Annotated in this window: 113 protein-coding genes and 2 pseudogenes (2 of these 115 running past the window's edge); 29 read left to right on the forward strand and 86 right to left on the reverse strand. The window is 66.0% G+C overall.

Annotated elements, in window-relative coordinates; all coding sequences use genetic code 11:
* The 5 genes from ASC63_RS14880 to infC all read right to left on the reverse strand — a co-directional run.
* Nucleotides 1-261, reverse strand: the beginning of a protein-coding gene (locus ASC63_RS14880) for an amino acid ABC transporter ATP-binding protein (RefSeq protein ID WP_055816086.1). It extends 525 nt beyond the left edge of the window; 261 of the gene's 786 nt are visible here — the first part of the coding sequence; it begins with the start codon at nt 259-261; the stop codon falls past the left edge of the window.
* Nucleotides 262-350: 89 nt separating this feature from the next.
* Entirely contained in the window at nt 351-1,151 is an 801-nt protein-coding gene (locus ASC63_RS14885; RefSeq protein ID WP_055816090.1) for a TrmH family RNA methyltransferase, read from the reverse strand.
* Nucleotides 1,152-1,256: 105 nt separating this feature from the next.
* Entirely contained in the window at nt 1,257-1,649 is a 393-nt protein-coding gene (gene rplT / locus ASC63_RS14890; protein ID WP_055816093.1) for a 50S ribosomal protein L20, read from the reverse strand.
* A 31-nt stretch (nt 1,650-1,680) separates the two neighbouring features.
* A complete protein-coding gene (gene rpmI, locus ASC63_RS14895) occupies nt 1,681-1,875 on the reverse strand; it encodes a 50S ribosomal protein L35 (RefSeq protein ID WP_055816096.1) in 195 nt (64 codons plus the stop codon).
* A 2-nt stretch (nt 1,876-1,877) separates the two neighbouring features.
* Nucleotides 1,878-2,513 (reverse strand): translation initiation factor IF-3, encoded by a 636-nt coding sequence (infC, locus tag ASC63_RS14900; protein ID WP_082487904.1) that lies wholly within the window; start codon nt 2,511-2,513, stop codon nt 1,878-1,880.
* A gap of 327 nt (nt 2,514-2,840) precedes the next feature.
* On the opposite strand from infC, the gene ASC63_RS14905 reads away from it, so the two are divergent.
* Nucleotides 2,841-3,158: a DUF1844 domain-containing protein gene (locus ASC63_RS14905; protein ID WP_157487750.1), complete on the forward strand. Its 318-nt coding sequence runs from the start codon at nt 2,841-2,843 to the stop codon at nt 3,156-3,158.
* Here ASC63_RS14905 and ASC63_RS14910 read toward each other — a convergent pair.
* The 9 genes from ASC63_RS14910 to ASC63_RS14950 form a co-directional block, all read right to left on the reverse strand.
* The gene (locus tag ASC63_RS14910; protein ID WP_055816102.1) at nt 3,155-3,940 is read right to left on the reverse strand and encodes an amino acid ABC transporter ATP-binding protein; all 786 of its coding nucleotides are present in this window, start codon (nt 3,938-3,940) and stop codon (nt 3,155-3,157) included. The two genes, ASC63_RS14905 and ASC63_RS14910, sit on opposite strands and share 4 nt — an antisense overlap.
* On the reverse strand, nt 3,924-4,613 hold the full coding sequence (locus ASC63_RS14915) for an amino acid ABC transporter permease (RefSeq protein WP_055816105.1): 690 nt from the start codon (nt 4,611-4,613) through the stop codon (nt 3,924-3,926). Before ASC63_RS14915 ends, ASC63_RS14910 begins: the two co-directional genes overlap by 17 nt.
* Before the next feature lie 27 nt (nt 4,614-4,640).
* On the reverse strand, nt 4,641-5,459 hold the full coding sequence (locus ASC63_RS14920; RefSeq protein WP_055816107.1) for an amino acid ABC transporter substrate-binding protein: 819 nt from the start codon (nt 5,457-5,459) through the stop codon (nt 4,641-4,643).
* A 173-nt stretch (nt 5,460-5,632) separates the two neighbouring features.
* Nucleotides 5,633-6,424 (reverse strand): SseB family protein, encoded by a 792-nt coding sequence (locus ASC63_RS14925; RefSeq protein WP_055816110.1) that lies wholly within the window; start codon nt 6,422-6,424, stop codon nt 5,633-5,635.
* 8 nt (nt 6,425-6,432) lie between these two features.
* Nucleotides 6,433-7,179, reverse strand: coding sequence for a bifunctional 1-(5-phosphoribosyl)-5-((5-phosphoribosylamino)methylideneamino)imidazole-4-carboxamide isomerase/phosphoribosylanthranilate isomerase PriA (gene priA, locus ASC63_RS14930; RefSeq protein ID WP_055816113.1), 747 nt, complete (start codon nt 7,177-7,179; stop codon nt 6,433-6,435).
* Between the two features lie 113 nt (nt 7,180-7,292).
* Entirely contained in the window at nt 7,293-7,931 is a 639-nt protein-coding gene (gene hisH, locus ASC63_RS14935; protein WP_055816117.1) for an imidazole glycerol phosphate synthase subunit HisH, read from the reverse strand.
* Nucleotides 7,928-8,536: an imidazoleglycerol-phosphate dehydratase HisB gene (gene hisB, locus ASC63_RS14940; protein WP_055816120.1), complete on the reverse strand. Its 609-nt coding sequence runs from the start codon at nt 8,534-8,536 to the stop codon at nt 7,928-7,930. Before hisB ends, hisH begins: the two co-directional genes overlap by 4 nt.
* A gap of 2 nt (nt 8,537-8,538) precedes the next feature.
* On the reverse strand, nt 8,539-9,648 hold the full coding sequence (locus ASC63_RS14945) for a histidinol-phosphate transaminase (protein ID WP_055816123.1): 1,110 nt from the start codon (nt 9,646-9,648) through the stop codon (nt 8,539-8,541).
* Nucleotides 9,649-9,683: 35 nt separating this feature from the next.
* Complete coding sequence (locus ASC63_RS14950) at nt 9,684-10,085, reverse strand: LysM peptidoglycan-binding domain-containing protein (RefSeq protein WP_082487905.1); 402 nt, start codon at nt 10,083-10,085, stop codon at nt 9,684-9,686.
* 256 nt (nt 10,086-10,341) lie between these two features.
* Between ASC63_RS14950 and lexA the strand changes: the two genes are divergently transcribed.
* The gene (gene lexA, locus ASC63_RS14955; protein ID WP_055816129.1) at nt 10,342-11,028 is read left to right on the forward strand and encodes a transcriptional repressor LexA; all 687 of its coding nucleotides are present in this window, start codon (nt 10,342-10,344) and stop codon (nt 11,026-11,028) included.
* A 121-nt stretch (nt 11,029-11,149) separates the two neighbouring features.
* A complete protein-coding gene (locus ASC63_RS14960) occupies nt 11,150-12,649 on the forward strand; it encodes an aldehyde dehydrogenase family protein (protein ID WP_055816132.1) in 1,500 nt (499 codons plus the stop codon).
* Between the two features lie 72 nt (nt 12,650-12,721).
* Here ASC63_RS14960 and hflX read toward each other — a convergent pair whose 3' ends face one another.
* Nucleotides 12,722-14,314 (reverse strand): GTPase HflX, encoded by a 1,593-nt coding sequence (hflX, locus tag ASC63_RS14965; RefSeq protein WP_082487907.1) that lies wholly within the window; start codon nt 14,312-14,314, stop codon nt 12,722-12,724.
* A 43-nt stretch (nt 14,315-14,357) separates the two neighbouring features.
* Between hflX and ASC63_RS14970 the strand changes: the two genes are divergently transcribed.
* Nucleotides 14,358-14,981, forward strand: a complete 624-nt coding sequence (locus ASC63_RS14970) for a class I SAM-dependent methyltransferase (protein WP_055816135.1) — start codon at nt 14,358-14,360, stop codon at nt 14,979-14,981.
* A gap of 37 nt (nt 14,982-15,018) precedes the next feature.
* Here ASC63_RS14970 and dapF read toward each other — a convergent pair whose 3' ends face one another.
* The 15 genes and pseudogenes from dapF to thyX all read right to left on the reverse strand — a co-directional run bounded on the left by dapF (nt 15,019) and on the right by thyX (nt 30,119).
* Nucleotides 15,019-15,900, reverse strand: coding sequence for a diaminopimelate epimerase (gene dapF / locus ASC63_RS14975; RefSeq protein WP_055816138.1), 882 nt, complete (start codon nt 15,898-15,900; stop codon nt 15,019-15,021).
* Between the two features lie 5 nt (nt 15,901-15,905).
* Nucleotides 15,906-16,853: a tRNA (adenosine(37)-N6)-dimethylallyltransferase MiaA gene (gene miaA / locus ASC63_RS14980; protein ID WP_055816141.1), complete on the reverse strand. Its 948-nt coding sequence runs from the start codon at nt 16,851-16,853 to the stop codon at nt 15,906-15,908.
* Nucleotides 16,840-18,417 (reverse strand): tRNA (N6-isopentenyl adenosine(37)-C2)-methylthiotransferase MiaB, encoded by a 1,578-nt coding sequence (gene miaB / locus ASC63_RS14985; protein WP_055816144.1) that lies wholly within the window; start codon nt 18,415-18,417, stop codon nt 16,840-16,842. The genes miaA and miaB overlap by 14 nt, the downstream gene beginning before the upstream one ends.
* A gap of 51 nt (nt 18,418-18,468) precedes the next feature.
* Nucleotides 18,469-19,137, reverse strand: a complete 669-nt coding sequence (locus ASC63_RS14990) for a regulatory protein RecX (protein WP_055816147.1) — start codon at nt 19,135-19,137, stop codon at nt 18,469-18,471.
* 43 nt (nt 19,138-19,180) lie between these two features.
* Entirely contained in the window at nt 19,181-20,260 is a 1,080-nt protein-coding gene (recA, locus tag ASC63_RS14995) for a recombinase RecA (RefSeq protein ID WP_055816150.1), read from the reverse strand.
* Between the two features lie 224 nt (nt 20,261-20,484).
* On the reverse strand, nt 20,485-20,715 hold the full coding sequence (locus ASC63_RS15000; protein ID WP_055816153.1) for a DUF3046 domain-containing protein: 231 nt from the start codon (nt 20,713-20,715) through the stop codon (nt 20,485-20,487).
* Nucleotides 20,716-20,842: 127 nt separating this feature from the next.
* On the reverse strand, nt 20,843-21,154 hold the full coding sequence (locus ASC63_RS15005; RefSeq protein WP_055816156.1) for a helix-turn-helix domain-containing protein: 312 nt from the start codon (nt 21,152-21,154) through the stop codon (nt 20,843-20,845).
* 144 nt (nt 21,155-21,298) lie between these two features.
* On the reverse strand, nt 21,299-21,811 hold the full coding sequence (locus ASC63_RS15010) for a CinA family protein (RefSeq protein WP_055816159.1): 513 nt from the start codon (nt 21,809-21,811) through the stop codon (nt 21,299-21,301).
* Nucleotides 21,804-22,451: a CDP-diacylglycerol--glycerol-3-phosphate 3-phosphatidyltransferase gene (gene pgsA, locus ASC63_RS15015; protein ID WP_055816162.1), complete on the reverse strand. Its 648-nt coding sequence runs from the start codon at nt 22,449-22,451 to the stop codon at nt 21,804-21,806. The genes ASC63_RS15010 and pgsA overlap by 8 nt, the downstream gene beginning before the upstream one ends.
* Nucleotides 22,452-22,456: 5 nt before the next feature.
* Nucleotides 22,457-25,288 carry an FtsK/SpoIIIE family DNA translocase gene (locus tag ASC63_RS15020; RefSeq protein ID WP_055816165.1) on the reverse strand — a complete coding sequence of 944 codons (2,832 nt, stop codon included), beginning with the start codon at nt 25,286-25,288 and terminating at the stop codon, nt 22,457-22,459.
* Nucleotides 25,289-25,438: 150 nt separating this feature from the next.
* A complete protein-coding gene (locus ASC63_RS15025) occupies nt 25,439-27,115 on the reverse strand; it encodes a ribonuclease J (protein ID WP_055816168.1) in 1,677 nt (558 codons plus the stop codon).
* Nucleotides 27,116-27,162: 47 nt separating this feature from the next.
* Nucleotides 27,163-28,140: a 4-hydroxy-tetrahydrodipicolinate synthase gene (gene dapA, locus ASC63_RS15030; RefSeq protein WP_055816173.1), complete on the reverse strand. Its 978-nt coding sequence runs from the start codon at nt 28,138-28,140 to the stop codon at nt 27,163-27,165.
* 133 nt (nt 28,141-28,273) lie between these two features.
* Nucleotides 28,274-28,639, reverse strand: a complete 366-nt coding sequence (locus ASC63_RS16715; protein WP_235492358.1) for a DUF559 domain-containing protein — start codon at nt 28,637-28,639, stop codon at nt 28,274-28,276.
* A gap of 378 nt (nt 28,640-29,017) precedes the next feature.
* Nucleotides 29,018-29,164 (reverse strand): annotated as a pseudogene (locus ASC63_RS16875) (type IV toxin-antitoxin system AbiEi family antitoxin domain-containing protein); the annotation flags it as partial.
* 244 nt (nt 29,165-29,408) lie between these two features.
* Complete coding sequence (gene thyX, locus ASC63_RS15040) at nt 29,409-30,119, reverse strand: FAD-dependent thymidylate synthase (protein WP_235492378.1); 711 nt, start codon at nt 30,117-30,119, stop codon at nt 29,409-29,411.
* Nucleotides 30,120-30,230: 111 nt separating this feature from the next.
* Here thyX and ASC63_RS15045 point away from each other — a divergent pair, with 111 nt between their 5' ends.
* From ASC63_RS15045 to ASC63_RS15060, 4 genes are all read left to right on the forward strand, one after another.
* The gene (locus ASC63_RS15045; RefSeq protein WP_055816181.1) at nt 30,231-30,731 is read left to right on the forward strand and encodes a TlpA family protein disulfide reductase; all 501 of its coding nucleotides are present in this window, start codon (nt 30,231-30,233) and stop codon (nt 30,729-30,731) included.
* The gene (locus ASC63_RS15050) at nt 30,712-31,221 is read left to right on the forward strand and encodes a DUF4395 domain-containing protein (RefSeq protein WP_055816184.1); all 510 of its coding nucleotides are present in this window, start codon (nt 30,712-30,714) and stop codon (nt 31,219-31,221) included. Before ASC63_RS15045 ends, ASC63_RS15050 begins: the two co-directional genes overlap by 20 nt.
* Before the next feature lie 81 nt (nt 31,222-31,302).
* Nucleotides 31,303-31,728, forward strand: coding sequence for an OsmC family protein (locus ASC63_RS15055; protein WP_055816187.1), 426 nt, complete (start codon nt 31,303-31,305; stop codon nt 31,726-31,728).
* A 45-nt stretch (nt 31,729-31,773) separates the two neighbouring features.
* On the forward strand, nt 31,774-32,655 hold the full coding sequence (locus tag ASC63_RS15060) for a TIGR01777 family oxidoreductase (protein ID WP_327063366.1): 882 nt from the start codon (nt 31,774-31,776) through the stop codon (nt 32,653-32,655).
* Here ASC63_RS15060 and ASC63_RS15065 read toward each other — a convergent pair.
* Together ASC63_RS15065 and dapB are read right to left on the reverse strand one after the other, a co-directional pair.
* Nucleotides 32,625-33,080 (reverse strand): tetratricopeptide repeat protein, encoded by a 456-nt coding sequence (locus ASC63_RS15065; RefSeq protein WP_055816195.1) that lies wholly within the window; start codon nt 33,078-33,080, stop codon nt 32,625-32,627. The two genes, ASC63_RS15060 and ASC63_RS15065, sit on opposite strands and share 31 nt — an antisense overlap.
* Nucleotides 33,077-33,811 (reverse strand): 4-hydroxy-tetrahydrodipicolinate reductase, encoded by a 735-nt coding sequence (gene dapB / locus ASC63_RS15070; protein WP_055816198.1) that lies wholly within the window; start codon nt 33,809-33,811, stop codon nt 33,077-33,079. The genes ASC63_RS15065 and dapB overlap by 4 nt, the downstream gene beginning before the upstream one ends.
* A 124-nt stretch (nt 33,812-33,935) precedes the next feature.
* On the opposite strand from dapB, the gene ASC63_RS15075 reads away from it, so the two are divergent.
* The gene (locus ASC63_RS15075) at nt 33,936-34,421 is read left to right on the forward strand and encodes a GNAT family N-acetyltransferase (RefSeq protein ID WP_055816624.1); all 486 of its coding nucleotides are present in this window, start codon (nt 33,936-33,938) and stop codon (nt 34,419-34,421) included.
* 142 nt (nt 34,422-34,563) lie between these two features.
* Here the strand turns inward: ASC63_RS15075 and ASC63_RS15080 are convergent, their stop codons facing one another.
* Both ASC63_RS15080 and ASC63_RS15085 read right to left on the reverse strand, forming a co-directional pair.
* Nucleotides 34,564-35,166, reverse strand: coding sequence for a histidine phosphatase family protein (locus ASC63_RS15080; RefSeq protein ID WP_055816201.1), 603 nt, complete (start codon nt 35,164-35,166; stop codon nt 34,564-34,566).
* A 44-nt stretch (nt 35,167-35,210) separates the two neighbouring features.
* Nucleotides 35,211-36,587 (reverse strand): M16 family metallopeptidase, encoded by a 1,377-nt coding sequence (locus ASC63_RS15085; protein WP_055816206.1) that lies wholly within the window; start codon nt 36,585-36,587, stop codon nt 35,211-35,213.
* 182 nt (nt 36,588-36,769) lie between these two features.
* Here ASC63_RS15085 and ASC63_RS15090 point away from each other — a divergent pair, with 182 nt between their 5' ends.
* Nucleotides 36,770-37,363 (forward strand): TetR/AcrR family transcriptional regulator, encoded by a 594-nt coding sequence (locus ASC63_RS15090; RefSeq protein WP_055816208.1) that lies wholly within the window; start codon nt 36,770-36,772, stop codon nt 37,361-37,363.
* 72 nt (nt 37,364-37,435) lie between these two features.
* Here the strand turns inward: ASC63_RS15090 and ASC63_RS15095 are convergent, their stop codons facing one another.
* The 6 genes from ASC63_RS15095 to ASC63_RS15120 form a co-directional block, all read right to left on the reverse strand.
* On the reverse strand, nt 37,436-38,485 hold the full coding sequence (locus ASC63_RS15095) for an aldo/keto reductase (RefSeq protein ID WP_082487909.1): 1,050 nt from the start codon (nt 38,483-38,485) through the stop codon (nt 37,436-37,438).
* A 194-nt stretch (nt 38,486-38,679) separates the two neighbouring features.
* Nucleotides 38,680-39,489 carry an HpcH/HpaI aldolase/citrate lyase family protein gene (locus ASC63_RS15100; protein WP_055816211.1) on the reverse strand — a complete coding sequence of 270 codons (810 nt, stop codon included), beginning with the start codon at nt 39,487-39,489 and terminating at the stop codon, nt 38,680-38,682.
* On the reverse strand, nt 39,486-39,992 hold the full coding sequence (locus ASC63_RS15105) for a MaoC family dehydratase (protein WP_055816214.1): 507 nt from the start codon (nt 39,990-39,992) through the stop codon (nt 39,486-39,488). The genes ASC63_RS15100 and ASC63_RS15105 overlap by 4 nt, the downstream gene beginning before the upstream one ends.
* A gap of 33 nt (nt 39,993-40,025) precedes the next feature.
* Nucleotides 40,026-41,219: an acyl-CoA dehydrogenase family protein gene (locus ASC63_RS15110; protein ID WP_055816217.1), complete on the reverse strand. Its 1,194-nt coding sequence runs from the start codon at nt 41,217-41,219 to the stop codon at nt 40,026-40,028.
* The gene (locus ASC63_RS15115) at nt 41,216-43,357 is read right to left on the reverse strand and encodes an acetyl/propionyl/methylcrotonyl-CoA carboxylase subunit alpha (RefSeq protein ID WP_082487935.1); all 2,142 of its coding nucleotides are present in this window, start codon (nt 43,355-43,357) and stop codon (nt 41,216-41,218) included. The genes ASC63_RS15110 and ASC63_RS15115 overlap by 4 nt, the downstream gene beginning before the upstream one ends.
* Before the next feature lie 5 nt (nt 43,358-43,362).
* On the reverse strand, nt 43,363-44,970 hold the full coding sequence (locus tag ASC63_RS15120) for a carboxyl transferase domain-containing protein (RefSeq protein WP_055816220.1): 1,608 nt from the start codon (nt 44,968-44,970) through the stop codon (nt 43,363-43,365).
* 87 nt (nt 44,971-45,057) lie between these two features.
* On the opposite strand from ASC63_RS15120, the gene ASC63_RS15125 reads away from it, so the two are divergent.
* Nucleotides 45,058-45,684 carry a TetR/AcrR family transcriptional regulator gene (locus tag ASC63_RS15125; protein ID WP_055816632.1) on the forward strand — a complete coding sequence of 209 codons (627 nt, stop codon included), beginning with the start codon at nt 45,058-45,060 and terminating at the stop codon, nt 45,682-45,684.
* 15 nt (nt 45,685-45,699) lie between these two features.
* Here ASC63_RS15125 and ASC63_RS15130 read toward each other — a convergent pair whose 3' ends face one another.
* From ASC63_RS15130 to ASC63_RS15155, 6 genes are all read right to left on the reverse strand, one after another.
* Nucleotides 45,700-46,860 (reverse strand): dihydrolipoamide acetyltransferase family protein, encoded by a 1,161-nt coding sequence (locus tag ASC63_RS15130; RefSeq protein ID WP_055816637.1) that lies wholly within the window; start codon nt 46,858-46,860, stop codon nt 45,700-45,702.
* A gap of 1 nt (nt 46,861) precedes the next feature.
* Nucleotides 46,862-47,872 (reverse strand): alpha-ketoacid dehydrogenase subunit beta, encoded by a 1,011-nt coding sequence (locus ASC63_RS15135; protein ID WP_055816223.1) that lies wholly within the window; start codon nt 47,870-47,872, stop codon nt 46,862-46,864.
* Nucleotides 47,869-49,098, reverse strand: a complete 1,230-nt coding sequence (pdhA, locus tag ASC63_RS15140) for a pyruvate dehydrogenase (acetyl-transferring) E1 component subunit alpha (protein WP_082487910.1) — start codon at nt 49,096-49,098, stop codon at nt 47,869-47,871. The genes ASC63_RS15135 and pdhA overlap by 4 nt, the downstream gene beginning before the upstream one ends.
* Before the next feature lie 251 nt (nt 49,099-49,349).
* Nucleotides 49,350-51,650 (reverse strand): polyribonucleotide nucleotidyltransferase, encoded by a 2,301-nt coding sequence (locus tag ASC63_RS15145; protein WP_055816227.1) that lies wholly within the window; start codon nt 51,648-51,650, stop codon nt 49,350-49,352.
* 308 nt (nt 51,651-51,958) lie between these two features.
* The gene (locus ASC63_RS15150) at nt 51,959-52,462 is read right to left on the reverse strand and encodes a VanZ family protein (RefSeq protein WP_157487738.1); all 504 of its coding nucleotides are present in this window, start codon (nt 52,460-52,462) and stop codon (nt 51,959-51,961) included.
* A gap of 62 nt (nt 52,463-52,524) precedes the next feature.
* Nucleotides 52,525-53,718: an acyl-CoA dehydrogenase family protein gene (locus tag ASC63_RS15155; RefSeq protein ID WP_055816233.1), complete on the reverse strand. Its 1,194-nt coding sequence runs from the start codon at nt 53,716-53,718 to the stop codon at nt 52,525-52,527.
* 114 nt (nt 53,719-53,832) lie between these two features.
* Here ASC63_RS15155 and ASC63_RS15160 point away from each other — a divergent pair, with 114 nt between their 5' ends.
* Nucleotides 53,833-54,315, forward strand: coding sequence for a MarR family winged helix-turn-helix transcriptional regulator (locus ASC63_RS15160; RefSeq protein ID WP_055816236.1), 483 nt, complete (start codon nt 53,833-53,835; stop codon nt 54,313-54,315).
* A gap of 6 nt (nt 54,316-54,321) precedes the next feature.
* On the opposite strand, the gene ASC63_RS15165 is transcribed toward ASC63_RS15160, so the two are convergent.
* From ASC63_RS15165 to ASC63_RS15205, 9 genes are all read right to left on the reverse strand, one after another.
* Nucleotides 54,322-55,878, reverse strand: coding sequence for an acyl-CoA synthetase (locus ASC63_RS15165; protein WP_055816239.1), 1,557 nt, complete (start codon nt 55,876-55,878; stop codon nt 54,322-54,324).
* Between the two features lie 163 nt (nt 55,879-56,041).
* The gene (locus ASC63_RS15170) at nt 56,042-56,668 is read right to left on the reverse strand and encodes an FMN reductase (RefSeq protein ID WP_055816242.1); all 627 of its coding nucleotides are present in this window, start codon (nt 56,666-56,668) and stop codon (nt 56,042-56,044) included.
* Nucleotides 56,665-57,834: an LLM class flavin-dependent oxidoreductase gene (locus ASC63_RS15175; protein WP_055816246.1), complete on the reverse strand. Its 1,170-nt coding sequence runs from the start codon at nt 57,832-57,834 to the stop codon at nt 56,665-56,667. The genes ASC63_RS15170 and ASC63_RS15175 overlap by 4 nt, the downstream gene beginning before the upstream one ends.
* An 83-nt stretch (nt 57,835-57,917) precedes the next feature.
* The gene (locus ASC63_RS15180) at nt 57,918-58,610 is read right to left on the reverse strand and encodes a lysoplasmalogenase (RefSeq protein ID WP_055816249.1); all 693 of its coding nucleotides are present in this window, start codon (nt 58,608-58,610) and stop codon (nt 57,918-57,920) included.
* A 173-nt stretch (nt 58,611-58,783) separates the two neighbouring features.
* Complete coding sequence (gene rpsO / locus ASC63_RS15185) at nt 58,784-59,053, reverse strand: 30S ribosomal protein S15 (protein ID WP_055816252.1); 270 nt, start codon at nt 59,051-59,053, stop codon at nt 58,784-58,786.
* Between the two features lie 112 nt (nt 59,054-59,165).
* On the reverse strand, nt 59,166-59,558 hold the full coding sequence (locus ASC63_RS15190) for a type II toxin-antitoxin system VapC family toxin (protein ID WP_055816255.1): 393 nt from the start codon (nt 59,556-59,558) through the stop codon (nt 59,166-59,168).
* A complete protein-coding gene (locus ASC63_RS15195; RefSeq protein ID WP_055816258.1) occupies nt 59,555-59,812 on the reverse strand; it encodes a hypothetical protein in 258 nt (85 codons plus the stop codon). Before ASC63_RS15195 ends, ASC63_RS15190 begins: the two co-directional genes overlap by 4 nt.
* Nucleotides 59,813-59,885: 73 nt before the next feature.
* Entirely contained in the window at nt 59,886-61,280 is a 1,395-nt protein-coding gene (locus ASC63_RS15200) for an HNH endonuclease signature motif containing protein (RefSeq protein ID WP_055816261.1), read from the reverse strand.
* 141 nt (nt 61,281-61,421) lie between these two features.
* Nucleotides 61,422-62,210 carry a nucleotidyltransferase domain-containing protein gene (locus tag ASC63_RS15205; RefSeq protein WP_055816264.1) on the reverse strand — a complete coding sequence of 263 codons (789 nt, stop codon included), beginning with the start codon at nt 62,208-62,210 and terminating at the stop codon, nt 61,422-61,424.
* Nucleotides 62,211-62,662: 452 nt separating this feature from the next.
* Between ASC63_RS15205 and ASC63_RS15210 the strand changes: the two genes are divergently transcribed.
* A complete protein-coding gene (locus tag ASC63_RS15210; protein WP_055816266.1) occupies nt 62,663-62,938 on the forward strand; it encodes a hypothetical protein in 276 nt (91 codons plus the stop codon).
* A gap of 75 nt (nt 62,939-63,013) precedes the next feature.
* Here ASC63_RS15210 and ASC63_RS15215 read toward each other — a convergent pair.
* Nucleotides 63,014-63,295, reverse strand: a pseudogene (locus ASC63_RS15215) (DUF898 family protein); the annotation flags it as partial.
* Between the two features lie 533 nt (nt 63,296-63,828).
* On the opposite strand from ASC63_RS15215, the gene ASC63_RS15220 reads away from it, so the two are divergent.
* Complete coding sequence (locus ASC63_RS15220; protein ID WP_055816269.1) at nt 63,829-65,055, forward strand: cobalamin-independent methionine synthase II family protein; 1,227 nt, start codon at nt 63,829-63,831, stop codon at nt 65,053-65,055.
* Nucleotides 65,056-65,083: 28 nt separating this feature from the next.
* On the opposite strand, the gene ASC63_RS15225 is transcribed toward ASC63_RS15220, so the two are convergent.
* Together ASC63_RS15225 and ASC63_RS15230 are read right to left on the reverse strand one after the other, a co-directional pair.
* The gene (locus ASC63_RS15225) at nt 65,084-65,866 is read right to left on the reverse strand and encodes a VOC family protein (RefSeq protein ID WP_055816273.1); all 783 of its coding nucleotides are present in this window, start codon (nt 65,864-65,866) and stop codon (nt 65,084-65,086) included.
* 173 nt (nt 65,867-66,039) lie between these two features.
* Complete coding sequence (locus tag ASC63_RS15230) at nt 66,040-66,570, reverse strand: adenine phosphoribosyltransferase (RefSeq protein ID WP_055816276.1); 531 nt, start codon at nt 66,568-66,570, stop codon at nt 66,040-66,042.
* A gap of 75 nt (nt 66,571-66,645) precedes the next feature.
* Between ASC63_RS15230 and ASC63_RS15235 the strand changes: the two genes are divergently transcribed.
* Entirely contained in the window at nt 66,646-67,974 is a 1,329-nt protein-coding gene (locus tag ASC63_RS15235; protein WP_235492359.1) for an MFS transporter, read from the forward strand.
* Nucleotides 67,975-68,005: 31 nt separating this feature from the next.
* On the opposite strand, the gene ASC63_RS15240 is transcribed toward ASC63_RS15235, so the two are convergent.
* The 3 genes from ASC63_RS15240 to gdhA form a co-directional block, all read right to left on the reverse strand.
* Nucleotides 68,006-68,377 carry an FKBP-type peptidyl-prolyl cis-trans isomerase gene (locus ASC63_RS15240; protein WP_055816278.1) on the reverse strand — a complete coding sequence of 124 codons (372 nt, stop codon included), beginning with the start codon at nt 68,375-68,377 and terminating at the stop codon, nt 68,006-68,008.
* 289 nt (nt 68,378-68,666) lie between these two features.
* A complete protein-coding gene (locus ASC63_RS15245; RefSeq protein ID WP_442915070.1) occupies nt 68,667-70,067 on the reverse strand; it encodes an FAD-binding oxidoreductase in 1,401 nt (466 codons plus the stop codon).
* A 4-nt stretch (nt 70,068-70,071) separates the two neighbouring features.
* Nucleotides 70,072-71,427, reverse strand: a complete 1,356-nt coding sequence (gene gdhA, locus ASC63_RS15250; RefSeq protein WP_055816284.1) for an NADP-specific glutamate dehydrogenase — start codon at nt 71,425-71,427, stop codon at nt 70,072-70,074.
* 189 nt (nt 71,428-71,616) lie between these two features.
* On the opposite strand from gdhA, the gene ASC63_RS15255 reads away from it, so the two are divergent.
* The gene (locus ASC63_RS15255) at nt 71,617-72,492 is read left to right on the forward strand and encodes a fumarylacetoacetate hydrolase family protein (protein ID WP_055816287.1); all 876 of its coding nucleotides are present in this window, start codon (nt 71,617-71,619) and stop codon (nt 72,490-72,492) included.
* A 21-nt stretch (nt 72,493-72,513) separates the two neighbouring features.
* Here the strand turns inward: ASC63_RS15255 and ASC63_RS15260 are convergent, their stop codons facing one another.
* The 4 genes from ASC63_RS15260 to ASC63_RS15275 all read right to left on the reverse strand — a co-directional run bounded on the left by ASC63_RS15260 (nt 72,514) and on the right by ASC63_RS15275 (nt 77,548).
* On the reverse strand, nt 72,514-74,073 hold the full coding sequence (locus tag ASC63_RS15260) for an aspartate ammonia-lyase (RefSeq protein ID WP_082487912.1): 1,560 nt from the start codon (nt 74,071-74,073) through the stop codon (nt 72,514-72,516).
* 49 nt (nt 74,074-74,122) lie between these two features.
* Nucleotides 74,123-75,505: an aldehyde dehydrogenase family protein gene (locus ASC63_RS15265; protein ID WP_055816288.1), complete on the reverse strand. Its 1,383-nt coding sequence runs from the start codon at nt 75,503-75,505 to the stop codon at nt 74,123-74,125.
* A gap of 133 nt (nt 75,506-75,638) precedes the next feature.
* Complete coding sequence (locus ASC63_RS15270; RefSeq protein WP_055816298.1) at nt 75,639-75,965, reverse strand: DUF4190 domain-containing protein; 327 nt, start codon at nt 75,963-75,965, stop codon at nt 75,639-75,641.
* A 140-nt stretch (nt 75,966-76,105) separates the two neighbouring features.
* The gene (locus tag ASC63_RS15275; protein WP_055816301.1) at nt 76,106-77,548 is read right to left on the reverse strand and encodes an NCS2 family permease; all 1,443 of its coding nucleotides are present in this window, start codon (nt 77,546-77,548) and stop codon (nt 76,106-76,108) included.
* 105 nt (nt 77,549-77,653) lie between these two features.
* On the opposite strand from ASC63_RS15275, the gene ASC63_RS15280 reads away from it, so the two are divergent.
* Nucleotides 77,654-78,931, forward strand: a complete 1,278-nt coding sequence (locus tag ASC63_RS15280; RefSeq protein ID WP_055816304.1) for a uracil-xanthine permease family protein — start codon at nt 77,654-77,656, stop codon at nt 78,929-78,931.
* Between the two features lie 28 nt (nt 78,932-78,959).
* Here ASC63_RS15280 and ASC63_RS15285 read toward each other — a convergent pair whose 3' ends face one another.
* The 3 genes from ASC63_RS15285 to ASC63_RS15295 form a co-directional block, all read right to left on the reverse strand.
* On the reverse strand, nt 78,960-79,292 hold the full coding sequence (locus ASC63_RS15285; RefSeq protein WP_055816307.1) for a hypothetical protein: 333 nt from the start codon (nt 79,290-79,292) through the stop codon (nt 78,960-78,962).
* Nucleotides 79,289-80,590 (reverse strand): inorganic phosphate transporter, encoded by a 1,302-nt coding sequence (locus ASC63_RS15290; protein ID WP_055816310.1) that lies wholly within the window; start codon nt 80,588-80,590, stop codon nt 79,289-79,291. The genes ASC63_RS15285 and ASC63_RS15290 overlap by 4 nt, the downstream gene beginning before the upstream one ends.
* 136 nt (nt 80,591-80,726) lie before the next feature.
* The gene (locus tag ASC63_RS15295) at nt 80,727-82,349 is read right to left on the reverse strand and encodes a carboxylesterase/lipase family protein (protein WP_055816315.1); all 1,623 of its coding nucleotides are present in this window, start codon (nt 82,347-82,349) and stop codon (nt 80,727-80,729) included.
* 132 nt (nt 82,350-82,481) lie between these two features.
* Between ASC63_RS15295 and ASC63_RS15300 the strand changes: the two genes are divergently transcribed.
* A complete protein-coding gene (locus ASC63_RS15300) occupies nt 82,482-83,972 on the forward strand; it encodes an MFS transporter (protein ID WP_082487913.1) in 1,491 nt (496 codons plus the stop codon).
* Between the two features lie 10 nt (nt 83,973-83,982).
* Here ASC63_RS15300 and ASC63_RS15305 read toward each other — a convergent pair whose 3' ends face one another.
* Nucleotides 83,983-86,520: a DEAD/DEAH box helicase gene (locus ASC63_RS15305; RefSeq protein ID WP_200936946.1), complete on the reverse strand. Its 2,538-nt coding sequence runs from the start codon at nt 86,518-86,520 to the stop codon at nt 83,983-83,985.
* A 100-nt stretch (nt 86,521-86,620) separates the two neighbouring features.
* On the opposite strand from ASC63_RS15305, the gene ASC63_RS15310 reads away from it, so the two are divergent.
* The 3 genes from ASC63_RS15310 (at nt 86,621) to ASC63_RS15320 (ending at nt 89,460) form a co-directional block, all read left to right on the forward strand.
* A complete protein-coding gene (locus tag ASC63_RS15310; protein ID WP_055816320.1) occupies nt 86,621-88,168 on the forward strand; it encodes an SDR family oxidoreductase in 1,548 nt (515 codons plus the stop codon).
* A 69-nt stretch (nt 88,169-88,237) separates the two neighbouring features.
* Nucleotides 88,238-88,552 carry a hypothetical protein gene (locus tag ASC63_RS15315; RefSeq protein WP_055816323.1) on the forward strand — a complete coding sequence of 105 codons (315 nt, stop codon included), beginning with the start codon at nt 88,238-88,240 and terminating at the stop codon, nt 88,550-88,552.
* 29 nt (nt 88,553-88,581) lie between these two features.
* Nucleotides 88,582-89,460, forward strand: a complete 879-nt coding sequence (locus tag ASC63_RS15320) for an aminodeoxychorismate lyase (protein ID WP_055816327.1) — start codon at nt 88,582-88,584, stop codon at nt 89,458-89,460.
* On the opposite strand, the gene ASC63_RS15325 is transcribed toward ASC63_RS15320, so the two are convergent.
* From ASC63_RS15325 to ASC63_RS15340, 4 genes are all read right to left on the reverse strand, one after another.
* Nucleotides 89,457-89,837 (reverse strand): cupin domain-containing protein, encoded by a 381-nt coding sequence (locus ASC63_RS15325; protein WP_055816330.1) that lies wholly within the window; start codon nt 89,835-89,837, stop codon nt 89,457-89,459. The genes ASC63_RS15320 and ASC63_RS15325 overlap by 4 nt on opposite strands.
* Nucleotides 89,838-90,019: 182 nt before the next feature.
* Nucleotides 90,020-90,427 carry a hypothetical protein gene (locus ASC63_RS15330; RefSeq protein ID WP_055816332.1) on the reverse strand — a complete coding sequence of 136 codons (408 nt, stop codon included), beginning with the start codon at nt 90,425-90,427 and terminating at the stop codon, nt 90,020-90,022.
* Nucleotides 90,424-92,397, reverse strand: coding sequence for an aconitate hydratase (locus tag ASC63_RS15335; RefSeq protein ID WP_082487914.1), 1,974 nt, complete (start codon nt 92,395-92,397; stop codon nt 90,424-90,426). The genes ASC63_RS15330 and ASC63_RS15335 overlap by 4 nt, the downstream gene beginning before the upstream one ends.
* A 68-nt stretch (nt 92,398-92,465) precedes the next feature.
* The gene (locus ASC63_RS15340; RefSeq protein WP_055816342.1) at nt 92,466-93,383 is read right to left on the reverse strand and encodes an NADP-dependent oxidoreductase; all 918 of its coding nucleotides are present in this window, start codon (nt 93,381-93,383) and stop codon (nt 92,466-92,468) included.
* 130 nt (nt 93,384-93,513) lie between these two features.
* Between ASC63_RS15340 and ASC63_RS15345 the strand changes: the two genes are divergently transcribed.
* Nucleotides 93,514-94,491, forward strand: coding sequence for an aldo/keto reductase (locus ASC63_RS15345; RefSeq protein WP_055816345.1), 978 nt, complete (start codon nt 93,514-93,516; stop codon nt 94,489-94,491).
* Between the two features lie 103 nt (nt 94,492-94,594).
* Here ASC63_RS15345 and ASC63_RS15350 read toward each other — a convergent pair whose 3' ends face one another.
* Nucleotides 94,595-94,963 (reverse strand): VOC family protein, encoded by a 369-nt coding sequence (locus tag ASC63_RS15350; protein ID WP_055816348.1) that lies wholly within the window; start codon nt 94,961-94,963, stop codon nt 94,595-94,597.
* 62 nt (nt 94,964-95,025) lie between these two features.
* On the opposite strand from ASC63_RS15350, the gene ASC63_RS15355 reads away from it, so the two are divergent.
* Entirely contained in the window at nt 95,026-95,472 is a 447-nt protein-coding gene (locus ASC63_RS15355; protein WP_055816351.1) for a MarR family winged helix-turn-helix transcriptional regulator, read from the forward strand.
* Nucleotides 95,473-95,480: 8 nt separating this feature from the next.
* On the opposite strand, the gene zapE is transcribed toward ASC63_RS15355, so the two are convergent.
* The 3 genes from zapE to ASC63_RS15370 form a co-directional block, all read right to left on the reverse strand.
* Entirely contained in the window at nt 95,481-96,512 is a 1,032-nt protein-coding gene (gene zapE / locus ASC63_RS15360) for a cell division protein ZapE (protein ID WP_055816354.1), read from the reverse strand.
* Between the two features lie 6 nt (nt 96,513-96,518).
* Nucleotides 96,519-97,544, reverse strand: coding sequence for a 6-phosphofructokinase (locus ASC63_RS15365; RefSeq protein WP_055816357.1), 1,026 nt, complete (start codon nt 97,542-97,544; stop codon nt 96,519-96,521).
* Between the two features lie 86 nt (nt 97,545-97,630).
* Nucleotides 97,631-98,263, reverse strand: coding sequence for a CYTH domain-containing protein (locus tag ASC63_RS15370; RefSeq protein WP_055816360.1), 633 nt, complete (start codon nt 98,261-98,263; stop codon nt 97,631-97,633).
* 117 nt (nt 98,264-98,380) lie between these two features.
* Here ASC63_RS15370 and ASC63_RS15375 point away from each other — a divergent pair, with 117 nt between their 5' ends.
* Nucleotides 98,381-98,776, forward strand: a complete 396-nt coding sequence (locus tag ASC63_RS15375) for a DUF3224 domain-containing protein (RefSeq protein ID WP_055816363.1) — start codon at nt 98,381-98,383, stop codon at nt 98,774-98,776.
* 91 nt (nt 98,777-98,867) lie between these two features.
* On the opposite strand, the gene ASC63_RS15380 is transcribed toward ASC63_RS15375, so the two are convergent.
* Entirely contained in the window at nt 98,868-100,625 is a 1,758-nt protein-coding gene (locus ASC63_RS15380) for a pyruvate dehydrogenase (protein ID WP_055816367.1), read from the reverse strand.
* A gap of 129 nt (nt 100,626-100,754) precedes the next feature.
* Here ASC63_RS15380 and ASC63_RS15385 point away from each other — a divergent pair, with 129 nt between their 5' ends.
* The gene (locus ASC63_RS15385) at nt 100,755-101,744 is read left to right on the forward strand and encodes a phosphodiesterase (RefSeq protein WP_055816370.1); all 990 of its coding nucleotides are present in this window, start codon (nt 100,755-100,757) and stop codon (nt 101,742-101,744) included.
* On the opposite strand, the gene ASC63_RS15390 is transcribed toward ASC63_RS15385, so the two are convergent.
* On the reverse strand, nt 101,687-103,321 hold the full coding sequence (locus ASC63_RS15390) for a stealth family protein (RefSeq protein WP_082487915.1): 1,635 nt from the start codon (nt 103,319-103,321) through the stop codon (nt 101,687-101,689). The two genes, ASC63_RS15385 and ASC63_RS15390, sit on opposite strands and share 58 nt — an antisense overlap.
* Before the next feature lie 95 nt (nt 103,322-103,416).
* On the opposite strand from ASC63_RS15390, the gene ASC63_RS15395 reads away from it, so the two are divergent.
* On the forward strand, nt 103,417-104,652 hold the full coding sequence (locus ASC63_RS15395) for a sensor histidine kinase (RefSeq protein ID WP_157487739.1): 1,236 nt from the start codon (nt 103,417-103,419) through the stop codon (nt 104,650-104,652).
* Nucleotides 104,649-105,272 carry a response regulator gene (locus ASC63_RS15400; protein WP_055816376.1) on the forward strand — a complete coding sequence of 208 codons (624 nt, stop codon included), beginning with the start codon at nt 104,649-104,651 and terminating at the stop codon, nt 105,270-105,272. Before ASC63_RS15395 ends, ASC63_RS15400 begins: the two co-directional genes overlap by 4 nt.
* A gap of 4 nt (nt 105,273-105,276) precedes the next feature.
* On the opposite strand, the gene ASC63_RS15405 is transcribed toward ASC63_RS15400, so the two are convergent.
* The 6 genes from ASC63_RS15405 to ASC63_RS15430 all read right to left on the reverse strand — a co-directional run bounded on the left by ASC63_RS15405 (nt 105,277) and on the right by ASC63_RS15430 (nt 110,452).
* Nucleotides 105,277-105,657, reverse strand: a complete 381-nt coding sequence (locus ASC63_RS15405) for a PLD nuclease N-terminal domain-containing protein (RefSeq protein ID WP_055816379.1) — start codon at nt 105,655-105,657, stop codon at nt 105,277-105,279.
* Between the two features lie 77 nt (nt 105,658-105,734).
* On the reverse strand, nt 105,735-107,924 hold the full coding sequence (locus ASC63_RS15410) for a DEAD/DEAH box helicase (protein ID WP_055816382.1): 2,190 nt from the start codon (nt 107,922-107,924) through the stop codon (nt 105,735-105,737).
* A 194-nt stretch (nt 107,925-108,118) separates the two neighbouring features.
* Nucleotides 108,119-108,466, reverse strand: a complete 348-nt coding sequence (locus tag ASC63_RS15415) for a DUF488 domain-containing protein (protein WP_055816385.1) — start codon at nt 108,464-108,466, stop codon at nt 108,119-108,121.
* A 39-nt stretch (nt 108,467-108,505) separates the two neighbouring features.
* Nucleotides 108,506-108,853 carry a DUF6804 family protein gene (locus ASC63_RS15420; RefSeq protein ID WP_055816388.1) on the reverse strand — a complete coding sequence of 116 codons (348 nt, stop codon included), beginning with the start codon at nt 108,851-108,853 and terminating at the stop codon, nt 108,506-108,508.
* Between the two features lie 19 nt (nt 108,854-108,872).
* Entirely contained in the window at nt 108,873-109,829 is a 957-nt protein-coding gene (locus ASC63_RS15425) for a ribokinase (protein ID WP_055816390.1), read from the reverse strand.
* A gap of 146 nt (nt 109,830-109,975) precedes the next feature.
* Entirely contained in the window at nt 109,976-110,452 is a 477-nt protein-coding gene (locus ASC63_RS15430) for an RbsD/FucU domain-containing protein (RefSeq protein WP_235492360.1), read from the reverse strand.
* A gap of 176 nt (nt 110,453-110,628) precedes the next feature.
* Between ASC63_RS15430 and ASC63_RS15435 the strand changes: the two genes are divergently transcribed.
* Nucleotides 110,629-110,907: a metal-sensitive transcriptional regulator gene (locus ASC63_RS15435; protein ID WP_055816396.1), complete on the forward strand. Its 279-nt coding sequence runs from the start codon at nt 110,629-110,631 to the stop codon at nt 110,905-110,907.
* Nucleotides 110,908-110,913: 6 nt separating this feature from the next.
* Complete coding sequence (locus ASC63_RS15440; RefSeq protein ID WP_055816400.1) at nt 110,914-111,459, forward strand: O-acetyl-ADP-ribose deacetylase; 546 nt, start codon at nt 110,914-110,916, stop codon at nt 111,457-111,459.
* An 18-nt stretch (nt 111,460-111,477) separates the two neighbouring features.
* Here the strand turns inward: ASC63_RS15440 and ASC63_RS15445 are convergent, their stop codons facing one another.
* Nucleotides 111,478-111,927, reverse strand: the 3' portion of a protein-coding gene (locus tag ASC63_RS15445) for a GDSL-type esterase/lipase family protein (protein ID WP_235492361.1). 132 nt of this gene lie beyond the right edge of the window; only the last 450 of its 582 coding nucleotides appear in the window; its start codon lies off the right edge, out of view; its stop codon occupies nt 111,478-111,480.

Genomic DNA, 111,927 nt, shown 5'->3' on the forward strand with positions numbered 1-111,927 from the left:
TTCCTTGGGCATCACCGCCCCATCGATAGTGATGGTGCCGGAGTCGATCGTCTCGAGACGGTTGATCGCGCGACACAGGGTGGACTTGCCCGACCCGCTGGGCCCGATCACCACGACGACCTCACCGCGTGCCACCGTGGTGTTGATGTCTTTGAGCACATGCAACTCGCCGAAGTGTTTATTTACGTGGTCGATGATGACCAGTGGTTCGCCGACAGCGGTGGCGGCGGATTCAGCGTCCGCCGTGCGGGATGGATCCATTTCCATACCCAATCACACCCCCTTACCGAGGGTCAATTCCCCGGCCAGCTCGTCACCAATCCGTGACCATGCTCATGTGAGCACCGGGATCAGGTGCGTTGGGCGAATGCGCTTTCATACAGGCACACGGATGCCGCCGTCGCGAGATTCATCGACTCGGCGCTGCCGTAGATCGGCACGGTGATGGCCGCATCGGCCAACGCGAGGTCGTCATCGTCCAGCCCGCGAGCCTCGTTACCGAACAGCCAGGCCGTGGGCTTCGCCAGGCGCCCCGAGTTGCGCGCGACCAGGAGATCCTCCCCCTTGACGTCCGCGGCGAGCAGCTGCAGCCCTGCGGCTGCGGCACGCGCACGTACATCCGTCAGCGTCGCCCCCATCGCGATGGGAAGGTGGAAGATCGATCCGGTGGAGGAACGCACGACCTTAGGATTGTACAGGTCCACCGTGCGGCCGGTGAGAATCACGGCATCGGCACCGGCGGAATCCGCGGCCCGGATGATGGTGCCCGCGTTGCCAGGGTCACGCACCTCCTCGAGGATCGCGATGAGCTTCGGCTCGGCGCCGAAAATGTCCTTGACCGACGTCGGGAACTGGTGACAAACGGCGACGAACCCCTGCGGGGTGACCGTGTCGGCCATGGTGTCAAGCACGTGTTCGGTCACGAACTCCACATCGACACCGGCATCGACCGCCGCCTGAGCGAGGTCTGGATAACGCTCGAGAGCCGTCGGCGTGGCATACAGCTCGACAACCAATTCGGCGCGAAACGTCAGAGCCTCCGAAACGGCCTGTGGCCCCTCCAAAAGGAAAAGCCCGGTCTCGGACCGGGCCCCGCGCTTCGCCAGCTTGGCGACGGCTCGAACGCGAGGGGAACGTGGATTGTCCAACATGGGGCGATTCTAACCGGGCGAGACGGCTTTTCCGCGCCGTGACGGGCGCTTTAACGAAGAGTGAGGGAAAGCGCGGTGCGCCTTCCCTCACTCGATACGACTGGATTACGCCGCGGCATCCGCCTTGGGAGCCGACGTATCGGCCGGGAGGGCCTTCTTCGCCGTCTCGACCAGGGCCGAGAAGGTGGCGGGCTCGTTGACGGCAAGCTCGGCGAGCATGCGACGGTCGACCTCGACGCCGGCCAGGGACAGGCCCTGGATCAGGCGGTTGTAGGTGAGGCCGTTCGCGCGGCTCGCCGCGTTGATGCGCTGGATCCACAGGCGACGGAAGTCACCCTTGCGGGCGCGGCGGTCACGGTAGCTGTAGACCAGCGAGTGAGTGACCTGCTCCTTGGCCTTGCGGTACAGGCGCGACCGCTGACCGCGGTAGCCCTCGGCGCGCTCAAGGATGACCCGACGCTTCTTGTGGGCGTTGACGGCCCTCTTTACTCTTGCCATTGTTCTCTAATCCTTACGTCTGGTTGCGGCGTTACTTGCCGAGAAGCTTCTTGATGTTCTTGACATCGGCCGGGGCGATGACCTGCTCCTGGTTCAAGCGACGCTTACGGTCGCTCGACTTGACCTCCAGGTTGTGGCGCATTCCGGACTGCTGCTTCATGATCTTGCCGCTTCCGGTGACCTTGAAGCGCTTCTTGGCCCCGGAGTGGGTCTTCTGCTTGGGCATTGTTATTTCTCCTGTTCGGTGGCGGATGTCGCATCCGTCGCTTCAGCCGGCTTCTCGGCCGCGGGCGTTTCTGCCCCGCGAGCCTTGGAGGCGGCACGTTGTGCGTTGGCCTCGCCCTTGACCTCTGACTTGTTCTTCAGAGGGCCAATGACCATGACCATGTTTCGACCGTCGATGGTCGGAGTCGATTCAACCGAACCGAGTTCCGCCACATCTTCGGCAAACTTCTGCAGCAGGCGCACGCCCTGCTCGGGGCGCGACTGCTCGCGGCCGCGGAACAGGATCATGGCCTTGACCTTGTCTCCGGCCTTGAGGAATCCCTCGGCGCGCTTGCGCTTGGTCTCGTAGTCGTGCTTGTCAATCTTGAGACGGAAACGAACCTCTTTCAGGATCGTGTTCGCCTGGTTGCGCCGGGCCTCTTTGGCCTTCTGCGCAGCCTCGTACTTGAACTTGCCGTAGTCCATGATCTTCGCCACGGGAGGCTTGGAATTGGGAGCGACCTCAACCAAGTCCAGGTCTGCTTCCTGCGCGAGACGAAGGGCGACCTCGATTTTCACGACGCCGACCTGTTCTCCGCCGGGACCGACAAGACGAACTTCGGGGACGCGGATTCGGTCGTTGGTACGGGGATCGCTGATGCGTTTCTCCTCTGCTTAAGCGATGTACTCAGCCACGCCGAACGACGGATGCCGTCTGGCGGCAAAAGAGGAAACTCACGCACCCTGAGTTGCACGCATCACACGCGTCAACCCCGGCACGGCACCCTGTCTACCTTCGCGACTTTCGACGCGACGGCGGAGTGCGAACTACCCGGTAACCTTAGTGAAGCGGTCAAGCGCGGGTGGGAGAATCTCCACTTTCGTACCGAGACATACGTCTCGGAGCCTGAGGAAGTCTAACAGAGGAATGCAGTGAGCGACACATCTCTTGCCGATGGCATCGAGTTCGATGGGTCCGAGGCGGCCATGCGAGACATTGCGGAGGTGCCCGCCGTCGAGATCATCACCACGACAGCCGTGCACCTGATGAGTGCCGCCGCCGTGAAGCTCGGGCTCGGAGACGGCCCGGATGCCGCCGATGAGGTCGACCTCGACGAGGCGCGCAAGCTGATCACCTCACTGGCCGGCCTGGTGACCGCCGCGGCCGCGGAGATCGGCGATCATCACGCCCGGCCGCTGCGCGACGGCCTGCGGTCGCTGCAGCTGGCGTTCCGCGAGGCGTCCTCGATACCGGATGAGATCGGCAAGGGCCCCGGCGAGAAGTACACCGGCCCCGTCAACTAGTCCAGCGGCCGCAGGATGCGGCTGAGGAACTGACGCGTGCGCTCCTCGCGCGGATCGGTGAACAGCGCCTCGGGTGCTCCACGCTCGACGATCTCACCGCCGTCGAGAAAGAGCACCTCGTCGGCGACCTGCCGCGCAAAGGCCAGCTCGTGAGTGACGACGACCATGGTCCAGCCCTCCTTCGCGAGCGCCTGCATGACACCGAGCACGTCGCCGACCAGTTCAGGGTCGAGCGCGGATGTCGGCTCGTCGAAGAGGATCACCCCGGGGCGCAGCGCCAGCGCCCGCGCGATGCCCACTCGTTGCTGCTGGCCGCCGGAGAGTTGAAACGGGTAGATGTCGCGCTTCTCGGCCAGCCCCACCTTGGCCAGCAGTGCCTCGGCATCCGCCCGCGCCTCGGCGAGCGGCCGCTTCTGCACCTGCACCGGGCCCTCGATGAGGTTCTCGATGACCGTCTTGTGCGGAAACAGGTTGTAGTGCTGGAAGACCATGGCCGACTTGCGGCGCAACGCGGCGACCTGCGCCTTGGTGATGGGGCCGCTGAAGTCGAGACTCACGTCGTCGTCGATGCGCAGGATGCCGGCATCCGGCCTCTCAAGCGCGTTCAGGCAGCGCAGCACCGTGGTCTTGCCCGACCCCGAGGGGCCAATGAGCACGATGACCCGGCCGACGCCGACCTCGAAACTGATGTCGCGCAGCACCTCGTGGGCACCGAAGGACTTGCGAAGGCCGTGCACGCTCAGCCGAGGCACGTGCGGGCGATCGTCAAGCGTGGGCGACATAGCGATCCAGTCTCTTTTCGATGACGGACTGCCCGCTGGAGAGCACGAGACAGATCAGCCAGTACACGACGGCGGCCTCGATGTACAGCACCAGGAACTCGCTCGATGCTGCAGCGATCTGCTGCGCCTGCCGAAAGAGCTCGGTCACCAGAATGACGGATGCCAGCGAGGTGTCCTTCACGAGGCTGATGAAGGTGTTCGAGAGCGGCGGCACCGAGACCCGGGCGGCCTGCGGCAGCACGATGCGCCAGAGCGTGAGCGTGTTGCTCATGCCTATCGTGTAGCCGGCCTCCCACTGGCCGCGCGGAACCGCCAGGATCGCGGCCCGAACCACCTCGGAGGCGTATCCGCCGACATTCAGCGACAGCGCGATGATGGCGCTGGGCCACGGATCGAGTGTGATGCCGATCGTCGGCAGCCCGTAGAAGACCACGAACAACTGAACGAGAAGTGGCGTGCCGCGCACGATGGAGACGAATACCCGGGCTACGCCGCGGGCGAGGCGACTGCCCGACAGCCGCATCAGCGCAACGACCACCGCCAGGATGAGGCCGAGAACGAACGCCACCACGGAGAGTGGGATAGTGCCGAGAATGCCGCCGACGACGATCGGACCTATCGAGTGCAGCACAAGATCCCAGTAGTACGGGAACGTGCCGACGGCGGGCGTCATGCCCGCATCAGAGCCTGAATCATGCGCTTATTGTGACACGTCGGCGCCGAAGTACTTCTTCGAGATCGTGGCCAGCGTGCCGTCGGCCTTCAGCTCGGCGAGGGCCTTGTCGAAATCGCTCGGCAGCGTGCTGCCCTTGCGGAAGGCGAAGGCGTTCTCGGCCGGATTCGCCGCTGTGGCCGCGATGCGCAGCGTGACCTCGGGGTGCTGCTTCTCGTAGTCGAGCACGGTCAGCTTGTCGTTCACCGTTGCGTCAATGCGCCCCTGCGTGAGCAAGGCAACGGCCTGCGCCCATCCCTCAACGGCCTGAACCCTGGCTCCCGACTTCTGGGCCAGCGCGTACCAGTCGCTGGTGTTCGACTGGGCTGTTGTCTTGCCCTTCAGATCGGCGAAGCTCGTGATGCTCGTATCATCCGGCCGGGTGACAATCACGCCGGGCGAGACCGTGTACGGCGTGCTGAAGCTGTATTTTGCCTTGCGCTCCGCGGTGATCGAAACCTGGTTTCCAATGAGGTCGATGCGCTTGGAATCCAGCGCCGCGAAGATGCCGTCCCACTGGGTCTCCTGGTAGGTGACCTTCACGCCGAGCTTCTTCGCCACGGCGTTGGTGACGTCGATGTCGTAGCCGGTGAGGGCGTTGGTACTGGGGTCGTGGTACGAGAAGGGCTTGTAGGTGCCCTCCGTGCCGACAATCAGGCCCTTGCTGTTCGACGCAGCCGCCACCAGGTCCTTGCTGCCGTGCACCGTGGTGCTCGCCGCCGATCCTGAGCCGCCGGATGCGCATCCGGCCAGCCCCACGATGAGGACTGCGGCAACCGAGGTGACGAGGGCAAGACGGGATTTCATGGCGACCTTTCGTGGAACCCCTGATCGGGGCCGTGTCATCAACTATGGGCCGTATCTCTCGTGCGCGACCAACTCGGTTACGCGGGGTTACCTGTGGCAACACACGAGGGGGCTGTGACATTTCCAGATGTCGAAAATTGCCCTTCGGCGGGCGTGACGACCGGATGCGATGATCAGTCGGCGGAGGCGAGCAGCTGCACGCCGAGGGAATCCACTCCGGCGGCGATGGCGTCATTCGCCGCCCAGCGCTGCGCGAGCCGCGCGAGAACCGCGTCGAGCTCGGTCTCGGTGAGGCCCTGGATGAGCTCGAGCCGCACCAGCACCTCTGGCCCATGCAGCCGCGCATCGGGGTCGCCGTCGGCGAGCTGCACGTCGAGCACGGCAAGCTCGGTGGAGATGGACGCGCGAAACGCCTCCACCACGGCGGGGTCGGAGGCGGCGGGCCGCCACTGCTCTGAACGAGCCATCGCCCACAATGCCGGACGCCGGATGATGAACTCGGCCGGCGAGGTCGCATCCAGCACCACAAGCTCCGTGCTCTCGCTCGCGGCCGCCAGTGCGACCCGCACTCCATCGGCGGGCACCGGCCTGGCCTCGGGGTTCCAGGCCTGCATGGAGGTCACCGAGGAGAAGACCGGAAGCACATTGCGCCCGTCGGGAGCGGAAACCGTGACGATCGAAAGCTCCTGCTTCTTGTCGATGGCCATGCCGGCGAGCGGACCATCCTCGTTCACACCCGCCTCTCCGAGGTGAGCGACGAGCGGGATGAGAAGCCGGGCATCCCGAAATGCGTCGACGACGGCCTCGGGGCCGTCGGTTCCAGCGTGAAAGGCAGCCAGGGCATCCATCAGCGCAGCGTCGGCCGAGCCATCATCGTCGGAGGACGCGCCCTGTTCGAAATGGCGCCCTGCCCACGGCTGCCCGGCGGAATCGCCGGGAATCGATGGGTGATCTGCGTGGCTCATGACCTCGCTCAGTTGCCCGCGACGTCCAGCGCCTCGGCTAGGGTGAAAGCCCCCGCGTACAGGGCCTTGCCCACTATCGCGCCTTCCAGCCCCAGCGGCACGAGTTCGCGCAGCGCAACAATGTCATCGAGGCTCGAGATTCCGCCGGACGCTATTACCGGACGCGGCGAGTGCTCCATGATCTGACGCAGCAGTTCAAGGTTCGGCCCCTGCAGGGTGCCGTCTTTCGTGACGTCGGTGACGACGTAGCGGGCACAGCCGGCGTCTTCGAGCCGCTCGAGCACCTGCCAGAGATCGCCTCCGTCGCGCGTCCAGCCGCGGGCCGCCAGCGTGGTGCCCCGCACATCGAGCCCAACCGCTACAGCCTCGCCGTATTGTGCAATGACGTTCGCCGCCCATTCCGGGTTCTCGAGCGCCGCCGTTCCCAGGTTGATGCGCTTGGCGCCGAGCCCGAGTGCCGCCTCGAGCGATGCGTCGTCGCGGATGCCGCCGGACAGTTCGACGTTGACGCCCCGCACCTGCTTGATAACCTTCTTGATCACGGAGTGGTTGTCACCGCGGCCGAACGCCGCATCGAGGTCGACGAGATGAATCCATTCGGCACCCTGATCGGCCCAATCGGCGGCCGCGTCGACAGGATCCCCATAGTTCGTCTCGGTGCCTGCCTCGCCCTTGGTCAGGCGCACGGCCTTGCCGCCGGCAACATCCACAGCCGGCAACAGCACGAGACGCGGGGTCTTGTTGAACTCACTCATTGATGGGGGTCCTCGATCATGTGACGGCTTCACGCTACGCGCATATGGGCAACGTGGGCCACGGTGGGCACAAGCACAAAATCTTAGCGCAGGACGGCCTTGCCTTCGGCGCCTCAGCCCGTGAGCGTACCCAGCCAGTTGCGCAACAGGCGAATTCCCGCCGGACCCGACTTCTCGGGGTGGAATTGCGTAGCGGCTAGCGGTCCGTTCTCGACGGCGGCCACGAATCGCCCCCCGTGATCGGCCCAGGTGACGCGCGGGGCCGCAAATGGGCCATGCGCTTCGAGATTCCATGAGCGCGCCGCGTATGAATGCACGAAATAGAAGCGCTCATCGCGCAACCCGTCGAAGAGCACGCTCTCGCTCGGTGCCTGCACGCCATTCCAACCGATGTGGGGAACGACCTCGGCCTCGAGCAGTTCGACCTCGCCCGGCCACTCCCCCAGCCCTGCGGTGGCGGCACCACCCTCCGTGCCGTGTTCGAAGAGGACCTGCATGCCGACGCAGACCCCGAGAACAGAACGGCCGCCAGCGAGACGACGATCAATGATCTCACCGCCGCGCACGGAACGCAGGGCGGACATCACGGCGCTGAACGAGCCGACACCCGGCACGAACAAGCCATCGGCCTCCTCTGCCGAGCGGCGATCGGCCGTCAACTGCACCCGCGCGCCCGCTGCCTCGAGCGCCTTGGCCGCCGAGTGCACATTGCCGGAACCGTAATCGAGAACGACGACGGATGGCGCCGTCACAGGGCTCCCTTGGTCGAGGGCACTCCCGACACCAGCGGGTCGAGCGCCTTCGCCTGGCGGAACGCGCGTGCGAACGCCTTGAACTCAGCCTCGGCAATGTGGTGCGGGTCCCGGCCGCCGAGCACGGTGATGTGGGTCGTCAGAGCGGCGTTGAAGGTGATGGCCTCGAAGACGTGGCGAACCATTGAGCCGGTGAAGTGACCACCGATGAGGTGATATTCGAAGCCGCTCGGCTCTCCCGAGTGCACCAAGAAGGGGCGCCCGGATATATCGACGACCGCCTGCACGAGTGCCTCGTCGAGCGGTACCACGGCGTCCCCGAAGCGGGAGATTCCAGACTTGTCCCCCAGCGCCGTTCGAATGGCCTGTCCGAGCACGATGGCCACGTCTTCGACCGTGTGGTGCACATCGATCTCGATGTCGCCCTTGGCGCTCACGGTCAGGTCGGTGAGCGAGTGCTTCGCGAATGCCGTGAGCAGGTGGTCGTAGAACGGCACGGAGGTGTGGATCTCGGACTGCCCGGTGCCGTCGAGATCGAGCGAGAGCTCGATACTCGACTCACTGGTCTCACGCCGAAGCTGTGCGGTGCGGTTCACGGAGGTCATGTTCACGACTTTACCGGCACGGCCCCGCCACGGGCATCCGGTGCCAGCGGGGCTATCGCCTCGAGGAAGGCCGTGGTCTCCGCCTCGGTGCCCGCCGTAACGCGCAGGTGGCCGGGAATGCCGATATCGCGGATGAGCACGCCGCTCGCCAGCAGCGTTTCGAACACCGCGTTCGGCTCGTCCACACCGCCGAACAGCACGAAGTTGCTGCCGGTGCGGTGCGGTGTGAATCCCATGCGCTCCAGTTCGACGACAATTCGATCGCGCTGGGCAACAATCTCACCCACCATCGCGAGCATCTCGTCGGAGTGGGCCAGGGCGGCTGTTGCCGCCGCCTGCGTGAGCGCCGAGAGGTGATACGGCAGACGCACCAGCCGCAACGCGTCGAGCACTGCAGGGTCTGCGGCGAGGTACCCGAGCCGGACACCCGCGAAGGCGAATGCCTTGCTCATGGTGCGCGAGACGAGCAGCCGCTCGCGACCCTCAAGCAGCGTGAGCGCCGACGGCGCATCCGGTGGCATGAATTCGGCGTACGCCTCGTCGACGATGACGATGCCGTCGCTCGCCTCGTAGGCGGCAGCAACGACGTCGAGCCCGAGCGGGGTGCCTGTCGGGTTGTTGGGTGAGCAGAGAATGACGATGCTCGGCGTTGTGCGACGGATCTCGGCGACGACCGTGTCGGCGCTGAGCTCGTAGTCTTCGTCACGCGCGCCGGATATCCAGGCGGTGTCTGTTCCGGATGCCAGCAGCGGGTACATCGAATATGTCGGTGAGAATCCGAGCAGGCTGCGACCCGGGCCGCCGAAGGCCTGCATGATCTGCTGCAGCACCTCGTTGGAGCCGTTCGCCGCCCAGATATTCTCTCGGCTCAGGGCGTGGCCGAGATAACCTGCCAACGCATCGCGTAGCGCGGTGAACTCACGGTCCGGATAGCGATTCGCTCCACGCACGGCCCCGGAAACGGCTTCGACGATGTCGGCGACGACGTTCTCGGGCAACGGATGCGTGTTCTCGTTGACGTTCAGCGCGACCGGCACGTTCTTCTGCGGTGCCCCATACGGAGAGAGCCCCCGGAGGTTTTCACGGATGGGCAGATCAGAGAAGGAAATCACCCCATCATGCTACTGGGCCAGCCTTTGGGGACATGCTAGCGGCGACTGCCCGCGTACTGCACCGGGATGGCGACGCGCTGCCCCGGAGAAACGAGAGTGCTCGAGAGCTGGTTCACCGAAACGATGTCGGCAATGACGTCGCGAGGGTCGGAGTTCGGAGCTACTCGCTCGGCGATGGTCCAGAGGGACTCGCCGCTCTGCACGGTGGCGTAGCTGAAGTTCGTGTGCGCGCTCGAATCGGTGGCGACGGCCCCTCCACCGTTGAGGGCGAAGACGGCGGCCGCGACGACGAGCGGGATGGACGCGAGAGTGGTCAGAACGACGCGGCCCCGCCGAGTGAGGTGAAGGCGTGTCTTCGCGGGTGCCTGCGGAAGCCGCTGCGTGCTTACGCGCTCGGCACGAAAGCCTGTCACCGATACTGCCATTGCTGTGCTCATTACCCGACCTCCTCGGCCACTTCGCTCTCACCGGCTGTGAGGATATGCGAACGTATGTTCCGAATATATATTCGATTATTCGAAACCGCAAGCAGGAAATTGCTGAGCGAATACGCCGCCGATACCGCGACACACTCGAACACATGTTTGTTTATGCCGTTAACCCGGATACAGTTTCGATTGTCTGGGTATGACTCAATCAGGCACCACCGACATTCGGATTAGCCGGTTGGGGTCTTCACGAAGGGACGGCACGGTGACAAGCGACAATTCAGCGGCGAAAGAGCGAGTCGGCACTCGGCGACGCAAGAGCCTGAGCGCAAAGCAGCTGGCCATCCTCGAGGTCATCCAGCAGTCCGTCGCGTCGCGCGGCTACCCGCCGAGCATGCGTGAGATCGGCGACGCCGTCAGCCTCTCTTCGCTCTCCAGCGTCACGCACCAGCTCAATCAACTGGAGCTCAGCGGCTATCTGCGTCGGGATCCGAACCGCCCGCGTGCCCTTGAGATTCTCATCGACCTGCCGTCGTCATCCGCGACGCCGGACTTCGAGAACACCACGCCCATCGGCGACGCCACCATGGTGCCACTCGTCGGCCGCATTGCCGCGGGCATACCCATCACCGCCGAGCAGCAGATCGACGAGGTCTTTCCGCTCCCTCGCCAGCTGGTCGGCAAGGGCGAGCTCTTCATGCTCAAGGTGGTCGGCGAGTCGATGATCGACGCCGCCATCTGCGATGGTGACTGGGTGGTCGTGCGACAGCAGAACACGGCGGAGAACGGAGACATCGTCGCCGCGATGCTCGACGAGGAGGCCACCGTGAAGGTGTTTCGCCAGCGCGACGGCCACACCTGGCTGCTTCCGCAGAACTCGGCATTCGAGCCGATTCTGGGTGACTACGCCGAGGTGCTCGGCAAGGTCGTCGCCGTCTTGCGGTCACTCTGAGGCCGGAGCGGACTTCGCCTTCGTCGCTCGCCGTTCACCATTCCTGACTTCCCCAGCCAAAGCGACGCTTGACGGGGCAGAATCAGAATGAATGAATCCCAGACAGAGAGGTCTGAAAGCGATGACGAACACCATCAGCACAACGGCGCCCACAACGACGGGCCTGTACATCGGCGGTAAGGAGCGCGCGACCAGTGAGTCGCTTGCTATTCCCGACCCCGCCAAGCCCGGCCTCGTGGTCGGATACGCCGCCGCCGCAAGCCAGGAGGACGTCGCCGACGCCGTCGCGGCGGCAAAGGCCGCGTATCCGGCGTGGTCTGCCTTGTCGGCCACCGAGCGCGCCGCGCAGATGCTCGAGGCCATCACCGGAATCGACGAACTGCGCGACGAGGATGCGGCGATCCTCTCGCAGGAGAACGGCAAGGTGCGCGTTGAGGCATGGATCGACGCACTCGTCTTCGAGCTGCGGTGGAGGCTCGCGCTCGAACTCGCCGACGACGTCGATAACGGCCATGTGCTCTCACCCGCCCCTGGCATCCCAGTCACGACGACCGTGAGCTACCAGTCCCTCGGCGTCGTCACCGCAATAGTGCCGTTCAACTGGCCGATAGCGATTCTCGGTGCCGCCTTGCCACATGCGCTGCTCGCCGGCAACACCGCCATCGTCAAGCCGCCGCCCTCGGCACCGCTTGCCACCGCACGGGTCGTGCAGCGCATCGCCGAGAAGCTTCCTCCGGGCGTGCTCAACCTCGTGACGGGCAAGGATGCCGACATGACCGGTCTGATTCAGAACGAGGACGTGGCAAAGGTGTGCTTCACCGGCAGCGTCGGTGGCGGAAAGCGCATCATGGAGATGGCGTCGAAGTCGCTCACCCGCGTCACGCTGGAACTCGGCGGAAACGATGCCGCTGTGCTGCTCGACGACGCGATACTCGACGACACCCACCTCGATCGGCTATTCGCGGCCATCTACGACACCACCGGGCAGATCTGCATGAACGCCAAGCGGGTCTACGTGCACCGCTCACGGCTCGACGAGGTGGTCGCCGGGCTCTCGGCGCGACTGGAGAAGACGGTGCTCGGGTACGGCCTCGACGAGGGTACGACGATGGGGCCGCTGCACTCCCCCGTGCAGAAGGCCTTCGTGACCGAGATCATCGAGGAGGCGAAGAGCGCGGGCGCGACGGTTCTCGAGTTCGGGGAACTTCCCAGCGGCGACGAGTTCGTCGGCGGAAACTTCGTGCGCCCGGCCATCGTCATCGACCCCGACCCCTCGCTGCGCGTTGTGACCGAGGAGCAGTTCGGCCCGGTGATCCCCATCATCCCCTTCGACACCGAGGAGGAAGCCGTGGCGTTCGCCAACGACAGCTGGGGTGGACTGTGCGGCTCTGTCTGGACGGCGAGCGTCGAGAGCGCGAATCGCGTCGGCTCGCAGCTCGTCTGCGGATACGTCTGGGTGAATGATCACGGCGCGACCCGCCTCGACCTGCGCGCCCCGTTCGGTGGCATGAAGCAGTCGGGATTCGGTCGAGAACAGGGCATCGAGGGCGTTCGAGCCTTTCAGGACACCCGCGCCATAGCCCACCTCGACGCCGAGGCGCTTGCGCAGATGGCTCACTGACGCCGACGGCGCGCGGGGATTGCCCGCCACACACGGGGGTCCGGCGCCAGCCGGGCCCCCTTCTGTGGCGGGTCAGTGTGTTGCGCTGGCGAATGCGGTGAAGACGGACTCGTACTCGGGCATCATCAGGGCACGGATGCGTGTGCCCGCCGCCACGTATTCCGTCTCCAGAACCCGTCCACGCTCGTGCAGCGCCGCCACCAGGTCGCCCCGGTCATAGGGAATCACCACGTCGATCTCGATCGACGGATCGGGAAGCAACCGCGCTATCGCCGCGAGCACGTCATCGACGCCCTCGCCGGTGCGCGCCGAGACGAACACCGCGTTCGGCTCCAGTCCGCGCAAAACCAGGCGGTCGTCATCCGTCACCAGATCGGCCTTGTTGAAGACCACGAGCTCGGGGATGTCGCGGGCACCGACCTCGCCTATGACGTCTCGCACCGTGGTCAGCTGGCTGGCCGGGTCGGGATGGGAGGCGTCGACGACGTGAACGATGAGGTCTGAATCGGCAACCTCTTCAAGCGTGGATCGGAATGCCTCCACCAGTTGGTGGGGCAGATTGCGCACGAAGCCCACGGTGTCGGTGAGCGTGTACAGGCGGCCGTCCGCCGTGACAGACTTGCGCACCGTCGCATCCAGGGTGGCGAAGAGCGCGTTCTCGACGAGCACCCCCGCCTTGGTGATGCGGTTGAGCAGACTCGATTTTCCGGCGTTGGTGTAGCCGGCAATTGCCACGGACGGCACCGCGTTGCGTCGACGGTTGGCCCGTTTCGCCTCACGGGCCGGCTTGAATCCGACGATCTGCTTGCGCAGCTTGGCCATACGGGTGTGGATGCGACGGCGATCGAGCTCGATCTTCGTCTCACCGGGTCCGCGCGATCCCATACCGGCGCCCGCGCCGCCCACCTGGCCACCGGCCTGCCGTGACATCGACTCGCCCCAGCCGCGCAGGCGGGGCAACAGGTATTCGAGTTGCGCGAGTTCGACCTGCGCCTTGCCCTCGCGGCTCTTGGCATGCTGGCTGAAGATATCGAGAATGACAGCTGTGCGGTCGATGACCTTGACCTTGACGACATCCTCAAGCGCACGGCGCTGGCTCGGTGCGAGTTCGGTGTCTGCTATCACGGTGTCGGCCCCGAGCGAGGCGACGAGAGACTGCAGTTCCTGCGCCTTGCCGCGACCGAGATACGTGCTCGGGTCGGGGTGCGGGCGTCGCTGCAACAGGCCGTCGAGCACCACGGCTCCGGCCGTCTCGGCCAGCGCTGCGAGCTCACGCATCGAGTTCTCCGCGTCGGCCTGCGAGCCCTGCGAATACACGCCGATGAGCACGACGTTCTCGAGACGCAGCTGACGGTATTCGACCTCGGTGACGTCTTCGAGTTCCGTCGAGAGCCCGGCGACCCGGCGCAGCGCTGCGCGCTCCTCGCGATCCAACTGCTGACCGTCGTGATCGCCCTCGGGATTCTCGGCCCCTGCATCCCCTTGCAGGGCCTGCGCCCCGGTCGAGAACAGGGAGTAGCCTGATGCGCGCGCCGCGGCGTTCTGTAATACGCGAGCGACGACATCCGTCTCGCTCAGGCTGTCATCACGGCTCTCACCGTCGGCATCTGTGCCGGGCTCGATATCGTTGCCGCCATCGCGGTCACTACTCGTCGTCTTCGTCATTCCCATTAACCCTAGTTGCTTCAAGGTGCGATACGTTTCCTGTATGTCCACGCCAGACCACTACTTCTCAGCCACGCCCGAAAGCGAACTTCGGCTGAAGACGTTCACGGTCACCCTGGCCGGGCGCACCGTGGAACTCACTACCGCGAATGGCATCTTCAGCCCGGAGCGTATCGACTCCGGCACCCAGGTGCTGCTCGCGAACACCCCTGCCGCTCCTCCCGGTGGCAATCTGCTCGATCTCGGCTGCGGTTGGGGGCCGGTCGCCCTCACACTCGCGCTTGAGAGTCCGCATGCCACCATCTGGGCCGTCGACGTCAACGAACGGGCGCTCGACCTGGTGCGGCGTAATGCCCGCACGCTCGGCCTCGACAATGTCAACGCCGTGCTGCCGCAGGATGTTCCCGCCTCGCTCGCGTTCACGACGATCTGGTCGAATCCGCCGATTCGGGTGGGCAAAAACGAGTTGCACAATCTGATGACCAGCTGGCTGCCACGCCTTGAGCCGGGTTCGGATGCCTGGCTCGTCGTGCAGCGCAACCTCGGTTCCGATTCGCTGCATCGCTGGCTGCAGGGCGCCCTGCCGAGTCAGTTCAGCACCATCCGTGCCGCCACCGGCAAGGGGTACCGGGTGCTGCGCGTGCGGCATCGCCTCGACGAGGCGTAGCTCGGGTGACGTTCGGTCGGGTCGGGCTCGGTCGCGTTCAGTCGAGTTCGAGGGCGCCGGTATAGACGAGTTCGGCGGGCCCCGACAGGGAGACGTGCTCACCGTCTTCGGCAGGGAACATCCGTACACCGACGGTGCCGCCCGGCACGTCGACGCGCCACTGATCGGGGGCGGCGCTGCCCGCCCAGTATCGGGTGGCCAGCGCTGCGGCCACGGCACCGGTGCCACAGGAGAGCGTCTCACCGCTACCTCGCTCGTGCACGCGCATCCGAATGCGGCCTATGCCGTCTTTCACCAGCGGATCCCGCGGCACCACGAACTCGACGTTGGCGCCCTCTTCGGGCGACGGTTCGATGATGGGGATGTAGCTCAGGTCGGCGGAATCCAGTTCGGCCTCGTCGGCCAGCGCGACGACGACGTGCGGGTTGCCCACACTGATGCCGAGCCCGGGGCGCGCAACAGGAACCTCGCGGGCGCGCACCAGCGGCTCGCCACCGTCGAGCTTCCATCGCCCGAGGTCCACCTGAAAACCGTTGCGGCCCTGCTGCAGATCGCGCACGCCGCCGCGCGTGCCTATCGCCAGGGTGTCGCCATCGGCGAAGTGCACGAGGCCCTCCGCGAGCAGATAACGGGCGTAGACACGGATGCCGTTTCCACACATCTCCGCGATGCTTCCGTCGGCGTTGTGGTAGTCCATGAACCACTCGGCGGCCGAGTCCTCCTCGAGCGCGGCCGCCCCATCGGGCAGGCTGCGCGAGCGCACGGCGCGGATGATGCCATCGGCCCCGACCCCGAAATGCCTGTCGCAGATATTCGCGATCTGGGTGGGCGTGAGTTCGATCTCACCCTCGGGGTCGGTGAAGAGCACGAAGTCATTGCCGGTGCCGTGGCCCTTGGTGAAGTGCAGGGTGATCGCCATGTGAATCAGTCTAGGGTGGCCGTCGCACGCTCGATGAGAGGGGGCGCGTCCGTCGCATCCGGCTCGGTATCGAGCCACGTGATGCCCGGGTAGCGTTTGAACCAGCTCATTTGGCGTCGAGCGTAGCGCCGGGTGAGTTGCTGCGTCCGCGCTATCGCCTCGGCCTCGCTGAATTCGCCGCGCAGCTGAGCGAGCGCCTGGGCGTAGCCGATGGCGCGGCTCGCGGTAGTGCCATGGTCGATGCCGAGCGGAATCAGCGCAGTGGCCTCGGCGACCAGTCCATCGCGCCACATCCGTTCGACGCGGGCATCCAGACGCGCGGTCAAGCGCTCGCGCGGAGTGCGAAGGCCGATGATGTCGACCGGACGCCACGGCATCGGCCGCTCGGGAAGCGCGCCACCGTGCCCCTCTGCGGCAAGCTCATGCACTTCGAGCGCGCGCACCACCCGCCGCCCGTTCGCCGGATCGACCCGTGCGGCGGTGGCGGGCGCGAACTCACGTAGCCGGGCATGCAGCGTGCCCGGTCCGAGCCGCGCGAGCTCGGTCTCGAGGCGCGCCCGAACGGCGGGGTCGCGCGGCGGGAACGCGAAATCGAAGATCACGGAGGAGACGTACAGCCCGGACCCGCCGACGAGGATCGGAACCGCGTGTCGCTGCAGGATCTGCTCGACGATGTCACGCGCCCTCGGCTGGTACCAGGCGACGCTCGCGTCTTCGGTGACGTCGAGCACATCGAACAGATGATGCGAGATTCCCCGGCGATCACGCTCCGGCACCTTGGCGGTACCGATGTCCATGCCCCGGTAGAACTGCATCGCGTCGGCGTTGACGATCTCCGCGAGCTGCCCGCGGGCACGGATGCGCTCCGCGAGATCGAGAGAGAGCTCGGACTTTCCGGTGCCGGTCGGTCCGACGACCGCGATCAGCGCGGGGCGCCTCTCAGCGTTGGCCATCCGCCGCATCGTAAATGGGTGAGGTGGCCACGCGAAGCGTGGGCAGGCCGAGGGAGACCTTTGCGCCCGGCGCCGACTCGGCGTGGGCGGGCACCGCGCACGACTCGGCCTCGGCACGATCCCAGGCGTCGCCGGCCCGGGTGCGGCGGATGCGCAACGGCGCGCCGTCGCTGGAGTCCGCGATGAGGTGGAACGGCGCGGCCTGGGTGACGGTAACGGTGACCACGTCGCCGGGGCGCGGAATCTCGGAACCGGCCGGCACCTCGAAGTGCACAAGCCTGCTGTCTTCGGCGCGACCGCTCATGCGATGCGTAGCCTCGTCTTTCTTGCCCTCGCCGTTGGCCACGAGCAGCTCAACCTCGCGACCGATGACCTTCTGGTTCTCCAGCCAGGAGATCTCTTCCTGCAGCGCAACGAGTCGCTCGTAACGCTCCTGCACGACCTCCTTCGGCACCTGGTCGGGCATGGTGGCCGCGGGGGTGCCCGGACGCACCGAGTACTGGAAGGTGAAGGCGGAGGCAAAGTTAGCCTCGCGCACGACCCGCAACGTCTCCTGGAAGTCTTCCTCGGTCTCGCCGGGAAAGCCGACGATGATGTCGGTGCTGATCGCCGCCTTCGGAATCTTCTCGCGCACGCGATCGAGAATGCCCAGGAACTTGGTGGAACGGTAGGAGCGACGCATCGACTTGAGGATGCGGTCGGAACCGGACTGCAACGGCATGTGCAGCTGGGGCATCACGGCGGGCGTCTCGGCCATCGCGTCGATGACGTCGTCGGTGAATGCGGCGGGGTGAGGGCTGGTGAAACGGATGCGCTCCAGCCCCTCGATCTGACCGGCGGCGCGCAACAGCTTGCTGAACGCCTGGCGGTCTCCGAACTCGACGCCGTAGGAATTGACGTTCTGACCAAGCAGGGTGACCTCGATGGCCCCATCGTCGACGAGCGCCTGGATCTCGGCCAGGATCTCCCCCGGTCGGCGGTCCTTCTCTTTGCCGCGCAACGACGGCACGATGCAGAAGGTGCAGGTGTTGTTGCACCCCACCGAGATGGAAACCCAGCCGCTGTACGTTGATTCGCGCTTGGTCGGCAGAGTCGAGGGGAACGTCTCGAGAGCGTCGAGGATTTCGATCTGTGCCTCGTGGTTGTGTCGTGCACACTCCAGCAGACTGGGAAGCGAGCCCATGTTGTGCGTGCCGAAAACAACGTCGACCCATGGCGCCTTGTCGAGGATGACGTTTTTGTCCTTCTGGGCGAGACATCCACCCACGGCGATCTGCATTCCCTCATGCCGACGCTTGACGGATGCGAGGTAACCGAGGTTTCCGTACAACTTGTTGTCGGCATTCTCACGCACAGCACAGGTGTTGAGAACCACGACATCGGCTTCACCGTTGACGGCCGGCACATAACCCGCCGCCTCCAGAGAGCCACTGAGCCGCTCGGAGTCGTGAACATTCATCTGACAGCCAAAAGTGCGCACCTCGTAGGTGCGCGCGCGACCGGAAGCATCTTTCGCGGCGTCTGACGGCGCGATGACCGTGCGTTCGATAGTGGGAGTGCTCATGATGCGTCTAGTTTACGTTCGGGTGCCGCTTCTTCGACCATCGAGCGCGAGTCAGCGAAAACGCACACCGGACTTTCGGGTCTCCATCGCCGTCTGGATGGCCGAACGCACGATTGAACTCGCGTAGCCCTTTCGCGCGAGAAAGCCATTCAGCCGACGTTTGGCCGTCTCGTCATCGACCGCGTGAAGCTGAGGCACCCTCTTGAGCGCCAGCTCCGTGGCTCGCACCAGTTCGTCGTCGTCCGCGATCTCGGCGAGAGCCTCCTCGATGATCTCCGGCTCGATGTGTCGACGCTTGAGCTCCTGCGCAATCGCCGAACGGCCCAGGCCCCGCCTGGTGTGCTGCGTGTAGACGAGTGTCACCGCCAGAGCGGCGTCGTCGAGCAGCCCCACGCTCTCGAGGCGATCGAGTTCTGCGGTGGCAAGCGATTCGTCGACACCGCGCTTGTCGAGCACCTGGCCGAGTTCCCATCGCGACATGCCGCGGCGGGCGAGCTGATGCATTGAGACGTTGGACGCCCGGCTCGTGGCCCTGGCCGATGCTCCGCCCTCGCCCTGCTGCCCGCGTGCGTTCCTGGGCCCATCCTCGGGCTCGCGGTCGGATTCGATGTCGCGCTCCTGGAACGTGCCCGGATGGACGCCCGGCAGATAGCTGACCTTGGCAAGCCGACCGCTGTCATCCGCGGATGACCCGCCCGTGGCGGAAGGAAAATGAACCATCGCTCGGAACTCCCGGCTGCGACTCGGCTCGCCCGCAGGCGAGCTAGGCGCCCTTACGCGCGGCGAGCTTGTCGGAGATGGAGTCGACGTTCGTCGGCTCGGCCTCGACCGCCGGTGCATTCGGATCGGCCACAAGACCCAACTTGATCTTGATCTTCTGCTCGATCTCGGCGGCAATATCGGGGTTCGCGATCAGGAAGTTGCGCGAGTTCTCCTTGCCCTGGCCCAACTGGTCACCCTCGTAGGTGTACCACGCGCCGGACTTCTTGACGATGGTGTGCTCTACGCCAAAGTCGATCAGGCTGCCCTCGCGGGAAATTCCCACGCCATAGAGAATGTCGAACTCGGCCTGCTTGAACGGCGGCGCCATCTTGTTCTTGACGACCTTGACCCGGGTGCGGTTACCCACGGCATCCGTGCCGTCTTTGAGCGTTTCGATGCGGCGGATGTCGAGACGCACCGAGGCGTAGAACTTGAGCGCCTTGCCGCCGGCGGTGGTCTCGGGGCTGCCGAAGAAGACGCCGATCTTCTCGCGAAGCTGGTTGATGAAGATCATGGTCGTGTTGGTCTGGCTGAGCCCACCGGTGAGCTTGCGCAGTGCCTGTGACATGAGCCGGGCCTGCAGGCCAACGTGGGAGTCACCCATCTCGCCCTCGATCTCGGCGCGGGGAACGAGAGCCGCGACGGAGTCGATGACGATGAGGTCGATCGAGCCACTGCGCACGAGCATGTCGGCGATCTCGAGAGCCTGCTCCCCCGTGTCAGGCTGAGAAACCAGCAGGCCGTCGATGTCGACACCAAGCTTTCTGGCGTATTCCGGGTCGAGAGCGTGCTCGGCGTCGATGAACGCGGCGATTCCGCCTGCGCGCTGCGCATTGGCGATGGCGTGCAGCGTGAGGGTGGTCTTACCCGACGATTCCGGGCCGTAGATCTCGACGATGCGACCGCGGGGCAGGCCGCCTATTCCGAGCGCGACATCGAGCGCGACCGAACCGGTCGGGATGACCTCGACGGGTGCGCGCTCGTCGCTGCCGAGGCGCATGACGGAGCCCTTGCCGAACTGGCGATCGATGGTGGCGAGCGCAGCCTCAAGGGCTTTCTCGCGATCGGCTGGTGATGGCATTTCGTCTCTCTCCTTCTGGGGCTTCACTGACGAAACCGACTGTACGCCGGAGCTCCGACATTGCCTCGGGGACCCCCGGGAACGGTGGAGAACTCGCCGTACTGTGCTGCTGTGGACGAGCCTAGCAATATTCGAATGCATCTTCGATACTCATCGACACGGCGTGTCGTACATTCGTGCGGATCGCAGCATGCGGATGCCCCCGGCATCCGTCGGGCGACGCCTCAGTTCGCGGGTTTCGGCGCCGGCTTGCCCGCTCCGTACCATCGCGATCGGGGCACATCCGTTGCGGCGCAGAGGGCCAGCCAGACCTCGCGCGTGGGAGTTCCGTCGGCCAGCGCGGCATCGGCCGTGCGCTGGTCGAGGCTTGAGAGCACGAGGTCGTGGGTGAGGACCGCACCATAGGCGGCACCGAACTCGTCTGCGATGGCCTGGTGAAATTCGCTGAGTCGCATGGGTACACCTTAAACGTTGGGACGGCTGATTTCGAGACGACCGCGGACGACCTCCTCAGCCAGCGGGAGGGATGAGCAGACACACGAAGGGCGCCCCCTGCGGGGACGCCCTTCGACAAGGAACCTGTTAGCGCGAAACGAGATCCGCGTCCATAGCGGCCACGAACTCGTCGGGTACGGTGTCCGGAATCAGGGGATCGATACCCTCGATCACGGCCAGACGATCTCCGACCTCGCGCATGATCACCGAGATCGGTGTGCCGAGCGCGTCGGCGACCGAAGCGAGAATCTCGCTCGATGCTTCCTTCTGGCCGCGTTCGACCTCACTGAGGTAGCCGAGCGCGACGCTGGCCTTGCTGGCAACTTGCCTCAGGGTGCGCCCCTTTTGCAGGCGGAAGTCCCTGAGTACGTCGCCGATTTCCTGACGTACGAGAATCATTGGAGCCTCCCTTTCTTACCTGCCATACGTTCCAACAAACTGTGGTGGATGCCCAACACTACACGCATCCAATACAGCAACTGTAGCCGTGATGACTGGACTTATCTTGTGAACCTGACAGCTGTAACTGCACCGTGACGTTCGCTATTCCCGAGCCTCGGCCACAAGTTCGGCGATGGCCCGTTCAACCACCTGCGCACGAATCTCGGCGCGGCTTCCCGACAGCTCGAGCGCGACGACCCGCGTTCCCACGGCCGAGGAAATTCCCAAGAAGACCGTGCCAGGAAGCCTGCCGCCCTGCGAGGAGGGCCCCGCCACGCCTGTGGTGGAGACGCCGATGCCTGCCGGGCGACCAGAGACCCGCAGCCGCTCTCGAACGCCATCGGCGAGCTGTGCCGCGACATCCGGGTGCACGGGGCCCTCGATCTCGAGCAGGTTCACGTCGACGCCCACGAGTGTGTGCTTGAGTTCGGTGGCGTAGACGACAACGCCACCGAGCACAACGGCGGATGCTCCGGCGGGCCTGGTCAGTTCGGCCGCGAGTGCCCCTCCGGTGAGGGACTCGGCCACCGCGACAGTGATCCCGCGCGCGGCGAGGGAGGCGATGAGCGCCGCCGTGGCGTCAGCAACCCCGGTCTCCTGGACCGGCTCAGCCACGGCCTGCTCGATGCGTCTTCCACCAGTGCCGCAGATAGTCGAGACCCGTCACGACGGTGAGGATGAGCGCGATGGTCATGAGGATGCCGTCGACCCAGTAGATCCACGGGCGAAGGAAATCGAAGACCCACAGCGGCACGAGCGCGAAGGAGATGGCGAAAGACTGGAAGAGGGTCTTCAGTTTGCCGCCACGCGAGGCCGCGATAACTCCCTCGCTGATGACCACGAAGCGGAATACGGTGATTCCCCACTCGCGAACGAGGATGACGATGGTCACCCACCACGGCAGTTCCCCAAGGATGGACAGCGCGACCAGCGCGCCGCCCGTGAGGATCTTGTCGGCGATCGGATCGAGCAGCTTGCCCAGATCGGTGACGAGACCGTAGCGGCGGGCTATCGCCCCGTCGAGGCCGTCGGTGGCGATACCGATGATGAACAGTGCCGCCGCCACCCACCGCAGGACACCGTCGTGTCCGTTGTCTGCCAGCAGCATCCACATGAATACCGGAGCGAAGAGGATGCGCACCACGGTGATGAAATTCGGTACATTCCAGTTGCTCGGCGGAAGGCTGGCCGCGCCGGAGTCTGCGTGATCGGCACCGCTATCGGCTCGGCCGCCACGGTCGTCGGGGAGCGACATCACGGTTACTCCCTGTCGGTCAGCTGCCAGGCATCCTCGTCTGAGGGGCCGTCCTCCTCAGGATATCCCGCGCTCTGTGCCGCCACCGGATCCTCCCCGTAGCGGTCGTCGACGGGCATGGCCGAAGGCCCTGTCGGGCCGCTCGGTCGCGGCGCCTGCGCCGAGGCGCCGCCGTCGTCACCGCGCAGTCGGGCCAGCACGCTGGGCAGCTGTTCCACCGTGACGAGCACGTCGCGGGCCTTGGAACCCTCGGACGGCCCCACGATTTCGCGTGACTCGAGCAGATCCATGAGGCGGCCGGCCTTGGCGAATCCCACACGCAGCTTGCGCTGCAGCATCGACGTGGAGCCGAACTGGGTGGAGACCACGAGCTCTGCCGCCGCGAGCAGCAGTTCGAGATCGTCGCCGATGTCGGCATCGATCTGCTTGTGCTCGACCGCCGCCGCGACATCCTGCCGGTACTCGGGCCGGGCCTGCCTGGTGACGTGCTCGACGACTCGTGCGATCTCGGCTTCGTTGACCCAGGCACCCTGCACCCGAATCGACTTGGATGCCCCCATCGGAAGGAAGAGTGCGTCTCCCTGGCCTATCAGCTTGTCCGCGCCCGGCTGGTCGAGGATGACGCGCGAATCGGTGACGCTGGTCACCGCGAACGCGAGCCGCGACGGCACATTGGCCTTGATCAGGCCGGTCACCACATCGACCGACGGCCGCTGCGTGGCCAGCACCAGGTGAATACCGGATGCGCGTGCCAGCTGCGTGATGCGCACGATCGAGTCCTCGACATCCCGCGGCGCGACCATCATGAGGTCGGCGAGCTCGTCGACGACGACGAGCAGATATGGGTATGGCTTGAGTTTGCGCTCGCTACCTTGCGGCAGCACAATCTCGTTGTTCACCACCGCCTTGTTGAAGTCGTCGATGTGACGAAAGCCGAAGCTCGCCAGATCGTCGTAGCGCATGTCCATCTCTTTGACGACCCACTGCAGCGCCTCGGCCGCCTTCTTGGGGTTCGTGATGATGGGCGTGATGAGGTGCGGAACACCCGCGTAGATCGACAGCTCGACGCGCTTCGGATCGACGAGCACCATGCGCACATCTGCGGGCTTCGCGTGCATGAGCAGGCTCGTGATCATGGAGTTCACGAAGCTCGACTTGCCCGAACCGGTGGAACCGGCCACGAGCAGGTGTGGCATCTTGGCCAGATTGGCCACCACGTAGCCGCCGCCGACGTCTTTGCCGACACCGATGGTCATGGGGTGCGTGCTGTTGGTGGCCGCGGCCGATCGCAACACGTCACCGAGCGAGACGATCTCCCGGTCGGAATTCGGAATCTCGATGCCGATCGCGCTCTTGCCAGGGATAGGCGAGAGAATGCGCACCTCATTGCTGGCCACGGCATACGACAGGTTCTTGCTGAGCGCGGTGACACGCTCCACCTTCACGCCAGGGCCGAGCTCCACCTCGTACTGGGTCACCGTGGGGCCGCGGGAGAAGCCGACGACCTTGGCGTCCACCTTGAACTGCTTCAGCACATCTGTGATGGAGGCGACGACCTCATCGTTGGCCGCCGAACGGGTCTTCGCCGGTGTGCCCGCCGAGAGAGTGGATGCCGACGGCAACTGGTACGGCACGTCCGGTGCCGGTGTCGGCGGCAGGGCCGAGCGTTCGGCGAAGTCTGCCTCGTCGAAGTCGGCACCGGCATCCGCCCCGAAGCCGGGAAGAACCTCTGTGGCGCCCTCTGAGCCATCACCGCGCAGGCCTGTTGCGTGCGGCACGCCCGGCACCTCGCCGGTGAAGCGCTTGACCGCCTCCTCCGCGTGGCGCAGATCGGTGAGCACCTCGGTGGCATAGTGGTCTGCCGCGGGATCGGGTGCCGGCTCGATGGCCGAGTCGAACTCACCGTTGGGCTGGCCGGATGCGCCGAGAATCTCCGTGAAGGAGTCCACGATGACCGGGCTGTCGTACGCCGGATCTTCTTCGCGCTGGCTCTTGTTGCGCCGCCACCACGGCAACGTTCCGTCGCCGCCTTCGGCATCGTCGGCGTCGTCGATGCCCTCGAGTTCAATCTGCGCGGTCTTGGAAGCCTTCGCCGTCTGCCGCTCCTCCTCGGTGGGCAACTGCGCACCGAAGAGATAGGCATAGAGCTCACGGGCGCGCGCGCCGAGCTTGTTCGGCGGTGTCTTCGTGATGATGAACAGGCTCAGCACGAGCAGGGCAATCACCACGATGGTGGCCCCAATGGGCGTGATGAGGGCCATGAGGGGTGCCGCGATCATCCATCCGATGATGCCGCCGGCACGTGCGAGCGTCTCCATGCCCGCACTCGGCTGCGGATGCCCGCTGAAGATGTGGCAGAGCCCGGAGATGGTGACGAGCAGCAGCAGCAGCCCGATGCCGATGCGGGTGTTGTCATGCACCGAGCTCGGGCGGCGAAAGAGCCAGACGGCGAAAATCAGCATGATCACGGGAAGGGCGAAGGCGACGCGGCCGAAAAGACCGCCGAATGTCCACGCGTCAAGGGTTTGAGCGACCGGGGCGTTGATGAAGAACCACTCGACGACCGCGCCGGCTATGGCGAGCAGCACGATGAAGAACGGCAGGCCGTCCCGGCGCTCTTCTTTGGCAAGCTTTTCAGGGCCGAGTGCACGAGCCGCGCCGCCGGTGAGGTGGGCGAGGCCCATCCAGAGCCGCGCGAACGCGTTGGGCCGGGCGTCCGCCGCAGGATACTTCACGGTCTTCTGGGCCGAGGTTTTCGCCGCAGGCTTGCGCGCGGCAGTTCCCCCGCGCGTCGAAGACCCCCGGGCGCGCGAGGTCGACTTGGTGCTCGTAGCCATGGGATCAACGGTACTTGGATGTGCCGACAATGCCCGGGAACCCGGCGGGGGTGTCTGCTCGCGAGCGGACACGCGGGGTTTGCGCCGTTGTGCGTGGGGCACGCCTCCCGCGCAACGGCGCAACTCCCGCGCAGACGGGGATATTGCGGCTTACGCCTCGATGACGAGGGGCACGATCATGGGACGGCGTCGGTAGCTCGTCGAGACCCAGCGGCCGACCGTGCGGCGCACGACCTGGGAGAGGGCGTGCGGGTCGCGCACGCCGTTCTGGGCCGCCTCCGTGAGCGCCGCGGCGATCTTCGGCTTGACCGCGTCGAAGATCTTGTCGTCTTCGGCGAAGCCCTTGGCGTGAATCTCCGGACCGGTGATGATGCGACCGGTCGCGGCCTCCACCACGACGATGATGGAGATGAAGCCCTCCTCGCCGAGGATCCTGCGGTCCTTGAGGTCGGCATCCGTGATCTCGCCCACACTGGAGCCATCGACGTACACGAAGCCCAGGTCGAGCTGGCCGACCACGCGCGCTACCCCGTTCTTGAGGTCGATGACGCTGCCGTCCTCGGCCAGGATCGTGTTCTCCACCGGAACGCCCGTGTCTTGCGCGAGCTTGGCGTTGGCGTACAGGTGACGGTACTCGCCGTGCACCGGCAGCACGTTCTTGGGCTTGAGGATGTTGTAGCAGTAGAGCAGTTCCCCCGCTGCCGCGTGACCGGAGACGTGCACCTTGGCGTTTCCCTTGTGCACGACGGTGGCGCCGAGCTTGGTGAGGCCGTCGATGACGCGGTAGACGGCGTTCTCGTTGCCGGGAATGAGACTGGATGCGAGGATCACCGTGTCGCCCTGGCCCACTTCGATCTGGTGGTCCAGGTTCGCCATGCGCGCGAGCACGGCCATCGGTTCGCCCTGCGAGCCGGTGGACATGTAGACGATCTTGTTGTCCGGAATGTCCCCGGCCTTCTTGAAGTCGATCAGCACGCCCTCGGGAACCTTGAGGTAGCCGAGATCGGCGGCGATGCCCATGTTGCGCACCATCGAGCGGCCGAGCATGGCGACGCGACGGCCGTTGGCGTGTGCGGCGTCGAGCACCTGCTGCACGCGGTGCACGTGACTGGAGAAGCTCGCAACTATCACCCGGCGCGGGGCACGGGCTATGACGTTGTCGAGCACGGGGCCGATCGAGCGCTCGAGCGGCGTGAAGCCGGGCACATCTGCGTTGGTGGAGTCGACCATGAAGAGATCGACACCCTTCTCGCCGAGCCGTGCGAAGGCGCGCAGGTCGGTGAGCCGGTCGTCGAGCGGCAGCTGGTCCATCTTGAAGTCACCGGTGTGCAGCACGACGCCGGCATCCGTCGTGATGGCGACAGCGAGGGCATCCGGAATCGAGTGGTTGACGGCCACGAACTCGAGGTCGAAGGGGCCGAGCTTCTCGTGCTGGCCCTCCTTGACGGTGAGGCTGTACGGCTGGATGCGATGCTCCTTGAGCTTCGCCTCCACGAGCGCCAGCGTGAGGCCCGAACCGATGAGCGGGATGTCCGCGCGCAGCTTGAGCAGGTACGGTACCGCGCCGATGTGGTCTTCGTGACCGTGCGTGAGCACGACGCCCACGACGTCGTCGAGGCGGTCGCGCACGGGGGCGAAGTCGGGCAGGATCAGGTCGACCCCCGGCTGGTTCTCCTCGGGGAAGAGCACGCCGCAGTCGACGATGAGGATCTTGCCGTCGATCTCGAACACGGTCATGTTGCGACCGATCTCGCCCAAACCCCCGGTCGGAATGATGCGGAGCGTTCCCGGCTGAAGCGGGATGGGATCGGATACGAGATTGGGCATAGGCCCCCCTGACGTGGTTGTGTTGCGTGTGGAGTTGTTGCGTGCGCTTAGCGCGTTGTACCGGCCACCTTGGGAAGCGCCCCGCCTGCTGCGGCGTTGCGGTCCGGGCGGAAGTTACTGAAGTCGAGACCGGGGATGTTCGTTACCAGGGCGATCTCGTCTTCGATCTCTGCGGCCTCCCACTCCTCGGGGCCCACGAGCGGCAGTCGTACCCGCGGGCTGGAGATGCGGCCGAGGCCATGCAGAACGTATTTGGCGGCGACGGTGCCGGGAACATGGGTCATGATGGCGCGCACGAGCGGCTCCAGCATCTTGTGTGCCGCCGTGGCGGTGGTGAGGTCGCCGGCGTTGACGGCGTCGATCATCTGCCGATACGGTCGGGCCGCGATGTTGTTGGTGACGCCGATGAGACCCGTCGCACCTATTGCGAGATGCGGCAGCACGTTCGTGTCGTCGCCGGAGAAGTAGAGCAGATCGGTCTGGTTGAGCACGCGGCTCACCTGGCTGAAGTCGCCCTTGGCGTCCTTGATGGCGAGAATGTTGGGGTGCTTGGCCGCACGAAGGATCGTCTCGTACGCGATGGGCACACCCGTGCGACCGGGGATGTCGTAGAGGATGACGGGCAGATCCGTGGCATCCGCGATCATGCGAAAGTGCGTGAGCAGGCCCGCCTGGGTGGGCTTGTTGTAGTACGGGGTCACGACGAGATTGCCGTCTGCGCCGGCCTTCGCGCTCTGCTTGGCGAGCTGCATGGCGTGCGCCGTCTCGTTGGAACCGCCACCCGTGATGATCTTGGCGCGGCCGGCGGCGACATCCTTGCCCACCTCGACGAGCCTGATCTTCTCGGCGTCGGTGAGGGTGGATGTCTCCCCCGTCGTTCCCGAGATGACGATGCCGTCTGCGCCGTCGGTGATCACGTCGTCCATGTGTTTCTCGACGGCGGCCCAGTCGACCTCTCCATCGGCGGTGAACGGAGTCACCAGCGCGACGAGCACCTGACCGAAGGGATTCTCGACTGTAGACACGAGATACAGGCTACCGGCTGCACACGCAGCACCGCACCCCGGCCGTTGCATCCGGCGTCAGTTGGACCGCTTGGACCGCTTGGTATTCACCGAATTGCGGATGCCGGACCAGACTCGCCGACTACGCGCGCCCTCAGCGGCGTGTCTCGGCGCGCATCCGCCGCCCCGCGAAGGATTCGTGCGCGCCGGCGGCCAGCTTCGCCAGAATCGCGTCTTCGACGAGGTCCCATTCGTAGAGCACCAGTGCATAGTCGAAGCGGAGGGTCTCGTAGCCAAGGGCCGCCGCGAGGGCATCGCGGCGAAGATCCTTGTGCCTTTTCGACGCTCCATCGTGATTGTCTTTGCCGTCGAGTTCGATGATCAGTCGATCACCGATGACGAGATCGACCACACCGACTCCGGGCACCTGCACCTGGCCTTCAACGGTGATCCCCAGACGGAAGAGCCGAAATCGCGTGATCGATTCCAGCCCGCTGTCGGCCGTGGAGCGGGCGAGCATGAAGAGACGGTCGAACGATAACGGCAGAGACTTCCTCAGCGCGGCTCGGTCCGATTTCGTGAGTGCGCCGAGTCGCAACGCGGATTCATACGCGACGAAGAAAGGCTCTTCCCCAAGACAGAAGGCGAGTTGCACCAATGCGTGAACCACATCGACCCTTATGCGGTCGCAAACCTGCCCGGCATTCGCGTCCCAATGCGCCACACAATCGCAGGCGACGTGCGGATGCTCGTGCCCGGTGGCAGACATCCAGACATGCGTGCCTTCGTATGGCATCACCCACAGTCCGGCTTCGGCCGCAGCCGACACGCAAGCGAGAACCCCTCCGTGAGCGAGCGCTTGGCGCGCCTGAGGTGAGAGCCGCGACGGGAGCGCGTAGAGTCCAGGCCGCACGCGGTCGATCACCCCGCTGCGCGTAGCGACCCTGAGCGAATAAGCGCTGACCCCGAGTCGAGCAAGCTCGGCGGAGCGAGCCACCCCGTCCAGGGATGAGAACAAGGCCGCAACATCCGCGGGTTTCATCATTCGCCCAGTGTCGCGATGACCCCAGCCTTTACTGCGTGGGGAGGGCAAATCTGTGGACAACGCGAGACAGCGCACGCTTGTGGAGAAGTGTCGGGCGCTCCAATTCGGCTCCGCCGACGATCGTCAATTTCGCTGATCGGCGGATGCTACGGACGCCTCACCGAGGACCAACGCATCAACTCGGGGTGTCGGCGGCGCTCTCCGCCATTCGGTGAAGAAACAGGCCGGCGAGACGCGCTGGCGGCTACGGGGCGACGCGGCCGTTCGCGTCGAAGGCGGCGTGAGTGAGCGGCATCAGGCCGGCCCAGAGTGTCTCCATCTTCTCGGCGCACATCTCGATCTCGCGCTGCGGGAACGACGGGAAGTGGCTGTCGTCACGGCGCGTGCGCAGGGAGAGGAAGTTCATGAGTGAGCGTGCGTTCATCGTGACGTACATCGACGAGTACAGGTTGAGCGGCAGCACGATGCGGGCGACCTCGCGCGCAACGCCGGCCTGCAGCATGCGCTGATACGCCTCGAAGGCGTGCCGGGAGACATCCATGGTCTGCTGGTCGACGAGGGCCGCCTGTTCCGCCGTTCCCGGCAGAAACTCGTAGGCACCCGGCTTGCCAGTCTGCACGAGGTTGCGGTCGGACGCCGGCACATAGAACACGGGATTCATCTCGCGGTAGCGGCCCGACTCCTCGTTGTACGAAGCGATGCGGTGCCGCATGAACTCACGGAAGACGAAGATCGGCGCCTGCACATAGAACGTCATGGAGTTGTGCTCGAACGGGGAGCCGTGCCTGTCGCGCATCAGATAGTTGATGAGCCCGCGGCTGCGCGCGTCGTCGGCGTCGGTCTCGGTGCCATCGAGACGGCTCGTCTCGAGGCTCTGCTCGCCCTGCGTCGAGACCCGCGCGGCGAACAGCACATCCGCATCGCTCGCGCTGGAGCGCACGAGCTCAACGGTCATCTCGGAGCGGAATTCGATCTCAGGCACGAGCTTCACCCTAGCGCCCGCACCCTGTCATGCCGCGTCATATTCGCCGCGCGGCGCCCGCGCGCGCGTATCGTCGGCTGCACCATGAACCCGATCCTCTCGCTCTGCATCGTGCTGGCGCTTCTCGCGGTCGCCACCGTGCTCGGCCTCGCCTGGCGATCGGGCCTGGGCCGGGTTCATGAGAGCAGCGCCGCCGCCGAGCGGCTCGTCACGATTCGGTCGGCGGATGTCGCTGGCGCCGACGGCGCGCAGCCCCCGGTTTTCGGAAGCGGCGCCACGCTGCTGCAGTTCTCCACCGAGTTCTGCGCGCCGTGCCGGGCCACGCACACCCTGCTCGCCGGTATCGCCAGCGAGCGAGACGACGTGAGACACCTCGACATCGACCTGACGAACAGGCCGGAACTCGCACGGCACTTTGGCGTGATGCAGACGCCGACCACGCTGTTGCTTGATGCCGACGGCGTGGTGCGGGCCCGCATCGGTGGTGCACCGCGAAGCGCGGAATTGCGTGCCGCCCTGGCGAACGTTCTGCACGACCCCGCCACCATCACCCTGGAGAACAGCAATGCCCACACCGCAGCCTGATTCAGCCGCCCGACGATCTTCGGCCGGAATCGACCCACGCGGCCCTCGCTTCGGCGCCGGGATCACGGCCGTGCTGCTGCTCATCGATGTCTTCCTCGGTCTCAGCGGCCTCACAACGGCGGCCCTCGTGCTACTCGCGGTAGTGACCCTGCTGTTCGCGTGGGGTGCTTTCGCGGGAGTGCGCAGGCATCCGTACGGCTGGGTCTTCGCGCGCTTCGTGCGCCCCCGACTCGCCCCGCCCACGGAGCTCGAGGATGCGCTACCCCCAACCTTCGCGCAGGGCGTCGGCTTCGTCATCGCCCTGCTCGGAGTGGTGCTGCAGCTGCTGATACCAACCGGCCCCGTGCCCGTGATTCTGGTGGTGGCGGCGGCGCTCGCGTTCGTCGCTGCATTTCTCAATTCGGCGTTCGGATACTGCCTCGGCTGCCAGATCTATCTGCTGCTCGTGCGCACGGGAATCGTTCACCCTGCGCGCACCGCCGAAGGCTAGGCTGGTCAGTCACAACACCCCACGATCTGCCACGGCGTCCGCCGCAGCGATCCGGTGCTCTGATGGCTCGGGAGGAATCTCATGACACTGACCAGCGAAGCAACCTCGGTCTGGACCGGCGACCTGAAAACGGGTTCGGGACAACTCACCCTGGACTCCTCGCACGCGGCGGAATTCCCGGTGAACTGGAAGGCGCGGTCGGAGGGATCGACCGGCACCACGAACCCCGAGGAGCTCATCGGCGCAGCACATGCGGCCTGCTATTCGATGGCGTTCTCCAACATCCTCTCCGAGTTCGGTACGACCCCGGAGAACATCCAGGTGACGGCCGCCGTGACGTTCGATCCCGCGCAGGGAATCGTCGGCAGTCATCTGCTGGTGAATGCCACCGTTCCCGGCATCAGCGAAGAGGACTTCCAACGCCTGGCCGACGAGGCCAAGCGCACCTGCCCCGTCTCGCGGGCGCTTGCGGGCATCACCATCACGCTCGAAGCCGATCTCGCCTGAGACGTGGCAGCGGGAGCGAGATCACGACCACGTGAGAAACTGCGGGTGCTCGTCTCGGGGGCATCCGGTCTGATCGGAACCGAGCTGATTCGTCAGCTCGAGGCGGATGGGCACACCGTGCTGCGCCTCGTGCGACGACAGCCGGCGAACGATACCGAGTTCAACTGGGCACCATCGGCCCACATCGTCGACTTCACCCTGATGAATCAGGTGGACGCGGTCGTCAACCTCTCGGGGGCTCCGCTCGGCCATCTGCCCTGGACCCCGCGATACAAGCACCAGATTGTTCAGTCGCGCCTGCAGACCACGCAGGCGTTGACGGATGCCATGGGCATGGCATCCACACCCCCGCGCGTTCTGCTCAACGCGGCGGCGGTCGGTTACTACGGCGACCGCCCCGGAGAACGGCTCTCCGAATCGTCGAGCAAGGGCACCGGCTTTCTCGCCGACCTTGTCGAGTCGTGGGAGAACGCCGCGCAGCTCGCCCCGGAACGCACCCGCGTCGTGACGCTGCGCAGCGGACTCGTGCTCGCTCGTGGCGGGGCAATGAAGCCCCTGTTGCCGCTTGCGCGCCTCGGTCTGGCCGGACCTCTCGGCACGGGCGGCCAGCACTGGCCCTGGATCAGCCTGCACGATGAGGCCGCCGCCATCCGTCACCTGATCACTTCTGAGCTTTCCGGCCCGGTCAATCTGGCGGGTCCCACGCCGATCACCGCCGACGCACTGCTGCAGGGGCTTGCGACCCAGCTGCATCGCCCCTACGGACTACCCGTGCCGGAGGCACTGATCGGGCTCGCGCTTCAGGACGCCGGGCGCGAAATGCTGCTCGCCAGCCAGAAGGTCATTCCTACGCGACTTCTCGACGACGGATTCGTCTTTCGCCACGAGAGCGCGGATCAGGCCGTGCGCGCCCTGCTGGAGCGATAGAGCCGGATCGCCTCACGCAGGGCGTGGCGAGCTCGTCTGCGGTCACCGGATGCGTCGTAGGCAAGCCCCAGCCGAAACCAGGCACGCCAGCTCTGCGGCTCTGCCTCGACCTCGGCCTTGTACTTCGGGAACTCCTCGTCGGCGGCGTCTCGCAGCGGCCGGCCGCTGGCCCGGTGGGGCAACTCCTCGACGGGCAGATTGCCCTCGGAATCCAGGATGCGCACGAGCTTCTCGGTGCGCGCCCCGAACAGCAGTTCCCTGGCGATGGCCCAGACCGCGACGAGGGGCAGCACCATCAGGGCGATTCCCATGATGATGCCGACGGGCACGCCTGTCGCCACGAGCATGACCGCCCGCTGGGCGACCAGCACGATATAGAGCGCGAGCAGCGCAGCCATCACGAGGGCTGCAACCCGGTTTTTCATTCGGAACCACTCAGATCGATCAGGCTCTCGAGCCCGACCGTCACGCCCGTCGCACCCGCGGCCGCGCGCAGCGCAAGCAGGATTCCCGCTTCGTACGCGCTCGAGTCCACCGTGTTGTGCGCGATCGACAGCGTCTCCCCTGCACCGCCGAGCACGACCTCCTGGCGGGCCACGATTCCCTGCATCCGCATGCTGTGGATCGGCACGCTCGCGACCTGCTGCCCACGGGCACGCTGGTCGCTATGCGGCGCCACGACGGGGCCACGGGTGGCGCGCGCCTCACCGATCAGCTCGGCCGTGCGCACGGCGGTGCCCGAGGGCGAGTCGATCTTGGTCGCCCGGTGCGCCTCCACTATCTCAACGGAGTCGTAGAAGCGCGAGGCGGCGGCGGCGAACGAGGTGGCCAGCGCCGAGCCAAGCGAGAAGTTGGGAATGACGATGACGCCCTGCCCCTCGGCCAGACTGCTGCCGAGTGCGGCAATGCGCTCGGCGGTCCACCCCGAGGTGCCCACCACCACGTTCAGACCCTCTCCGAGGGCATATTCGACGATGGTCGCGCTGACGCTCGGCAGGGTCACGTCGAGCAGTACATTCGCACCGAGCATCTCGGTCAGCGGCGCCTTCGAATCCAGAGCGGCGACGAGTTCGAATTCCTCGGCCGCCTCTATCAGCCGCACGGCCACCGAACCGAGTTTGCCGGTCGCCCCGGTCACCGCCACGCGAATAGTCACCTAGACAATCTAGCCGCTGCCGATGACATGACCGAGCCGCGTGGATCGCCTGCGGCCTGGATCGCCTGTCGCACTGCCGGAGGCGCTGCTACGCCCTCGTCCGCACGGCGCATACGCTGTGAACGTGATCACCTTTCGTGAGACGTCCGTGACGGATGCGACGGCGCACCGGCTGCTCGGCGCGTACTTCGCCGAGCGCGCTCGAACCTTCCCGCCGGCGCAGGGCGCGTACCGCACCACATTCCCCACCGAGGAGCAGTTCGTCACCCCCGCCGGAGTCTTCCTGCTCGTCATAGACGAATCGGGAGAAGCGGTCGGATGCGGCGGCATCCGTCGGCTTCACGACGGCGACACCGTGCGCTACGAGATCAAGCACCTGTGGGTGAGCCCAACGACACGCGGAACAGGCGCGGGCCGCGCGCTGCTGGGAGAGCTCGAGAGGCGGGCGGCACTCTTCGGGGCCGAGGAGGCAGTGCTCGACACCAATGAGAGCCTTGAGGCCGCCGGCTCGCTCTACCGCAGCAGCGGCTACGAGTCGATACCGCCCTACAACGAAAACCCGAACGCAACGCACTGGTATGCGAAGAGGCTCATGCGCTCCGCTGGTTGAGGAGCAGCGCGCGTTAGCACGCTGAATAAGACGGGCCGAACGCAGTGAGGCTCATACCGAAGAGGAACGAGGCCTCGTCTCGAAACCGGCGTGTCCGCGGGTTTCGAGACGCTCGTTCCTCGCTCCTCAACCAGCGGAAGGGTTAGACGGGCTGCAGTTCGGGCAGGCCCGTACGCAGTTCGACCGGCAAATGGCCGAGGTCGTTGTGCACGACGAGCACGGGCGGCTTGGCCGAGCGCACTCGAATGATCGTGAGCCCGCAGTTCGCCTGGTTGAGACCCAGCCACCGCCATTCCGGGGCGTCAAAGACGTGGCGCACGAACCATCCGATGACGAAGTTGTGGGTAATCAGCAGGTCGTGGCGGTCACCGCGGGCCGGAGTCAGGTACTCGCTGACGGCATCCGCCATCTGGGCCCGCCCCGCATCGATCTGCTCCTCGGTGATGGCGCCGAAGAAGGAGTCGAAGACCTTGGGCAGATCGGGGCCCGGGCCAGAGGGAATGCAGTCGAACAGCAGGCTCGAGGGCTCCGGCTTGAGCGCAGGCAGGCGCTCGGCCATGATCGCGGCCGTCTCCGCCGCCCGGTTCAGCGGCGAGTGGTACACATTCGTGAAAGGCACGCCCCCCAGGCGTTCGGCGATGAGTTGCGCCTGGCGTTTGCCGCGGGGCGAGAGCGGGCCGTCCGGCAGGCCGTGCTCCGCGTCCTGCTGCTCGCCGTGGCGCACCAGGTAAAGGTAATGGGGCATCGTCGTCCCTCTCCGTGTGTTGTGTTTCTTCAGGTGTGAAGGTTTTAAGAGACGAGCGCGCTGAACGCGTCATCATCGACGGCACCGACGGCCGCCACGGAAATGTCTCGTGAGGCGAGATCGGCGGCGAGATCGCGCACACCGTCGGCGGTGACGAGCGCGACCCTGCGCAGGCTCTCGTCGAGATCGACGAACTCGCCGAGCGTGATCTCCGAGCGTCCGAGCCGCGACATGCGCGTGTCCGAGTCTTCGAGCGCTATCGCCGCGCCGCCCGAGAGTTGACCAACCGCACGCCGCATCTCGTCGTCGGTGACGCCGCCGTCGGCGAGCCGGTGCAATTCGGCCAGCATCAGTTCGGAGACCTGCGTGGCCTTCGCCGGCGCACACCCCGCGTAAAGGCCGAAGACCCCGGCGTCCGAGTATGACGCCGAGAACGAATAGACCGAATAGGCCAGGCCCCGCTTCTCGCGGATCTCCTGAAAGAGCCGGCTGGACATGCCGCCTCCGAGAATCGAGTTGAGCACGCTCATCGTGACCCGGCGTTCGTCTGAGGCGGTCAGCCCGGGAACACCCACAAGAATGTTGGCCTGCTCGATCGGCCGGCGCACGGTGACTATCGCGTTGGCCCGCTCGATGCTCGCGGCGGCCGTGCCACGACGCGCGACGGGCGCGGCCGTCAGCTCAGGATCCCAGCCGGCGGCGGCAAGCGCCTTCGTGACATCGGCAACAAGCCGGTCATGGTCGACGGCGCCGGCAACCGTGATGACAAGATCCTGGGGCCGGTAGTTGGCCCTGTAATGCTCGAAGACGGCGTCACGTGTCGCGGCGCGAATCGTCTCGGGGCTGCCACCGATGGGGCGTCCGAGCGGATGCGAGCCCAGCACCGCCTCGAAGAAGCGCTCGTTCACCACATCGGACGGGTCGTCTTCGGCCATCGAGAGTTCTTCGAGGATGACACCACGTTCATTCTCGAATTCGTCGGCATCAAGCAGCGAGGACGCCAGCATGTCCGCAATGACCTCGACCGCCATGGGCAGGTCGCGATCCTGGATCTTCGCGTAGTAGCAGGTGTATTCCTTGGCAGTCATGGCGTTGTGCTCGCCGCCGACCGAATCGAACGCTATGGCGATATCGAAGGCGCTGCGCTTCTCGGTGCCCTTGAACAGGAGATGCTCGAGAAAGTGCGTCGAGCCAAAACTCGAGGGGTGGCCGGGAGCAGAACCACGCGGCTTGCGGGCATCCGTCTCATCGCGCGAGCCCACCGCCACCCAGTAGCCGATGGTCGCCGTGCGCGAACCCGGCACGGATTCGCTGAGAATACGCACCCCGCTCGGCAGGATGCTGCGTCGAACACGAGCATCGCCGGATGCTGCAAAAGAGATTTCGGCGGCGTCAAGCGGGAGGTCGACTGCGCCGTTCATCACACTCAACCCTACGCCAGCACAACGACCGCCGTCAGAGTCATCCAATTTGTGGACAAACAGACTGGTCTGTCTAGGCTATACTGATCTGGACATCACGTCCGAACCGGGGCCTGCAAACCCGTTTCGGCTTACCGGGAGGCGACCCGAACGCCCCCCATGCACAAAAGGAGCCGTGCCGGATGGTTGACAATGCCCGATCGACCATCCGGCCGCCCGCTCCCGCGAAGCTCAAGATTCTCGCCACAGCGAACGACCTCTTCTACACCGAGGGAATCCACACCGTCGGGGTCGACCGCATCATCGCGGGCGCCCACGTGACCAAGGCAACCTTCTATAAGCACTACCGCTCGAAGGATCTGCTGATCATCGCGTATGTCGAGGGCCGCGACCGCGAGATTCGCGACTTCTTCGAGGACGCGGAGAAACGTCTCAGCGACCCTCGGGAAATCCTCCGCCAACTGACCAACCGAATCGGCGGAGAGGCAACACGTGAGGGCTTTCGCGGCTGCCCGTTCATCAATGCCGCGGCGCAGTTCGTCGACCCGAACCATCCGGTACGCCAGGCCGTGACGGTGCATCGCGACTGGTACAGCGACCGCATCGAGGAGCTCATGCGCGAGATGGGCCATCCCCACCCCGGCGACGCGGCGGACGACTATCTGCTCGCCCGCGACGGCGCACTCGCCGGCGGTTACGTGGGAGACTCGATAGCCGCGAATGCGGCCCTGCACCGCATCACCGAGCGGATTCTGGCAGAAGCGCCTTCACGCTAGGGCAGCACGCCGCAACCGTCAGTTCACGGTAGCCCGGTCGGGCCCTTCGACAGGCTCAGCGATCGGTAGCGACTACACCCTGTCGAGTTCGAGCATCTGCGCCCTCGTGAGACGGATGCTCGCGGCCAGCATGAGCGCGTCGACCTGCGCCGGCATGCTCGCGCTCGCAACCGGCGCGACAACGCTGCGCTTGGCCAGCAGCCAGGCCAAAGCAATGCTCGGGATGCTCGTATCGTGCTCAAGCGCTACCCGCTCGAGCGCGCCGAGCATGCGCGCTCCCTTTCGGCCCAGGTGCTCGGCGACCCTGGCCCCGCGCGCGCTGGAAGCCAGATCGGACCTGGAACGGTACTTGCCGGTGAGGTAGCCATCGGCGAGCGCGGCATACGGCATGACGGCCAGTCCCTGAGCCGCAGCGACGATGCGCAGGCCGCTCTCGAACTGCTCACGCTGCACGAGGTTGTAGCGCGACTGAATGGCCACGAACTTGGGCAACCCGGTTGAGGAGAGGATGCGCGCCTCGATCAGGCGTTCGGCCGGAAAATTCGACGCGGCGATGTACCTGACCTTGCCGGACTCAATGAGCCACTCCGCCGTCGAAAGGCTGTTCTCCAGCGGCACCGACGGGTCGTCGTCGTGAAAATAGAGCAGGTCGATGTGGTCGGTCTGCAATCGCTCGAGCGAGGCCTCGACCGCGCGCACGATGTTCACGGCGCCGAGCCCGGGCGCATCCGCATGCCTGCCGATCTTGGTGGCGAGCACGAGGTGGTCCCGATTGCCACGCTCGTGCATCCAGTTGCCGATGATCACCTCGCTACGGCCACCAGCGTAGCTGTCGGCCGTGTCGATGAAATTACCACCGAGCGCGTTGTAGCGGTCGAGGGTACGCGCCGAGCTCTCGCCGTCTGCCGTCCATCCGAAGACGCTGCCGCCGAGCGACAGCGGGTAAACAACCAGCTCGCTTTCGCCGATGCGCCTCGGGGCCACGATCGACAGCGGACCGGTGAGTTCGAGATCGTCGTCGATGTCACGCACGCCATCTATCGCGCCGCGGCCGGGCCGTACCAGAGCGGGCTGAGCCCCCGATGCCGCGTTTCTGGCACGATTCGGTTTGAGCTGTGGCATTGCCCCTCCCGTGCGTTTCGAGCCCCCGTTGAACTACAGGCACTCACCTCGAAACGGTGCCTGTGTTCGTAGCGTAAGCCATGCCGCAGACCTTGCCCGGTCACCACGAGTGAACTGTTATCAAATCTTTCATCATTGCCTGTTCGCGGGGGCATTCCACCCGCAAATGGGGCGGCGAATCGCGTCGGCCGACTTCAGTGGCCCGCCCGGCGCAGCACCGATTCGGCATGCCTCAGGAGCGGCCGGTCGACCATCTGCCCACGAAATCGAAACACTCCCGCTTCTCGACTCGCCGCGTCGAGAACGGCGCGAGCGAAGGCCAGCTCGCCGTCGTCGGGCCGGTACGCCTCGCGAATCACCGCAACCTGGCTGGGATGGATGCACGCCGTTGCCGCGAATCCGCTGGCCGCGGCATCCGCCGCCTCCTCTCGCAGCCCTGACACGTCAGCGATGGCAAGGTGCACCGTGTCGATGGCGGCCTTGCCATGGGCCGCCGCCGCCAGCAGCACGGTGGAGCGTGCGTATCTCGCCACCTCGCGGTAGCCCCCACCCGGAGACCTGCTGGAGGTGCCCGACAGCGAGGCCAGAAGATCCTCGGCGCCCCACATGAGAGCCACCACGCTGTCGTGCTGGGCGATCTGCGACGCGGCGAGCACGCCGGCCGCCGTCTCGCACAGCGCTATCACCTCGTAGCCGTCGAGCGCATCGAGCTGCCCGGCGCTGCCCGCCTTCGGCAGCATCACGGTGCGATAGTCGGATGCGGCGAGCGCTGCCAGGTCCTCGGTGAAATCTGCGCTGTCGGCCGGGTTCACGCGCACGATGGTGCGATCGGCCGGCAGCGGATGATTCAGGAGCGCAGCTCGCGCGGTATCGCGGGCATCGGGATCGACGGCGTCCTCGAGATCGATGATGACGGCATCCGCTCGCCCGAGGGCCTTCACATAGCGATCGGGCCGGTCGCCCGGAACGAACAGCAGCGCCGGACCCATCGCGAAGGTGCTCATTCGGTGGCCTCGTTCGCGCCCTGTGCTGCCCTCTCGCCCGCGCTCTGGCACCAGACGAGCGAGGAACGCACCGCGTCCGCCACGATCTCGCCGTGCTGGTTGAGCCCGGTGTGCCGAAAGGTCACGACGCCCTGGCCCGGCCGGGAGGCCGACAGGCGTTTGGCTACCACCACCGTTTCGCAGTAGAGCGTGTCGCCGTGGAACAGCGGATGCGGAAAGGAGACCTCCGCGAATCCCAGGTTCGCCACGATGGTGCCCTGGGTGAGCTGTGCAACCGAGGCACCCACGATCGTCGCGAGCGTGAACATGGAGTTCACCAGGCGCTGGCCGAATGGCTGGGTGGCCGAGAACGCCGCATCAAGATGAAGCGCCTGCGTGTTCATAGTGAGCGTGGTGAAGAGCACATTGTCGGCCTCCGTCACGGTGCGACCCGGGCGGTGCAGGTAGCGCGTCTCGAGCTCGAACTCCTCGTAGTACAGGCCGCGCTGTTCGATCTCTTTCATGTCGTCTCCTTTCAAGCCCTGCGGATGCTTCGCTCAGCCACCGAAACCGAGGGCGCGCGAGATGACCATGAGCTGCACCTCTGTCGTACCCTCACCGATCTCGAGAATCTTCGAGTCGCGGTAGTGGCGCGCCACGGGGTTCTCATTCATGAAGCCATAACCTCCGAAGATCTGGGTCGCATCGCGTGCGTTCGCCATCGCGGCGTCGCTTCCCACCATCTTGGCAATGGACGCCTCCATCTTGAAGGGCTTGCCCGCAGCGACCTTGTGTGCAGCGTCGTAGCAGGCGAGCCGCGCCGCGTGCACGCGGGCCTGCATGCGTGCGATGGTGAACGCGATGTGCTGGTTCGAGCCGATCGTGCGACCGAAGACGGTGCGGGACTTCGCGTAGCGCACGGCCTCTTCGAGGCAGCCTTGCGCGGCACCCGTGCACAGCGCCGAGAACGCGACGCGCCCCTCGTCGAGGGTCTGCAGAAAGTCGGCGAAGCCGCGCCCACGCTCGCCGAGCAGGTTCGCCTCCGGCACGCGCACGCCCGCCAAGGTGAGCGGGTGCGTGTCTGAGGTGTGCCAGCCCACCTTGTCGTAGCTCGGCTCCACCGTGAAGCCGGGGGTACCGCTCGGCACCAGAATCGCGCTCAGTTCCTTCTTCACCGAGCCATCGGCGCGCGTGGACTCCCCCGTCACGGCGGTGATGGTCACGAGCCGAGTGATCTCGGTGCCCGAGTTGGTGATGAACTGCTTGGTTCCGTCGATCACCCATTCGCCGTTCTCAAGCCGCGCGGTGGTCTTGGTTCCTGCGGCGTCGGAGCCGGCATCCGCCTCGGTGAGGCCGAAGCCGGCGAGCGCCTGGCCGCTGGTGAGCATCGGCAGCCACTCCTCTTTCTGGGCCTCGGTTCCGCGACGGAAGACGGGCATGACACCGAGGCCGACGCCGGCCTCGAGGGTGACGGCAATGCTCTGGTCCACCCGCGCGAGCTGCTCGATGGCCAGACACAGCGAGACGTAGTCCTTGCCCTGCCCGCCGTACTGCTGTGGAAACGGCAGGCCGAACAGCCCCATGCGACCCATCTGCGCGATGATGTCGTACGGCAGCGCGCGCTTGGTGTCGTACTCGTACGCGGCGGGAGCGACAACGCTGTCGGCGAAGTCGCGCACCTCCTCAAGCAGGCTCTGCTGCTGATCGCTCAACTCGATGCTGGCGAACGCGGTGGTGAAACTGTCGGTCATGATGCTGCTCCTTCTTGTCTCGCCGTCGCCGATTGTGTCGGTTCAGGCTCGTCTGGGGTGGCCGGCGCCGGGTCGGCAGCCTCAGCCGGGTCGATGCTGGCGAGAATCTGGTCGCTCTTCACGAGGTCGCCGACGGCGACGTGAATGCTCACGATTCCGTCAATCGTGGCCGTGAGACGGTGCTCCATCTTCATGGCCTCGACGGTCAGCAGGCTCTCCCCGACCTCGACGGTCTTCCCTGACGCGACAGAGACGGCGACCACGGTGCCGGGCATGGGGGTACGGATGTCGGGGCTGGCCTGGCCGGGCGTGCGGTTCAGGCCCGCCAGATGCTCGGCGCTGCGCGTCGCCTCGTCGAGAATCGTGAGCTCGAACGCGGCACCGGCGTCACCGATCCAGACGGATGCGCCCTGCCGCGCCACGCGCCGTGTGCGTGCGACGCCGTCGAGCTCCACGAGCAGCGTCGAGGCATCCCGCTGCTGGAAGCGTGCCCGGTGTTCACGGGATTCGATGGCGATGGATGCCTCGTGGGCGCCACCCGCGACGAACACGTCGACGACACGCTCGGGTCCCAGCCGAAAGCCATAGCGCACGGGGCGCGGGGAGCCGAGTCGCCAGCCGCTCGGCTTCAGCCATGGCGAGCCGTCTTCCGCGGCGACCTGCCGCTCGGCGTGCAGGGCCAGCGCCGCCGCCGTGAGAATGCCGTCATCCGGCTCGCGAAAAACCAAACCGTCGAGGCTGCGTTCGATGAGGCCCGTGTCGAGGTCGCCTGCCTGCACCTCGGGTTCGGCAAGCAGGGCCCGCAGGTATTCGAGGTTCGTGTGCAGGCCGAGCACGGTGGTGTGTTCAAGTGCCGCGTCCAGCCGGGTGAGCGCCTGCGCCCGATCCGCACCCCACGCGATCACCTTGGCCAGCATGGGGTCGTAGTCGGCACCAATCTGCAGCCCCGGCGCGAGTGCGCTGTCCACCCGAATCCCTTCGCCCTGCGCCTCCCGGAGCGCCAGCACGGTGCCGGTCGTGGGCAGGAAGCCGCGTTCCGGACTCTCCGCGTACACCCGCGCCTCGATGGCGTGGCCGCTCAGCGTGACCTCCGATTGGGCGATGCCCAGCGGCTCCCCGGCCGCGATGCGCAACTGCCACTCCACCAAGTCGATTCCGGTCACGAGCTCGGTGACCGGGTGTTCCACCTGCAGCCGAGTGTTCATCTCCATGAAGAAGAACTCCTCGGGCTGTGCTGCCGCCACCAGAAACTCCACGGTTCCGGCACCGGCATAGTCGACGCTGCGAGCGACCTGGCATGCCGCCTCGCCGATGCGCGCCCGCGTCGCCGCATCCAGCAGCGGCGAGGGGGCCTCCTCGATCACCTTCTGGTGCCGGCGTTGCAGCGAGCACTCCCGCTCCCCCAGGTGGATCACCCCGCCGTGCCCGTCGGCGAGAAGCTGTACCTCGATATGCCGCGGCGTCTCAACGAGACGCTCGAGAAAGAGGGTGTCGTCGCCGAAGGCGGATGCCGCCACCCGGCGGGCCGCCGCCAACCTGCTGTGCAGCTCACTCGCGTCGCGCACGACCTGCATGCCTTTTCCGCCGCCGCCGGCCGAGGGCTTGATGAGCAGCGGGTAGCCGACGGCGGGCGCGGCGGCGATGAGCGCCGCATCGTCGAGGCCCGGCTCGGCGACGCCGGGAATCGTGGGAACGCCGAACGATTCCACCTGCTTCTTGGCACGGATCTTGTCGCCCATGACCTCGAGGGCGTGCGTGGACGGGCCGATGAACACGATGCCCGCCTCGGCGCAGGCCGCGGCGAACGCCGCGTTCTCGGAGAGGAAGCCGTAGCCGGGGTGGATCGCCTCCGCGCCCGTCTGCTGCGCCGCCGCGATGATCGCCTCGACGTCGAGGTAACTCGCCTGTGCTGCCGCGGGGCCGATGCGCACGGCGATGTCGGCCAGGCCGACGTGCTTCGCACCACGATCGGCGTCGCTGTAGACGGCAACCGAGCGGATGCCAAGACGCGCCAGCGTCTCGATGATGCGGCAGGCTATCTCGCCGCGGTTGGCCACGAGAACCGTGCCGAACGGGCGCGCCACGGCGGGAGATGCGGGGCGCGCGGGACGGCGACCTGGGGAATCGGCGATGGTCATGTGCGTCACATCCGGAACAGGCCGAAGGCCGTGTCGGGCAGCGGCACGCGCGAGCACACATCGAGGGCGAGGCCCAGCACCGTGCGGGTATCTGCCGGGTCGATGATGCCGTCGTCCCACAGCCGCGCGGTCGAATAGTAGGGGCCGCCCTGCCGCTCGTATTGTTCGGCGATCGGTGCGCGGAACGCCGCCTCGTCCTCGGCCGACCATTGCTCGCCGCGGCCTTCGAGCTGCTCGCGTTTGACGGTGGCCAGCACGGATGCCGCCTGCGGGCCACCCATGACGGAGACCCGCGCGGCCGGCCACATCCACAGGAAACGTGGCGAGTACGCGCGTCCGCACATGGAGTAGTTGCCGGCACCGAACGAACCGCCGATCACCACCGTGAGCTTGGGCACCCGGGCCGTGGCAACGGCGGTGACCATCTTCGCTCCGTGCTTGGCGATGCCGCCGGCCTCCGCATCCGTTCCCACCATGAAGCCGGAGATGTTCTGCAGAAACACGAGCGGGATACCGCGCTGGTCGCACAATTCGATGAAGTGCGCGCCCTTCTGGGCGGACTCGCTGAAGAGCACGCCGTTGTTGGCCACGATGCCCACCGGATGCCCATGCAGGCGCGCGAAGCCTGTCACGAGCGTCGTGCCGTACTCCTTTTTGAACTCGTGGAACTCGCTGGCATCCACCAGTCGGGCAATCACCTCGTGCACGTCGTAGGAGGCCTGTACGTCGGTGGGGACCACACCGTAGAGCGTGGATTCCTCCGCCACCGGCGGCCGGCTCCGCTGCACCTCCCAGGCGGGTGCTGCCGCTTCGGGCAGCGTTGCCACGATGTCGCGCACTATCGCGAGGGCGTGTTCGTCGTCTTCGGCGAGATGATCGACGACGCCGGAGACGCGTGCGTGCAGTTCGCCGCCGCCAAGATCCTCGGCACTGACTATCTCGCCGATGGCGGCCTTCACGAGGGGTGGCCCGCCGAGGAAGATCGTGCCCTGGCCGCGCACGATCACCGTCTCGTCGCTCATGGCCGGCACGTAGGCACCGCCGGCCGTGCAGGATCCCAGCACCGCGGCGATCTGCGGAATCTTCGCCGCAGACATGCGCGCCTGGTTGTAGAAGATGCGCCCGAAGTGGTCGCGATCGGGAAAGACCTCGTCCTGCATCGGCAGGTAGGCGCCGCCCGAGTCGACGAGATAGATGCAGGGCAGTGCGTTCTCGAGGGCTATCTCCTGCGCGCGCAGATGCTTCTTCACCGTCATCGGAAAGTAGGTGCCGCCCTTGACGGTGGCGTCGTTGCAGATCACGAGCACGTGCCTGCCGTGAACAAGTCCGATGCCGGCGATCACTCCAGCGCCGGGGCATTCGTCGTCATAGAGTCCGTTCGCCGCGAGCGGCGCTATCTCAAGAAAGGGGCTGCCCGCATCCAGAAGTCGGTCGACACGTTCACGCGGCAGCAGCTTGCCGCGAGCGAGGTGACGCTCTCGGGAGCGTTCGGGGCCGCCTGCGGCGACCACGCGCATCCGCTCACGCAATTCATCGACGAGCATCCGCTGATCGGCCTCATTGCGCACGAACGCAGGTTCGGCGGAATTCACCGCGGACGCGAGGATCGGCATCGACTGTCCTCCTGGACATTTGAGTTAATGACAACTAACTTGAATTCAGGTTAGTAATGATTAACCGAAATGTCTAGAGTGGATGCCATGACCACGAGCGCAGAGACGGGTACCACCGAAGGCGCTGTACCCACGCAGCGCAGCCGCGCGAAGGCCGACAGGCGACGCGCCCTGCTCGACGCCGCCGCTGCGCTCTTCGCCCAGCGCGGCTTCAACGGCGTCTCCATCGAAGACCTCGGCGCCGCGGCAGGCGTGAGCGGTCCGGCCGTGTACCGGCATTTCAGCGGCAAGCAGGATGTGCTTGCCGCACTTCTCGTCGAGGTGAGCCACGATCTGCTCGACGGTGGAGCAGACGTCGTTTCGAACGCCGACGGCGACGACGACGCCCTGCGGGCGCTCATCCGCTTTCACGTGAGTTTCGCGCTCGCTCGCACCGATGTCATCCGCGTGCAGGACCGCGACCTCGACAGCCTGGCGGAGGCACCCCGCCGCGAGGTGCGCACGCTGCAGCGCGACTACATCGAACTATGGATCAGCGTGCTCGCCCGGCTGCACCCCGCCCCCGGCCGTGCCGAGCTGCGGATGCGCGTGCAGGCGACATTCGGACTGATCAACTCGACCCCGCACAGCGTGGGCGTGCGGGATCGCACGATCGACGACGCGACCAGCCGCCGCGTTCTCGAACTCATGGCCTGGTCAGGCCTGAACGCCTGAGCTGAGCGTCGCTCCTCACACCATCGCAAGCACTCGGGCGGGGTCGGCGAGGATACGACCGACGTCGGCCAGAAAGCGCGACGCCTGCTCGCCGTCGACGAGCCGATGGTCGAACGACAGGGTCAGCGTCATCACGCTACGCAGCGCGATGCCTCCCTCGAACTCCCATGGCTGGCGGCGAATGGTGCCCATTGCAAGAATCGCCGCCTCACCGGGATTCAGGATCGGGGTTCCTCCATCGACCCCGAACACTCCGACGTTGCTGATGGAAATGGTGCCGCCGCTCAACTCCTCCGGGCTCGATCGTCCCTCCTTAGCCGTGGCGACGAGCCCGGAGACAGCGGCGGCAAGCTGGGCGAGCGTGAGGGTCTCGGCCCTCGGGATGTTCGGCACCATGAGCCCGCGCGGGGTCGCCGCGGCGATGCCCAGGTTCACGGCGTGGAACTGCACAATCTGCTGTGCCGCCTCGTCCCAGTGCGAGTTGACCTCGGGGGTGCGCCCCACTGCAATGCAGAGCGCCTTCGCGACGGCCGTGAGGATGGTGACGCGCGCGCCCGCCAACTCGCCGGAGCGGGTGAGGCGTTCCAGCAGTTCGAGCGTCGGCGTGACATCAACGGTCATGAATGCACTCGCGTGCGGGGCGGTGAACGCGCTGGCGACCATGGCCTCGGCCGTGCGCTTGCGCACGCCCTTGATCGGGATGCGCGTCTCGCCCTCGCTAGGGTGCTCGGGCAGAGCGGATGCCGCTTCGCCGGTCGGCAGGTTGCGCACCCTCCGCGCGGGGCGCGCTCCGGTCTCCGCCTTCGCGCCGTAGCCGACGAGGTTGGGGAGGATGGGGTCCTCGATGGTCGTCGAAGGATCTGCAGGCCCTTCGAGACGGCCGCGGGCGGCCTCCTCAGGGAGCGGGGACTCAGGGATCGGCGATAGCGGCTCCCCATCCACCTCGAAGGCCACGATCTTCTCCCCCACGTTCACGGTGACGCCCGGCTCCACATACAGTCGGGTCACCACGCCGGCATACGGCGAGGGCAGCTCCACGAGCGCCTTGGCCGTCTCCACATCGGCGATGATCTGGTTGAGTTCAACGGTGTCGCCCACCTTGACGTTCCACGATACGAGCTCGCTCTCGGTGAGCCCCTCGCCGAGATCCGGCAGCATGAAATCCTTCACGGTCATCTCAGGCCACCACCCCGGTGAGAGAGTGAGGGCGGCCCAGAGCTCGGTCGACACCGTCGAGAATGCGATCCAGGTCGGGCAGGTAGTGGCTCTCCAGCTTGGCAACCGGATACGGCACGTCGAAGCCCGTCACGCGCACCGGCGCATGCCTCAGCTCGGCGAAACAGCGTTCCGTGATACTCGCGGCGACTTCGGCACCGAGCCCTCCGGAGAGCGCAGCCTCGTGTGTGACAACGAGCCGACCCGTCTTGCGAACGGATGCCTCCACCGTCTCGAAATCGATGGGCGAGAGCGAACGCAGATCGATGACCTCGATGGAGATCCCCTCGTCCGATGCGGCGACGGCGGCATCGCAGGCCGTGCCGACAAGAGGTCCGTAGGTCACGAGCGTCGCATCCGTACCCGGCATCACGATGCGCGCTCTGCCCATCGGCAGGGCCTCCGACAGGGGTGCCGCCTCATCGACCTCCCCCTTCACGTGGTAGCGCCGTTTCGGTTCGAAATACAGCACGGGATCGTCGCTGGCGATGGCCTGGCGAATCATCGTGAACGCATCCTGCGCCGTGGAAACGCTGACGACCCGCAGCCCGGCCGCATGCGCGAAATACGCCTCGGGCGAGTCGGAGTGGTGCTCGGCCGAGCCGATACCCCCGCCGAAGGGCACCCGAATCGTGAGAGGCATCGACACGCGCCCCTGGGTGCGCCCACGCATGCGGGCCACCTGGCTGACGATCTGGTCGAATGCCGGGTAGATGAAACCGTCGAACTGGATCTCGCACACCGGTCGGTAGCCGCGATACGCCAGTCCGACGGCAGCCCCGAGGATGCCGGATTCCGCGAGCGGCGTGTCCATGACGCGGCGTTCCCCGAAATCACGCTGCAGCCCGTCCGTCACGCGGTAGACACCGCCCAGCTTGCCAATGTCCTCGCCCATGAGCACGACCTTCTCATCGGCCTTCAGCGCCTCGCGCAGACCGGCCGTGATGGCCTTCGCCATTGTCAGCGTGGTCACCGGTCGATCCCCTCCGGCTGGTCTGCCGAGACGAACGTCTGCAGATAACGGCTGTAGTGATCGCGCTGCCGGGCCAGCCCGGTGTGAGGCTCGGCGAAGATGTTGTCGAAGACCGAGAGCGGCTCGGGATCTTTCACATCGAGACAGGCCGCGCGCAGTTGCGCCGCCACGGCATCCGACTTCGCCTTCACCGTGGCCTCCCGCTCACTGGTGAGAACGCCGGTTCGGCGCAACAGTGCGGCCAGGCGGTCGATCGGGTCTTTGGCCGCCCAGGCGGCCAGCTCGGCCGGGTCACGGTACCGGGTAGGATCGTCGGCCGTCGTGTGCGGCCCCATCCGGTACGTGACGGCCTCGATGAAAGTCGGGCCGCCGCCGCGCCTGGCGCGCTCGAGCGCGAGCCGGGTGACGGCCATGACGGCGAGCACGTCGTTGCCGTCGACACGCACGCTCGGAATGCCGAAGCCCGGCGCTCGGTTTGCGATGGGCGTGCGCGCCTGCAGGCTCACCGGTTCGGAGATGGCCCACTGGTTGTTCTGGCAGAAGAAGATCACGGGCGCCTGGTATGTCGCGGCAAAGATCATGGCCTCGTTCACGTCGCCCTCGCTCGTTGCGCCGTCACCGAAGTACGCCATCGCCACGGCGTCAGAGCCGTCGTTCTGAATGCCGAGGGCGTAGCCGGTGGCGTGTAGCGTCTGGGCGCCGATGATCACCTGGGGCGTCGCCATATTGACCGAATACGGGTTCCAGCCGGATGCCGCGGCACCGCGCCACACCGGCACCAGCTGGTCAACCGTCACACCGCGGCAGTATGCCACCGCGTTCTCGCGGTAGCTGGAGAAGACGAAGTCATCTTTTTGCAGGGCACGCCCCGAACCGATTTGGGCGGCCTCCTGGCCGAGCAGCGGCGGCCACAGGCCGAGCTCGCCCTGGCGCTGCAGCGCGGTGGCCTCGGCGTCGATGCGACGCACCACCACCATGTCCTCATAGAGGCTGACCAGTTGTTCGTCAGTGAGGTCGGCGATCCACGAGTCATAACGCGCATTGCCCACACGCACGCCGTCGGGGGTGAGGAGTTGCACGAGCCCCGCATCGGTGCTCGTCTCGCGCGCCGTGTCGGTGGCACCGTCGCTAGTCGCGGTCTGGCTCGAGGAGCCCTGATTCGTCGTCGCGCCGGTGGGGGCGAGGTGAAGAAGTGAAATGCTTCCGATGGTTGTTTCGGTCGACATCGTTGCACGCAACCTTTGCATTCGCGCGATCGATCGTGGCGCTTGTGGCGTCGTGATCGGCTCTCGGCCTCTTTGCCAAAAGTGTTTTAAGGCTACGCGCATCGGTCAGGGTGTACAACGGTAGAGAAGTTCAGTGCGCAATTTGAGTGATTTGAGCGCACTCGAGGCGTCACAGTGTGGCACTTTGCCCAGAACGACGGATGCCCGCCCCGCGTGAAGCGGAACGGGCATCCGTCTGTGCAGTTACGTTGTTACACGTCGGCGCCTTCGGCCGGGGCCACAGGACCCTCGGAGTGAGCGTCGCTGCCGTGCGTGTCTGCCTCGTCGGCGACCACGGGAGCAAGCGAGAGCTTGCCACGGTCGTCGATCTTGGTGATCTCCACCAGGATCTTCTGGCCGACACCGAGCACGTCTTCGACGTTCTCGACACGCTTGCCACCGGCGAGCTTGCGCACCTCGGAGATGTGCAGCAGGCCGTCCTTACCGGGAAGCAGCGAAACGAACGCGCCGAACGTGGCGATCTTGACGACGGTTCCGAGGAACTGCTCGCCCACCTCCGGGTTGGTCGGGTTGGCGATGGCGTTGACCTGCGCGCGCGCAGCCTCGGCCGAGGGTCCGTCGACGGCGCCGATGTACACGGTGCCGTCTTCCTCGATCGAGATGTCCGCACCGGTCTCGTCCTGGATGGCGTTGATCGTCTTGCCCTTCGGGCCGATCAGCTCGCCGATCTTGTCGACGGGAATGTTGACCGAGATCACGCGCGGCGCGGTCGGGGCCATCTCGTCGGGAGCGTCGATGGCGGCGTTGAGCACGCTGAGGATCGTGGTGCGTGCATCCTTCGCCTGCTTGAGCGCGCCATCGAGCACCGACGACGGCAGTCCGTCGAGCTTGGTGTCGAGCTGGATCGCCGTGACGAACTCGCTCGTTCCCGCGACCTTGAAGTCCATGTCGCCGAGCGCGTCTTCTGCACCGAGGATGTCGGTGAGCGCCGCGTAGCGGGTCTCGCCGTCAACGGTGTCGGAGACGAGGCCCATGGCGATGCCCGCGACGGGCGCGCGCAGCGGCACACCGGCGTTGAGCAGCGACAGGGTCGAGGCACAGACGGAACCCATCGAGGTGGAACCGTTGGAACCGAGGGCCTCAGAGACCTGACGGATCGCGTACGGGAACTCCTCGCGGCTCGGCAGAACCGGTGCGAGTGCGCGCTCGGCCAGGAAGCCGTGCCCGATCTCTCGACGCTTCGGCGAACCGACGCGGCCGGTCTCACCGGTCGAGTACGGCGGGAAGTTGTAGTGGTGCAGGTAACGCTTCTTCGTGACCGGGCTCAGCGAGTCGATCTGCTGCTCCATCTTGAGCATGTTCAGCGTGGTGACACCCAGAATCTGGGTCTCGCCACGCTGGAAGATCGCGCTGCCGTGCACGCGCGGGATGACCTGCACCTCGGCGTCGAGCGGGCGGATGTCCGCGAGCCCGCGACCGTCCATGCGGATGCCGTCACGCAGGATGCGACCGCGAACCACAACCTTGGTGACCGACTTGTACGCGCCGGAGACCTGGTTGTTGGCTGACTCGGGCAGCTCGCCCGCCGTGACCTTGGCCGCGATGAACTCCTTGGTGCGCGCCTTCAGCGCGTCATCGGCGTCCTGGCGGGCGATCTTCTCGGCGATCTGGTAGACCTTCGACAGCTCGTCGTAGGCGAAGCCGGCGACCGCGTCGTAGGTGGCCTGCTCGTACGGCGGGAAGACCGGGTACTCGGCGACAGGCTTGGCAGCCTGCTTCGCGAGCTCTGCCTGTGCGGCGACGAGCTGCTTGAGGAACGGCTTGGAGGCCTCGAGGCCCTGGGCCACAACCTCTTCGTTCGGCTTCGTTGCGCCGCCACGAATCAGGTTCCAGCTGTTCTCGGTTGCCTCGGCCTCGACCATCATGATCGCGACATCCTCGACACCGTTCGCGTCGGTGACGACGCGGCCAGCCACGACGAGGTCGAAGACGGCCTCGGCGATCTGGTCGTGGTTCGGGAAGGCGACCCACTGGTCATCCGCCTTGTTCGCACCGGGGATGAGCGCGAGGCGCACGCCACCGATGGGACCGGAGAACGGAACACCGGAGATCTGGCTGGATGCCGACGCCGCGTTGATAGCGAGCGCGTCATAGTACTCACCGGGAGCGATGCTGAGCACCGTGATGACGACCTGCACCTCGTTGCGGAGGCCGGCGACGAACGACGGGCGCAGCGGCCGGTCGATCAGGCGGCAGACGAGAATGGCCTCGGTGGAGGGGCGACCCTCGCGGCGGAAGAACGAGCCGGGGATCTTGCCGGCCGCGTAGCTGCGCTCTTCGACGTCGATGGTGAGCGGAAAGAAGTCGAAGTTGTCCTTCGGAGTCTTGCCGATCGAGGTGGCGGAAAGAAGCATGGTGTCTTCGTCGAGGTACGCGGCGACCGCGCCCTGTGCCTGCTGCGCAAGACGGCCCGCTTCGAAGCGAACCGTGCGCTTGCCGAACTTGCCGTTATCGAGAACGGCTTCGGCGAATTTGATTTCTGGACCCTCCATAGGGGGGTTTCTCCTTTGTTTTATGTCGCTCCCCGTGTGGGCGCGACGCGTCAAGGAGCAGGAGCGGGCAGGAAGGGGCGCGCGCCCGAATAGGCGTGATCGCGCTTTGGCATCTGCTCTGGCCAACAGTAGAAATACACCGTTCGAGACGGGATATCACCACCGGTGACCAGCTTCGTGCCGGCCTGCTCCGTTATGTCTTGCTCAATATTCAGTTGTGGTGTGCCGCGCGGATACGTCGCACGACCGTGTGAATCCTAACAGAGCAGGCTGCGATTACGCCGATGACCACGCTTTAATCGTGAGCCTCAACCGTGGAGCTGCAGAACCGCATCGCTGTCGTGCCGCGGGCGGGCTGCATCCTGTGCCTCACGGCGCACCCGCTCGAGTTCGCGCAGATGCCTCGCCTTGGACCAGGTGAGGATGAGGCCGAAGACAACGCCGATGACACCGCCCGAGGTGTTCGCCAGCAGGTCGCTCACCTGCGGGAAACGCGTGGGCATGAAGATCTGGGCCGTCTCGATGCCGACGGTCATCGCAATGCAGAGCAGGATGCTCAGCCACCACAACTTGCGCCCGAACAAGAGCAGGAAGAAGAGCCCGACGGGCACGAACATCAGCACGTTCGAGCCGATCTCGACCCGGGTGTAGGTGATCCAGTCCGTGGCGTCATGGCGGGCGAAGAACTTCAGCGTGCGCGTGAGCCAGGTGCTGACATCCGCGCCGTACGGATGCGGGGTCAGCGTCATCCAGCCGACGAACCCGAGGTAGACGGCCGTGATCAGACCGAGGAAGGGGTGGCGGTGCAGCATGAGCACATCATGGCGCATGCCGCTGGATGCATGCCGGTAATTTCATTGCAGATACCGAACCGTTATCGGAATGCCCCCACACCGGTGATGGCCCGGCCCACGATGAGGGCGTTGATGTCGTGCGTGCCCTCGTAGGTATAGACGGCCTCGGCATCGGCGTGGAACCGGGCGACATCGTTCTCGAGCACGATGCCGTTGCCTCCCACCACCTCACGGGCCAGCGCAACGGTCTCGCGCATCCGCAGGCTGCAGTACATCTTTGCCAGCGCCGAGTTCTCGTCGACGTAGTGGCCCTCGTGCTGTTGCTGGGAGAGGCGCACCACCATGCCGAGTGACGAGGTGAGGTTGCCGAGCATGAGGGCCAACCGTTCCTGAATGAGTTGGAACGCCGCCAGGGGCTTGCCGAACTGCTGTCGCTGGGTGACGTACCGCACCGCCGCCTCGTAGGCGCCGGCCTGCACGCCGGTCGCGAGCCAGGCGACATCCGATCGCATTCGGCGCAGCATGTCTGCGACGTCACGGAATGAATTGACCCGCTGCAGGCGATCCGCTTCGCTCACGCGCACATTCTGCAGGCGGATGTCGGCGTTCTGCACCATGCGCAGTGACGTCTTGCGCCGAATCTTGTTCAGCGTGACCCCGGGAGCATCGCTGGCAACCAGGAATGCCTTGACCTCGTGGTCGGCCTCGTCCCTGGCGAAGATGGCCAGGTATTTCGCCGAGGAAGCCGCACCGATCCAGCGCTTCTCGCCGTTGAGCACCCAGTCATCGCCGTCGCGACGCGCGCTCGTGGCCAGCCCTCCCGCAATGTCCGAGCCGTGCTCGGGCTCCGTGAGGCAGAAGACCCCTGTGGCCTCGAACGAACGGATGAGCGGGTCGAGGCGATCCACCTGTTCCTGGCTGCCGCCCACGTTCACCGCGGTGCGGAAGAGACCGGCCTGTGCGGTGTAGAAGGTGGCGACCGAGGCATCCATGCGGGCCATCTCGAAGATCGTGAAGCCCGAAAAGAGCGCGGAGCCCTGCTGTGCGGGTGAGTTCGGCGGCATGAGGTCCAACTCCGCGAGCGGCTGCACGATCTCGAAGGGAAATTCGCCCCGCTCCCAGTGGTCATCGATGACCGGCCGCACGCTCGTCTCGAGCACCGAACGCAGGCGCAGCAGCGCGGCCTGCTCCTCAGCGGCCAACAGCGTGGCATAGCCGTACAGGTCGGATGGGTAGATCGAGGCCGCGACTGAGACGTTCTCGCTTGCGGGCATGACAGGCTCCCTTCCGCACGCTCGGTGCCGAAGCCGGCGCCGTCGACGATACGAATTCCCATCATGACACCCCAGATGCTTGTCAAAGTCAATAATGTGAAAGATCATCTATCTATGACTGCTGCAGCGAACGGACGCGCCGACGAAGCGGATGCCGGTTCGCGCCTGCTCGCTGCGGAACTCACGACCGAGATCGAATTCCTGACGGCGCGGGCGCGAGCCATCGGTTCGAGCCGGGCCAACACGCTGCTGGCGCCGCTGGGTCTCAAGGTGCGCTCGTATGCGGTGCTCTCGCTCGCGTGCAGCGGGCTGAATCCGTCGCAGCGGGAGCTCGCCGACTTTCTGAGCCTCGACCCGAGCCAGATCGTGGCTCTTGTCGATCAGCTTGAGCAACGCAGGGCAGTCACTCGCGAGCAGGATCCGCGTGACAGGCGCTCCAAGGGCATCACCGCAACCGACGAGGGCGTTCGCCTTCATGACGAGGCCAGGAATGCCATCCGTCGCGCCGAAGCAGAGTCGCTTGCCCCGCTCGATACGGGCGAACGCGAGCAACTGCGCGCCCTCCTGCGCCGCATCGCCTTCGACGCCGCCGAGTAGCCGCAGTCAGCGGGCGTATTGCTCGCGCAGCGTAGCCTTGCGCACCTTGCCGCTCGCCGTACGCGGCAGCTGCTCAACGAAGACCACGTCCTTGGGGATCTTGTACCTGGCGAGCCTGCCCTGCAGATGCGCGCTGACCTCGTCCCGGCTGATCTGAAAGCCCTCGCGCACCGTCACGACCGCCAGCGGAACCTCGCCCCACTTCTCGTCAGCGACCCCTATCACTGCGACGTCCTGAACGGCCTCGAGCTCGACGATGATGAGTTCCACCTCGGCGGGGTAGATGTTCTCCCCGCCCGAGATGATCATGTCCTTGAGCCGATCGGCGATGTAGAGATAGCCCTCGTCATCGACGTAACCCATGTCTCCGGAGCGGAACCAGACGCCGTCTGCATAGGAGTCGGCGGTCGCATCCGCCCGGTTCCAGTACTGCCTGATCACGTTCGGCCCCGCGATCTGAACCTCACCGACCTCGCCCGCCGGCAACACGCGACCCCGCTTATCCACGACACGCACGTCGGTGAAGAAATGCGGCAAACCGGCGGAACCGGCCTTGTCTCGGCTCTTGGTGGGCGACAGGCTGGTGGCGCCCGGCGCCGTCTCGGTCATGCCGTAGCCGCCGGAGAAATTCAGCCCGCGGCTCTCGTAGGCCTCGAGCACGCGCATGGGAACGGCGGAACCGCCACAGGTGAGCTTGGTGAGCGAGCTGATGTCGGCATCCGCCCAATCAGGATGCTCGCAGAGCATCTGATAGGTCGTGGGCACGCCACTGATGACGGTGCAGCGGTATTTCTCGATCAGGTGCAGGGCGCGACCCGGATCGAATTTGGCCTCGAGCACCACCGTGGCCCCCTTGAGCAGCGCCGGCAGCACGCCCATGTCGAGCGAGGCGACATGGAACATCGGCGAGATCATGAGCGCGACATCGGTACTGACGAAGTCGTAGTCGACGAGCACATTGAAGCAGTTCCAGGTGATGTTGCCGTGCGTGAGCAGGGCGCCCTTCGGCCGGCCCGTTGTGCCGGAGGTGTACAGAATCATCGCGGGATCATCCCCCGTGACGGGCACGTCGAAATGCTCGGCGGATGCGGCGGCCCGCACCGCATCGAGCCTCTCGAGACCGGGGGGCGTCGCCCCCTCGACCGCGGCAGCGCCGGCGACAGTCAGGTCGGCGACCTCGATGCGGTGCGAGACCCGCGTCTCGCGGGTGCCGAGTGTGGCGAGTTCACGAAGAGACTCGGAGTGCACGAGCAGCGTACTGCCGGAATCCTGCAGGGCAAAGCGAATCTCGGGCGCCGCCAGCCGCGCGTTGAGCGGAACGAACACCGCCCCGACGGTTCCGGCGGCAAAGAAGGTCTCGAGAAACGCCGGGTGGTTCTCACCGAGGTAGGCCACCCGGGAACCGGGCTGCACACCGCGCTCACGCAGGGCGTTAGCGAGCCGATCGATGCGATCGATGAACTCGCCGTAGCTCAACTGAACATCGTTGAAGATCAACGCGGCTTTATCGGCCGACTTGGTGCGGCGACGGTGAATCCACGAGCCCAATCCCTGGTTCAGCATTGCAGACGCAGACCCTTCACGCACCCGCGTTGCGCGGGCGATCGATAGACGACACTGTCCCGCGTGGGCGAACACACCTCGGGTATATACACCGTAAATTTAATAATTGACAATGTCAATGATCGGGATGTGCACAATCGATCGATGCCGGTTTGCGCCGCCGCTATTCGGCTTGAAAACCGCCCACCGGGCTCAGCGACGTCGCCAACAGGAACGGGTCGCGCACCTGGCTCGATCGCTCGGAGGCCGCCACCAGCGGTGCGAACTCGCCGGCCGCGCGCTGGATGCGCTCGTGCAGGGTTTTCACCGTGTCGGCACCGCTGCCCCAGTCCTCCGAGGCCGCGAAAACGGCCGTCGGAACGACCACCGCGTGCAGATAGATGAACATCGGCCGAATCGCGTAGTCGAGTGCGAGCGAGTGCCGGGCGGTCCCCGCCGTCGCCGCTATCACCACGGGCAGATCGGTGAGCGCCTGGTTGTCCATCACGTCGAAAAACGACTTGAAGAGGCCGCTGTAACTCGTCGTGAAGATGGGCGTCACGGCAATGAGACCGTCGGCCGCGGTCACGGCGTCGATCACCGCCTCCAGCTTCGGGCTCGGAAAGCCCGTGAGCATGTTGTTCATGATGTCGTGGGCGACGTCGCGCAGGTCGAAGGTCTGCACATTCACCTCGACGCCCTGCTCCTCGAGCGCGGATGTCGTTGCCGCAGCAATGCGCTCGGCGAGCAACTGCGTGGATGACGGCTGGCTGAGTCCGGCGGTCACGACCACGATGGTACGGCTGGTCATGAGCGCACCTCCGCGATTTCGCTCTCCTCGGCAGTGTCGCCGGCGCGATCGGTACTGGCGCCATCGGTGCTGGCGGCATCGGTGTTGGCGGCGCGCTCGGCGTCGGCCAGCAAGGAGGCGTGGGTGGGGGCATCCGGAACATCGGCCGGGCGATTCGCGGCGAACTCGCGACGCAACACCGGCACGACCTCCTCGCCGAGCAGATCGAGCTGCTCGAGCACGGTCTTCAGGGGCAGTCCGGCGTGATCCATGAGGAACAGCTGGCGCTGGTAGTCGCCCACGTAGTCGCGGAATCCGAGCGTGCGGTCGATGACCTGCTGCGGGCTGCCCACGGTGAGCGGCGTCTGCGAGGTGAACTCCTCGAGGCTCGGTCCGTGACCGTACACCGGCGCATTGTCGAAGTACGGGCGGAACTCGGTGACGGCATCCTGCGAATTCTTGCGCATGAACACCTGGCCGCCGAGCCCGACTATGGCCTGCGCCGCGGTGCCGTGCCCGTGGTGCTCGAAACGCTGCCGATAGAAGGCGATCATCTTGGCCGTGTGCGAGGCGGGCCAGAAGATGTGGTTGGAGAAGAACCCGTCGCCGTAGAACGCGGCCTGCTCCGCGATTTCGGGGCTGCGGATGCTGCCGTGCCACACGAAAGGCGGCACCCCGTCGAGCGGGCGCGGCGTCGAGGTGAAGCCCTGCAGCGGCGTGCGGAACTGGCCCTCCCAGTCGACCACGTCTTCGCGCCAGAGTCGGCGCAGCAGTGCGTACTTTTCCAGCGCCAGCGGAATGCCCTGGCGGATGTCTTCACCGAACCACGGATACACGGGGCCGGTGTTGCCACGGCCGAGCATCACGTCGACACGGCCGTCGGCGATGTGCTGCAGCATGGCGAAGTCCTCGGCGATCTTCACCGGGTCGTTCGTGGTGATCAGCGTGGTCGAGGTGCTCAGAATGATGCGCTCGGTCTTGGCCGCAAGATAACCGAGGGTCGTCGTGGGGCTCGACGGAATGAACGGCGGGTTGTGGTGCTCGCCCGTGGCGAAGACATCGAGGCCCACCTCTTCGGCCTTCTGAGCGATGGCCAGCGTGGCCTTGATGCGCTCGTGCTCCGTTGGCGTGTAACCGGTGGTCGGGTCGGTCGTCACGTCTCCGACGGTGAAGATTCCGAACTGCATGTCGACGTCCTGCCTTTACGTTTCTGAGATCCTATTTCTATGCATTTGCATGGATATCGTACACAACAGACGGCATGGCGTCTCTATTCCCACGCGACACCCTGGGCCCTCGCCGCGTTAAACAGCCTGGCGGAGCGCACAATCCCGGCGCACATAAGCCCCTGGCCAAGGATGTAGGCAACCATGATGGTCGTGTCGATCTGCCATGGCTCGAAGCCGGGCAGGAACCGGTGCAGGCCGAGCATGGTGTCGGAGAGCACGACGAGGGCCGAGCCGATGACGATGAGGCGGTCGCAGCTCGCGCCGAGAACACCGACGGCGCCGAGCGCGAGCCCGTAAATCGCGACCGGCACCAGCAGCACCCCGGTGTGCGGGGCGAGCACGGCGACCAGAGCGATCCACCAGAGCACGTAGATGACGCTCCACCAGGGCAGGCGACGCCGACGCATCCGCCGGGCGTACAGCACGAGATAGGCCACATGGGCGAGCAGGAAGAACCCGAGGCCGCTCAGAAAGCCGAGGTCACCCGAGTTCATCAGCGAGATGTCTCCCAGCCACGAGAAGACAATGGCGAGGGTGCCCAGCAGGGCGATTTCGGTGCGCAGACGCGGCAGCGACCAGAGCAGCGCGAGCAACAGGGCCGGCATCAGCAGCGGTATTGTCGCTGTTGCCACTGCCCCTGCCGTCAGCGCGAGCGCGACGAGGTGGATGACGCCAACGACCGCGTAGGGCAGGAAGGAGATGAGGCGCCGAAGCGGCGACGACGACGTCTGCACGTCGCGATCCTATCGGGACAGGTCTGTCAGGCGGGGCAAACACAACGGGCCGCCACCCTTCGGTGACGGCCCGCATGTAAGAAGTTCGCGTTGTCGAACGAAGACCCTTCTCGCCGTTCGACGGTTCAGGGATCGCCCGCGCGGCTTCGAATCTGGTTATCGACTCGCGCCTTTTATCGACGCAGACCGAGGCGCTCGATGAGCGAGCGGTAACGGCTGATGTCGATGTCAGACAGGTAGCCCAGCAGACGACGACGCTGTCCAACCAGCAGAAGCAGGCCACGACGTGAGTGGTGGTCGTGCTTGTGCTCTTTCAGGTGCTCAGTGAGATCCTTGATGCGACGGGTGAGCATAGCCACCTGTACTTCAGGGGATCCGGTGTCACCGGGGTGGGTCGCGTACTCTTCGATGATCGCCTTCTTGATATCGGCTTCAAGTGCCATAGATGGAACCCCTTTTCTCTCGCTGCGCGGTGCCCGGGACAGAATGTCTGGGCTCTCTTTATCCGCGGCCGTCAGACGGCAACTGCACGAGTTTAGCAGAATCGGCTGGGTCTCACGGACCCAGAATCGTGCAGCGGATGCCGGGAACGGCGGCAAGTTTCGCATCCGTCGTGACCAGGGGCGCTCCCACCTCTTCGGCGAGCGCAATATACGCCGCGTCATACGTCGTGGCGTTGTGCGCGAGCTCCCGGATGCGCGGCAGAAGTGGCCGCGTCGGCCACACGTCAAGCTCGTATGAGGCGAGACGACGAGCGAGCTCATCGAATTGAGCATCGTCCAGCCCGCCGCCCAGCCAGAGCCCACGGAATGCGCTCATGGCCTCGACCAACAAGTGCTCCGTAGCGACCCAGTGCGCGTCGCGCGCGAGAAGAACAGCGACGTCATCCGAGCGCCCCGCGGCATCCGTCATCCACTCAACCAGGGCGGAGGCATCGACAACGATCATCGCGACGCCGCGAGGTTCTTTCGATCCTGCGCGTCGCGCCCTTGCCGGATGATCTCGCCGACGTCGAGTGCGCCATTCCCCCGAGGCCGAATCGGCTTCTGCGTGCGCAGAATCTCACGATTGCGCGCGTTCGCCGCCTCGCGTTCGAGCACATCGAGCAGAAAGACCTGCAGCGACTCCCCCCGTCGCTCCGCCTCCGCGACCAGGGTCAGTCTCACCTGCTCAGGAACATCACGCACTTGAACGGCAACCATGCATGCATTCTAGCATGCACAAATGCACTCGTGGCTGACGGTCGACTCGGTTCAACTCTGCCGGATGCGCCCGTCATCCGGCTCGCCTTCGGATGGCGTCGGCGAGCGCGGTGGGGGCCTTGGTGGCGCGGCGCCAGTCGGCGCGCGGGTCGATCCAGGGCGGTGCAAGCACCTCGGGAACCCCGCGGTTCATGCGAATTTCCCACCCGGATGTGTCAATGGTGCGGTGATGGAACCAGCAGAGGAGAACGCCATTGTCTGTGTGAGTCTCCCCAGCATCCGCGGCGGGCTGAACGTGATGGATTTCGCACCAGCCGGCGGGTATTTGGCAGCCGGGGATGAGGCATCCGCCGTCACGCAAGGTGACCGCCTTTCGCTGTTGCGCAGTGAAGGAGCGCTGCGGCGAGCCCAGTTCGATGACGCGGTCGAGACTGTCGAAAACCACCTGCTGCACGCCGCCCGTGCAGGCGAATTGCTTCACCGCTCGCATCGAGATGGGCACGTCTGAGCCATCGATGTGACCGGCACCGTGCCCGCGACGCAGGTCTTCAGCCCGCACGCTGACGCAGACGGTGGGCGCCGACCCGCCGATGGTGGGCGTGTCACCGCTGCGCGCGATGGTATCGATGAGCGAGGCGAAGACGTCGTGCCGCTGCTGATCCCGGCTGCGCGGGTCGTCGCTGATCCGACCCGTGGCACGTTCCTCGTGCGAGAGGAATGCTGGAGCCGTCTTGGGAGCCATTCCGCTGTCGAGTGATCGGGCCAGTTTGGCTGCCACCTCGGGCATCAAATCGCCGTTCACCGGAATGAGCCCGTCGCGTTCACGCCCAAGCCGGAAACCGCGCCGACGCATCGCCCGCTCCTCAGCGTCATCGGTGCCGTCTTCGTCGAGCAACGCCTGCCAGGCCTGAACCTGAATGCGCATCTGATCAGCAGTGAAGGCCACGGCGGATTCGGGAGTCGGCCCAGTGGCGGCCGCAACGAGTTCCTGCTCGGCAACGGCCAGGTGGTCAATCGCGCAGTGTTCGGAGACGGGCAGCAGACCGTGCACGATGGCGAGCGCCGCATCCGTTCCAATCTCGCCGCTCTGCAGTGCAGCGGCGACCACAGAAAACCGGGCAGGCATCGAGAAGCCCGCCAGCGTGAGCTGCGCTCTCGTGTGCAGGCCGAGTCGCATCCGCTTTTCCGCGGTTGCGGCCGAGACGAGCGTGACCCGCTGCAGCAACTCATTGGCGTTGCGGCATCCCTTCGACGCCGCCAGGCCCCCGATGCCGAGCTCTTTGCGTGAGCGCTCGGCAATCTCGCCGGCCCGCGCCACTCGCGCCGCGTCGATCAGCCGGCCGAGCTTTTCCACCGCCGTCGTGCTGGCCAACAGCGCGTCGTCTGACAGCACGCGCACATCAGCGGATGCGAGCACATCGGCAAGCGTGCCGGTGATCTCATCGATCCGTGTCGTGAAGCTGTCCATACGAGAATTCTCCCGCAGACCACCGACATTCGCGTCGACAGAACCCCCGGTCAGAAATGCTTTCTGTGGATAACTTTGCAAGGAGCCACCTGTGCAGGAATGGAGGCGACAAGCGGTTCCCACCGCCATTCGCTGGGCAAGTCATCCTGAGGCGATTCCTTCGTCTCGGACGGCCCCCAGGAGCAGCTCGCGAGCGTCGCTCACGGACTGAAGAAGGCTCTCTGGTTGGGTGCCAAGCTGACCGACAATGCCATCGATCCCTCTGAGCCCCGCCTTGCTCAACAATTGTTTTTCATTTGTCATCCATTCGCCACGATGAGCCAGAATCGCATGTGCGGTGTGGCATGCGGCTTCGCTCAGCAGTCCCGCGCATTGAGCAAGGCGGCCGTGTCGGGCGTGGCCCTCCGCGGCGTAGTGCAGGGTGAGGTCAGCGTTGAGCCACCAGATCCCCGGTGCCGATTCTCGAAGTGCTTCCGGGTAGTCCCACCGCGGCACGTGCCCCCGAAGCGTTTTGTTGATCCCGAGTTCCGCCAGCAGAATGTAGCTCGGAAGCCCCGCTTGGTGGAACAGCAGTGGCTCGATAGTGAAATCTCCTCGACAGGCGTCAGAGTGAACCTGATCGATGAGTCCAAGGTCGCGGTAGTGAATATCAATCACCTGTTCGTCGACGGTCAGTTTGCCACCGCCGTTGAATATCCGCCCCCAGCCTCCAAGGTCACTCAATTGGCCAGGCCAGCCGAGTTGCCTGATGGCTTCCGGGTCAAATCCTTCGCGATAGTAGACGGCTAAGTCCCAGTCGCTGTGCGGGTGGTTGGTTCCCTGCGCCCGAGAGCCACCGAGGGCGACGCCCTCCACACCGGGCAAGCGGTGGAGGGCATCTGCGACTTGCTCGACGAATTTGACTTCGAGATTGTGATCTGAGGAATACATAAAAGACCTTTGTTCGCAAGATCGGTCAACTCACCCGCGGATGCGGTGAGGACTGGAATCACTGCTCAAGGATCACGAAACCCACCCTTGCACAGCGCGCCGATGCGAGCAAAGGAAATCCCCCAACCGGTAACAGATCCTTCCGCGGAATCTCGACCTGCAGCACCGACGTGTACGAGTACCGTGCGACGGCGTTCCCGCACAGCGTCCGCGGAAGCTTCAAAGTGCACCAAAGCCTCGGGACCGCATTCAGACCGAGTTCGCATCGAGCTATATTTATTTACCCGTGCGCCTTGACCGCTGCAAGTTACCTTGCGGAAATTGACCTGAACTCGACCATTCTCCCCACGAGAACCGGGGCGTTGCTTGAAGTTGGAGTAGTCGGCGCTCCCGACCGCTCCGTAGTCGTCCACGCAATGGCTGCCCGAGCGAAGTTTCTGAGGTGAAGGATCGTGCCCCGATCGATTGAAGAGATCCTCGCCCACGGTGACGAGCTCGCGAAGAGGTTCGAGACATACGAGCCTTCACCTCAAGACGAGGTCAATCTCTCGGCCTTCCTCGCCCTCCGCACGGCGGTCGCACAGCGCGCAGAGTCTGAACGGCGACTCGCCAGCGCGATAGCCGACGCACGACGAGCAAAGTTGTCATGGGCGCGCATCGGCACGGTGATGGGAACGTCGGGTGAGGCCGTGCGTCAGCGCTACGGCGCGATTCAGCGGCCGCGCTGAACACATTCCGCGCACAGGGATCCCGCCGAGCGCGCCACGGCTTCGGAGACCTCGAAAAGGTCAGCGGCCGATGCGTCAGCGCGCATAGCCGGTCTGCTCGACTTTCCAGCGCGTCAGGCGCGGGTAAACCCAAAAAGAGTAGATGCCAATGGTAATCACGCAGAGGAGGAACCAGCCGATCCATCGTCCGAACAGACCCCACGCGCTTCCGTAGAACTGAAGTCGGCGGCCGTCAAGCAGCGTGTGCTTCGCCCGCCAACGCTCTATCAGGACCATCGCGAAGGGATAGCAGATTCCGAGCGTGACGAGGGTGACGAGGATACCGAGAAGCTGCGTACCGAACCAAGTTCCAGCACCTCCGTCGAATGCATAGAGCTTTCCCTGAGGCGGGTGACCGTTTCAACCGACATTGGACTCCTTCGTGACAATGCCGGCGACGCCGACAAAGCCGAAGCTATCAGCGTCAGAGAGTTCACAGCAGGCCTTTGGCCACCCCAAACAGAGGCACTCAGCGATGCGAAGCTGAGCGCGTACTCGAGGAGTTCGATGAGCAGCGCCCTGATGGTGGCGACATGGCTCGGCAGCGCACGCACGACGATGCGACGCCCGGAGGCGAGATGGATGTTTATGGCGTGCGCGTCTTCGGGCACGTCCGACGCTCCACCAGACCGCGCCGCACCAACGCGTCACCTGATGCGAGACTCTGCTCTTTTCCCAGCGCAGCCGTGCTGCGAGTTCGCGCACGCGCATCCGTCTCTCATGCGCACAGCCGATCGGCACATGACGATTCTGGTCGCACGCCGTGACGAATGCGATCGGTAGTGGCACGCTGGTAACGCGGCGTCGCGTCCGTGCTGCCGCGCATCCGTTCGGCGATGAAACGAGGCAGCATGCACGGCAGCAGCGAACGCATCCAGACCACTCACGCTGGCAGCCTGCCGCGCACGCCCGAGTTGATCGCCGCCAACGAGGCGCGCGGTTTCGACGACGACGGCTTCACGTTGGCACGAACGCCGGAGTTCGTTCGGCTCGAGTCGGATGCCGTTGCGGCCATCGTCAGGCGCCAGAGCGAGACCGGCATCACCATCGCCAACGACGGCGAGTACGGCAAGGCCATGTCGAGTCCGGTGGACTACGGCGCGTGGTGGACGTATTCCTTTCAGCGCACCGCCGGTCTTTCGCTCACCGAGTTCAACCCGATCACCTCCGCGCCCGTGCGATCGACGCCGGGCAACGTCAGGCTCACCTCCATGGCCGACCGCCGTGACTGGACCGTCTTCGCCGAGGCCTACCGCGACCCGACGAGCGGCATACAGCTCGGCAGGAACGCAACGAAGTTTCCCACCGCGACGGGCCCGATCAGCTACGTCGGCCAGGAGGCCATAGCCCGTGACATCGCCAACTTCCAGGCCGGGCTGGATGCCGCGGGCGCTTCCCAGGGCTTCATCACCTCCCTCTCCCCCGGCTCCGCCAGCCGCATCGGAAACGACTATTACGCGACAGACGAGGAATTCGTCTGGGCCTGGGCCGAGGTGTTGCGCGAGGAATACATGGCCATCATCGAGGCGGGCCTCGTCGTGCAGATCGACGACCCCTCGGTCGCCGAGAATTGGGACCAGATCAATCCCGAACCGAGCGTCGAGGACTACCGCGCGTTCACACGCATCCGCATCGAGGCGCTCAACCACGCGCTGCGCGGGCTGCCCGAGGAGCAGATTCGCTTTCACCTCTGCTGGGGCAGCTGGCACGGCCCGCACACCACGGATATCGAACTGGAGCACATCGTGGATCTCATGCTCGAGATCAACGCCGGCGCCTACTCGTTCGAGGCCGCCAACGCGCGTCACGAGCATGAGTGGCGCATCTGGGAGGACGTGAAGCTGCCCGAGGGCAAAGTGATTCTGCCGGGGATCGTGGGGCACGCGACCAATGTGGTCGAGCATCCGCTTCTGGTGGCCGAGCGCATCGAGCGCTTCGCCTCGCTCGTCGGACGCGAGCGGGTGGTCGCCTCCACCGATTGCGGTCTCGGCGGGCGCATTCACCCCCAGATCGCCTGGGCCAAGCTGGACTCACTCGCGAAGGGCGCCGAGATAGCCACGCAGCGGCTCTGGGCGTAGGCGCGACCGGCGTTGGCCAGCGACCGGGCTACTCCGGTTGCAGCAGGGCAAACTCCGCACCCTGCGGGTCGTTCAGCACGGCCCAGCGGCCCACTCCCGGTGCCGCGGCAGGGTCATCCGCCAGTTCGGCGCCGAGGCTGCGCGCTATCGCGAGCGTTGCATCCAGGTTCTCCACCTCGAAATACACGCGCCAGTGCGGATGCGTGCCGGGCGACGTGGGCGGCCACGCGCCCGCAACGGATTCGGTGCCCGCTGTGAACAAGGTGTAGGCGGGCTGGCCGTCGCCCATCGGCATTGTGGTGGTTCCAAGCCCGGCGATCTCTCGATAGAAATCGAAGGTCGACTCGTAGTCCTCCGCCACGAGCTCCAGCCAGCCGAGCGCCCCCGGCTCGTCTTCCACGCGCGTGTCGCCGTCGCCGACGACGTTGCGAAAGCTGACGGCCGCGCCACAGGGATCTTCCGCGACCAGGATCTGCGTCGATCCCATGTGCGTGGCGAACGGTGCCAGAATCGTGCCGCCCGCCGCCTCGATGCGCCCCGCGGCCGTCGCCAGATCGTCGACCTGCAGGTACACCTGCCATTGCGGCGGAACACCCTCCTCGACGAGAAAAACCGGCTCCTCGCTGATGACGGCAACGCGCTCACCGCCCTGCGTCGCGGTGATCAGCGGAGAGGCCCCCGGCATGGGAACGCTGAAATACTCCCAGCCGAAAAGCCCGGCGTAAAACTCGCTCGCGCCGACACGGTCGGTGGTCATGAGATCGATGAGATTCGGATGCCCCTGCGCAGCTGACGAGGTGAAGACGGGCATTGAGAGATCCTCCCGTTACGCGTCGCCGTGCGCGGCGCACCCCCAACACTGCGCCGGTCCCAACCCGGATGCAAGAGGCAATCACCGCTGAGACGACATGAATCATCCCTCAGCCCGCGGCAAAGTCAAGTGGTGTGAGCAACGCTGGGGCGGGTCAGGGCACGGGTGCGCGGCTACAGCGAGAGCAGCGCCTGGGTCTCGTGGCCTGGCAGCCGCTCGCGGCCGGCAAGAGCGTCGAGCTCGAGCACAACACCGAAACCGGCGACCTGATAGCCCGCCCGCTCGGTGAGGCGCGCGGCCGCGGCAAGCGTGCCGCCCGTGGCCAGCACGTCGTCGAGGATCAGCACGCGCGATCCGGCAGGCAGATGCCCGGGCTCGAGCTGCAGTTCTGCCGAGCCGTATTCCAGATCGTAACGCTCGGTGAGCACGTCACCGGGCAGCTTGCCGGGCTTGCGAATGATCACGAGACCCGTGTTCGAGGCATACGCCGCTGCCGCCGCGAGAACGAAGCCACGTGCCTCCACGCCGGCGACCGCGTCGAAACGGCCCTCGAAGCGGGCGAGAAGTTCGTTCGTGATCGAACGGAACGCCCCGGCATCCGCGAACACCGGGGCAAGATCACGAAAGAGAATGCCGGGTTCGGGAAAATCGGGGATGCTGGCGAGAAGTCGTTCGACGGCTGCGGATGCGGTTTCGGGGCTCACCCCTCAACGTTAGACGCTTGTCGCGTGCCGGCTCGCGCGCACCGCCCGACCGAAGCGACTGCCAGAATAGGGCGAGTGAGTGAACCCGTCGAAACCGACGCCCCGATACGCAAGCCGATCTTCGCCGACCTCACGCCGCTGCGGCAAAGCAAGCCGTTCGCGCGGTTGTGGGCCGGGGGCGCGATCTCGGGCATCGGCTCGCAGATGACGATCGTGGCCATCGGCCTGCAGATCTACGACCTCACCTCCTCGACCCTCGCCGTGGCTCTGGTCGCACTCTTTGCCCTCGTTCCGATGGTCATCTTCGGCCTCTACGGGGGCATGCTTGCGGATGCCTTCGACCGCCGCACCGTGGCCCTGATCGCCGCGATAGTCGCCTGGACGTCGACGGCCACCATCGCAACCCTCGCCTGGCTGCAAGTCGAGACCGTATGGCCGCTGTACCTGCTGACCACCGTCAACGCCGTCGCCTCCACGGTGATCGGCAGCACGCGCGCGGCCATCCTGCCGCGGCTGCTGCCCGCCTCGCTGCTGCCCGCGGCATCCGCCCTGCAGGGCATCAGCACCGGCGTCATGATCACCCTCGGCCCGGCGCTGGCCGGTGTTCTCGTCGCCACCGTCGGCTTCGGCTGGACCTACAGCGTCGACGTGCTGCTGTTCGTTGCGGCATTCATGGGCATCGCGACCCTGCCGCACATCGTGCCCGAGGGCGGATCGCAACGGCCCGGGCTGCGCTCGCTGGCGGACGGCATCCGCTTTCTCAAGAGTGCGCCGAACGTTCGCATGACCTTCATCGTCGACATCATCGCCATGACGTTCGGCCAGCCCCGTGTGCTGTACCCGGCCGTCGGCGCGCTGCTTCTGGGCGGCGGGGCCATCACGGTGGGTATTCTCACGGCAGCGTTCGCCGTCGGCGCGCTGCTGAGCAGCGTCTTCTCCGGCCCGCTCGGCCACGTGCGCATGCAGGGTCGGGCGATAGGGCGGGCGATCCTGGCGTTCGGAGCGTCCACGCTCGCCTTCGGGCTCGTGCTGGCCGTCATGGCGACGGGCTGGTTCGGTCCGGTGAGCTCAGCCATTGCGGATGCCAACGTGCCGGCTCTCGTGCTGGCCTGCGTCTTTCTTGCCGCAGCAGGGGCATCCGACAACATCAGCGCCATCTTCCGCATGACCATCCTGCAGGCGGCGGTGCCGGATGCCATGCGCGGACGCATTCAGGGAGTCTTCACCGTTGTCGTGACGGGTGGCCCGCGTCTGGGCGATCTCTTTGCCGGGTTTCTGACGGCGGTGGCCGCCCTGTGGTTCCCGCCCGTGTTGGGCGGCATCGTCATCATGGTGGCGATTCTGCTCGTGGTGCGACTGCAGCGCTCGTTCCGCGCCTACGACGCGAAGAACCCGACGCCGTAGACGGCATCGGGTTCTGTGCGTCAGAGAAGATTCAGCTGACGCCGAGCAGGTCGATCACGAAGATGAGCGTCTGGCCGCCGAGCGGGTGACCGCCGGCCGGGCCGTACGCGAGGTGCGGAGGAACGGTGAGCTTGCGGCGGCCGCCGACCTTCATGCCGGGGATGCCCTCCTGCCAGCCCCGAATGAGGTTGTTGAGCGGAAAGTTGATGGACTGGCCGCGGCTCCACGAGGAGTCGAACTCCTCGCCGGAGTCATAGCCGACGCCGAGGTAGTGCACGTCGACGGTGGAGCCGGCGGCTGCCTCAGCACCGTCGCCCACGGCGATGTCCACGATCTCGAGCTGCTCGGGAGCGGGGCCGACGGGCGCGTCGACTTCGGGCTTGGAGTGAGTTGAATCTGTCATGTCCCTATCCAAGCGGCATACGCATCCTCACGTCAAAGCGTGGGCGGATGCGTGGGCGGATGCGTGGGCGGATGCGTGGGCGGATGCGTGAGCAGAAAGTGCTTGCATTCATGCGACCGAAGAGGCACCCTTGTAGGGAACCAACTCATCGCCCGGGAGCGTTGCAGGCATCGCCGCACCGCCGGGCGATGAGTCTGTTAACGGCTGCTAGTTTCGAGACGGCCGCGGGCGGCCTCCTCAACCGGCGGAAGTCGACGGCCGCGGGCGGCCTCCTCAACCGGCGGAAGTCTCAGAAGACCTTACCGGGGTTCAGGATGCCGAGCGGGTCGAACACGGCCTTCAGCTCCGATTGCAACTTGAACGAGGTCTCCCCGAGTTCATCGGCGAGCCAGCGGCGCTTCAGCACCCCGACGCCATGCTCACCGGTGAGCGTGCCGCCGAGACGCAGTGCCGTCTGGAACAACTCGTCCGCCGCGGCCCATACGGCATCGGGAACCGTGTCGCCGGTGTAGATGAAGTTCGGGTGCAGATTCCCGTCGCCGGCGTGTGCAACGGTGGGGATGCTCACCCCGTGCCTGGCGCCGATCTCTTCGATGGCCCGGAACATCTCGGGCATGCGTGAGCGTGGCACCGCAACATCCTCGATCAGCACCTCGCCCGTGGCCGCGAGCGAGGGGTGGAACGCCCGGCGGATCGCCAGCAGCGCCTCTCCCTCCGCCTCATCGCTCGACAGCCGGGCGCTGCCGCCCTCGGCCGCGATGAGCGGCAATGCTCGCTCGGCGTCTGCGGCGGCCGCGGATCCGTCGAATTGCACAAGAAGATAGGCGCCGATCGGCGTTGATCCCGCTGCCGCGGTCTCCAGGGCCCCGACGCCGGTTGCCGCCTCGACGACATCCGCCCCGAGATGAGCGGAGATGAGTGTGAGCGACGGTGCGTCGAGCAGCTCCATGACGGCGGGCCGAAGGTGCGCCGCCGTGACGGATGCCGCAGCGGCGGCCGCGGATTCGACGTCCGGGAACACGGCACCGATGGTTCGAACACCGCCTTCGGGCAGCGGCAGCACGCGCACCGTGGCACCGACTATCACGCCGAGGGTGCCTTCCGAGCCGACGAAGAGCGCGGTGAGGTCGTACCCGGTAACACCCTTGACGGTGCGGTGGCCCGTTTCCAGCAGCCTGCCGTCGGCGAGCACCACGCTGAGCCCCAGCACGGCCTCGCGGGTGACCCCGTATTTGGCGCAGAGCAGCCCGCCGGCGTTCGTGGCGATGTTGCCGCCGACCGAGGAGATGGCCTTGCTGGCCGGGTCGGGGGCGAACCAGAGTCCGTGTTGCACGAGAGCGTCGTTGAGCTCCGCATTGATGATGCCGGGCTCGATGACTGCGAGCCCATCCTGCGGCGAGATCTCGAGAATGCGGTTCATGCGCGCCACGCTCAGCACGATGGCCCCGTTGGTGCCGTTCGCTCCCCCGGCGAGCCCTGTTCCCGCGCCGCGCGGCACCACCGGCACGCGGTATTCGGATGCGATGCGCATCGTCGCCTGCACCTGCTGCACGCTCGTGGCTTCGACGAGCGCGAGCGGCAGGCCCTCGGCCACCCACCCGGACTTGTCGGTGCGCACCGCCTGCAGCCTCGCCGCCTCGACGCTGACCGCATCACCCAGCTCGGAGAGGAGCCGCTCGAGCGCGCTCACGATGTCAGATGACGCCGAGGGCGAGCATCGCGTCGGCCACGCGGGTGAAGCCCGCTACATTCGCGCCCAACACGTAGTTGCCCGGCTCGCCGTACTCGTCGGCGGTCGTCGCGCAGCTCTCGTGAATGTTGCGCATGATCTCTGCGAGGCGCTCCTCCGTGTGCTCGAAGCTCCACGAGTCGCGCGATGCGTTCTGCTGCATCTCGAGCGCCGATGTCGCTACGCCTCCGGCATTCGCGGCCTTGCCCGGCCCGAACAGCACGCCGCCCTGGTTGAAGACCCGCACCGCCTCGGGGGTCGAGGGCATGTTCGCGCCCTCGGCCACAGCGCTGATTCCGGATGCGACGAGCACCTTCGCATCCGCCTCGTCAAGCTCATTCTGCGTTGCCGACGGAACCGCTACATCGATCTTCGTCTCACCCGCGATGCTCCACACGTTGGCACCGGCGCGATATTCGGACGCCGACCCGCGCCGCTCTGCATAGGTACTGAGCCGCCCGCGCTCGACCTCCTTGACCTGCTGCAGCAGTTCGAAGTCCAGGCCGTCTTTGTCGTAGACCACACCGGAGGAGTCTGAGCAGGCCACGACGACACCGCCCAGCTGGTGCACCTTCTCGATGGCGTAGATCGCCACGTTGCCGGATCCCGAGACGAGCACCCGCTTGCCGTCAAAGCTCTGCCCGCGCGTCGCCAGCATCTGCTCGGCGAAGAAGACGGCGCCGTATCCGGTGGCCTCGGTGCGCGCCCGCGATCCGCCCCAGCCGACTCCCTTGCCGGTGAGCACGCCGGACTCGTAACGGTTGGTGATGCGCTTGTACTGCCCGAACAGGTAGCCGATCTCACGGCCTCCCACGCCGATGTCTCCGGCTGGAACGTCACGGTACTCGCCGATGTGGCGGTAGAGCTCGGTCATGAACGACTGGCAGAAACGCATGATCTCGCCCTCGCTCTTGCCCTTCGGATCGAAGTCGCTGCCGCCCTTGCCACCACCGATGGGCAGGCCCGTGAGCGCATTCTTGAAGATCTGCTCGAAACCGAGAAACTTGACGGTGCCCAGGGTCACCGAGGGGTGAAAGCGCAGGCCACCCTTGTACGGGCCGAGCGCGGAGTTGAACTCCACCCGGAAGCCGCGGTTGATCCGCACGTGATTGGAGTCGTCGACCCACGGAACCCGAAAAATGATCTGGCGCTCGGGCTCGCAGATGCGTTCCAGCACCGAGGCATCCGCGTAATGCGGGTGTTTTTCAATGACTTTGCCCAGGGACTCGAAGACCTCACGAGCGGCCTGGTGAAACTCCACCTCGCCCGAATTGCGGCGCAGAACGTCCTTGAAAATAGTTTCGATACGAGCTTCGGGCACTGTCGTTTACGGCCTTTCTCAAACACCTGAGTAATTCACGGAGCGTTTCGACACTATCGGATGCGTGACGGGCGCCCCTTCGCGGCTCGGGCCGACCACCGCCATCACGAGCGTGAGAGTCGCGCATCCGCGCCACACGGGATGGTTGGGGTACGGCGTAATCCCACGCATTGCCGATAGCCTGATCGGGTGAGATTCGCGCACCTCGGCATTGACGCCCGCCACAAGCCTCGGCTCGCCGTCGTGCTCGGTGAAGGCGCCATCTTTCTTGATGAGGTGATGGATGCCGCGCCGCGCGACCTGCAAGACGTGCTGGAGCGCGGGGATGACGAGGTCGCACGCATCCGCTCGATCGTCGATGCCGCGGTCTCTGCGGGCCGCGAGCCTGTGCCGGTGAGTGGGCTGCGCCACGCATCCGCCGTGCTGCGGCCACCGCAGATCATCGCTATCGGCGCGAACTACGCCGCGCACTCCGACGAGCTGAAGCTGCGCGTGGAGAAGGCCGCCACGGTGTTCTCGCTGTGGCCGAACTCGCTGGCCGGGCACGAGGGCACGACGTCGTGGCCCGCGGAGCTCTCGACCCAGGTGGACTACGAGGCCGAACTCGGTGTGATCATCGGCCGGCCGGCGCGCGACGTCTCGGTGCGCGATGCGCTCGACTATGTCTTCGGATACACCGTCGTCAACGACATCACGGCACGCGACCTGCAGTTCTCCGAGGCGCAGTGGTCGAGGTGCAAGTCATTCGACGGCTTCACGCCAACGGGGCCCGTCGTGATCACCGCGGATGAGATCGCCGACCCGCAGGATCTCTGGCTCACCACGAATCTCGATGGGCACATCCTGCAGGACGCCTCTACGGGCGACATGGTGCGCTCGGTTGCCGAGATCATCGCGTTTCTCTCGCGCTCGGCGACGCTGCAGCCGGGAACGCTCATCTCCACGGGAAGCCCGGGTGGTGCGGGCTATTCGCGCAAGCCGCCGATCTTTCTCGGCGACCAGGCCACCGTAACGGTCTCGGTGGCGGGCATCGGCTCGCTGACGACCTATTGCCGCATTCTCTGAGCGGCAAACCGCCGGTTGACGTCAGTCGCGGTCGGAAGTCTCCACCGGGTGCACGGCTATCGGCACGGCGGAGGTTATCGTTTCCAGCCCGCTGAGCCGTGCCGGCGAGAGCAGCCGGGCAACGTCGTCGCGGCCCATCAACTGTGCCTCGACGACCAGGTCTGCCACGTTGTGGCCGGTGAGCAGTGCCGTCTTGGCCAGGGCTGCCGCCGCCGCATAGCCGATGTAGGGGGTGAGCGCGGTGATGACGCCCACCGAGGAGCCGACCATGGCATCCAGTCGCTCTTCGTTCGCGGTGATGCCGTCCACACAGTTGACGCGCAGGGTGTGGAACGACTGGGTCATCCAGGCCAGCGACTGCAGCAGGGAGTGCGCTATCACCGGTTCGAAAGCGTTGAGTTGCAACTGGCCGCCCTCCGCCGCCATGGTGACGGTGACGTCAGCCCCGGCGACAGAGAAGGCCACCTGGTTGACCACCTCGGGAATGACCGGGTTGACCTTGCCGGGCATGATGCTCGAGCCCGCCTGCATGGGCGGCAGGTTGATCTCACCGAAACCCGCCTGGGGGCCGGACGAGAGCAGCCGCAGGTCGTTGCAGATCTTCGACAGCTTGATGGCGCTGCGCTTGAGCGAGCCGCTGAACGACATGAACGCGCCCGCGTCGCTCGTGGACTCGATGAGGTCGGGGGCGGTTTCGAGGTCGAGCCCGGTGATCTCGCGCAGGTGCTGACAGGCTGCCGCGGCGTAGCCCGGATCTGCCGTGATGCCGGTACCAATGGCCGTCGCGCCGAGGTTGATCTCGGCCAGCAGCCAGATGGTCTCCTTGAGCCGTTCGTAGTCTTCGGCGAGCGTCGTGGCGAAACCGTGGAACTCCTGGCCGAGCGTCATCGGCACAGCATCCTGCAACTGGGTGCGGCCGACCTTGAGCACGTGGTTGAACTGCTCGCCCTTGGCCGCGAACGATTCGCGCAGCAGCCACAACTCGTCAAGCAGCCGCTTGAGCGAGAACGTGAGAGCGATCTTGAGCGCCGTCGGATACGTGTCGTTCGTGCTCTGGCTGCGGTTCACGTCGTCGATCGGATGCATCAGGTGATACTCACCCTTCGCGTGACCGCCGAGCTCGAGCGCACGGTTCGCTATGACCTCGTTGGCGTTCATGTTGGTCGAGGTGCCCGCGCCTCCCTGCATGACGCCGACGACGAACTGGTCGAGCAGTTTGCCGTCGATGATCTCCTGGCATGCCGCGTCGATGAGATCGGCCTTCTCAGCCTCGAGAACGCCCAACTGTTTGTTGGCGCGGGCCGCGGCCTGCTTCACGCTGGCGAATGCCACGATGAGATCGGGGTAGACGGAGATGGGGCGCTTGGCGATCGGAAAATTCTGCAGCGCACGCGAGGTGTGCACACCCCAATATGCCTCTACCGGAATATCTCGCTCGCCGAGGGAGTCGGACTCGGTTCGCACGGGCCCGTCGACCGGCAAGGCCGAGGGGGTGTTCCATGCGGTGGGCGGAAGAGTGGTGTGCGGTGTATTCACGTGCGGCTCCAGTGCCTTGTCGTCGTGCTTGTGGCGGTTGACCATACGAGCCTATCGCGCGTGAGTGCACCCATACACGCAGTTTTCGCGCGCCTCAGCCCATGATCCGGCGAATTATCCCCGTCTTGCGCTCCGTAAACGGTGGATAGACGAGTGCCATGGTGTCGGGCTTCAGCGGCTTGCTGAGCACGGCCTTCTCGTGGCTGAACGTGTCGATCGAATGCGTTCCGTGGTACGCGCCCATGCCGCTGGCCCCGACCCCACCGAACGGAAGCCCCGCGACCGCCAGGTGCGCGGCGGGAACGCCGAAGCCGACGGCTCCCGAGCTCGTCTCTGTGAGAAAACGGCGCCTCGTCTTCGGCGATTCGCTGAAGACGTAGAGCGCGAGCGGCTTGTCACCGTGGCGGATGTATGCGAGCGCGTCGTCGAGACCGGAGACGGTGACGATCGGCAGAATGGGGCCGAAGATCTCCTGGCGCATGATGCCTGAATCGCGGGAGACGTCGGCCAGCACGGTCGGAGCCAGATAACGACTCCCCCGGTGACTGGTGCCCCCCGTCACGACGCGACCGTCTTTCACCAGAGTCTCCAGCCGGTCGAATTGTCGCTCCGAGACGATGCGTCCGTAGTCGTCACTCGCTCGCGGGTCTCCGCCGTAGAGCCGGGCGATCGCATCAACGAGCAGCGGTTCGAGTCGCGCCGCGACATCCGGCGTTGCCAGCAGATAGTCGGGGGCCACGCACGTCTGGCCGGCGTTCATGAACTTGCCCCAGGCGATGCGTGCGGCGGCGACCGCCAGGTCGACGGAGTCATCGACGTACACCGGGGACTTGCCGCCGAGCTCGAGCGTGACAGGCGTGAGATTCTTCGCGGCGGCCGTCATGACGATACGCCCAACCGCACCGTTGCCCGTGTAGAAAATATGGTCAAAGCGCTGCTCGAGCAGTTCGGTGGTCTCGGGCACCTCCCCCTCGACCACCGCCACCGCCCGCGCGTCGAGATACTGCGGCAGCAGGCGGGCCATTGCGGCCGAGGTCGCCGGTGCCAGCTCGCTGGGCTTGAGCACCGCCGCGTTACCCGCCGCGAGCGCACCGACGAGCGGCGCGAGCAGCAGCTGCACCGGGTAGTTCCACGGGGCGATGATGAGGCAAACGCCGAGCGGTTCACGAATGACGGATGCCTTCGCCGGCATCACGACGAGCGGCACCGCCACCACGCGCGGCCGCAACCACGAGCGCAGGTGTCGCAGCGTGTAGTCGATCTCGCCGACGACGATGCTGATCTCGGAGACCTGTGCCTCGGTGGGGTTCTTGGCCAGGTCCTGCATCAACGCCATGCCGAGTTCGGCCTCGCGTTCGGTCAGGAGCGCACGCAAGGCCTTCAGCTGCGCCACCCGCCATCGGTACGGCTTTGTCACGCCGCGATCGAATGTCTCGCGCAGGCCGGCAACCGTGCCGGCAATGGTGCCCGTGCTCATGGTTGCCAGCCTAATCTGCGCGACACAAAACGACGGAGATTCACACCCTAGACGGTGCTGCACCGCCCAGAAGGGCGAAACAGCGGTGAATCTCCGTCGTTTTGTACACGCACTCGGCGCGCGGGCCGGGCGATCAGTGAAAGGCGAAGGGGAGGAAGGCGAGGCCGATGCCGAGGCCCGCGAGAGTGAGCAGCGCGCCCACGGCGAAGCCGAAGAGCATGACCGCGTTGAGCACGATGCCCCAGATGGCCATGGCGCGACCCGCCGGCTCGCGCTTGAGCGCGAGAATGCCCGTGACGAGGCCGGCGATGGGAGCAAGAAACGTCCAGCCCGCAACTATCGAGACGAGCCCGAGCACGAGGCTCGTGATGCTCAGCGGCTTGCTGTCGGCGTAAGCCGGAGCGGTCGCGGTGGCGTACGGGGCGGTGTCCGGTGCGTACGGGGCCTGTGTATTGGTCATGAGTGGACTCCCAAGTCTGCTGACGCGCGCATTCGCAACGCGATGCATCCAGTCAATCGCTCGTGAACGGCCTGCGCCATCGGGTTATCCCCCGATTCCTGTCTCAGGGTAACCCTGAGACCGACATGCCTGGCGACGCGCTAGTGGCCGAGCAGCACCTCGATGGGGCCTCGGGCGAAGTAGATGGCGAAGCCTGCGGCCACCACCCACAGCAGCGGGCTGATCTCGCGCGCCTTGCCGGCGAACGCCCGCAGCAGCACCCAGCTGATGAAGCCTGCGCCGATGCCATTCGAGATCGAATACGTCAGCGGCATCACGACGATCGTGAGGAACACCGGCAGCGTGACCGAGAACGCGCTGAAGTCGATGCCCTTGATCTGCGTCATCATCATGGCGCCCACAATCACCAGCGCGGCCGCCGCGACCTCCGAAGGCACGATCTGCGTCAGCGGGGTGAAGAACATGGCCGCGATGAACAGCAGGCCGGTCACGATGTTTGCAAAACCCGTGCGCGCCCCCTCGCCGATGCCCGCACCCGATTCGATGAAGACCGTGTTCGACGATCCGGATGTCGCCCCACCGACGACCGCTCCGACGCCTTCCACGATCAGCGCGGATTTCAGGCGTGGGAAGTCGCCCTTCTCGTCGGCGAGCCCGGCCTCCTTGGAGAGCCCCGTCATGGTACCCATGGCGTCGAAGAAGTTCGTGAACACCAGGGTGAAGACGAGCATGACGGCGGCGAGGATGCCGATGCGACCGAAACTCGCGAAGCTCACGTGCCCGATCAGCCCCAGATCGGGCAGACTGACGATCTGCGACGGCAGCGCCGGAACCGACAGGTTCCAGCCCAGCGGGTTCTTGCCACCGGCGGAGGCACCCACATGAAATACGAGCTCGGCCAGCACGGCGATGATCGTCGATACGACGATGCCGATCAGCAGAGCGCCACGCACCTTGCGTGCCACGAGGATGCCCGTGATCAGCAGCGACACCACGAAGATCGCCGTCGGGATACTGGCAACGGAACCATCGATACCGAGCCCGACCGGCGGCGAACCGAAGCCGGTGGAGCGCACGAAGCCGGCATCAACGAGGCCGATGAAGGCGATGAACAGCCCGATACCCACCGTGATAGCCAGCTTGAGCTGCATCGGCACGGCCGTGAAGATCATGCGCCGCAGGCCCGTGGCGCTCAGCAGCACGATGATGAGGCCGTTGATGACCACGAGGCCCATGGCCTCGGGCCACGTCACCTGGCCGACCACGCTGACCGCGAGGAAGGAGTTGATGCCGAGACCGGCGGCGAACGCGAACGGCAGCCGGGCGACGATGCCGAACAGAATCGTCATGACGCCGGCGGTGAGACCTGTGACGGCGGCGACCTGCTGGAACTGCAGAACGCCACCGACGACATCCTTCGAACCGCTCAGGATGATGGGGTTGAGAATGACGATGTACGCCATGGTCACGAAGGTGACCAGACCGCCACGCACCTCCGCACCGAAGGTCGAACCGCGTTTCGTGATCTCGAAATAGTTGTCGAGGCGGCCGCGGAATCCGGCGCGGGTCGTGGTTTCGCTCATCCGTTGTGCTCCTGGGGAAGGTGGGGTCGTGTCGCTGCGCCAATCCTATGGCCTGACACGGATACGATCGCGGAGGATTGAGCGCATCTATCGAGACGAGGCACCATGGCACTCCCCTGGACACTGCACGGCGACGGTAAGACGGTGCCTGCGAGCGAGATTGTGGCACCGGATGAGCGCCTCACCTGGCCGCGAACCATCGGCCTGGGCGGCCAGCATGTCGTTGCCATGTTCGGCGCCACCTTTCTCGTGCCGGTGCTCACCGGGTTTCCGCCGAGCACGACGCTGCTGTTCTCCGGCATCGGCACGCTGCTCTTCCTGCTGATCACCGGCAACAGGCTGCCCAGTTACGTGGGCAGTTCCTTCGCTTTCATCGCGCCGATCCAGGCCGCAACGGCGGCGCACAGCATGGGCAGTGCACTGTTCGGCATCGTCTCTGTCGGGCTGCTGCTGGCGATCATCGGCGCCGTCGTGCACCTGACGGGCACCGGATGGCTCGAGGTGCTCATGCCGCCCGTCGTCGCGGGCTCGATCGTGGCTTTGATCGGCTTCAACCTGGCCCCGGCCGCGTGGAACAACGTCAAGACCGCCCCCGTGACCGCGATCATCACGCTCGCCGCCGTGATTCTCTGCACGGTGGTGTTCCGGGGACTGCTGGGGCGTCTCTCCATCTTCATCGGGGTCGTGATCGGCTATATCGCGGCCGTGCTGTTCGGGCAGGTGGACTTCAGCCATGTGGCATCCGCCGCCTGGATCGGCCTGCCCCCGTTCACGCTGCCCAGCAATCCGTTCACTGAGCCGAACGCCACCTGGGGCGTGCTTCCCTCGTTTCTGCCGATAGTGCTCGCGCTCGTCGCCGAGAACGTGGGCCATGTGCGCGGCGTCGCGCAGCTGACCAAACCCGAGGTCAACAAGCTCACCGGCCGCGCGCTGCTCGCAGACGGCATCTCGACGATGATCGCCGGTATCGGCGGCGGATCGGCAACAACGACATATGGCGAGAACATCGGCGTCATGGCTGCAACGCGCGTCTACTCGACGGCAGCGTACTGGGTGGCAGGCATCGTGGCGATCCTGCTCGGCATCTCCCCCAAGGTCGGCGCCGTGATCAACACGATTCCGGCGGGAGTGCTCGGCGGTGTCACCACCGCGCTCTACGGCCTGATCGGCGTGATAGGCATCAAGATCTGGCTCGACAACCGGGTCGATTTCTCCAAGCCGAAGAACCAGTTCACGGCCGCAATAGCCCTCATCATCGGTGTGGCCGACTTCACCCTCTCGGCCGGCAAGATCACCGTCGCCGGCATCGCGCTGGGTGCTATCGCGGCCATCGTCGTCTACCACGTGATGAACGCCGTCGCCCGCTGGCGCGGCACCGACTAGCGTTACGGCTCAGGCTCAATGCCCGCGGCTACTTGTGAAAGCCGGGAATGATCAGGTAGACGCCGTAGAGCACTATCGCGGCGCAAAGCACGAAGCAGACGCGAGCGGCCGCGAGCGCCCAGCGCTTCTGCACGGCGCTCAGCGGGCTGCGCTTGGCGGCCTTGCGGATGCGTTTGGCCTCGGTTGCCGCCTGCTCTGCCGTGATCACCGTGATGGCATCCGTGAACTCGGCCGGTTCGACGTGCACCGGTCTGCCCGCCGAACTCAACAGTCGCAGGCCCAGGGAGTACAGGGCGACCACAAGGCTCGCACCGAGAATGGATGCGAGCGCGACCACGAAGAATGACACCCAGTCGATCATGCCGCGCCACCCTTCTTGCCGGAGTTCTTCTTGCTTCCTGAACTCTTCTTCGTGCCCGAGCCCTTTTTCTTTTTCTTCTTCGGCTTGGCCGACACTTCAGACTTTTTCGGTCGTGGCGGGCGCTTGGGCTTCACCTTGCGAATCTTCACGACCCGACCGCTCCTGGCGACATCGCTGACGCCCGTGCCCGCTGCCTGCGCCTTTTTGCTGCGCGCACGCTGACGGGCCGCCACGAGGAAGATCGCGGCAATGAGTCCGATGGCCAGCACGAGGTCCACACCCACCCCGACCGCGCCGAGATGCGCGACCCACGCCGCGATGGCGCCAACGATGGCTGCGGCAGGCAGCGTCATCAGCCAGCCGAGTGCAATGCGGCGCGCCGTCTTCCAGCGCACCGATGACCCGCGCCGGCCAAGCCCCGAACCGATGACCGATCCGGATGCGACCTGCGTGGTGGAGAGCGCGAAGCCCAGGTGCGAAGAAGCCAGGATCGCGGCGGCGGTGCTCGTCTCGGCGGCGAAGCCCTGCGCGGGCTTCACCTCGGTGAGACCCTTGCCGAGGGTATGGATGATGCGCCAGCCGCCCGTGTATGTGCCGGCGGCTATCGCGAGGGCACACGCGGCTATGACCCAGAACGTCGGGTCCGAGCCGGCGGGCTGCAGATTCGCCGCGATGAGCGTGAGGGTGATGACACCCATGGTCTTCTGCGCGTCATTGGTGCCGTGCGCGAGCGCGACGAGCGACGAGGAGAAGATCTGGCCGTATCGGAAGCCCGCACGGCCATCCGGCAGCCCGTCGTAGCGGCGGGTGATGGCATAGGCGATCTTCGTCGCCGTGAACGCGACACCGCCCGCTATCACGGGGGCGAGCAGGGCAGGGAAGATGACCTTGTCGAGCAACACCAGGTAGTCGACGCTCTGGAAGCCGGCGCCCACGATGGCGGCGCCGATGAGGCCGCCGAAGAGCGCATGGCTCGAGCTGGAGGGCAAACCGAAAAGCCAGGTGACCATGTTCCAGATGATCGCGCCGACGAGTCCGGCAAAGATCATCTCCGGTGTGATCTGGATTCCGTGGGCACCTTCTTTGATGAGACCGCCGGAGATGGTCTTGGCCACCTCGGTGGAGAGGAAGGCGCCGACGAGATTGAGGATGGCCGCGAGCGTGACGGCGACCTTCGGCTTCATGGCACCGGTGGCGATGGGCGTCGCCATCGCATTCGCCGTGTCATGGAAACCGTTGGTGAAGTCGAAGAACAGCGCCAGCGCTATGACCAGCACGACGATGAGTGTGAGGTCCACCGGCGTCTTTCTCGTAAACGGAACACGGGACCCGCACGGTGCAGTTCAGCGGGCGTTCATGCGAATGTCATGGTGCATTTACCGAACACGTCGATACTCACACGACAGGCTGTGCAGGTCAACTCACCTGCCGAAATCACACGTGCGGCACGAATTCCTGCCAGGCGACGCGCCGCTCGCCCCGTGGGTCGCACTCGACGCGATCCACCTCGTCGATGATGAGCGTGAGCCGGTACCGGTCGTCAGACTCGGCGTCGTAGCGTGGCCATGCTGGCGAGACTGCACCCGTCTGGGCATTCGGATCACCGGTTCTCGCAAAATCGAGCCACCAGCGTCGCATCCGCCGGCCGGCACCGAGGAACGCTCGGCGGCCGCCGAGCACGGTCATGGTGCGGCCGAACCAGCCGTTCATGCGATCGAAGAGGGCGAAGAGTTCCAATCCGTGGGTGGCATCGAAGCCGGCCAGGCGCACGAGTCGCGGCGCGATGTCGAAACGGTACATGTACACCGGTGCATAGCGGGCATGCCGTTCGGCAACCTTGATGCTCGGATACCAGAACGAATAGTCTCCGGCGAAGTCTGCGGCGGCCCGGCGCGCGGGAAGCCCGGGGTATTCGGCCTTGATGGCCTTGCGCGTCTTCTTTCGGGTGCGCGCGAAAATGGCTCGGATGCGCGGCGGTGTCGACGCCAGAATGTCCAGTCGGCCGGTGAACAGGGACCCCTCGCGGTCATTGGTGCCGATGATCAGCGGCACTCGGTGCGCGCGCCCGTGCTTGAATGCGTCGAGAGGGCGCTCCGGCAGGTAGTCGCCGTCGATGACCGGGCAGAGGCACAGCGTTCCCGGATCCTCATCTGGCGTGCGCAACTGCAGGGCGTTCGTGGCGGCCACGAGGGCATCGACCGGCGCACCCGTGAGCAGGGCCGCGGCATCCTCGTGGCTGGTCGCCTCGACGCTGCCGTTGTCGAGGGCAGAACTGAGCAACTCGAGAAACTGGCCTGCCCAGCGCGCGGTGAGTTCGGGCAGGTAGAGGGCATTCGGGGGCGGGCTCTGGGCGATGGCCCGGTGGAACAGGCCCGCCGCCGCGGGCACGGTCATGAGAGTGGTGACGGCGTTGGCGCCGGCCGACTCCCCGAAGACAGTCACGTTGCCGGGGTCACCACCGAACGCGCGGATGTTGTCACGCACCCACGCGAGAGCAGCCACCTGGTCGCGAAGCCCGAGATTGCTCTCGAAGGGGCGCTCGGGGGTGGAGTAGCTGCTGAAATCCAGGTAACCGAGAGCGCCGAGGCGGTAGCTGACGGCCACATAAATGACGCCGTTGCGGGCGAAATCCATGCCCTGGTGCGGCACCTCGCGCACGCTGCCAACACTGTACGCGCCGCCGTGGATGAAGACCATGACGGGGGCGAGATCGTCGCCCCGTGCCGCGTTGGCACCGGTGCGTGCATCCGCACCGCGCAATACCAGCAGGTTCAGGCAGTCCTCGCTGCGAGGAATCGCAGAGGGAGCCCCCAGAAACTGGCCACGGCGGGACTGCGGTGCCACGGCACCGTGCCGGCTCGCGTCGCGCACGCCCTGCCAGGGCAGCACGGGCGCCGGCGCCCGAAAACGCAACGCGCCGACGGGCGGCGCCGCATAGGGTATGCCCCGCCACGCCTCGATGTCTGCCTCGCGGATGCCTCGCACCACGCCGCCGGAAACGCGCACATCGAGCTCATGCACATCACGTGCACCACTCGCACGGGTTTCCACGCTCACCTCTTGAGGCTAGTGCGGCACCGTGTGCGGCCGCTGAGGAATAGATGAACGGCTGGCGAGGCTGTAGTGCTTCGGTAGACTCCCTCATCGTCCCCGTGTTCGCACCTGGGCACAAACACGGCAGGCGGAAATATGGCGCGCAACGACACACCGAACGACGGATCGGGCGGCAGCGGTCTCAGCGACCGCCAGCGCCGCCGGCTCACCCGCCGCCCCAGCGACCGCGCCATTGTGGCCACACTGGCCTTCACCGGCCTCGTAGCCGCATTCATGCAGACCCTGGTGACACCGATCATTCCCGAATTGCCGACGCTGCTGCACGCCACCAGCGCGGATGCCTCGTGGGTGCTGACGGTCACGCTGCTCGCGGCCGCCATCGCCACACCCATCGCGGGTCGGCTCGGTGACATGTTCGGCAAACGACGCCTCGTGCTGGTGCTGCTCGCCGCACTCTTCATCGGCTCGGTGATCTCGGCGCTGTCGGACACGCTCATACCCATGCTCGTCGGTCGCGCCCTGCAGGGTTTCGGGCTGGGCGCTATAGCGCTCGGCATCAGCATCCTGCGTGACGTGCTGCACGCCAAGAGCCTCGGCGGTGCTGTCGCGCTCGTGAGCGCCACGCTGGGCGTGGGCGGCGCCATCGGCCTGCCGCTCTCGGCCGTGATCGCCGAGAACTTCAGCTGGCACGCGCTGTTCTGGCTCGCCGCGCTGCTCGCGCTCGTGGCCGCCGCCCTTGTGCTCTTCATCGTGCCGGTCTCGACCCTGCGCGCAGGGGGACGCTTCGACTATCTCGGTTCGGTGCTGTTCGCGATAGGTCTCACCGGCATCCTGCTGGCCGTCTCCAAGGGCACCGAGTGGGGCTGGGGCTCGCCCGTCACACTCGGACTGTTGATCGGCGGCGTTCTGGTGCTGCTCGGCTGGGGAGCATTCCAGCTGCGCATCCCCTCGCCGCTCATCGACCTGCGCATCGCCGCGCGCAGGCCCGTGCTGTTGACGAACCTCGCCTCCATCGCGGTCGGCTTCGGGTTCTTCGTGAGCAGTGCGGCGCTGCCCCAGCTTCTGGAGTTGCCCACAGCCACCGGTGTCGGCCTCGGACAGACGCTGCTCGTGGCAAGCCTGTGCCTCATGCCCAGCGGCCTGGTCATGTTCTTCATGTCACCCGTCGCGGCCCGGCTCTCCGCCGCGCGAGGGCCGCGCACGAGCCTGCTGCTCGGGCTGCTCATCATCGTGATCACCTACGCGGCGGCCATTCCGCTGATGACCGAGGTGTGGCACGCCATTCTCATCGCCACCGTGCTGGGCTTCGGCGTCGGATTCGCCTACGCGGCCATGCCGACCCTCATCATGCACGCGGTTCCTGCCAGCGAGACCGCGGCGGCGAACGGGCTCAACTCTGTGATGCGCACCCTCGGTTCGACCGTTTCGGCGACCGTGGTCGGAGTGGTGCTCTCGGCCAATCTGGTGATGGCGGACGGCAGAGGAATCCCCACCAAGGGCGCCTTCCAGACGGTGTTCCTCGTGGGCGCTGCCGTCGCAGTGGCGGGCTTCGTGCTGGCACTCTTCATTCCGCGACACGAGCCGCGGTACGAGACGGCGAGCATCCCGGTGCAGCAGGCGCGCTAGAGGCTCTGCGCTACAGCCGGCCCATCGAGGTGACTCGTACGATCGCGATGCCCTGCTCGGCCGACTCGGCCAGATCGACCTCGGCCGAGATGCCCCAGTCGTGGTCACCCGCCGGGTCGGCCAGAATCTGCCGCACGCGCCAGAGCCCGTCGGTGAATGCCGGGGACTCGTCGACGATGAGCATGGCGGGGCTGCGCGCATCCGCCCCCGTGCCGATCGAATCGTGCTCGGCGTAATACGCGTCGAGAGCCCGGCCCCAGATCTCCACCGAAAAACCGGATGCCGCGTCCAACGCACCCAACTCGTCGTCGCGTTCGAGCGCAGCCAGCCGCACTCGGCGGAACAGCTCGTTGCGCACGAGCACGGTGAAGGCACGACGGTTGGTCGTGACGTTGCGCGGGGCGGGCGGAACGACATCCGTCGTCTCGTGGGCATGACGGGTCGCATCCGGATGCACCAACTCCTCCCACTCGTCGAGGAGGCTCGAGTCGACCTGACGCACGAGTTCGCCGAGCCACTCGATGAGGTCGAGCAGTTCCTCGCTCTTGGCCTCGGCCGGGATGGTCTGGCGGGCGGCCCGATACGCGTCGGAGAGGTAGCGAAGTACCACCCCCTCCGAGCGGGCGATCGTGTAGAACGCCACGTATTCGGCGAAGCTCATTGCGCGTTCGTACATGTCGCGCACGACGCTCTTGGGGCGCAGCTCGAAGTCGGCAACCCAGGGCTGCGAGGTGACGTAGACGGCGAAGGATTGGGAGAGTAGCTCGTCGAGAGGCTTCGGGTAGGTGATCTGCTCAAGCAGCTCCATGCGCTGCTCGTATTCGATGCCCTCGGCCTTCATGGCGGCGACGGCCTCGCCACGCGCCCGGTGCTCCTGAGCCGAGAGCACGGGACGCGGGTCGTCGAGGGTGGCCTCGATGATCGAGATCATGTCGAGGGCGTAGTCGCCGGTGCCGATCTCGGACGCTGCACCGGTCTCGGCCAGAGGGCTTAGCAGCTCGAAGCAGGCGAGCGCAAACGGCGACAGCGGCTGGTTGAGAGCGAAGTTCGGCTGCAGATCGACGGTAAGGCGAATCTGCCCGTCGCGCTGCTCCACCACCCCACCGGCCACGAGCGTGCGATAGATGCCAAGCGCTCGTCGGGCCAATGCCAGCTGCCGCTTCCAGGGCTCGTGGTTGTCGAAGACCAGGTCGTAGACGTGCCGATAGACGTCCCCGCCGCGCCCGATCACGTTGATCAGCATGGCGCTCGTGATCTGCATGCTCGAGACGAGGGTCTCGGGCTCCGCTTCGACGAGCCTCTGAAAGGACGCCTCTCCCCATGAGACAAAGCCGTCCGGCGCCTTCTTGCGGATGATCTTGCGCTTCTTCTTGACGTCGTCGCCGGCCTTCTCTATGGCCTTGAGGTTCTCCGTCTCGTGCTCGGGCGCCTGCGCCATCACAGTGCCTGCCGTGTCGAAGCCAGCGCGACCGGCGCGCCCCGCGATCTGGTGGAATTCGCGGGCGTTGAGCTGGCGCATCCGGGTGCCGTCGTATTTGGTGAGCGCCGTGAGAAGCACGGTGCGGATCGGCACGTTGATGCCCACTCCGAGGGTGTCCGTTCCGCAGATGACGCGCAGCAGACCGCGCTGGGCCAGTTGTTCCACGAGTCGGCGGTACTTGGGCAGCATGCCGGCGTGGTGCACTCCGATGCCCATGCGCAGCAGCCGCGAGAGCGTCTTGCCGAAGCCGGTGGCGAAGCGAAACTCGCCGATGAGCTCGGCTATCGCATCCCGCTGCTCGCGCGTGGCCACCTTGGCGCTGGCGAGCGCCTGCGCACGTTCGAGGGCGGCAGCCTGCGAGAAATGCACGATGTATACGGGGGCCTGGCCGGTGCCGAGCAGTTCCTCGACGGTCTCGTGCACGGGCGTTGTCACGTAGAAGTAGTGCAGCGGTACGGGCCGTTCGACGCCGGTGACGACCGCGGTCTCACGCCCGGTACGCCGGGAGAGATCGGCCGCGAGCGCGCTCACATCGCCGAGCGTGGCCGACATGAGAATGAATTGCACGCCGGGCAATGTCAGCAGCGGCACCTGCCAGGCCCAGCCGCGCTCGGGGTCGGCGTAGAAGTGGAACTCGTCCATGACCACCTGGCCGACAGGGGTGTCCGGCCCCTGTCGCAGTGCGAGATTCGCGAGAATCTCGGCCGTGCAGCAGATGATGGGCGCATCCGCGTTCACCGAGGAATCGCCCGTCATCATGCCGACGTTCTCGGCGCCGAACACCTCCACGAGGGCGAAGAACTTCTCGCTGACGAGCGCCTTGATGGGTGCGGTGTAGAACGAGCGGATGCCCCGGCTCAGCGCCGTGAAGTGCGCCCCGACCGCCACGAGGGACTTGCCCGTGCCCGTCGGGGTGCTGAGGATCACGTTCGCGCCGGAGACGATCTCGATGAGCGCCTCGTCCTGCGCCGGGTACAGGCTCAGCCCGCCCTCCTCGGCCCAGCCTACGAAGGCGGTGTACGCGGCATCCGCATCGAAGGGTTCGGGCTGGCGCGCGGTGAGAGACATGGTCTTATCGATCATGCCTTACCCGGGCGGGCGAAGGCCCCACACCAACGGACTGTCTCCGCGAGAAAGGAGCTGCCAGCGGCCGGTAGAATTGGGCGAAATGACGAACGGCACCGATTCTTCCCACGGCGACCAGCCCGACGCCGACGCCGCGGCATCCGACCCCAGCGGCATCGACCCTGATGACCTCGTGACGGCCCTGCGCGTGCTCGCCTCGCTGCACGAACTCGACGAGGAACACCCCGACTTCGTGGCGGTGCGTCACGCCACCGCCCACATGTTCAAGGCCGTCAAGAAGTCACGCAGGCTGGAGAAGCGCGCCGAGATCGCCGACGCTGACCGTGCCGTAGTCGCGGCGACGGCCACGGGCGCACCCGACCGCATCGACGACGAGACGCGCGGCGTTCAGCTGGCCGTCACGACGAGCGCCCCCACGGCCGGCACGCTGCTCAAGTCGCGCCCGTGTTACATCTGCAAGCAGCACTACACGCAGGTCGACTCGTTCTATCACCAGCTCTGCCCCGACTGCGCGGCGCTCAGTCATGCCAAGCGCAACGCCCGCACCGACCTCAACGGCAAGCGCGCGCTGCTCACCGGCGGCCGCGCCAAGATCGGCATGCACATCGCCCTGCGCCTGTTGCGCGACGGAGCACACACCACCATCACCACGCGCTTCCCGCGCGATGCCGTGCGCCGCTTCTCCTCGCTTCCGGATGCCGCCGACTGGCTGCATCGCCTGCGCATCGTCGGCATCGACCTGCGCGATCCCGCCCAGGTGATCGGCCTCGCCGACGCCGTGGCCGAGGCGGGCCCCCTCGACATCCTCATCAACAACGCCGCCCAGACCGTGCGCCGATCCCCCGGCTCCTACGCCCCGCTGACGGATGCCGAATCCGCGCCGCTGCCCGACGGCCCGCTCCCCGAACTGCTCACCTTCGGGCACACCAACGATGCGCATCCGCTGGCCCTGGCCGCCTCGGTGGCCAGCCACCCGATCCTCGCCGCCGCCGCGGCCGCCGCGCCGAAGGATGCGGCCGCGTGGAGCGCCGCCGAGCACGCCACCCACCTGAGCGCCCAGGCCATGGCGGCCGGCTCCTCCTCACTCGATCGCCTCGCCGACGGCACCGCGATCGACGCGGGCGGCCTGCTGCCCGATCTGCACACCGTGAACAGCTGGACGCAGAACGTCGAGCACGTCGACCCGCTGGAGATGCTCGAGGTGCAACTGTGCAACACGACGGCGCCGTTCCTGCTCATCAGCAGGCTGCGCCCATCGATGGCGGCGGCGGAATCGCCACGCAGATACATCGTCAACGTCTCGGCGATGGAGGGTGTGTTCGGGCGCAAGTACAAGGGTCCGGGGCATCCGCACACCAACATGGCCAAGGCCGCACTGAACATGCTCACGCGCACGAGCGCGGGTGAGATGTTCGAGACCGACGGCATTCTGATGACGAGCGTCGACACCGGCTGGATCACCGACGAACGCCCGCACCCCACCAAGGTGCGTCTGGCCGAGGAGGGCTTCCACGCCCCGCTCGACCTCGTCGACGGCGCGGCCCGCGTGTACGACCCCATCGTTCGCGGCGAGGCCGGCGACGAGGTTCACGGCGTCTTCCTCAAGGATTACAAGCCTTCCGCCTGGTGAGCGGATGCCGTCGGCCGGCATCGGAGCGCCGCCCCTTGCCGGAAATTCTGGCGCGCGTAGCCTGCAGGCATGGCTGACAACGAAAACCTCAACGAAGACGTAACCGCCGACGCCGACCACACCGATGCTGGCGAGAACACCCAGCGCGACAAGAATCTCGGCGCGCTCGCCGACGATGTCGCCCATCCCTTCGATCAGACCAACGGCATCGTCGAGGGCCTTGAGGGTGATGCCGACGATCCCGAGAAGCAGGACGACGGCTTCAAGGGCACCGGTGTCATCGCCACCCCGGCTGCGGGTGGCGGCCCTGCCGGCGGCATTCCCATCGTCACCCCGGTGCACGACGAACCCGATCCCGACACGGACGAGCCCCAAGGCGCCTGAAGCTGCCCGGCATCCGTCAGACTGAGGGGGTGAATACTCCCTCTCTCGTTCTGGTCACCGCTCCGGCGCTGGGCTCCGGCGACCGTCCCGGTTTCGTTCAGGCCGAGCCCACGACCGCGCACATCGTGGTGGCCGAACTCGGCCTCAGCCGTGGTGACGGTTTCTTCGAGACCATCGGCGTCTCACAGGGTCGGCCGCTCTCGCTGGAGCCTCACCTGCGCCGCTTCGCCCACTCGGCACAATTGCTCGACATCGTGGCGCCCGATCTGGATGTGTGGCGCGCGGCCGCGCTGGCCGCCATCGAGGCCCACGAGCCTGAAGCCGAACTCTCCGCGAAACTCGTGATGACTCGCGGGGTGGCCGGCAGCGAGAAGCCCACCGGCTGGGTGCTTGTGGAGCGTGCGCCCGATTTCACCGCGGCCCGCACCGCGGGAGTGAGCGTCGTCACCCTCGATCGCGGCGTGCGACACGATGCGGCACAGAGCGCACCATGGCTGCTGCTGGGCGCCAAAACCCTCTCGTACGCCACCAACATGGCGGCGCTGCGTGAGGCCGGCCGACGCGGCGCAGACGACGTGATATTCCTCAGCTCCGACGGGTACGTGCTCGAGGGTCCCACCTCGAGCGTGATTCTGCGCCATGGCGACACGGTCAGCACCCCGGCAACCGAATTCGGCATCCTCGCCGGTACCACGCAGGCGCGCGCCTTCGACTTCTTTGCCGCACGAGACATCCGCACCGAATATGCACTGCTCGAGGCCGAGAAGCTGCGAACCGCGGATGCCGCCTGGCTGGTCTCCAGCGTGCGCCAGGCCGCGCCTGTGCACACCATCGACAGCCGCGAGTTGAGCATCGACGCCGAGTTGACCCGCGCGCTCAACGCCGGCCTGCTCACGGCCGACGACTAGTCCCAGTCGGCGGAGTCGAGCAGGGTGATGAGCAGCCGGGATTCGCCGTGAGCCGTCACCGCGTGCGGCAACCGCCGCGTGAGGTGCACGATGCCGCCAGGGGCCAGCTCGATCCGGCGCTCCGCGACCTCGATCGTGAACCGCCCGGTGACGCACTGCAGCAGGATCGGCACCGGGGCCGTGTGCTCGGTGAGTTGCTGGCCGTCGTCGAACGCCAGATGCACGAGCCGCACGCCATCCGCCTTCAGCACCCGTGACGATGCCACTCGCCCCGGCTGACCCGGATGCGCCTCGACCAACTCCCCGAAGGAAGCCGCAACGACCGTGACCTCACCGGCAGGCGTGACGGGGGTCACCGACAGGGCATCCTCGATCATCCTGTGTCCTTCCATGGTCTTGCCCGGCGCGAGTTCTCTACAAGGCGTCGACCGCGGTGGGGAGCCGCGGTCGACGTCGGAACAGGAGCGCGTGAGTCGCGCACTATTTAACAGGAATTCTATCCCGTTATTATCACGCAGGCAATGTCCGGTTGCACGAGAGCGTCAGCCAGCTGAGAGCGTCAACCGGCCGAGCGGATAAGTGCGAGCAGTGCCGCCGCATACGCCTCGGCGGCATCCGCCGCTCCGAAGCGCCGGTCGGTACCCGCCAGGCCGATCGTCACCGTATAGCCGGCCGATCCGGTGGCGACCAGGGAGCGAAACGTTCCGCCCAGCAGTTCACGCAACTGCCCTTCTCGAGGCAGCCATAACGCGTCCTCGATGGCCACCGAGTCGAGCGCCCATTCTGTGGTGCCGTTGAAGCCCAGAATCGTGCCGGTGTCGAACTCGTGCGGCTCGATGGTCATCTCGCTCACGGTGAACACGTCACCCTCGAGCTCGGGGCTCGCGAGGGTGAACGCGTCACCCGAGTGCGGATGCCAGCGCAGCCCGGCGTCGCTCAGCTCACGCGCCGTCTTTGTCGAGATCACGCTGCGGATCGCCGCAGCCAGGGAATCAGGCCACCGTCGAGCACCATTTCGACCTGTCGCGGCGAGAGTCGGTGCGTGAGGGCGTAATCCTCATCACGGGTGGCGTTGTGCACCGTGAGTTCGGTGCCGTTCGCTATCGACTCGCGCAGATCGTCGAGCACGAGGGTGTCACCCTGCTGCACGCGGTCGTGATCGGCGGCATCCGCGAATTCGAGGGCGAGCACGCCGAAGTTCGCCAGGTTCTGCCAGTGGATGCGTGCGAAAGAGACGGCTATCACGGCGCGCAGCCCCAGGAAGCGCGGGGTGATGGCCGCGTGTTCGCGCGAGGAGCCCTGCCCGTAGTTGGCGCCGCCCACGATGATGTGCCCGCCACCGTCCCGTGCCTCGACGGCTCGCGAGGCATACGTCTCGTCCAGTTGGTAATAAGTGAACTCGGCCAGCTTCGGTATGTTGCTGCGGTAGGGCAGCACCACGGCCCCGGCAGGCAGAATCTCGTCGGTGGAGATGTTGTCGCCGACTTTGAGCAGAACGGGCGCCTCGATGCGATCGGCCAGCGGATCGAAGTCGGGCAGGGAGGAGATGTTCGACCCCTTGACGAGTTCGACCTGCACGGCTTCGTCGGCCGGCAGTGGCGCTTCGAGCATGTCGAGGTTCACGCTGGAGACGGCAGGCAGCTCCAGCTGCGGGTAGTCGATGTCGAGCAGCGCGGGCAGCTCGCGCGGATCGGTTATCACGCCGGTGAGCGCAGCAGCCGCACCGGTCTCCGGTGAGCACAGGTAGACCGTGTCCTCCTTGGTGCCGCTTCGTCCGGGAAAATTACGCGGCATCGTGCGCAGGCTGATACGCCCGACGGCCGGCGCCTGGCCCATGCCGATGCAGCCCATGCATCCCGACTGGTGCAGCCGCGCGCCCGCGGCGATGAGGTCGAGTGCCGAGCCCATCTTCAGAAGGTCCTGCAGAATCTGGCGCGAACTCGGGTTCACGTCGAGCGAGAGTCCCGGATGCGTCTGCTTGCCCTTCACGATGGCTCCGACGACGGCGAAATCCCGCAGCCCGGGGTTCGCGGAGGAACCTATCACCACCTGCTCAACGGGCCTGCCGGCAACCTCGGTGACGGGCACGACCTTGCCCGGCGAACTCGGCAACGCGATGAGCGGCTCGAGCGTGGAGAGGTCGATCTCCTCGTCGATGTCGTAACCGGCATCCGCGTCGGCGAGCAGTTCGACGAAGTCGCCCTCGCGCTGCTCGGCGCGCAGGAAGGCCCGCACCTGGTCGTCGGCGGGAAACACGGTCGTAGTGGCGCCCAGTTCGGCACCCATGTTCGCTATCACGTGCCGGTCCATGGCGGTGAGGGTGGCCAACCCCGGCCCGTAGTACTCGATGATGCGGCCGACGCCGCCCTTCACGTCGTGACGGCGCAGCATCTCGAGAATCACGTCTTTGGCGCTCACCCACGGCGGCAGTTCGCCGGTGAGGCGCACGCCCCAGATTTCAGGCATCCGGATGCTGATGGGCCGACCCGCGATCGCCGTCGCCACCTCGAGACCACCGACCCCCATTGCCAGCATGCCGAGCGAGCCGGCCGCCGGCGTGTGGCTGTCGGAGCCGACCATGGTCTTGCCCGGGATGCCGAAACGCTGCATGTGGGTGGGGTGCGAGACGCCGTTGCCGGCCTTCGAGAACCAGATGCCGAAGCGCTGGCAGGCCGAGCGAAGAAAGTCGTGGTCTTCCGCATTCTTGTTGTCGGCCTGCAGCAGGTTGTGGTCGACGTATTGCACGGAGACCTCGGTCTGGGCACGCTCGAGACCGAGCGCTTCCAGTTCGAGCATGACCAGCGTGCCCGTCGCATCCTGGGTGAGGGTCTGATCGATCTTCAGGGCGATCTCGGCGCCCGGCGTCATCTCACCCGACACCAGATGCGATGCGATGAGTTTCTCTGCCACATTCTGTGCGGCCGAATTGTGCGCCACGATGCGCCTCCTTGCCTTACTCCCAACCTAGGCGAGGCCGTCTCAGATGGCCAGAGGCCCTCCCTGCGTCAATCGAGGGTGAGCACGATCTTGCCGCGCAGGTGGCCGGTCATCAGGCGCTCGTACGCCTCGGCGACACGCTCGAGCGGGTAGGCCGAGTCAATGGGCAGCACGATCTCGCCGTCGGCAAGCAGTTGCGCGACGCGGGCCAGATCGTCGGCCTTCGCTTCGGCTCCGCCGACATGGCGCACATCGGCAAACTCGGAGCCGTGATACGCGATCGTGTTGATGCGCGCCTGCTGAACACCGAGCTCGACACCGGCGGCGATCGTCGGGCCGCCCTGGTTGTCGAGCACTGCCGTGATGCCCTGTGGCGCAACCGCGCGCACCCGGTCGACGAGGCCGTCGCCGTATGTCACGGGAATCACGCCGAGAGAACGCAGAAAATCGTGGTTGCTCTCACTTGCCGTGCCGATGACCGTTGCACCCGTGCGCAGCGCCAGTTGCGAGGCGAGCACGCCGACCCCGCCGGCCGCGGCGCTGACGAGCACGGTGTCGGCATCCGTCAGCGAAAGCGAATCCACGCTGGCGGCGGCCGTCTTGCCCGCCACATCGAGGGAGCCGGCCACGTCAAAGTCGAGACCGGCCGGCTTACGCACGAGCGAGGCATCCGCGTCGTGCACGATGTAGTCGGCACCGGCAAGGTTGCGGGCGCCGCCGAAGACCTCGTCGCCGAGCTTCCAGTCGGTGACGCCGTCGCCGACCTGATCAATCACGCCGGAGAAGTCGTTGCCGATGCCCATCGGCAGTGCGCTGCCATAGGCAGGGGCGGCCGGTCCCGTGAAGATCTTCCAGTCCACGGGGTTGAGGCCGGCAACCCGCACGTGAACCCGCACCTGGCCCGGGCCGGCCGTGGGCGGCTGCACCTCGATGAGCTTCAGAACCTCAGGTCCGCCGAATTCCTCGTACCGTACGAAACGCGACATCGTCGCCCTTTCTCTCAACCAGGGCCGTCGGCTCAAGCCGAGGCGCGGCATCCGCCATGCGAAGTATGCCCTCCACAACGACGCTCCGCGGGGCCGGAATATTCCCTCCTCGGCCCGATAGCCTTGGGGAATGCAGACTCACAAACTCGGTTCCAGCGGCCTCGAAGTCTCCGCCCTCACTCTCGGGTGCATGAGTTTCGGCGAGCCACTGCGGGGCACGCATCCGTGGTCGCTGCCCGAGGAGGAGAGCCGACCGTTCATCAAACGCGCGCTCGAGGCGGGCATCACCACCTTCGATACCGCGAACATGTACTCACTCGGCTCGAGCGAGGAGATCGTGGGGCGCGCGCTGGCCGATTTCGCCACGCGGGACGAGGTGGTCATCGCCACGAAGGTCTTCATGCGCATGCGCCCGGGACCGAACGGCGGCGGGCTCTCGCGGGCCCACATCATGTCGTCGATCGACGACAGCCTGCGCCGGCTCGGCACCGACTATGTTGACCTCTACCAGATTCACCGCTGGGATGCGACGGTGCCGATCGAGGAGACCATGGAGGCCCTGCACGACCTGGTGCGCGCCGGCAAGGTGCGCTACATCGGCGCCTCATCCATGTACGCCTGGCAGTTCGCGAAGGCGCAGTACACGGCCGATCTGCACGGCTGGACCCGCTTCGTCTCGATGCAGGATCACTACAACCTGCTCAATCGCGAAGAAGAGCGAGAGATGCATCCGTTCTGTCTCGATCAGGGCGTTGGCGTGCTGCCGTGGAGCCCGCTCGCCCGCGGAACCCTCACGCGTGAATGGGGCGAGGCCACCGCGCGCACCTCGGGTGACCCGGTGATCGGCTCGCTCTACGCCGCCACCGAACAAGCTGACAAGCGGGTGGTGGATGCCGTCGGCCGTGTTGCCGAGGCACGCGGCGTTCCACGCGCCCAGATCGCCCTCGCCTGGGTGCTGCAGCGCCCCGTCGTGAGCTCCCCCATCGTCGGTACCACCAAGCCGCAGCACCTCGAGGACGCGCTGGCCGCCCTCGACATCACGCTCACCGCCGACGAGGTGGCCACGCTTGAGGAGCCGTACGTGCCACATACCCTCGCGGCGGTCTGAGAGCCGCGCGCCGGCTCGTCTCGCTGCCCGCGTCGATGGCCATTCGTCAACGCTGGCCGGATGCATCCACGGAAATCGTCATCCCTGCGACGGAATGAACGCCTCAGGCGCGGTCGTGAAGGGTGATCTGGTAGCCGTCGGGGTCGGCGAAGGTGAAGGTGCGTCCGAAGGGCCCATCGATCGGTACGGACGTGATCGGAACGCCTGCGGCGGCGAGAGCATCGTGAATGCCTTGCGTGTCAGTCGCATGCAACCACAGGGCGATTCCGAGGCCGGGCTGCGGTGTCGAGTCGAGGTCGACGCCGGGAACAAGATCGCGCACGGCGAAAGCGACCGGCTTGGTATCGAACACGACAGCGTGAGGCGGGCCGGCCTGCGAGCGGGTGAGCCCCAGATAACGCGTGTAGAAGGCTGCGGAGCGCTCGAGGTCGCGCACCTGCAGAGAGATGAAGTCGGGTCCGGTAACGGACATAATGTGCTCCTTAATCGTATGTCAACTTATTGACATTAATCACTCTATGTCAGACTGTTGACATGAGTCAAGACGGTTCCGGAGTCGAGCTGAACACCTCCCTGGGTTATCTGCTGAAGGAGGCCGCGAGCGCATTGCGCACTGCGATGGAGGCCGTGCTGCGCCCGCTGGGCATGACTATCACGCACTACTCCTGCCTGGAACTCCTTGCACAACGCCCCGGCCTCTCCAACTCGGAGCTGGCCAGGGGTGCTTTCGTGACACGCCAGGCGATGAATGTTCTTCTGCAGTCCCTCGAGCGCGACGGATCCGTCTCGCGCCCAGAGGCACCCCCCTCCGGCCGCGTATTACCGACCCGGCTGACCCCCCTTGGCCGACGACGCCTTGCCACCGCCAGCGCCGCGGTGAAAGCGGTGGAGGATCGGATGCGATCACAGCTCCACGCCGACGACGAAGAGCGGTTCCGGCTCTTTCTGACGTTCTGCGTTGAATCGCTGGGGCAGGCGTAACGAAGCGGCTAGGGCGACAGCATCGCGAGGCGGCTCAGGGTGCGCGGCATGTCGGCGGGCAGATCGGCTACGGCGGCGAGCGCCTCGCGGGGCGTCGCGGCGATCACGCGCAACTCGATGCCGAGGTCGCACAGCACGTCGATGAGGTTGACGAAACGCTGCCTGGCACCGGCGGATGCGTGCGCGAAATCGGGCACATCATCAAGCACCCATGAGTCGAATCGCATACACAATGCCAAGTAGTCGCTCACCGCGGTGCTTGCCTCCAGCAGTTCGGCGAAGGCGAACCACACCTCGCCGTCGTGTGCCCGGCGCGCCCGGATGCTGCGCCCGTCGACTGTGAGCACGACGGCCTCGTCGGGCTGCGGGTGCCGCGGCACCGCATCCGCCGGCTCACCGCCCGATGCGGAGGTGAACCAGCGCCCACGCGCGAAGCCGAGCCGTCGCGCGGCCTCGCCGGCCTCGCGCCGGTAGTCGACTCCCCCGTCGAGCGCGAGCACATCGAGGTGTCGCATGATCAGCGCGATCCCCGGCCTGAACACATAGTGGAAGTTCGGGTCAGCAAAGAGCTCGGTCGGTGCATAGTTGGAGCTCGCCACGAACGTCACCCCCTTCTCGAAGAGCGTCTCCAGCAGCCGCACGAGAAGCGCTGCATTGCCCGAGTCGTGCACGTGGAATTCCTCGAAGTGCAGCAGCGACGCTCCCCCAAGCAGTTCGTCGACGGCGGCCTCGATGGCGCTCGCACCGGCATCCGAATGCTCCCGATTGCGCTGGATGCTCTCGTGCAGTTGACGAAAGAAGCCGTGAAAGTGGATGCGCCGCACGGCTCCCGCCGGCAGCGTCGCCACGAAGGTGTCGAGCAGCCACGTCTTGCCGCGGCCGGCGGGGCCCCAGAGGTAGACGCCGCGCGGGGCCGTGCCACCCGTGCCCTGCAGTTCAGAGCCGAGCCGGGTCAGCCTGCGGGCGACACGAGACTGGTCGGCATCGAGGGCGAAGCCGGATGCCACTGCCGCGGACTCAAAGGCCGGATCGATGGGCACAGGAAATTAGCCGAAGAGCAGGGCGGCCTCGTCGTAGCGATATTGCGGAACCGTGTTGAGACCGCCCGTGGCCTCCGCGATGCTCACGTTGACGACATCCGTGCCCCGCAGGGAGACCATGCTGCCCCAGCGTTCCTCCTGCACGGCGTCGATCGCGGCCATGCCCAATCGCGTCGCCAGAACGCGGTCGTAGGCGCTCGGCGCACCGCCGCGCTGCACGTGCCCGATCACCGTCGCGCGCGATTCGATGCCGGTGCGCGCCTCGATCATCGGCGCCAGCAGCTCTCCGATACCGCCGAGTCGCGGCCGGTCGAAGGCATCCAGACCCTTGTGCGAGTGCGCCTCCTCCATCGTGTTGAGGTGGAAACCCTCGGAGACCACGACGACCGGCGCACGCCCGCGGTCGCGCACGCTCTCGACCCACTCGCAAATCTGCTCGATGGACTGCGGCTGCTCGGGAATGAGAATCGCGTGCGCGCCGCCGGCCATGCCCGAATGCAGGGCGATCCAGCCCACGTGGCGGCCCATGACCTCCACGATCATGCAGCGCTGGTGCGATTCGGCGGTCGTACGCAGCCGGTCGATGGACTCGGTGGCGATCTCCACAGCCGTGTCGAAGCCGAAGGAGTAGTCGGTGGCGGCCAGATCGTTATCGATGGTCTTGGGAACGCCCACGATCTTGATGCCGGCATCGGTGAGCCTACGGGCCGCCGTCAGTGTGCCCTCACCGCCGATGGCGATGATGGCGTCGATGCCGTTCTCGTCGAGCACGCGCTGAATGTTCTCGGGCCCGCCGTTGTTCTCGAAGGGATTGGTGCGGCTGGAGCCCAGAATCGTGCCGCCCTGGCGGGAGAGCCCACGCACGCTGTGCCGGTCAAGCTCCATGAGATCGCCGTTGACAACACCGCGCCATCCGTAGCGGAACCCGGCGAACTCGTCGTCGTGCACGCGCACGCCCTTGAGCACCGCACCGCGAATGACCGCGTTCAGTCCAGGGCAGTCTCCACCGCTGGTGAGAATTCCGATCTTCATGATGTGTGGCTCCTACACGTTTCTTCCCCGACATGATCTTGCCGGAACCGGGGCCTTTGCCCCAAATCTGACGCTGTGAACCCGGCTCAGCCGAGCGGGTCGATGCCCAGCGCCCGGGCGACCTTCGATGAGCTGACGGATGCCCGTGCGCCCGTCTCGAGCACGGCCTGCTCCACGGCGTCTAGCAGTGCCGCGCGCTTCTTCGCCGAATTCGGCGCGGCGGCCAGCAGCTCAACCTCCCATTCGCGCCAGTCGCGCGTGACACCGGCACGCAGGTCGTCGGCGTGCACATGGTCGTCACACAGCTCGGCGAGCGGATGCCCCGCAGCATCGAGCAGGCGCACGGTCAGGCGCGTATTCGCCACCCGGGCGACGGCGGCCAGCTCGGCATCGCCCACGATCTCCCGCACCTCGGCGCGCACCTCATCCGGAACGACATCGGTATCGGTCAGTGGCCAGTGCAGTTCGGTGCGCCCCTCGGCACCGGCACGGGCGATCTTGAGGTGCCAGCCGGCATCCGCCCCGCCCTCCCGGCGGCGCAGCGCCATGCGCGCGGCGCCGAGCCGCAGATCGGGCGTGTCGAAGTAGACGGCCAGCAGCTCGGTTCTCTGGGCGGGCTCAGCTACAGCTATCGCGCCGATACCGACGAGGTCGGGAACGACCGTCTCGGCATCGACGTCATACTTGCGCTCGATCTCAATCTGGCTGTGGTGGGGCATGCACCTTGTTTAGCGCAGTGCGGCGCCTGTTGCGAATCGTTGAACGCCACCCGATGTCTGACGGATGCGTCGCGAAAGTACAAGAGACGTGGCCGCGCACGAACCTAGAGTGAACGCATGCCAGAGACAATCACTGCGCGCTTCGAGGTGAACGGCTGGGACCCGGTTGAATTGCCCGGCCTCGGCGATGACTGGGTGGGTGCGGTCACCATGCGCAAGGCATACACCGAAGGGCTCATCGGCGAGAGCGTGGCACATTTCGTGTCGTCAGGCGACGAGGCGAGCCGCGGTTATCTGGCGGCCGAGCGCATCACCGGGCGCCTGGAGGACGGCCGAAGCGGGTCCTTCACGGTGCACCACGGCGCGCTACAGCATCCGAGCGACGATTCTGCTTTCGGCTACATCATTGCCGGAACGGGCACGGGCGATTTCGCCGCCTTCGCCGGGCAGGCGCGCATCGTGCACGACGACCGCGGGCCATACTTCGTCTTCACGCTCACCACCGCTGGTTGAGGAGCGAGGAACGAGCGTCTCGAAACCTGCGCGCGCGGCCATGGTTTCGAGACGAGGCCTCCTTCGTCGACCTCTCCTCAACCAGCGGCGACTACGGGCGCGGAATGTTGCGCACGTTCGTCTTGGCGAGCTTGACGGCCTCGCCCACGCCGCCGTTCATCACGACCTTGGACATGGCGAGCGCGAAGCCGCGTAGCTGCTCCCCGGTGATGGTGGGCGGCAGCGAAAGCGCAAGCGGATCCGTCACGAGATCGACGAGGGCCGGCCCGTCGTGCGCAAATGCCGCCTCGAGCGCGGTCTTGATCTCGGTAGGCTTCTCCACCCGCTGACCGAAGATTCCGAGCGCATTCGCGACGGCCGCGTAGTCCACCATCGGCACATCCACACCGAAGTCGGGGAAGCCGTCGACGAGCATCTCCACCTTGACCAGGCCGAGCGTGGAGTTGTTGAACACCACGATCTTCACCGGCAGCTTGTAAGCGGCGACCGTAACGAGCTCGCCCATGAGCATCGACAACCCTCCGTCGCCCGAGACCGAGATCACCTGGCGCCCGCGGTGGCTGAGCTGCGCGCCCACCGCCTGCGGCAGCGCATTGGCCATGGACCCGTGCAGAAATGAGCCGATCAGCCTGCGGCGGCCATTGGGGTTGATGTACCGGGCCGTCCACACATTGCACATACCCGTGTCCGCCGTAAAGATCGCGTCATCGGCGGCGACGTCGTCGAGGAGCGACGCGGCGAACTCCGGATGGATAGGGGTCTTCTTCTCGACATTCTTCGCGTAAGCCCCCACCACGCTTCCGAGCAGCTTCTGATGACGCTTGAGCGTCTTGTCGAGAAACTTGCGATCCTTCTTGCGCTGCACGAGCGGCGTCAGAGCGGCGATGGTCGGTCCGACACCCCCGTGCACCGGGATGTGCACGCTCGCGCGCCTTCCGAGATTCTCGGGCCGTTCGTCGATCTGCGCCACAATCACGCTGCCGTCGTTCGGCAGAAACTGGGTGTACGGAAAATCGGTCCCGAGCAGAATCAGCAGATCGGCGTCGTGGATGCCGTCGTGCGCCGCCCCATAACCGAGCAGGCCGGTCATGCCCACGTCGAAGGGGTTGTCGTACTGTATCCACTCCTTGCCACGCAGCGTGTGCCCCACCGGCGCCGCGAGAAGATCGGCGAATGCGACAACCTCGTCGTGCAGGCCCTCCACGCCGGCGCCCGCAAAGATCGCGACGCGCTTCGCTTTGTTGAGCGCATCCGCCAGCCCGCGCACATCCGCCTCATCGGGCACCAGGGATGGCGCACTCGGGATGACGAGCGCGGGGGCCTCGCCCACGGCGTCGAGTTCGGCGATGTCTCCGGGAAGCGAGATCACGGCGACACCGCCGAGGCCGATGGCGTGCCGCAGGGCCGAGTTGACGACTCGCGGCGACTGCTCGGCCGTCGAGATCAGCTCGCAGTAGTTGGAGCATTCGACGAAGAGTCGATCCGGGTGGGTCTCCTGAAAGTATTCGCTGCCGATCTGCGCACTGGGAATGTGGCTGGCGATCGCCAGCACCTTCGCGCCGGAGCGGTGGGCGTCGTAGAGCCCGTTGATGAGGTGCAGGTTGCCGGGGCCGCAGCTGCCCGCGCATACCGCCAGCTCGCCCGTGAGCTGAGCCTCGGCGCCGGCGGCGAATGCCGCAGCCTCCTCGTTGCGCACGTGCACCCAGTCGATGCCGCCCTTCGCCGATCCCCCCGTTCGCCGCACCGAATCCACCACCGGGTTCAGGCTGTCGCCCACGATGCCGTAGATGCGGTGAACGCCCGCCTGAATGAGTTGCTGCACGAGTTGGTCGGCGACTGTTGTTCCCATAAGGCCATTCAACCCGGCCCCGATGCTTTCGGGAAGCAAGGCCGACTCGATCCGCAAAACCGTGGGCAAAGTTCCAACGCGCCGCGCGCAGTTCAGCTCTCGGCCATCCGCTGCTGCTGTGATGGGGGCATGAGCAGCCCGGAACCGGCGCACCGGGTCGCGGAGTATCCGCGACCGAATCACTTTCTCCTGCACCTGAGCGATACGCATCTGCTCGCCGCCGACGGCCTACTGTACGACAGCGTGAACGCCGAGAGCCACCTGCGACGCCTCTTCGACGAGCTGGAGGCCTCATACGCCCGCCCCGAGGCAATAGTGCTCACCGGCGATCTTGCTGACAAGGGCGAGCCGGACGCCTACCGAAAGCTGCGCTCCATCGTGGAGCCCGCCGCGGCCCGCATGGGCGCCGAGGTGATCTGGGTGATGGGCAACCACGACGACCGCGGCGCCTTTCGGGAGAGCCTGTTGGGCCAGCTGCGCTCCGCCGCCCCCATCGATCGGGTGCACGACGTGAACGGTCTGCGCGTCATAGCCCTCGACTCAAGCGTGCCCGGCCACCACTACGGCGAGGTCACCAGTGCCCAGCTCGACTGGCTCGCCGAGGAACTGGCCATTCCCGCCCCGCACGGCACGATCCTCGCCATGCACCACCCTCCGGTTCCCAGCGTTCTGCAGCTCGCGGTCTCCGTGGAGCTGCGCCATCAGGCGTCGTTGGCGGAGGTGCTGGAGGGCTCCGATGTGCGCGGCATCATCGCCGGGCATCTGCACTACTCGACGAATGCGACGTTCGCCGGCATTCCCGTCTCCGTCGCATCCGCCACCTGCTACACCCAGGATCTGAACGTGCCCGTCGGCGGAACCAGGGGCCGCGACGGTGCCCAGTCGTTCAATCTCGTGCACGTCTACGAGAACACCGTGTTGCATTCGGTCGTTCCCGTCGGGCAGTTCCCGTCGCTGTCGTATGTCAGCGCTGAGGAGAGCGCACGCCTGCTGAGCGAAGACGGCGTGATCATTCCGGATGCGACGCCTCACGACCCCCTGCACGAGGAACCATTGACGCTTCAGTCGCCGGCGTTCTCAGCGAGTACGTTCTCCCACGGCGCCGGAATCGCAAAGTAGCGAGACAGAAAGCCCTGTACCAGCTCGGCACGTTCGGCCGCGGGCACCTCGGGAAAACTGCCGTCGTTGAGACAGAAGAAGTCGGTGGCGCGTCGCTTGAGCATGCCCGGCAGCGCGGCCAGACCCGCCCTGGACGTGGTGTCGACGTAGCCGACCCGCGCGGCCTGCTGATGCACCGCCCGCCCGGTCATGAGCGCGTAGTAGTGGTACAGCGAATTGGTGACCGAGATGTTGTCGGAGGCGCGAAAGGTGCTCGCCTGAGTGCGAGCGAATTCGTCCGGGAATTCCTGCTCCATCTGAAGCAGCACGCTCTTGCGCAGCGGTGTCGCCGCATGCTCGAGGTGTCGGGTGATCACCGTGCCGAAGCGCTCGCGCAGCAGTCGACGATTGACTCGCGCTGAGTTCTCGAAGCCGCTGCGCGTCGGGTCGCTCTCCCCCATACCGATGCGGATGCCCGCCTCAATGAACTTCGTCACCCCACCGGAGGAGAAGAACATTCCCGGTTGCACCGGCCGACCGAAGAACATGTCGTCATTGGAATAGATGAAGTGTTCGCTGAGTCCCGGAATGTGCTGAAGCTGGCTCTCGACGGCCTGCGAGTTGTGGGTGGGCAACGCATCCGGATTCGAGAAGAACTCCTCGCTGCGCACGATCGTGACGCTCGGATGCTCGGCCAGCCACTCCGGTCGGCGCGAGTCCGTGACGATGAAGATTCGACGCACCCATGGAGCGAAGAGATAGATCGAGCGCAGAGCGTACTTGAGTTCATCGATCTGCCGGTAACGCGCGTCAGCGTCATCTCCCTCGCCGACCGTCTGCCCCTTCATGCGCTCGGCCCAACGGCGCTGGAACTCCGGATCGCTGCCGTCGACCCAGGAGAACACCATGTCGATGTCGAAGAGCACATCGGAGGCGTGCGGGTCGAACATGCCCCGCAGGGTATCCCAGCGCACGCCATAGAGCTCCACCGTGGCGGGGGCCGCTTCCGTGCGGGGCAGCATGCGCCTGGTCAATGAGTTCTCGACGCCGCAGTCGATCAGGTCATCGCCGAAGGTCCAAAGCTGCAGTTCGACGCCCATCGACGAACCGTAACTGAGACCGCCGAACGGCTCGAGGCGCGGTCGATAGAGACGGAACAGCCGGGCCTTGCGGCTGGAGGAGAGCGAACCGTCGGCCAGCAGCACAGGCGGTTTCTTGGCATCCGCCCGTTTGGCGTACATCGGTTCGTCCGCGCAGGCTTCGGCGAGCGCGCGCTCGATGCGGGCGCGCAGGGCGGCGTCGACGGCGATGACCGGGCGTTCGTCATTGCCGCGCACGAGATAGAAGTGGAGGCCGGCGGAACGCAGCACGTCGGCGACGAAGAGCAGATCATCGACCATCGCCTGGTGCGGGGTGAGGCGTCGATTGACGAGATGCGCGACGCCCTTGCGCACGAGCACATCAGAGCGACCATGGGTCTGTGGCCACGAGCGTGGGGCCGGATCGACACCCGTCTGAGCACCGAATTCTTCGCCGGGTTCCAGCGGCTCGAGCGACGGCTCGAGCGCCACGTTGAACGTCGCACTGCTTCCTGCCATGTGACTCCCCTCAGATGATTCTGCCGATCCTCTGCCTACCGTAACCCGACTTTCGATGGATGCCCGCCGCGGGTGTGCTGGCTAGGCTGACCACGATGAACCATTCCGCTCTCACCCCCGTCTTCACGGCGATGCGCGTGGGCCTGCACGTGCTTGTCATCGGGCTCACGCTGTTCGTGCTGCTGCGCGCATCCATCGCCGTCGCCGAGACGGGTGCATGGTCGAAGCCGGGCGCGATCATCGCGCTGGGGTGCCTGTTTCTGGTGACGTACGCGGTGGGCGGCCCGGCGCTGCGTCAGTCGCGCAGGCGCGCGCCACGCTGGCTCTGGCTGACCGCGCTCGGCATCGAATGGCTCGGGATGGCCTGCCTCACCCCGGATGCCGCGTTCCTCGTCTTCCCGCTGTTCTTCCTGTTCCTGCATCTCATAGCCTGGCCGTGGAATGTGCTCGCTGTCGCCGTTTCCACAGCCGGCGCGATAGTGCTGCTCGCGCTGCACACCGGCTGGAGCATCGGCGGAGTGCTCGGTCCGGTGATCGGGGCGGCCGTCTCCGTCGTCATCGGTCTCGGATACGCGGCGCTGTTCCGCGAGGCACACGAACGTGAGGCGCTCATCGCAGATCTCATCGCCACCCGCACGCAGCTCGCCGCCACCGAACGCGAGGCCGGCATCCTCGCCGAGCGTGCCCGGCTCGCACGCGAGATTCACGACACCGTCGCGCAGGGCCTTTCGAGCATCCAGCTGCTGCTGCATGCCGTCGAGCGGGCGGATGCGACGCATCCGGCCATCGAGCACGTGCGTCTCGCGCGCGAGACGGCGGCGACCAACCTTGCCGAGACCCGACGCTTCATCCGCGAGCTCACCCCACCCGCGCTTCAGGAGCAGAGCATCGAGGGCGCGCTGCAGCGCCTGGCGGCAACGACGGCACAGGCATCTGGCCTGAGCGTGAACCTGCGGGTGAGCGGCGACTCCGTGACCCTGCCGATGACCGTCGAGACCGCGCTGCTGCGGGTGGCACAGGGCTCGCTCGCCAATGTCGTGCAACACGCGGAGGCGAGTCAGGCCGAACTCACCCTGAGCTACATGGTCGACGCGGTGAGCCTCGACATCGTCGATGACGGGCGTGGATTCACCCCGCGAACCGCCGGGCATACACGGGGCGAGCACCAGGAATCGTTCGGGCTCGAGGCGATGCGAGGCCGGGTGGCCCAGCTCGGCGGGGCTGCCGTCGTAGAGTCGAGCCCGGGCAACGGCACGGCCGTCGCCGTCTCGTTCCCGCTCGCGGCCGCCCCCGCAGCGCCGCAGACCATACCAGAAGGGGGAACGTCATGATTCGCCTTCTGCTCGCCGACGATCATCCGGTGGTGCGCGCCGGGCTGCGCGCACTCTTCAGCATGGAGGACGGGCTCGAGGTGATCGGCGAGGCTGCGAGCGCGCAGGAATCGGTCGAACTCACGGCCCGGCTGCGGCCCGACGTCGTGCTCATGGACCTGCAGTTCGGCGGAGGCATGCACGGTGCCGAGGCAACCCGCATGATCCGAGCGGCCGACGATGCCCCTCGCGTACTCATCCTCACCAACTACGACACGGATGCCGACATCCTCGGCGCCGTCGAGGCCGGCGCCAGCGGATATCTGCTGAAGGATGCCCCACCCGCCGAGCTCATCGCGGCAGTGCGCGCGGCCGCGGCCGGCGAGAGCGCCCTGGCGCCGTCGATCGCGACACGCCTCGATGACCGCGGCCGCTCCCCGGAGACCACACTGAGCCGCCGCGAGACCGAGGTGCTCGGGCTCGTCGCATCCGGTCATTCGAACAGGGACATCGGCCGCGAGCTCTTCCTGAGCGAGGCGACGGTGAAGTCGCATCTCGTGCACATCTTCACCAAGCTTGGCGTGACCTCCCGCACGCTCGCGGTGGCGAAGGCGCGCGAACTGGGCCTCATCCGCAGCTGAGCACCTATTCGGCGCTCTTGCGGCGCTTCTCCAGTTCGGCCTCGAGACGCCGGATGCGATCCTGCTGCGTGTGGAACTCGATCTCGCGTTCCAGCGCAGCCAGCTCCTCCTCCGTGGTTCGCGGGTGCGAAACGCGAGTCTCGTGCCGCGGAACAACCGCCGGCTCGCTGCGGCGCGGGTCGCCGAACCCGCCCCGATCGACGGGCGCACTGTATTCACGGCCGATGGTGAACCACAGGATGCTGCCGATAAGTGGCAGGAACACCACGAGCAGAATCCACACCACCTTCGGCAGGTACCGTATCTGCCCGTCCTGCCTCGTGATGATGTCGATCAGGGCGCCGACGATGACCAGGAGGAATACGACGGAGAGCAACGCGTACATGCGCCACAGTCTATTGAGTTGTGCGATAGGGATCGCACCCCGACGAGCTCAGTGGCCGAATCCGAAGCCGGGCAGGCTCAGCGACCGACCCCGAGCGCGTCGCTCAGCAGGCCGATCAGCGCGTCGAGCTGCACCGAATCCGCCGAGCCGGGCTCGACATCCGAGCCGTCAAGCGCACGGGCGGCGAGCCCCTGCTTGGAGTCGATGAGCTCGGCGATCTTGGCGTCGATGGTCTGGGCGGCGATGATGCGCCAGGCGGTCACCGGCTCCTCCTGGCCGATGCGGTGCACGCGGTCGATGGCCTGCGTCTGCTCGGCGGCCGTCCACGACAGCTCGGCGAGCACCACGTTGGAGGCGGCCTGCAGGTTGAGGCCGACGCCAGCGGCGGTCAACGAGCACACTGCCACAGCGACATCCGGATCGTTGTTGAACGCGTCGATCTCCTTCTGCCGGGCAATCGCGGTCTGGTCGCCACGAATGGAGATCGTGCGCAGATCGCGGGCGGCGAAGGCCTCTTCCGCGGCATCCATCACGTCGATGTGCTTGGCGAAGAACACGACCTTGCCCACCGAGCGCGCCAACTGCGCCGCGTAGTCCGAGGCGAGGTGCGCCTTGGCCTGGCCGATCTTGCGCACCATGGTGAAGACGTTCTCGCCGGTCTTCGCCGACTTCGACTCCTCGAGCTCGGCGTGCGCCACCATGCGAATGAGCTGCTCTCGACGGGCGTCGCTGTCGCCGTCGAACGATTCGTGCACTCCGGATGCCGCGGCTCGCTTGTAACGCGCCACCAGCCTCTCGGCGAGCTTGTGTTCGGAGTCGCGAATGGAACGCCCGAGCTCGTCGTCGAGTTCGACCGGCAGGTCGACGACGCGACGGCTCGGCAGGTCGGCAGCAACGTCGAGCTTTCTGCGCCGCACGATGCCCATGTCGATGACCGCGGAGCGGGCGGCGGAGTAGAACCCGAGATCGGCGGGCGTCAGCTCGGTCTCCTCGAGCTTCTCCATGAGCGCACGAGTCGGCTTTGTGCCGTCGATCCAGCCGAGCAGCTGCCAGATGGCCCTGAAGTCGTCGATGTCGTTGATCAGCGGCGTTCCGGTGAGCGCCATCAGCAGCGGGTTGCCCGCCGGCGCCGACGCCCTGATCGCCTCGGCCAGGCCGAGCACGTACTTGGAGCGCTGCGAGTGCAGGTTCTTGATGAAGTGCGCCTCGTCGACGACCATGCCCTTGAAACCGAGTTTGCTCAGCCAGGCCAGGTGCCGGTCGAGCACCTCGTAGTTGACGATCACGATGTCGGCGAAGGCATCGAGCCCCTCACCGTCGCCGTGAATCACGGTGGCCCGGCGATGCGGGGTCCAGCGCTCCACCTCGCGCGCCCAGTTCATCTTGACGACGTTCGGTACCACGGCGAGCAGCGGGTACGCACCGGCGACCGATGCGGCGAGCACAGACTGCGCCGTCTTTCCGAGACCGGGCTCGTCCGCGAGCAGAAAGCTGCGGTGCCCGAGGCGTACGCTCTCGACGAGCTGCGCCTGGTGCTTCATCAGTTCCATGCCGTGCGGGGAATATCTATCTATCGCGGGTGCGGGCGGCAGCTCCATGCTGGCGGCCTGGCCGCCCGAGCCGTATTCGAACGACTTGAACAGGGGGCCGAGCAGTTCCCAGGAGTCGAGCCTGCGCCGAGGTGCGGGCGTGCTCGAGGCCGCACGTGAGAAGTCCGGCGCGAGAAACGGATTGGAGAGCTGCCTGGCCTTCACCGATTGCGGAATGACCTGCTTCTCGGCGAGTTCGGGAGGAACAACCGATTCCTGCTTGGGCTGCGGCCGCTCGGAGGTGATGATGAGGTCGTCGGGGCTGAGTTCGGTACCGGATTCGAGCAGCCAGTCGCGGCGCAGCTTCTGCGCCGTCTCACTGGGCGCCGATCCGCTCTCCAGCAGGGCGATGAGCGAGGTGTCGCGTGCCGCGGTCTTGGCGAGGATGGTCGCGATGCCGTCGAGCCGCTTGAGCTGCTCGGCACGACCGGCATCCGTCAGCGTGGGGTCGGTCTTGGCCCTGGCCCGTTCCTCGCGCATGAGGAAGGCGATCACCTGGTACTTGGTGCGGTTCGTGGGGCCGAGCTTCTTGCCATCGCCCACCTTCGCCTCGACCTCGCGCACCTTGCGCGCGAGCACCGGGATGAGACCGTCGTTATTGGCGTGACGGGTGCGCGACGATGAGCGGCGCTGGGCCGTCTGCGTGGCCTGCGTGGTGCGGTGACCGGAACGCGGCATGATCCTCCGTAAGCGGGCGGGCGAGGCGCGAATGACGCTCGCACTGCGCGGGGCCCTGATGAGAGCAACGTCACACGAAGCGCCCGAGATGGGCCTGGCGCTTGCGAACAAGCCGACGTGACGTGTCGAATCGGTGAACGGGTGAACCCGCGCGTGAGATAAGTTTACGCGAATCTCGGCGTTCAATGCACCGTTTATGACTCGGTGAGATACTCACGCAGCACCACGGCCTGGTTGTGCGCCGCGTCGTGTGCCGAGTAGAGCAGGGTGACGGTGTCGTGCTGCGTGCCGAGAGTGCGCAGCGCCGTCACCGCGTCGTTCGCGTCGAGCTCCACCCGGTAGCGCTCACGAAACTCCTCGTAACGTTCGTCGACGTGCCCGAACCACTTACGCAATTCGTTACTCGGCGCAACATCCCTGGCCCATTCGTCGAGAGCGACCTTCTGTTTCGAGAGCCCCCGCGGCCAGATGCGGTCGACAAGCACCCGAAAGCCGTCGGATGCGTCGGCTGCGTCGTAGACGCGCTTGAGAACAAAGGCCATGCCTTCACTCTGTCACTGCCGCGCAGAAACGGCGAGGGGCTACTTCCTGGCAGCGAGTGGCACCTTGATGGTGAGGCCGGCGGCCACGAAAACCACGGTGCCCACGATGTGCAGAATGCGCAGCAGCAGATCATCGATGGTCAGGGGCCACACGGGATTCCAGATGACCGCGATGGGGATGAGCCCCACGTACCACCACCAAGCCTTCGCCTGCCCGGCGAAGACACACAGGATCAGCGCGAAGATGCTCGCGGCATACTCCACGAAGGTGAACCAGTCGCTGCCGATCAGGGCCAGACCGGCGAGCAGAACGATGCCGCCGAGAAGTCCGGGCGCAAGTGCGGCGCGGCTGAAATCGGATTGCCCATAGCGGTTGTTGTTGCTCATCAGGGGCCGAGTCTACCGGTCAGCCGCGTCGAGACCTGCCGAGCGACCCGACCAGTGCATCGATCTCGGCGCGTACCGGAATGGACGCCGCGGCTCCCGGCCGCTGCACCGAAAGTGCACCGGCAGCGGATGCGAATTGAGCCGCGTCGACGAGGTCCTCGCCGCGCGCCAGGGCTGCCACAAGCGCACCACAGAAGGTATCGCCCGCGCCCGTCGTGTCGACCGGTGTCGCGCGAAACGCGGGAACGTGAGCAGCCGGACCGTCTCCCATGTCACGGTTCAGCACAATGGAGCCGTTGGCCCCGAGGGTGATGATCACAGCGGGCACGGCCTCGCGCAGCGTGATCGCGATATCGTGGGCCGCGTCGACGCTGAGGGTTTCGCCCGGCATCCGGTGGCCCGAGAGATCGCGCGCCAGGGCGATCGCCTCATGCTCGTTGACGATGAGCACATCGACTATCGCGAGCAGGCGTTCTGGCAGCGAACAAATCGGTGCGGCGTTGAGCACGACGACGGTCTCAGCCGCCCGCGCCACCGTCGCGGCCTCGACTACCGTCTCCAGCGGAGTCTCCAGCTGTACAAGCAGAAAATCGGATGCAGCGATGATGTCGCGCTCGACCGCCGTCACCTCGACAAGGTGGGCGTTGGCACCGGAGTTCACGACAATCGCGTTCTCCCCGGACTGCGCCACCGTGACGAACGCCGTGCCGGTCGGTGCGTCGACGCGCCTCGCGTGAAGCAGCACGCCGGCCTGGCTGAGCTCGTGCGCCAGCACGTCACCGTCGGCATCAGAACCGAGCGCGGTGATGAATTCAACGGATGCTCCGGCGCGTGCCGCGGCGATGGCCTGGTTGGCACCTTTGCCTCCGGCGTGTGGCGCGGCATCCGTTGCAAGAACGGTCTCCCCCGGCGAAGGGATGCGCGGTACACGGTAGACGAAATCACGATTGGCGCTACCGACGACGACGACTGACACGCTGCACCTCTTTCGCGTCACAGCCTAGCCCGGCAGAAGGCGCCCGGTACAGCGAGCCGGCGCGGCAAGCCGGCACAGCGAAGAGGCCGTCTTTCACTCCGCTGATGCGGGATGAAAGACGGCCTCTCGTGGATCTTTGAGCGCGGTTAGCAGGCTCCCTTGCGCAGAACGAACGCGCACGGAGGCGCATCCGATCCCACACGAACGGTAGCCACCGAGTGCCGGGCAAGCGCGACGAAGGGTTCCTTCCCGAGTTGCGTCATGCTCACACGACGCAACTCGGCGTCTGACGCAATGCCGTTGACCGCAAAAGCGACGTCGGGCAGATCGTCAAACACGCCGGTGCAGTCAAAGAATGCAATCGGCGAAGGGTCCATCTCGTCCAGTGGCATGACGCTGAGGATCGCATCGGCCGCGGCCTCTGTCGACACCTCACCAAGATCGATGACGGGTGAAACAATTTCTTCTTCTGGATAGCCACTGCCGACCAGGGTAAGCAGGTCGCCTTCTTTCATGGAATCCAGCACGCTTAAAAGCGCACCAGAAAGCAGCGGGCTAAGGTTCTTCAGCAAAGTCGGGCCTTTCCTGTAAAACGAATAATACTCAACCCCTGCGTCAAGCATAGACCCGTCTGTTCAGAAGAACCGACCCCCCTAACGGGGGTGATTATGGAAACGCGCCGCAGGATGTGTTGTGCTGGCCCGCCAAATTCTGCTAAAAGCACACAGCTTCCTCACAGGCCGGTCTCACCCCTGCTTATCCCCCCTCCCGGTATCGCCGATCCGGCTATGCTGATGGCGTGATCCCGGACATTAAAAAAAGGGCGCTGCATCGTGCGCGCATCCTTGAAGGGCAGCTGCGCGGCCTGGAGAAGATGATCGATAACGAGGAATACTGCGTTGACATCATCACGCAGTCGCTGGCCATCCAGAAGTCGCTCGGCTCGCTCAACAAGCTCCTGGTCGAGAACCACCTCAAGACGCATGTCACGGAGATGTTCGACGCCGGCGCCCCCGAACGCGAGAAGGCTATCGCCGAACTGCTCACCGTGTTCGAACTCTCCAACAACCGCAGTTGAGTCGTCGTGACCACCCTCGAATTCATTCGCGGTGATATCACGCACGAGGCCGTCGACGCCATTGTCAACGCGGCGAACTCCAGCCTGCTGGGCGGCGGCGGGGTCGACGGCGCCATCCATCGCGCTGGCGGACCCGCCATTCTCGACGCCTGCCGCGCGCTGAGGCAGACAACGCTCCCACAGGGGCTCCCCACGGGACAGTCCGTCGCCACCACTGCCGGCCAGCTTGCCGCCCGCTGGGTGATCCACACGGTCGGCCCAGTGTGGCACGCCCGGCAAGACCGCTCCGCGCTCCTGGCCGACGCCTATCGCAACAGCCTTCGCCTCGCTGGCACGCTCGGAGCGACACGCATCGCGTTTCCCGCGATCTCGGCAGGGGTGTACGGCTGGCCCATGCACGACGCCGCACGCATCGCGGTCGAGACGGTGCGCGACGAGACTGCGCGCACGCATGCGGAGGGTCTTGCACCCACGCTCGTTCGCTTCGTGCTGTTCTCGGATGCCGCCCTTGCCGCCTTCGAATCGGCTGCGGGCGGCGCGACACGGGTCTAACGTCGCGGCTGCCACTTTTTAGGTGGGACCGGCAAGGCCCTTCGGCAGGTAGATCGCACGGCTGCTCGGCGGCAGTCCGCGCAATGCCTCGAGAGCCGGACGCAACTCGGAGAGCCAGGCCTCGTATCCGGTGTCGTTGAGGTGCAGGCGGTCCTGGCTGTACTCGGGGTTGAGTTCGCCGTCGGGCAAAGCCAGCAACGGCCACAGATCGAGATACTGGGCGCGAACGGATGGGGCGAACTGCCACAGATGCCGGTTGATCTCGCGTACGATCTCGGCGGACTCACGGTCACGCGGCATGACGGACTGCACGAGAATCTGCGAGTCAGGCAGATCCCGCCGCAGCGTCACCAGAATCGTCTCGATGTTGCGCACCACGTGCTCTGCCGAGCGTCGCCAGGCCAGATCGTTGGTGCCGATGAGCAGCACGACGGTTCCGGGGCGCGCCTCGATCACCTGGGACAGCCG

This window comes from Leifsonia sp. Root112D2 (genome assembly GCF_001424905.1).
GTDB lineage: Bacteria > Actinomycetota > Actinomycetes > Actinomycetales > Microbacteriaceae > Root112D2.

Excerpts from the sequence above, each read along its gene's own strand:
- ASC63_RS14915 (WP_055816105.1), bottom strand. The coding sequence starts at position 4,613 with ATGACGCCCGCCGTCGGCACGTTCCCGTACTACTGGGATCTTGTGCTG.
- ASC63_RS15000 (WP_055816153.1), bottom strand. The coding sequence starts at position 20,715 with ATGCGACTCAGCGAATTTCACCAGGCCATCGCAGACGAGTTCGGTGCC.
- ASC63_RS15160 (WP_055816236.1), top strand. The coding sequence starts at position 53,833 with ATGACTGCTGCAGCGAACGGACGCGCCGACGAAGCGGATGCCGGTTCG.
- miaA (WP_055816141.1), bottom strand. The coding sequence starts at position 16,853 with ATGGCCAACGCTGAGAGGCGCCCCGCGCTGATCGCGGTCGTCGGACCG.
- ASC63_RS15305 (WP_200936946.1), bottom strand. The coding sequence starts at position 86,520 with ATGTCTCTCACCGCGCGCCAGCCCGAACCCTTCGATGCGGATGCCGCG.
- ASC63_RS15365 (WP_055816357.1), bottom strand. The coding sequence starts at position 97,544 with ATGAAGATCGGAATTCTCACCAGCGGTGGAGACTGCCCTGGACTGAAC.
- ASC63_RS15080 (WP_055816201.1), bottom strand. The coding sequence starts at position 35,166 with ATGCCCCATTACCTTTACCTGGTGCGCCACGGCGAGCAGCAGGACGCG.
- ASC63_RS15260 (WP_082487912.1), bottom strand. The coding sequence starts at position 74,073 with ATGGTCAACCGCCACAAGCACGACGACAAGGCACTGGAGCCGCACGTG.
- ASC63_RS15110 (WP_055816217.1), bottom strand. The coding sequence starts at position 41,219 with ATGACCGACAGTTTCACCACCGCGTTCGCCAGCATCGAGTTGAGCGAT.
- ASC63_RS15125 (WP_055816632.1), top strand. The coding sequence starts at position 45,058 with ATGACCACGAGCGCAGAGACGGGTACCACCGAAGGCGCTGTACCCACG.
- ASC63_RS15285 (WP_055816307.1), bottom strand. The coding sequence starts at position 79,292 with ATGATCGACTGGGTGTCATTCTTCGTGGTCGCGCTCGCATCCATTCTC.
- ASC63_RS15175 (WP_055816246.1), bottom strand. The coding sequence starts at position 57,834 with ATGCAGTTCGGAATCTTCACCGTCGGAGACGTGACGACCGACCCGACC.
- miaB (WP_055816144.1), bottom strand. The coding sequence starts at position 18,417 with ATGAGCACTCCCACTATCGAACGCACGGTCATCGCGCCGTCAGACGCC.
- ASC63_RS15190 (WP_055816255.1), bottom strand. The coding sequence starts at position 59,558 with ATGATCGTTGTCGATGCCTCCGCCCTGGTTGAGTGGATGACGGATGCC.
- rpsO (WP_055816252.1), bottom strand. The coding sequence starts at position 59,053 with ATGGCACTTGAAGCCGATATCAAGAAGGCGATCATCGAAGAGTACGCG.
- ASC63_RS15170 (WP_055816242.1), bottom strand. The coding sequence starts at position 56,668 with ATGACCAGCCGTACCATCGTGGTCGTGACCGCCGGACTCAGCCAGCCG.
- ASC63_RS15065 (WP_055816195.1), bottom strand. The coding sequence starts at position 33,080 with ATGAAAAACCGGGTTGCAGCCCTCGTGATGGCTGCGCTGCTCGCGCTC.
- ASC63_RS15145 (WP_055816227.1), bottom strand. The coding sequence starts at position 51,650 with ATGGAGGGTCCAGAAATCAAATTCGCCGAAGCCGTTCTCGATAACGGC.
- ASC63_RS15350 (WP_055816348.1), bottom strand. The coding sequence starts at position 94,963 with ATGTCCGTTACCGGACCCGACTTCATCTCTCTGCAGGTGCGCGACCTC.
- ASC63_RS15345 (WP_055816345.1), top strand. The coding sequence starts at position 93,514 with ATGCAGACTCACAAACTCGGTTCCAGCGGCCTCGAAGTCTCCGCCCTC.
- ASC63_RS15225 (WP_055816273.1), bottom strand. The coding sequence starts at position 65,866 with ATGCCCGTCTTCACCTCGTCAGCTGCGCAGGGGCATCCGAATCTCATC.
- ASC63_RS15385 (WP_055816370.1), top strand. The coding sequence starts at position 100,755 with ATGAGCAGCCCGGAACCGGCGCACCGGGTCGCGGAGTATCCGCGACCG.
- ASC63_RS14920 (WP_055816107.1), bottom strand. The coding sequence starts at position 5,459 with ATGAAATCCCGTCTTGCCCTCGTCACCTCGGTTGCCGCAGTCCTCATC.
- hisB (WP_055816120.1), bottom strand. The coding sequence starts at position 8,536 with ATGACCTCCGTGAACCGCACCGCACAGCTTCGGCGTGAGACCAGTGAG.
- ASC63_RS14910 (WP_055816102.1), bottom strand. The coding sequence starts at position 3,940 with ATGTCGCCCACGCTTGACGATCGCCCGCACGTGCCTCGGCTGAGCGTG.
- ASC63_RS15310 (WP_055816320.1), top strand. The coding sequence starts at position 86,621 with ATGACGAACGGCACCGATTCTTCCCACGGCGACCAGCCCGACGCCGAC.
- ASC63_RS15090 (WP_055816208.1), top strand. The coding sequence starts at position 36,770 with ATGGTTGACAATGCCCGATCGACCATCCGGCCGCCCGCTCCCGCGAAG.
- thyX (WP_235492378.1), bottom strand. The coding sequence starts at position 30,119 with ATGACCGTTGAGCTCGTGCGCTCCAGCGCGAGCGATGCGGATGTGCTG.
- ASC63_RS15005 (WP_055816156.1), bottom strand. The coding sequence starts at position 21,154 with ATGATTCTCGTACGTCAGGAAATCGGCGACGTACTCAGGGACTTCCGC.
- ASC63_RS15120 (WP_055816220.1), bottom strand. The coding sequence starts at position 44,970 with ATGCCGATCCTCGCGTCCGCGGTGAATTCCGCCGAACCTGCGTTCGTG.
- ASC63_RS15370 (WP_055816360.1), bottom strand. The coding sequence starts at position 98,263 with ATGCCCCACCACAGCCAGATTGAGATCGAGCGCAAGTATGACGTCGAT.
- ASC63_RS15105 (WP_055816214.1), bottom strand. The coding sequence starts at position 39,992 with ATGAAAGAGATCGAACAGCGCGGCCTGTACTACGAGGAGTTCGAGCTC.
- ASC63_RS15220 (WP_055816269.1), top strand. The coding sequence starts at position 63,829 with ATGCACGGCAGCAGCGAACGCATCCAGACCACTCACGCTGGCAGCCTG.
- ASC63_RS15130 (WP_055816637.1), bottom strand. The coding sequence starts at position 46,860 with ATGACCGTGAAGGATTTCATGCTGCCGGATCTCGGCGAGGGGCTCACC.
- ASC63_RS15380 (WP_055816367.1), bottom strand. The coding sequence starts at position 100,625 with ATGGGAACAACAGTCGCCGACCAACTCGTGCAGCAACTCATTCAGGCG.
- ASC63_RS15205 (WP_055816264.1), bottom strand. The coding sequence starts at position 62,210 with ATGTATTCCTCAGATCACAATCTCGAAGTCAAATTCGTCGAGCAAGTC.
- ASC63_RS15430 (WP_235492360.1), bottom strand. The coding sequence starts at position 110,452 with ATGCTTGACGCAGGGGTTGAGTATTATTCGTTTTACAGGAAAGGCCCG.
- ASC63_RS15390 (WP_082487915.1), bottom strand. The coding sequence starts at position 103,321 with ATGGCAGGAAGCAGTGCGACGTTCAACGTGGCGCTCGAGCCGTCGCTC.
- ASC63_RS15045 (WP_055816181.1), top strand. The coding sequence starts at position 30,231 with ATGAACCCGATCCTCTCGCTCTGCATCGTGCTGGCGCTTCTCGCGGTC.
- ASC63_RS15275 (WP_055816301.1), bottom strand. The coding sequence starts at position 77,548 with ATGAGCGAAACCACGACCCGCGCCGGATTCCGCGGCCGCCTCGACAAC.
- ASC63_RS15195 (WP_055816258.1), bottom strand. The coding sequence starts at position 59,812 with ATGGTTGCCGTTCAAGTGCGTGATGTTCCTGAGCAGGTGAGACTGACC.
- ASC63_RS15095 (WP_082487909.1), bottom strand. The coding sequence starts at position 38,485 with ATGCCACAGCTCAAACCGAATCGTGCCAGAAACGCGGCATCGGGGGCT.
- rplT (WP_055816093.1), bottom strand. The coding sequence starts at position 1,649 with ATGGCAAGAGTAAAGAGGGCCGTCAACGCCCACAAGAAGCGTCGGGTC.
- recA (WP_055816150.1), bottom strand. The coding sequence starts at position 20,260 with ATGCCATCACCAGCCGATCGCGAGAAAGCCCTTGAGGCTGCGCTCGCC.
- ASC63_RS14950 (WP_082487905.1), bottom strand. The coding sequence starts at position 10,085 with ATGAGCACAGCAATGGCAGTATCGGTGACAGGCTTTCGTGCCGAGCGC.
- pdhA (WP_082487910.1), bottom strand. The coding sequence starts at position 49,098 with ATGTCGACCGAAACAACCATCGGAAGCATTTCACTTCTTCACCTCGCC.
- ASC63_RS15375 (WP_055816363.1), top strand. The coding sequence starts at position 98,381 with ATGCCAGAGACAATCACTGCGCGCTTCGAGGTGAACGGCTGGGACCCG.
- ASC63_RS15155 (WP_055816233.1), bottom strand. The coding sequence starts at position 53,718 with ATGCCCGCAAGCGAGAACGTCTCAGTCGCGGCCTCGATCTACCCATCC.
- ASC63_RS14905 (WP_157487750.1), top strand. The coding sequence starts at position 2,841 with ATGCGAGACATTGCGGAGGTGCCCGCCGTCGAGATCATCACCACGACA.
- ASC63_RS15270 (WP_055816298.1), bottom strand. The coding sequence starts at position 75,965 with ATGACCAATACACAGGCCCCGTACGCACCGGACACCGCCCCGTACGCC.
- ASC63_RS15165 (WP_055816239.1), bottom strand. The coding sequence starts at position 55,878 with ATGCTGAACCAGGGATTGGGCTCGTGGATTCACCGTCGCCGCACCAAG.
- ASC63_RS14885 (WP_055816090.1), bottom strand. The coding sequence starts at position 1,151 with ATGTTGGACAATCCACGTTCCCCTCGCGTTCGAGCCGTCGCCAAGCTG.
- priA (WP_055816113.1), bottom strand. The coding sequence starts at position 7,179 with ATGAGTGAGTTCAACAAGACCCCGCGTCTCGTGCTGTTGCCGGCTGTG.
- ASC63_RS15200 (WP_055816261.1), bottom strand. The coding sequence starts at position 61,280 with ATGGACAGCTTCACGACACGGATCGATGAGATCACCGGCACGCTTGCC.
- ASC63_RS15415 (WP_055816385.1), bottom strand. The coding sequence starts at position 108,466 with ATGGCCTTTGTTCTCAAGCGCGTCTACGACGCAGCCGACGCATCCGAC.
- ASC63_RS15025 (WP_055816168.1), bottom strand. The coding sequence starts at position 27,115 with ATGCCCAATCTCGTATCCGATCCCATCCCGCTTCAGCCGGGAACGCTC.
- rpmI (WP_055816096.1), bottom strand. The coding sequence starts at position 1,875 with ATGCCCAAGCAGAAGACCCACTCCGGGGCCAAGAAGCGCTTCAAGGTC.
- ASC63_RS15280 (WP_055816304.1), top strand. The coding sequence starts at position 77,654 with ATGGCACTCCCCTGGACACTGCACGGCGACGGTAAGACGGTGCCTGCG.
- ASC63_RS15020 (WP_055816165.1), bottom strand. The coding sequence starts at position 25,288 with ATGGCTACGAGCACCAAGTCGACCTCGCGCGCCCGGGGGTCTTCGACG.
- ASC63_RS15340 (WP_055816342.1), bottom strand. The coding sequence starts at position 93,383 with ATGTCGCGTTTCGTACGGTACGAGGAATTCGGCGGACCTGAGGTTCTG.
- ASC63_RS14960 (WP_055816132.1), top strand. The coding sequence starts at position 11,150 with ATGACGAACACCATCAGCACAACGGCGCCCACAACGACGGGCCTGTAC.
- ASC63_RS15085 (WP_055816206.1), bottom strand. The coding sequence starts at position 36,587 with ATGAACGGCGCAGTCGACCTCCCGCTTGACGCCGCCGAAATCTCTTTT.
- ASC63_RS15115 (WP_082487935.1), bottom strand. The coding sequence starts at position 43,357 with ATGACCATCGCCGATTCCCCAGGTCGCCGTCCCGCGCGCCCCGCATCT.
- ASC63_RS15050 (WP_055816184.1), top strand. The coding sequence starts at position 30,712 with ATGCCCACACCGCAGCCTGATTCAGCCGCCCGACGATCTTCGGCCGGA.
- ASC63_RS15265 (WP_055816288.1), bottom strand. The coding sequence starts at position 75,505 with ATGAGCACGGGCACCATTGCCGGCACGGTTGCCGGCCTGCGCGAGACA.
- ASC63_RS15300 (WP_082487913.1), top strand. The coding sequence starts at position 82,482 with ATGGCGCGCAACGACACACCGAACGACGGATCGGGCGGCAGCGGTCTC.
- hflX (WP_082487907.1), bottom strand. The coding sequence starts at position 14,314 with ATGACGAAGACGACGAGTAGTGACCGCGATGGCGGCAACGATATCGAG.
- ASC63_RS15055 (WP_055816187.1), top strand. The coding sequence starts at position 31,303 with ATGACACTGACCAGCGAAGCAACCTCGGTCTGGACCGGCGACCTGAAA.
- ASC63_RS15410 (WP_055816382.1), bottom strand. The coding sequence starts at position 107,924 with ATGCCGCGTTCCGGTCACCGCACCACGCAGGCCACGCAGACGGCCCAG.
- ASC63_RS15400 (WP_055816376.1), top strand. The coding sequence starts at position 104,649 with ATGATTCGCCTTCTGCTCGCCGACGATCATCCGGTGGTGCGCGCCGGG.
- ASC63_RS15395 (WP_157487739.1), top strand. The coding sequence starts at position 103,417 with ATGAACCATTCCGCTCTCACCCCCGTCTTCACGGCGATGCGCGTGGGC.
- ASC63_RS15355 (WP_055816351.1), top strand. The coding sequence starts at position 95,026 with ATGAGTCAAGACGGTTCCGGAGTCGAGCTGAACACCTCCCTGGGTTAT.
- ASC63_RS16715 (WP_235492358.1), bottom strand. The coding sequence starts at position 28,639 with ATGCTCGCCCGCTCCACGGCCGACAGCGGGCTGGAATCGATCACGCGA.
- ASC63_RS15315 (WP_055816323.1), top strand. The coding sequence starts at position 88,238 with ATGGCTGACAACGAAAACCTCAACGAAGACGTAACCGCCGACGCCGAC.
- ASC63_RS15240 (WP_055816278.1), bottom strand. The coding sequence starts at position 68,377 with ATGACAGATTCAACTCACTCCAAGCCCGAAGTCGACGCGCCCGTCGGC.
- ASC63_RS14925 (WP_055816110.1), bottom strand. The coding sequence starts at position 6,424 with ATGAGCCACGCAGATCACCCATCGATTCCCGGCGATTCCGCCGGGCAG.
- dapF (WP_055816138.1), bottom strand. The coding sequence starts at position 15,900 with ATGGCGATCACCCTGCACTTCACCAAGGGCCACGGCACCGGCAATGAC.
- ASC63_RS15150 (WP_157487738.1), bottom strand. The coding sequence starts at position 52,462 with ATGCTGCACCGCCACCCCTTCCTCGGTCTGATCACGGCCGTCTACCTC.
- ASC63_RS15420 (WP_055816388.1), bottom strand. The coding sequence starts at position 108,853 with ATGAGCAACAACAACCGCTATGGGCAATCCGATTTCAGCCGCGCCGCA.
- ASC63_RS15100 (WP_055816211.1), bottom strand. The coding sequence starts at position 39,489 with ATGAGCACCTTCGCGATGGGTCCGGCGCTGCTGTTCGTTCCGGGCGAC.
- ASC63_RS15325 (WP_055816330.1), bottom strand. The coding sequence starts at position 89,837 with ATGATCGAGGATGCCCTGTCGGTGACCCCCGTCACGCCTGCCGGTGAG.
- ASC63_RS14970 (WP_055816135.1), top strand. The coding sequence starts at position 14,358 with ATGTCCACGCCAGACCACTACTTCTCAGCCACGCCCGAAAGCGAACTT.
- pgsA (WP_055816162.1), bottom strand. The coding sequence starts at position 22,451 with ATGTCGCTCCCCGACGACCGTGGCGGCCGAGCCGATAGCGGTGCCGAT.
- ASC63_RS15405 (WP_055816379.1), bottom strand. The coding sequence starts at position 105,657 with ATGTACGCGTTGCTCTCCGTCGTATTCCTCCTGGTCATCGTCGGCGCC.
- ASC63_RS14990 (WP_055816147.1), bottom strand. The coding sequence starts at position 19,137 with ATGGTTCATTTTCCTTCCGCCACGGGCGGGTCATCCGCGGATGACAGC.